The 115,343-nt window shown below is 34.7% G+C and carries 101 protein-coding genes, 1 tRNA gene and 4 pseudogenes (1 of these 106 running past the window's edge); 40 read left to right on the top strand and 66 right to left on the bottom strand.

The window, feature by feature from the left end; translation table 11 throughout:
- Positions 1 to 71: 71 nt before the first annotated feature.
- Positions 72 to 782, bottom strand: coding sequence for a bifunctional demethylmenaquinone methyltransferase/2-methoxy-6-polyprenyl-1,4-benzoquinol methylase UbiE (gene ubiE / locus ACI6PB_RS11935; protein WP_309510655.1), 711 nt, complete (start codon positions 780 to 782; stop codon positions 72 to 74).
- A 10-nt stretch (positions 783 to 792) separates the two neighbouring features.
- Entirely contained in the window at positions 793 to 1,401 is a 609-nt protein-coding gene (locus ACI6PB_RS11940) for a histidine phosphatase family protein (RefSeq protein WP_309510654.1), read from the bottom strand.
- A gap of 212 nt (positions 1,402 to 1,613) precedes the next feature.
- Here ACI6PB_RS11940 and ACI6PB_RS11945 point away from each other — a divergent pair, with 212 nt between their 5' ends.
- A complete protein-coding gene (locus ACI6PB_RS11945) occupies positions 1,614 to 2,942 on the top strand; it encodes a uracil-xanthine permease family protein (RefSeq protein WP_404327473.1) in 1,329 nt (442 codons plus the stop codon).
- A gap of 158 nt (positions 2,943 to 3,100) precedes the next feature.
- Here the strand turns inward: ACI6PB_RS11945 and ACI6PB_RS11950 are convergent, their stop codons facing one another.
- Positions 3,101 to 4,990: a fructose-bisphosphatase class III gene (locus ACI6PB_RS11950; protein ID WP_025085119.1), complete on the bottom strand. Its 1,890-nt coding sequence runs from the start codon at positions 4,988 to 4,990 to the stop codon at positions 3,101 to 3,103.
- 135 nt (positions 4,991 to 5,125) lie between these two features.
- Between ACI6PB_RS11950 and ACI6PB_RS11955 the strand changes: the two genes are divergently transcribed.
- Positions 5,126 to 6,010, top strand: a complete 885-nt coding sequence (locus ACI6PB_RS11955) for an aldo/keto reductase (RefSeq protein WP_025085120.1) — start codon at positions 5,126 to 5,128, stop codon at positions 6,008 to 6,010.
- 49 nt (positions 6,011 to 6,059) lie between these two features.
- Here ACI6PB_RS11955 and ACI6PB_RS11960 read toward each other — a convergent pair whose 3' ends face one another.
- From ACI6PB_RS11960 to ACI6PB_RS11970, 3 genes are all read right to left on the bottom strand, one after another.
- Positions 6,060 to 6,851, bottom strand: a complete 792-nt coding sequence (locus tag ACI6PB_RS11960) for an FAD:protein FMN transferase (RefSeq protein WP_025085121.1) — start codon at positions 6,849 to 6,851, stop codon at positions 6,060 to 6,062.
- Positions 6,852 to 6,973: 122 nt separating this feature from the next.
- Entirely contained in the window at positions 6,974 to 7,750 is a 777-nt protein-coding gene (locus tag ACI6PB_RS11965) for a hypothetical protein (RefSeq protein WP_404327474.1), read from the bottom strand.
- 103 nt (positions 7,751 to 7,853) lie between these two features.
- Entirely contained in the window at positions 7,854 to 9,146 is a 1,293-nt protein-coding gene (locus tag ACI6PB_RS11970; protein ID WP_034544070.1) for a nucleobase:cation symporter-2 family protein, read from the bottom strand.
- Positions 9,147 to 9,274: 128 nt separating this feature from the next.
- On the opposite strand from ACI6PB_RS11970, the gene ACI6PB_RS11975 reads away from it, so the two are divergent.
- The 9 genes and pseudogenes from ACI6PB_RS11975 (at position 9,275) to ACI6PB_RS12015 (ending at position 21,519) form a co-directional block, all read left to right on the top strand.
- Complete coding sequence (locus ACI6PB_RS11975) at positions 9,275 to 10,711, top strand: C69 family dipeptidase (RefSeq protein WP_404327475.1); 1,437 nt, start codon at positions 9,275 to 9,277, stop codon at positions 10,709 to 10,711.
- A 175-nt stretch (positions 10,712 to 10,886) separates the two neighbouring features.
- On the top strand, positions 10,887 to 11,357 hold the full coding sequence (gene greA / locus ACI6PB_RS11980) for a transcription elongation factor GreA (RefSeq protein WP_025085125.1): 471 nt from the start codon (positions 10,887 to 10,889) through the stop codon (positions 11,355 to 11,357).
- A 170-nt stretch (positions 11,358 to 11,527) separates the two neighbouring features.
- Positions 11,528 to 12,445 (top strand): DMT family transporter, encoded by a 918-nt coding sequence (locus ACI6PB_RS11985; protein ID WP_025085126.1) that lies wholly within the window; start codon positions 11,528 to 11,530, stop codon positions 12,443 to 12,445.
- A 94-nt stretch (positions 12,446 to 12,539) separates the two neighbouring features.
- Positions 12,540 to 13,544 carry a D-2-hydroxyacid dehydrogenase gene (locus ACI6PB_RS11990; RefSeq protein ID WP_309510652.1) on the top strand — a complete coding sequence of 335 codons (1,005 nt, stop codon included), beginning with the start codon at positions 12,540 to 12,542 and terminating at the stop codon, positions 13,542 to 13,544.
- Between the two features lie 355 nt (positions 13,545 to 13,899).
- The gene (locus ACI6PB_RS11995) at positions 13,900 to 16,371 is read left to right on the top strand and encodes a hypothetical protein (RefSeq protein WP_404351082.1); all 2,472 of its coding nucleotides are present in this window, start codon (positions 13,900 to 13,902) and stop codon (positions 16,369 to 16,371) included.
- A gap of 480 nt (positions 16,372 to 16,851) precedes the next feature.
- Positions 16,852 to 17,979 (top strand): 5-methyltetrahydropteroyltriglutamate--homocysteine S-methyltransferase, encoded by a 1,128-nt coding sequence (locus tag ACI6PB_RS12000; RefSeq protein ID WP_025085130.1) that lies wholly within the window; start codon positions 16,852 to 16,854, stop codon positions 17,977 to 17,979.
- 237 nt (positions 17,980 to 18,216) lie between these two features.
- The gene (locus tag ACI6PB_RS12005; RefSeq protein ID WP_025085131.1) at positions 18,217 to 18,600 is read left to right on the top strand and encodes a YxeA family protein; all 384 of its coding nucleotides are present in this window, start codon (positions 18,217 to 18,219) and stop codon (positions 18,598 to 18,600) included.
- A 203-nt stretch (positions 18,601 to 18,803) separates the two neighbouring features.
- Positions 18,804 to 20,174: pseudogene (locus ACI6PB_RS12010) on the top strand (DHA2 family efflux MFS transporter permease subunit).
- Positions 20,175 to 20,391: 217 nt separating this feature from the next.
- On the top strand, positions 20,392 to 21,519 hold the full coding sequence (locus ACI6PB_RS12015) for a GGDEF domain-containing protein (protein ID WP_158136970.1): 1,128 nt from the start codon (positions 20,392 to 20,394) through the stop codon (positions 21,517 to 21,519).
- Between the two features lie 49 nt (positions 21,520 to 21,568).
- Here the strand turns inward: ACI6PB_RS12015 and ACI6PB_RS12020 are convergent, their stop codons facing one another.
- The 5 genes from ACI6PB_RS12020 to ACI6PB_RS12040 all read right to left on the bottom strand — a co-directional run bounded on the left by ACI6PB_RS12020 (position 21,569) and on the right by ACI6PB_RS12040 (position 26,812).
- On the bottom strand, positions 21,569 to 21,703 hold the full coding sequence (locus ACI6PB_RS12020) for a hypothetical protein (protein ID WP_264372430.1): 135 nt from the start codon (positions 21,701 to 21,703) through the stop codon (positions 21,569 to 21,571).
- 211 nt (positions 21,704 to 21,914) lie between these two features.
- The gene (locus ACI6PB_RS12025) at positions 21,915 to 23,378 is read right to left on the bottom strand and encodes an MFS transporter (RefSeq protein ID WP_404327477.1); all 1,464 of its coding nucleotides are present in this window, start codon (positions 23,376 to 23,378) and stop codon (positions 21,915 to 21,917) included.
- Between the two features lie 170 nt (positions 23,379 to 23,548).
- The gene (locus ACI6PB_RS12030) at positions 23,549 to 24,478 is read right to left on the bottom strand and encodes a hypothetical protein (RefSeq protein ID WP_056954826.1); all 930 of its coding nucleotides are present in this window, start codon (positions 24,476 to 24,478) and stop codon (positions 23,549 to 23,551) included.
- Positions 24,479 to 24,504: 26 nt separating this feature from the next.
- Entirely contained in the window at positions 24,505 to 25,851 is a 1,347-nt protein-coding gene (locus tag ACI6PB_RS12035) for a PTS sugar transporter subunit IIC (protein WP_025085133.1), read from the bottom strand.
- Positions 25,852 to 26,164: 313 nt separating this feature from the next.
- A complete protein-coding gene (locus ACI6PB_RS12040; RefSeq protein WP_025085812.1) occupies positions 26,165 to 26,812 on the bottom strand; it encodes an NAD(P)H-binding protein in 648 nt (215 codons plus the stop codon).
- Positions 26,813 to 27,031: 219 nt separating this feature from the next.
- Here ACI6PB_RS12040 and ACI6PB_RS12045 point away from each other — a divergent pair, with 219 nt between their 5' ends.
- Positions 27,032 to 27,457: a MarR family winged helix-turn-helix transcriptional regulator gene (locus tag ACI6PB_RS12045; protein ID WP_025085811.1), complete on the top strand. Its 426-nt coding sequence runs from the start codon at positions 27,032 to 27,034 to the stop codon at positions 27,455 to 27,457.
- A 4-nt stretch (positions 27,458 to 27,461) separates the two neighbouring features.
- The gene (locus ACI6PB_RS12050) at positions 27,462 to 28,400 is read left to right on the top strand and encodes a nucleoside hydrolase (protein ID WP_025085810.1); all 939 of its coding nucleotides are present in this window, start codon (positions 27,462 to 27,464) and stop codon (positions 28,398 to 28,400) included.
- Positions 28,401 to 28,458: 58 nt separating this feature from the next.
- Here ACI6PB_RS12050 and ACI6PB_RS12055 read toward each other — a convergent pair whose 3' ends face one another.
- The 10 genes from ACI6PB_RS12055 to yycF form a co-directional block, all read right to left on the bottom strand.
- Positions 28,459 to 28,809 carry a bacteriocin immunity protein gene (locus tag ACI6PB_RS12055; RefSeq protein ID WP_309510647.1) on the bottom strand — a complete coding sequence of 117 codons (351 nt, stop codon included), beginning with the start codon at positions 28,807 to 28,809 and terminating at the stop codon, positions 28,459 to 28,461.
- A gap of 665 nt (positions 28,810 to 29,474) precedes the next feature.
- Complete coding sequence (locus tag ACI6PB_RS12060) at positions 29,475 to 29,630, bottom strand: helix-turn-helix transcriptional regulator (protein WP_081784542.1); 156 nt, start codon at positions 29,628 to 29,630, stop codon at positions 29,475 to 29,477.
- Positions 29,631 to 29,791: 161 nt separating this feature from the next.
- Complete coding sequence (locus ACI6PB_RS12065) at positions 29,792 to 31,408, bottom strand: SLAP domain-containing protein (protein ID WP_025085808.1); 1,617 nt, start codon at positions 31,406 to 31,408, stop codon at positions 29,792 to 29,794.
- A 148-nt stretch (positions 31,409 to 31,556) separates the two neighbouring features.
- Complete coding sequence (gene rlmH, locus ACI6PB_RS12070) at positions 31,557 to 32,036, bottom strand: 23S rRNA (pseudouridine(1915)-N(3))-methyltransferase RlmH (protein WP_025085807.1); 480 nt, start codon at positions 32,034 to 32,036, stop codon at positions 31,557 to 31,559.
- Positions 32,037 to 32,430: 394 nt separating this feature from the next.
- Positions 32,431 to 33,816, bottom strand: a complete 1,386-nt coding sequence (locus tag ACI6PB_RS12075; protein ID WP_404327478.1) for a S1C family serine protease — start codon at positions 33,814 to 33,816, stop codon at positions 32,431 to 32,433.
- A gap of 89 nt (positions 33,817 to 33,905) precedes the next feature.
- Entirely contained in the window at positions 33,906 to 34,730 is an 825-nt protein-coding gene (locus tag ACI6PB_RS12080; protein ID WP_227005313.1) for an MBL fold metallo-hydrolase, read from the bottom strand.
- A complete protein-coding gene (locus tag ACI6PB_RS12085; RefSeq protein WP_025085804.1) occupies positions 34,702 to 35,517 on the bottom strand; it encodes a two-component system regulatory protein YycI in 816 nt (271 codons plus the stop codon). Before ACI6PB_RS12085 ends, ACI6PB_RS12080 begins: the two co-directional genes overlap by 29 nt.
- Complete coding sequence (locus ACI6PB_RS12090) at positions 35,518 to 36,831, bottom strand: YycH family regulatory protein (protein ID WP_404327479.1); 1,314 nt, start codon at positions 36,829 to 36,831, stop codon at positions 35,518 to 35,520. It lies immediately after the preceding gene.
- Positions 36,821 to 38,719 (bottom strand): cell wall metabolism sensor histidine kinase WalK, encoded by a 1,899-nt coding sequence (gene walK / locus ACI6PB_RS12095; RefSeq protein ID WP_056955973.1) that lies wholly within the window; start codon positions 38,717 to 38,719, stop codon positions 36,821 to 36,823. The genes ACI6PB_RS12090 and walK overlap by 11 nt, the downstream gene beginning before the upstream one ends.
- A gap of 272 nt (positions 38,720 to 38,991) precedes the next feature.
- Entirely contained in the window at positions 38,992 to 39,693 is a 702-nt protein-coding gene (gene yycF / locus ACI6PB_RS12100) for a response regulator YycF (RefSeq protein ID WP_054642603.1), read from the bottom strand.
- Positions 39,694 to 39,874: 181 nt separating this feature from the next.
- Here yycF and ACI6PB_RS12105 point away from each other — a divergent pair.
- Positions 39,875 to 39,947 (top strand) — tRNA-Lys (locus ACI6PB_RS12105).
- Between the two features lie 667 nt (positions 39,948 to 40,614).
- On the opposite strand, the gene ACI6PB_RS12110 is transcribed toward ACI6PB_RS12105, so the two are convergent.
- The 7 genes from ACI6PB_RS12110 to ACI6PB_RS12140 form a co-directional block, all read right to left on the bottom strand.
- Entirely contained in the window at positions 40,615 to 40,869 is a 255-nt protein-coding gene (locus ACI6PB_RS12110; RefSeq protein ID WP_404327480.1) for a terminase small subunit, read from the bottom strand.
- Between the two features lie 1,351 nt (positions 40,870 to 42,220).
- The gene (locus ACI6PB_RS12115) at positions 42,221 to 42,658 is read right to left on the bottom strand and encodes an ArpU family phage packaging/lysis transcriptional regulator (RefSeq protein ID WP_404327481.1); all 438 of its coding nucleotides are present in this window, start codon (positions 42,656 to 42,658) and stop codon (positions 42,221 to 42,223) included.
- Between the two features lie 129 nt (positions 42,659 to 42,787).
- Entirely contained in the window at positions 42,788 to 43,537 is a 750-nt protein-coding gene (locus ACI6PB_RS12120; RefSeq protein ID WP_404327482.1) for an ATP-binding protein, read from the bottom strand.
- A 10-nt stretch (positions 43,538 to 43,547) separates the two neighbouring features.
- Positions 43,548 to 44,423, bottom strand: a complete 876-nt coding sequence (locus tag ACI6PB_RS12125; RefSeq protein ID WP_404327483.1) for a DnaD domain protein — start codon at positions 44,421 to 44,423, stop codon at positions 43,548 to 43,550.
- A gap of 359 nt (positions 44,424 to 44,782) precedes the next feature.
- Complete coding sequence (locus tag ACI6PB_RS12130; protein WP_404327484.1) at positions 44,783 to 45,001, bottom strand: hypothetical protein; 219 nt, start codon at positions 44,999 to 45,001, stop codon at positions 44,783 to 44,785.
- A 188-nt stretch (positions 45,002 to 45,189) separates the two neighbouring features.
- Positions 45,190 to 45,453 (bottom strand): hypothetical protein, encoded by a 264-nt coding sequence (locus ACI6PB_RS12135; RefSeq protein ID WP_404327485.1) that lies wholly within the window; start codon positions 45,451 to 45,453, stop codon positions 45,190 to 45,192.
- Between the two features lie 29 nt (positions 45,454 to 45,482).
- Positions 45,483 to 45,686 (bottom strand): helix-turn-helix domain-containing protein, encoded by a 204-nt coding sequence (locus ACI6PB_RS12140; protein WP_404327486.1) that lies wholly within the window; start codon positions 45,684 to 45,686, stop codon positions 45,483 to 45,485.
- Between the two features lie 142 nt (positions 45,687 to 45,828).
- Between ACI6PB_RS12140 and ACI6PB_RS12145 the strand changes: the two genes are divergently transcribed.
- Complete coding sequence (locus ACI6PB_RS12145) at positions 45,829 to 46,503, top strand: helix-turn-helix domain-containing protein (protein WP_404327487.1); 675 nt, start codon at positions 45,829 to 45,831, stop codon at positions 46,501 to 46,503.
- A gap of 37 nt (positions 46,504 to 46,540) precedes the next feature.
- Positions 46,541 to 47,707 (top strand): tyrosine-type recombinase/integrase, encoded by a 1,167-nt coding sequence (locus ACI6PB_RS12150; RefSeq protein ID WP_404327488.1) that lies wholly within the window; start codon positions 46,541 to 46,543, stop codon positions 47,705 to 47,707.
- A gap of 409 nt (positions 47,708 to 48,116) precedes the next feature.
- On the opposite strand, the gene ACI6PB_RS12155 is transcribed toward ACI6PB_RS12150, so the two are convergent.
- Positions 48,117 to 48,497, bottom strand: a complete 381-nt coding sequence (locus ACI6PB_RS12155) for a TIGR02328 family protein (protein ID WP_025086120.1) — start codon at positions 48,495 to 48,497, stop codon at positions 48,117 to 48,119.
- Positions 48,498 to 48,501: 4 nt separating this feature from the next.
- On the bottom strand, positions 48,502 to 48,873 hold the full coding sequence (locus tag ACI6PB_RS12160) for a YbgA family protein (RefSeq protein WP_025086119.1): 372 nt from the start codon (positions 48,871 to 48,873) through the stop codon (positions 48,502 to 48,504).
- 186 nt (positions 48,874 to 49,059) lie between these two features.
- On the opposite strand from ACI6PB_RS12160, the gene ACI6PB_RS12165 reads away from it, so the two are divergent.
- The 4 genes from ACI6PB_RS12165 (at position 49,060) to ACI6PB_RS12180 (ending at position 52,456) form a co-directional block, all read left to right on the top strand.
- Complete coding sequence (locus tag ACI6PB_RS12165; protein ID WP_404327489.1) at positions 49,060 to 50,016, top strand: LytTR family transcriptional regulator DNA-binding domain-containing protein; 957 nt, start codon at positions 49,060 to 49,062, stop codon at positions 50,014 to 50,016.
- A 104-nt stretch (positions 50,017 to 50,120) separates the two neighbouring features.
- A complete protein-coding gene (locus ACI6PB_RS12170; RefSeq protein WP_148299203.1) occupies positions 50,121 to 50,948 on the top strand; it encodes an ABC transporter ATP-binding protein in 828 nt (275 codons plus the stop codon).
- Positions 50,949 to 50,970: 22 nt separating this feature from the next.
- Positions 50,971 to 51,693, top strand: coding sequence for an ABC transporter permease (locus tag ACI6PB_RS12175; RefSeq protein WP_404327490.1), 723 nt, complete (start codon positions 50,971 to 50,973; stop codon positions 51,691 to 51,693).
- Positions 51,694 to 51,709: 16 nt separating this feature from the next.
- Positions 51,710 to 52,456: a hypothetical protein gene (locus ACI6PB_RS12180; RefSeq protein WP_025086117.1), complete on the top strand. Its 747-nt coding sequence runs from the start codon at positions 51,710 to 51,712 to the stop codon at positions 52,454 to 52,456.
- Positions 52,457 to 52,501: 45 nt separating this feature from the next.
- Here the strand turns inward: ACI6PB_RS12180 and ACI6PB_RS12185 are convergent, their stop codons facing one another.
- Together ACI6PB_RS12185 and ACI6PB_RS12190 are read right to left on the bottom strand one after the other, a co-directional pair.
- Positions 52,502 to 53,047 carry a 5-formyltetrahydrofolate cyclo-ligase gene (locus ACI6PB_RS12185; RefSeq protein WP_025086116.1) on the bottom strand — a complete coding sequence of 182 codons (546 nt, stop codon included), beginning with the start codon at positions 53,045 to 53,047 and terminating at the stop codon, positions 52,502 to 52,504.
- A gap of 76 nt (positions 53,048 to 53,123) precedes the next feature.
- Positions 53,124 to 54,707: a cation:proton antiporter gene (locus ACI6PB_RS12190; protein ID WP_404327491.1), complete on the bottom strand. Its 1,584-nt coding sequence runs from the start codon at positions 54,705 to 54,707 to the stop codon at positions 53,124 to 53,126.
- Between the two features lie 192 nt (positions 54,708 to 54,899).
- Here ACI6PB_RS12190 and ACI6PB_RS12195 point away from each other — a divergent pair, with 192 nt between their 5' ends.
- Both ACI6PB_RS12195 and ACI6PB_RS12200 read left to right on the top strand, forming a co-directional pair.
- On the top strand, positions 54,900 to 55,445 hold the full coding sequence (locus tag ACI6PB_RS12195) for a hypothetical protein (RefSeq protein WP_404327492.1): 546 nt from the start codon (positions 54,900 to 54,902) through the stop codon (positions 55,443 to 55,445).
- Between the two features lie 413 nt (positions 55,446 to 55,858).
- A complete protein-coding gene (locus tag ACI6PB_RS12200; RefSeq protein WP_404327493.1) occupies positions 55,859 to 56,362 on the top strand; it encodes a GtrA family protein in 504 nt (167 codons plus the stop codon).
- 176 nt (positions 56,363 to 56,538) lie between these two features.
- On the opposite strand, the gene ACI6PB_RS12205 is transcribed toward ACI6PB_RS12200, so the two are convergent.
- From ACI6PB_RS12205 to ACI6PB_RS12225, 5 genes are read right to left on the bottom strand one after another with little or no spacing between them, the layout of a single operon-like run.
- Positions 56,539 to 57,765, bottom strand: a complete 1,227-nt coding sequence (locus tag ACI6PB_RS12205) for an MFS transporter (protein ID WP_404327494.1) — start codon at positions 57,763 to 57,765, stop codon at positions 56,539 to 56,541.
- Between the two features lie 19 nt (positions 57,766 to 57,784).
- Complete coding sequence (aroE, locus tag ACI6PB_RS12210; protein ID WP_404327495.1) at positions 57,785 to 58,651, bottom strand: shikimate dehydrogenase; 867 nt, start codon at positions 58,649 to 58,651, stop codon at positions 57,785 to 57,787.
- Between the two features lie 3 nt (positions 58,652 to 58,654).
- On the bottom strand, positions 58,655 to 59,548 hold the full coding sequence (locus ACI6PB_RS12215; protein ID WP_404280777.1) for a shikimate dehydrogenase: 894 nt from the start codon (positions 59,546 to 59,548) through the stop codon (positions 58,655 to 58,657).
- A gap of 57 nt (positions 59,549 to 59,605) precedes the next feature.
- On the bottom strand, positions 59,606 to 60,445 hold the full coding sequence (locus tag ACI6PB_RS12220; protein WP_054642621.1) for an SDR family NAD(P)-dependent oxidoreductase: 840 nt from the start codon (positions 60,443 to 60,445) through the stop codon (positions 59,606 to 59,608).
- Between the two features lie 24 nt (positions 60,446 to 60,469).
- On the bottom strand, positions 60,470 to 61,321 hold the full coding sequence (locus ACI6PB_RS12225; protein ID WP_025086185.1) for a sugar phosphate isomerase/epimerase: 852 nt from the start codon (positions 61,319 to 61,321) through the stop codon (positions 60,470 to 60,472).
- A gap of 211 nt (positions 61,322 to 61,532) precedes the next feature.
- Here ACI6PB_RS12225 and ACI6PB_RS12230 point away from each other — a divergent pair, with 211 nt between their 5' ends.
- The 3 genes and pseudogenes from ACI6PB_RS12230 to ACI6PB_RS12240 form a co-directional block, all read left to right on the top strand.
- Positions 61,533 to 62,438, top strand: a complete 906-nt coding sequence (locus ACI6PB_RS12230; RefSeq protein ID WP_404327496.1) for a LysR family transcriptional regulator — start codon at positions 61,533 to 61,535, stop codon at positions 62,436 to 62,438.
- A gap of 90 nt (positions 62,439 to 62,528) precedes the next feature.
- Complete coding sequence (locus ACI6PB_RS12235; RefSeq protein WP_025086434.1) at positions 62,529 to 63,062, top strand: helix-turn-helix domain-containing protein; 534 nt, start codon at positions 62,529 to 62,531, stop codon at positions 63,060 to 63,062.
- Positions 63,063 to 63,067: 5 nt separating this feature from the next.
- Positions 63,068 to 63,910, top strand: a pseudogene (locus tag ACI6PB_RS12240) (IS3 family transposase); the annotation flags it as partial.
- Between the two features lie 65 nt (positions 63,911 to 63,975).
- Here ACI6PB_RS12240 and ACI6PB_RS12245 read toward each other — a convergent pair.
- From ACI6PB_RS12245 to ACI6PB_RS12270, 6 genes are all read right to left on the bottom strand, one after another.
- On the bottom strand, positions 63,976 to 65,901 hold the full coding sequence (locus tag ACI6PB_RS12245) for a copper-translocating P-type ATPase (RefSeq protein ID WP_404327980.1): 1,926 nt from the start codon (positions 65,899 to 65,901) through the stop codon (positions 63,976 to 63,978).
- The gene (locus ACI6PB_RS12250; RefSeq protein ID WP_404327497.1) at positions 65,901 to 66,173 is read right to left on the bottom strand and encodes a cupredoxin domain-containing protein; all 273 of its coding nucleotides are present in this window, start codon (positions 66,171 to 66,173) and stop codon (positions 65,901 to 65,903) included. Before ACI6PB_RS12250 ends, ACI6PB_RS12245 begins: the two co-directional genes overlap by 1 nt.
- Before the next feature lie 16 nt (positions 66,174 to 66,189).
- A complete protein-coding gene (locus ACI6PB_RS12255) occupies positions 66,190 to 66,561 on the bottom strand; it encodes a cupredoxin domain-containing protein (RefSeq protein ID WP_025085839.1) in 372 nt (123 codons plus the stop codon).
- Positions 66,562 to 66,739: 178 nt separating this feature from the next.
- Positions 66,740 to 67,321, bottom strand: a complete 582-nt coding sequence (gene nrdG / locus ACI6PB_RS12260) for an anaerobic ribonucleoside-triphosphate reductase activating protein (RefSeq protein ID WP_025085840.1) — start codon at positions 67,319 to 67,321, stop codon at positions 66,740 to 66,742.
- Complete coding sequence (nrdD, locus tag ACI6PB_RS12265; protein ID WP_056955884.1) at positions 67,251 to 69,461, bottom strand: anaerobic ribonucleoside-triphosphate reductase; 2,211 nt, start codon at positions 69,459 to 69,461, stop codon at positions 67,251 to 67,253. The genes nrdG and nrdD overlap by 71 nt, the downstream gene beginning before the upstream one ends.
- A 291-nt stretch (positions 69,462 to 69,752) precedes the next feature.
- Positions 69,753 to 70,388 carry a pentapeptide repeat-containing protein gene (locus ACI6PB_RS12270; protein ID WP_025085841.1) on the bottom strand — a complete coding sequence of 212 codons (636 nt, stop codon included), beginning with the start codon at positions 70,386 to 70,388 and terminating at the stop codon, positions 69,753 to 69,755.
- A gap of 322 nt (positions 70,389 to 70,710) precedes the next feature.
- On the opposite strand from ACI6PB_RS12270, the gene ACI6PB_RS12275 reads away from it, so the two are divergent.
- On the top strand, positions 70,711 to 71,865 hold the full coding sequence (locus ACI6PB_RS12275; RefSeq protein WP_404327498.1) for an ArgE/DapE family deacylase: 1,155 nt from the start codon (positions 70,711 to 70,713) through the stop codon (positions 71,863 to 71,865).
- Between the two features lie 106 nt (positions 71,866 to 71,971).
- Here ACI6PB_RS12275 and ACI6PB_RS12280 read toward each other — a convergent pair whose 3' ends face one another.
- The gene (locus ACI6PB_RS12280; RefSeq protein ID WP_404327499.1) at positions 71,972 to 73,897 is read right to left on the bottom strand and encodes a glucose PTS transporter subunit IIA; all 1,926 of its coding nucleotides are present in this window, start codon (positions 73,895 to 73,897) and stop codon (positions 71,972 to 71,974) included.
- A gap of 156 nt (positions 73,898 to 74,053) precedes the next feature.
- Here ACI6PB_RS12280 and ACI6PB_RS12285 point away from each other — a divergent pair, with 156 nt between their 5' ends.
- Positions 74,054 to 75,766, top strand: coding sequence for an amylo-alpha-1,6-glucosidase (locus ACI6PB_RS12285; RefSeq protein WP_404327501.1), 1,713 nt, complete (start codon positions 74,054 to 74,056; stop codon positions 75,764 to 75,766).
- A gap of 78 nt (positions 75,767 to 75,844) precedes the next feature.
- Positions 75,845 to 76,567, top strand: coding sequence for a UTRA domain-containing protein (locus ACI6PB_RS12290; protein WP_404327502.1), 723 nt, complete (start codon positions 75,845 to 75,847; stop codon positions 76,565 to 76,567).
- A 20-nt stretch (positions 76,568 to 76,587) separates the two neighbouring features.
- On the opposite strand, the gene ACI6PB_RS12295 is transcribed toward ACI6PB_RS12290, so the two are convergent.
- Positions 76,588 to 76,932, bottom strand: a complete 345-nt coding sequence (locus ACI6PB_RS12295) for an ASCH domain-containing protein (protein ID WP_404327503.1) — start codon at positions 76,930 to 76,932, stop codon at positions 76,588 to 76,590.
- A 171-nt stretch (positions 76,933 to 77,103) separates the two neighbouring features.
- Between ACI6PB_RS12295 and ACI6PB_RS12300 the strand changes: the two genes are divergently transcribed.
- Complete coding sequence (locus tag ACI6PB_RS12300; protein WP_059075255.1) at positions 77,104 to 78,138, top strand: IS30 family transposase; 1,035 nt, start codon at positions 77,104 to 77,106, stop codon at positions 78,136 to 78,138.
- A 91-nt stretch (positions 78,139 to 78,229) separates the two neighbouring features.
- Here the strand turns inward: ACI6PB_RS12300 and ACI6PB_RS12305 are convergent, their stop codons facing one another.
- The 3 genes from ACI6PB_RS12305 to ACI6PB_RS12315 all read right to left on the bottom strand — a co-directional run bounded on the left by ACI6PB_RS12305 (position 78,230) and on the right by ACI6PB_RS12315 (position 83,886).
- A complete protein-coding gene (locus ACI6PB_RS12305; protein ID WP_404327981.1) occupies positions 78,230 to 79,717 on the bottom strand; it encodes a glycoside hydrolase family 1 protein in 1,488 nt (495 codons plus the stop codon).
- Entirely contained in the window at positions 79,707 to 81,575 is a 1,869-nt protein-coding gene (locus tag ACI6PB_RS12310; RefSeq protein WP_404327504.1) for a beta-glucoside-specific PTS transporter subunit IIABC, read from the bottom strand. Before ACI6PB_RS12310 ends, ACI6PB_RS12305 begins: the two co-directional genes overlap by 11 nt.
- A 160-nt stretch (positions 81,576 to 81,735) precedes the next feature.
- Complete coding sequence (locus ACI6PB_RS12315; RefSeq protein ID WP_404327505.1) at positions 81,736 to 83,886, bottom strand: helix-turn-helix domain-containing protein; 2,151 nt, start codon at positions 83,884 to 83,886, stop codon at positions 81,736 to 81,738.
- A 118-nt stretch (positions 83,887 to 84,004) separates the two neighbouring features.
- Here ACI6PB_RS12315 and ACI6PB_RS12320 point away from each other — a divergent pair, with 118 nt between their 5' ends.
- The 3 genes from ACI6PB_RS12320 to ACI6PB_RS12330 all read left to right on the top strand — a co-directional run bounded on the left by ACI6PB_RS12320 (position 84,005) and on the right by ACI6PB_RS12330 (position 87,828).
- The gene (locus ACI6PB_RS12320; RefSeq protein ID WP_404327506.1) at positions 84,005 to 85,783 is read left to right on the top strand and encodes a glycerophosphoryl diester phosphodiesterase membrane domain-containing protein; all 1,779 of its coding nucleotides are present in this window, start codon (positions 84,005 to 84,007) and stop codon (positions 85,781 to 85,783) included.
- Positions 85,784 to 85,926: 143 nt separating this feature from the next.
- On the top strand, positions 85,927 to 86,373 hold the full coding sequence (locus ACI6PB_RS12325; protein WP_404327507.1) for a PTS fructose transporter subunit IIA: 447 nt from the start codon (positions 85,927 to 85,929) through the stop codon (positions 86,371 to 86,373).
- Positions 86,374 to 86,394: 21 nt separating this feature from the next.
- Positions 86,395 to 87,828 carry a PTS fructose-like transporter subunit IIBC gene (locus ACI6PB_RS12330; protein ID WP_404327508.1) on the top strand — a complete coding sequence of 478 codons (1,434 nt, stop codon included), beginning with the start codon at positions 86,395 to 86,397 and terminating at the stop codon, positions 87,826 to 87,828.
- A 243-nt stretch (positions 87,829 to 88,071) separates the two neighbouring features.
- Here the strand turns inward: ACI6PB_RS12330 and ACI6PB_RS12335 are convergent, their stop codons facing one another.
- The 6 genes from ACI6PB_RS12335 to ACI6PB_RS12360 form a co-directional block, all read right to left on the bottom strand.
- The gene (locus ACI6PB_RS12335; RefSeq protein ID WP_059075255.1) at positions 88,072 to 89,106 is read right to left on the bottom strand and encodes an IS30 family transposase; all 1,035 of its coding nucleotides are present in this window, start codon (positions 89,104 to 89,106) and stop codon (positions 88,072 to 88,074) included.
- 68 nt (positions 89,107 to 89,174) lie between these two features.
- A complete protein-coding gene (locus ACI6PB_RS12340) occupies positions 89,175 to 91,040 on the bottom strand; it encodes a beta-galactosidase (protein ID WP_404327510.1) in 1,866 nt (621 codons plus the stop codon).
- Between the two features lie 15 nt (positions 91,041 to 91,055).
- Complete coding sequence (locus tag ACI6PB_RS12345; protein ID WP_404327511.1) at positions 91,056 to 93,293, bottom strand: alpha-galactosidase; 2,238 nt, start codon at positions 93,291 to 93,293, stop codon at positions 91,056 to 91,058.
- Between the two features lie 33 nt (positions 93,294 to 93,326).
- Positions 93,327 to 93,770 carry a DUF3284 domain-containing protein gene (locus ACI6PB_RS12350; protein WP_404327512.1) on the bottom strand — a complete coding sequence of 148 codons (444 nt, stop codon included), beginning with the start codon at positions 93,768 to 93,770 and terminating at the stop codon, positions 93,327 to 93,329.
- A 12-nt stretch (positions 93,771 to 93,782) separates the two neighbouring features.
- Complete coding sequence (locus tag ACI6PB_RS12355) at positions 93,783 to 95,096, bottom strand: PTS sugar transporter subunit IIC (protein WP_404278722.1); 1,314 nt, start codon at positions 95,094 to 95,096, stop codon at positions 93,783 to 93,785.
- A gap of 126 nt (positions 95,097 to 95,222) precedes the next feature.
- Positions 95,223 to 96,266, bottom strand: coding sequence for a LacI family DNA-binding transcriptional regulator (locus ACI6PB_RS12360; protein ID WP_404327513.1), 1,044 nt, complete (start codon positions 96,264 to 96,266; stop codon positions 95,223 to 95,225).
- 172 nt (positions 96,267 to 96,438) lie between these two features.
- Here ACI6PB_RS12360 and ACI6PB_RS12365 point away from each other — a divergent pair, with 172 nt between their 5' ends.
- The gene (locus ACI6PB_RS12365) at positions 96,439 to 97,359 is read left to right on the top strand and encodes an aldo/keto reductase family oxidoreductase (RefSeq protein WP_404327514.1); all 921 of its coding nucleotides are present in this window, start codon (positions 96,439 to 96,441) and stop codon (positions 97,357 to 97,359) included.
- A gap of 110 nt (positions 97,360 to 97,469) precedes the next feature.
- On the opposite strand, the gene ACI6PB_RS12370 is transcribed toward ACI6PB_RS12365, so the two are convergent.
- From ACI6PB_RS12370 to ACI6PB_RS12405, 8 genes are all read right to left on the bottom strand, one after another.
- Positions 97,470 to 98,639, bottom strand: coding sequence for an enhanced intracellular survival protein Eis (locus ACI6PB_RS12370; RefSeq protein ID WP_404327515.1), 1,170 nt, complete (start codon positions 98,637 to 98,639; stop codon positions 97,470 to 97,472).
- 8 nt (positions 98,640 to 98,647) lie between these two features.
- Positions 98,648 to 99,508: a MurR/RpiR family transcriptional regulator gene (locus ACI6PB_RS12375; protein WP_404327516.1), complete on the bottom strand. Its 861-nt coding sequence runs from the start codon at positions 99,506 to 99,508 to the stop codon at positions 98,648 to 98,650.
- Positions 99,509 to 99,593: 85 nt separating this feature from the next.
- Positions 99,594 to 99,920: a hypothetical protein gene (locus ACI6PB_RS12380; RefSeq protein ID WP_404327517.1), complete on the bottom strand. Its 327-nt coding sequence runs from the start codon at positions 99,918 to 99,920 to the stop codon at positions 99,594 to 99,596.
- Between the two features lie 14 nt (positions 99,921 to 99,934).
- Entirely contained in the window at positions 99,935 to 101,080 is a 1,146-nt protein-coding gene (locus tag ACI6PB_RS12385; RefSeq protein WP_404327518.1) for an exo-beta-N-acetylmuramidase NamZ domain-containing protein, read from the bottom strand.
- A 9-nt stretch (positions 101,081 to 101,089) separates the two neighbouring features.
- Positions 101,090 to 101,353, bottom strand: coding sequence for an acylphosphatase (locus ACI6PB_RS12390; RefSeq protein WP_404327519.1), 264 nt, complete (start codon positions 101,351 to 101,353; stop codon positions 101,090 to 101,092).
- Positions 101,354 to 101,390: 37 nt separating this feature from the next.
- Positions 101,391 to 102,704: a PTS sugar transporter subunit IIC gene (locus ACI6PB_RS12395; protein ID WP_054642665.1), complete on the bottom strand. Its 1,314-nt coding sequence runs from the start codon at positions 102,702 to 102,704 to the stop codon at positions 101,391 to 101,393.
- Positions 102,705 to 102,820: 116 nt separating this feature from the next.
- Positions 102,821 to 103,906 (bottom strand): DUF871 domain-containing protein, encoded by a 1,086-nt coding sequence (locus ACI6PB_RS12400; protein ID WP_404327520.1) that lies wholly within the window; start codon positions 103,904 to 103,906, stop codon positions 102,821 to 102,823.
- On the bottom strand, positions 103,903 to 104,805 hold the full coding sequence (locus ACI6PB_RS12405; RefSeq protein ID WP_404327522.1) for a BadF/BadG/BcrA/BcrD ATPase family protein: 903 nt from the start codon (positions 104,803 to 104,805) through the stop codon (positions 103,903 to 103,905). The genes ACI6PB_RS12400 and ACI6PB_RS12405 overlap by 4 nt, the downstream gene beginning before the upstream one ends.
- 122 nt (positions 104,806 to 104,927) lie before the next feature.
- Here ACI6PB_RS12405 and ACI6PB_RS12410 point away from each other — a divergent pair, with 122 nt between their 5' ends.
- The 4 genes from ACI6PB_RS12410 (at position 104,928) to ACI6PB_RS12425 (ending at position 108,291) form a co-directional block, all read left to right on the top strand.
- The gene (locus tag ACI6PB_RS12410; protein ID WP_404327523.1) at positions 104,928 to 105,677 is read left to right on the top strand and encodes an alpha/beta hydrolase; all 750 of its coding nucleotides are present in this window, start codon (positions 104,928 to 104,930) and stop codon (positions 105,675 to 105,677) included.
- Position 105,678: 1 nt separating this feature from the next.
- Positions 105,679 to 106,563 (top strand): N-acetylmuramic acid 6-phosphate etherase, encoded by an 885-nt coding sequence (murQ, locus tag ACI6PB_RS12415; protein ID WP_404327524.1) that lies wholly within the window; start codon positions 105,679 to 105,681, stop codon positions 106,561 to 106,563.
- Between the two features lie 109 nt (positions 106,564 to 106,672).
- Positions 106,673 to 107,314 carry an FMN-dependent NADH-azoreductase gene (locus ACI6PB_RS12420; RefSeq protein ID WP_404327525.1) on the top strand — a complete coding sequence of 214 codons (642 nt, stop codon included), beginning with the start codon at positions 106,673 to 106,675 and terminating at the stop codon, positions 107,312 to 107,314.
- A 119-nt stretch (positions 107,315 to 107,433) separates the two neighbouring features.
- Positions 107,434 to 108,291, top strand: coding sequence for an NFACT RNA binding domain-containing protein (locus ACI6PB_RS12425; RefSeq protein WP_025085989.1), 858 nt, complete (start codon positions 107,434 to 107,436; stop codon positions 108,289 to 108,291).
- Between the two features lie 33 nt (positions 108,292 to 108,324).
- On the opposite strand, the pseudogene ACI6PB_RS12430 reads toward ACI6PB_RS12425, so the two are convergent.
- From ACI6PB_RS12430 to ACI6PB_RS12440, 3 genes and pseudogenes are all read right to left on the bottom strand, one after another.
- Positions 108,325 to 109,991, bottom strand: a pseudogene (locus tag ACI6PB_RS12430) (glycoside hydrolase family 13 protein).
- Positions 109,992 to 110,144: 153 nt separating this feature from the next.
- On the bottom strand, positions 110,145 to 110,906 hold the full coding sequence (locus ACI6PB_RS12435) for a YibE/F family protein (RefSeq protein ID WP_056955875.1): 762 nt from the start codon (positions 110,904 to 110,906) through the stop codon (positions 110,145 to 110,147).
- A gap of 3 nt (positions 110,907 to 110,909) precedes the next feature.
- Positions 110,910 to 111,980: a YibE/F family protein gene (locus tag ACI6PB_RS12440; RefSeq protein WP_056955876.1), complete on the bottom strand. Its 1,071-nt coding sequence runs from the start codon at positions 111,978 to 111,980 to the stop codon at positions 110,910 to 110,912.
- 379 nt (positions 111,981 to 112,359) lie between these two features.
- Between ACI6PB_RS12440 and trpX the strand changes: the two genes are divergently transcribed.
- Genes trpX through ACI6PB_RS12455 form a run of 3 tightly spaced genes read left to right on the top strand, consistent with a single transcriptional unit; the run spans position 112,360 to position 115,000 of the window.
- Positions 112,360 to 113,367 carry a tryptophan ABC transporter substrate-binding protein gene (gene trpX, locus ACI6PB_RS12445; protein WP_025085990.1) on the top strand — a complete coding sequence of 336 codons (1,008 nt, stop codon included), beginning with the start codon at positions 112,360 to 112,362 and terminating at the stop codon, positions 113,365 to 113,367.
- Positions 113,364 to 114,254, top strand: coding sequence for an ABC transporter permease (locus ACI6PB_RS12450; RefSeq protein WP_404327526.1), 891 nt, complete (start codon positions 113,364 to 113,366; stop codon positions 114,252 to 114,254). Before trpX ends, ACI6PB_RS12450 begins: the two co-directional genes overlap by 4 nt.
- Complete coding sequence (locus ACI6PB_RS12455) at positions 114,251 to 115,000, top strand: ABC transporter ATP-binding protein (protein ID WP_025085992.1); 750 nt, start codon at positions 114,251 to 114,253, stop codon at positions 114,998 to 115,000. The genes ACI6PB_RS12450 and ACI6PB_RS12455 overlap by 4 nt, the downstream gene beginning before the upstream one ends.
- A gap of 55 nt (positions 115,001 to 115,055) precedes the next feature.
- Here the strand turns inward: ACI6PB_RS12455 and ACI6PB_RS12460 are convergent.
- Positions 115,056 to 115,343 (bottom strand): annotated as a pseudogene (locus ACI6PB_RS12460) (IS3 family transposase) (its annotated part continues 555 nt past the right edge of the window); the annotation flags it as partial.

Below are 115,343 nucleotides of genomic sequence, written 5' to 3' on the forward strand. Positions count from 1 at the left end.
CCCTATAACATATATATTTAATCCCCTAAAAAATAAAAGAACACCTTCCCCGGGTGTTCTTTTTGTTTTGTCTAAATACTTTTAACTGTCGAATGAATAGCTGCTGCTTTCATCATTAAATCAGTAACTTCAATATTTTTGAATCCAGCATCTTGCATCATCTGGCACAGTTCTTTGATACTAACAAAACGATTAACTGAATCATCCAGGTACTGATAATCGGATTTATTCTTTGCAAAAACTTTTCCCATTAAAGGCATTAACTTATTAAAATACAATTTCCAACCTAACTTTATAACCGGCGTTTCGACTTTGAAGGCTTCTAGACAGATCAACTGTCCACCTGGCTTCAAAACTCGATAGATTTCACTCAAAACTTTGTTAGCATCGGGAACATTTCTTAATCCAAAACCGATTGTGACTACATCGAAACTATTATCTGCAAAATTCAATTGCATGGCATCGCCAGTCTCCAAAATAATATTAGTCAACTTAGACTGAGCAACTTTTTGTTGAGCTAATTTGAGCATCTCTTGACTGAAATCTACACCAATAATTTGAGCATGATAGAATCTCCGTCCTAACATAATCGTCCAGTCAGCTGTGCCACAACAGAGATCCAACACTTTTTGAGGATGATTGACAATTTTTTCAGTAGCCTTTTTACGCCACTTTTGATGTGTTCCCAAACTCATAATGGAATTTAATTTATCATAATTACCCGCGATGTTGTTAAAAGTAGTTTGAACGTCTTTTTCGGGAACTTTATTAGTCAGACTCATTGTCTATCCTCTAATCGATATTATTTAAACGTCCATAATACATTAGATACTTCTTGCCACTAGCTGAAACTTTATATTTTGATACACCACCATTATCAGGTTGAATGATGTTTGAAATATCCTTAGCACCAGTCGTGACTTTAACAAACGAACGACTAACGAATCCGTGACAAACTATCAAAATCTTCTCGTCACCTTTTTTAGCCATGTCATTCATGAAGTCTTCAACACGTTTGTAAACATCCGCATATTCTTCACCATTAACAGCGTACTTAGTATAATTTGGTAATAAATATTTATTTTCATCAAAGGCGTCTGGATGTTTTACGATCAATTCTTCTTCTCTTAAACCATCCCATGAACCATAATCAGCTTCAACAAGGCGTTTATCCTGTTGAATTTCGTGTGCCCCTTGATTCAAAATTTCAGCTGTTTGCATTGCACGCTTCATTGGACTTGCATAAACTTCATCAAAATCAGTGATATCTATATGCTTTTCTAATTCCTCAATTTGCTTGATACCTTTGGCGTTTAGGGGTTTGTCGGTAGACATTCCATTGATTCGAGCCTCAGAGTTAGTGTCTGTTTCACCATGTCTCACAATATATAATTCAACCATAAAAATCTCCTCTTTGTTAACGCTTAAATTCTCCTTTTAGTATTTCATTATTGACTTTACAATGCAACTCAATTATATTAAGTGTAATTAAATAAATGATCCTTTAAATTTTGGTCCCGTGAGGCTAATAAGGAAACACGTTCAGTCTTTTATTTCGCATACACGGGATAGGGGACTATTTTTTTACAAAAAAATACTAAGGGGATGTTTTTTTGAGTAAAAACGAAGAACAATATCGTAATCCAGACGCAGTTTTGGATGTTTATGAAAAGCCACCATTAAGCAGTTGGGCTTTCCTATCATTACAGCACTTATTCTCAATGTTTGGGGCCACAGTCCTTGTCCCTCTATTGGTTGGATTGGATCCAAGTATTGCTTTATTCAGTTCCGGTGTCGGAACTTTGCTTCATATTTTGATTACACACAGAAAAATTCCAGCTTACATGAGTTCTAGTTTTTCCTTCATTGTTCCAATGGTCTCGCTGATGAAAACAGTTGGGTATCAAGGTGTCGCCCAAGGTACCATTGCTGTTGGTTGCGTGTACTTAATTGTTTCTATCATTGTTGGTTTCGCTGGTTCCGACTGGATCGATAAAGCTTTACCACCAATCGTCGTTGGTCCTATCATCGTTGTTATCGGTATGTCAGTTGCCGGAAGTGCCGCTGATAACGCCATGATGAATGGTTCACATTATGACTTGAAGTATTTCGGAATTGCTATGTTTACACTTTTCCTAACTGTTCTTTTGAATATGTATCTTCGTAGTTTCTGGAGTAATATTGCTATTCTTTTAGGTATTGTTGGAGGATATATTCTCTCTGTCTTCTGCGGTATCGTTGACTTTTCTAAGGTTGCTTCAACACCTTGGTTTAAATTACCTGCCTTCGATATTATGTTTGCTAACTACATGCCTCACCAAATTTACTGGGGTGCGATTCTGAGTTTTGCGCCAATTGCCTTTGTTACTATGGCTGAACACTTGGGACACATCATGGTACTAGATGAATTAACTAATCGTGACTTCTTCAAAGATCCCGGTTTGCACAAAACTTTAGCTGGTGATGGTACAGCCTCAATCGTTGCTGCCTTTCTTGGTGGTCCTCCTGTCACATCATATGGTGAAAATATTGGTGTCATGGCTGTTAACAAGATCTTCAGTGTTTATGTCGTTATCGGTGCTGCCGTCTTCGCTGTCTTGTTTGGATTTGTCGGCAAGTTAAGTGCCTTAATTCAAACTATTCCTGGACCTGTAATCGGTGGTATCAGTTTCATGTTATTCGGTGTTATTTCTTCAAGTGGTCTAAGAATTTTGGTTGATAATAAAGTTGATTTCAATGAAAAACGTAACTTAATGATTGCTTCCGTTATCCTTGTTATCGGTATTGGTAATGCCTATCTTCAAATGGGTTCCTTCCAATTCACTGGAGTTGGTGTTGCTACAGTTGTTGGTATCGTTCTTAACTTGATCCTTCCTAAACATGCCCTCTCAGAAAACTGGGATGAAAAGAAAGATGACTGGAAAAACAAAGAAAAAGCTTAAATTGCTTTGATTTCAAAAAGATCCAAGATAATCGCTATCACTTTGATGGCAATATTATCTTGGATCTTTTTTACGTTCTATTTAAGTGTAAACAGTGTTCTATGTTTTGTAGTGGAAATGAGCTACGCAGGCCAATTTCTTCCGGTTTGCTCCGTTCTCTAATCGTTTAGTTCTGCTGACAAATCAGCTATTTGTTGTTTTATTTTATCTCCCCGATCGGTGTCCATAACAACTTTTCGTTCGATTGAATTTTCAACAATCTTTCGTTTCAAAATTACATCATTTAAGTCTTTTAATGAAGTTGACAAAGAAATAAATGGTTTCAACTTTAATAGTTGCATTCCATAAGAATCATACAACAGCGTAAAGCCCCCGTTATGCTCCATCTTTGGACGACCACCATTGACTTGAATAATCTTACCCTTAGACATAATAGGAAGATTTTCTTCGTCAGCATCTGGAGTATGACCAACAATAATGTGGCCTTCTTCACCAATTCCAAACTCATCTTTAACTCGATCGGCAAACCACTCTTTTTTACATAATTTATAGAAGGGATTCAAAGTTTCTTTCTGTAATTCCTCATCATCTATAAAGTAACGTTCAAAAGTGGTCATCTTATCTTTACCAAATAATGGCGAATCTTTTCCACACCAAAGATACCAGAGCACATCGGAATTGAAACAGTCACCCGTTGTTGGATGACGCATTGCATCCCGCAATATAATTTGGAAGTAGTCACTTAAATCTTTACCTAGATAATTACGGCCATCGATCTTCCATTTGACAAAGTTACCTTGCTCATCCGTTGGTACACAACCATGAAACAGCAAGTTACCGTTATGTTTGAGGTACATTGAGCCGTGGTCGTACATAAACCACATATGTTCGTTGAGTTTACTTGAATGGATAAACTGATTGATCAAATCGATCAAAACAACTTGTTCAGGATGTGAAATTTGATAAGGATTTCCCGGATTAACTAATTGGAAACATCCATTATCAATTGGATAATCCTTACCATCAATTTTGATTGATTTTTTGTCCTGACTCAACTTGTCTAAAAATAGGCGATCGTTCATCTCAAATTCAGGGCGACGCTTGATAGCCTGCCCTTCTAATTTAAATTGCATAATAGTAGCAGCCTGTTGAACACAATTATCAGTGATTCGATTTTCCTCAGATATGCCCGTTAAATCTACTTTTGGATCGAAGTTCGGTAATGGACGATAGCTGTGACGAGCCAGTTTAATCATAGAAGTCATGTCAATATCATAAGCATCATTTAATAATTCTAGATTGTCGTAACGCGCACAAATTCGGATCAAATTGAGCATACATAGTTTAGATCCCGCCATACTTCCCATCCAAAGAATATCGTGATTTCCCCATTGAATGTCAAAATTTTGCCAGTGGTTAATCAGATAATTAATCACCAAATCGGGATGTGATCCACGATCATAAATATCTCCAACAATGTGAATTCTCTCAATTGCTAAACGTTGGATCGCATGACTGATAGCAATAATAAAGTCGTCAGCCATATTTAAACGTTCAATACTCGACAACAAACCTTGATAGTAGAGTCGTTTATCCTTGAAATTAGTATCAATCATCAAAAGGTTTTCAGTGATATCCCAAAAATCCGGTTGAATGGCCTTTTGCACGAGGCTTTTAGGATATTTATTTGCTACATAACGTAGCATTTCAATTAAATTATTGAACGAATCCATATACCACTGCTCTAATTCATCTGCATCGGTAATTTTATTCTTAGTTTCTTTTAGGACTTCGGATGGATAATAAATCAAACATGACAGCTTCATTTGATTGACTGGCATCAACTTACCAGAAAAGACCTCTGATACCTTTTTACTGATATTACCAGCACCACTACGCATAATATGTGAGAAACGATCATAACCACCATGAACGTCACTGATAAAAGCTTCTGTTCCTTTGGGCAAATTTAGGGTAGCAGATAGATTGATAATTTTAGACTTGATCTCATTCTTATTTTCAATTACATTCGTGAATTTATTTCTCATTAATATATTCCCCCAAAAGCAATGCGTTCTATATTAATGATAGCGCATTCAAACTGAACTATACCAAACGAAAAGCAATATTCCAAGTATCACAGTTATATTTGAGTTAAAATTATAATCATAGGAGGTTAGAATATGAATTTAAAATTGGATTCTACTGTAACTTTGAATAATGGTGTTGAAATGCCCCAACTAGGTATGGGCGTTTGGAAAGTAAATAATACAGGTGCTTCTCAATCTGTCCAATGGGCTTTGAAACACGGCTATAAAGCTATTGATACTGCAAAACAATATGGTAATGAAACTGGTGTTGGTGAAGGATTACAAAAAGGCTTTGCAGATAATGGTCTCAAACGTGAAGACATCTTTTTAACAACAAAAATCTTTAATGGTGACCAAGGCTATCAATCAACACTCGACAACTTTGAAGGTCAATTAAAGAGATTACAAACAGACTATGTAGATCTTCTCTTGATTCACTGGCCAGTAGATGGCACATACTTGGACACATGGCGTGCATTGGAAACAATCTACAAAGAAGGCAAGGCACGTGCTATTGGTGTATCTAACTTCAATATTGAAAGATTAAAGGACATTCTTAAGAATTGTTCAATCAAACCCGCTGTTAACCAAATGGAATATCATCCCCTTTGCCAAGAAGTTGATATCAAGAACTTCTGTGACGAAAACAATATTCTACTTGAGGCATGGTCTCCACTTGGTGGTGGCTCCGTTCTAGGTGATACTAGATTAAAGAAAATTGCTGACAAGTACAACAAGTCAGTTGCTCAAGTTATTCTTCGTTGGGACTTACAAAATGGTATTATTACCATTCCTAAGTCAGTTCACGAAGAAAGAATTGTTCAAAACTCAGATGTTTATGACTTTGAACTAAGTGATGCCGATATGAAGGAAATCAACGGTTTCGATAATGATAAGAGAAGCCTTTGGTATGGTGATTTCTTCTGGAGTGGTAACCCTGATGGTTATGTTGATTCTGTTGAAGAATGGGACGACTAATTTATTATCAAAAAAAAGCTTTCTAGATTAATCTCTAGAAAGCTCTTTTTTATGCTGAAATTTCCTTATTATCAATAATTGAACCTAAATTGAAATTCAAAACATTATCCTGTTTATCAACAACAATACCGGTTAAATTGTAATGTTTGATGAAGGACATGAATTCCTCTTTCTTGGACGAAGAACCTACTAGAGCCCAAATACTGGCTTCAATCAAACTGCTTCTAATAACGGTTGTCTGATGGTTATCGGCTTGATTCATTTTATAAGTGTTACCTAAAAATTCATCATTTTCGAAGGTTGAAATAGCGCCATTTTTCAAATAATAAGTCGTCAAAATTTCTTCAGAGTTAGGAATGTTAATTTCCCAACGGAAGTCAGAATCTTGTTTGGTAGCAAATTTAATATTTTGATCACCACTTAAGTAAACTCCTACTACTTCAGGATTCTTCAAGAGCGGTTTGAGTGTTTCATCGAAAACCTGTTCAATTGCCCAACTTCTAACTATGGTTGAAGGATCAAACTTACCTGCAAAATATGGTCTATAAATACCATTAGTCATTTGTTCTGACAGTATAGCCGAGTTATAAATTTGTTTAAAATCATTTGAAGTTGTCAGAGGTTTCTGATCGCCACGTTGAAACTTGGATACTAAAGAATCATATCTAAAAGCAGAAAATTGACGATCAATTTCTTGCAGACGTTCATCAATTCTTTCCGTTGCCACTTTTAAGAGCTCCATAACGGTAACGTTGGTTGTTAATGTTGCTAATTTAATTAAAAAATTCATATTCATTTGATTGATTGTTTTAGTTTTTAAATAATACTTTTCATTTTTCATTAGGGTACCTCGATTTCTAATTCTTAATACAATTCAAATTATATCGGACGAATTTGAATTATTTATGATTAAAATTAGAATAAAATGACAAAAAAATAAGATGTATAACGTCGTTATACATCTTATTTTAAAGCTACTTTGTCTGTAAACCCATCACGAAAACTTTCCATACCGAGATTTTTATCAACGATCATCCCGGTCAGATGGTACCTCTCGATAAATTGTGGAAATTTATTAGTTCCCGCGGAGATTCCCGCTGAAGACCAAATCTTAGCATCTAAGGTATTGTTAGTTACAATCGTTACTTGTTCAATATTACTGGATTCTTTTCTCAAACTGTGAACTTCATTAGAAGTTGAAACTGCACCATTCTTCAAAAAATAAGTTGCCAATAAAATATCCAAATTATTGGGATCTTTGATAGCAATGCGCCAATTGAAATCAATATCAGGTCGACTAGCTAAACGAACGTCTTCACCACATCTCAAGGATACTCCATCAATATTGTCCACACTGAGTAGCTTAATTAAGTATTGATTGAAGAGTTGATCAATGATCCAACCATTTAACAAACCAACTGGGTCATATTTGCCATTATAGTAGGAACTAAAATAATGTTGAGTCATTTGTTCAGCTGTGATTGTTTGTTCATAGACTTCTCTAAAGGTTTCTGAAATCATCAAGGCCGTTTCATCACCATCTTGAAATTTACTTAGGAACGAATTCCTATTCTCTACCGAGAACAATTCGTCATATTTTTTAACTTGAATATCGACTTGCTTAACAATTTGGTCCAAAATTGTCTGGTCAAAATTTTCTTCTTTAGGTACTGCCAGTTTAATCTCCAGTGGCAGATCAAATTTATTTAAAACGGTACTTATGTATTTATATTCAGTCATATTTATCACTCCTTTACGTAAAAAAATACGTATGCTCATCTAATTTATCGATAAGTATACGTACTAAATGTGATGAAAATATGACCAAAGTTTGTGAAAAAAATTAAGCTTTTTCTTTATTAGAATTTAAAAGTAAATTCAAAATAATTGCTGAAAAACTTCCGACAACTAAACCATTATTTAAAATAGTTTGTAGTGTTGATGGTAAGAAATGGAGTAGAGTTGGTTGAACTGTTACTCCAAGTCCCAAACTGATTGAAACAGCCATAATCATAATATTATTATTGTTCATTTCAACTTTAGATAGCATTTTAATACCTTCAATACCAACGGTACCAAACATAATCAACATGGCACCACCTAAAACAGCATTAGGAATCAATTCTGCCACTGCACCGACCTTGGGGATCAACCCTAAAATGATCAAGAGAAAGGCTGAGAAGTAAACTGGCTTGTTCTTTTTAATTCCTGATAATTGAACAACCGCAACGTTTTGCGAGAAAGTTGAGTATGGAAAGGTATTAAAAATCCCTCCAAGAATAGCCGCTAAACCTTCTGAGGCATATCCACGTTGTAAATCATTCTCATCCAAATCACGTTTTGTCAATTCAGCCAAAGCATAGTAAACACCAGTCGATTCAATCATACATGTTAGAGCTGCTAAGAGCATAACAAGAATTGATGACCACTCAAACTTAGGCGTTGCAAAGTAAAATGGACGTGGTATTTGGAACCAATGTGCAGAACCGACACTTGCAAAACCAATCTGACCCATACCGATCCCCATTAAATATCCAGCCACAATACCAATCAAAACGGCGATCTGTTGAATAAATCCACGACCCCAAATACTTATGACAACAATAATTAATGCTGTTGAAAATCCTAAAATTAGATTAGTTGAGTTACCGAACCCCTTAGCAGTGGCATCGCCACCACCAATATTTTGGAAAGCTACCGGTATCAAAGTAAATCCAATCAAAGTTATTAGAGAACCAGTAACGACTGGTGGAAAAAATCTCTTTAATTTGGCAAATACTTTCGAAATTAACATGATAAAAATACCAGCCACGATAATAGCGCCATACATATAGGCTATTCCAAAGTGATGTCCTATATTTTGTAACGGTGTTACATATTCGACCGCCGATCCCAAAACAACCGGTAATCCAATCCCAGTCAAAGGTGTTCGTTTAATTTGTAACAGTGTGGCTACCCCACACATAAAAATATCTACTGAGATTAAGTATGTCATTTCCTTAGCGCTGAAGCCCAAAGATGCACCGATCAAGATCGGTATCAAGATATCTCCTGAGTACATGGCTAGTAAATGTTGAAATCCTAATAGCAGATTCTTAAAAAAAGAATCGCTCTTATCATTCATATTAAGATCCATTATTGCCCCTCCTATATTTAGAAAATTATAACATCTTTTCTGAAAGTTATTAAAGGCGAAGTTTGGATTAATTAAAACATTATCTATGATAGAATGAAGGCAGTATAAAATAGGAGGAATTCTAAGAGATGAATAAAAATCATTTAGATGACGCTTGTACAACTATCTTAGTTGGTAAAAACGCCAGTATCGACGGTTCAACAATGATCGCCAGAAATGACGATACATTTTTTGCCGTTGCCCCACACAGTTTCGTATTAAACCCTGCTGTTAAAGGTGAAAAAGGTCGCAAAGTTAAGTCATGGTTAAACGGCTTCGAATCCGAAGTTCCCGAAAATGGCTACAAATGGCCTGCAGTTCCTAACGTTGACTACAAGAAATTCGGTTACTATGACGAAAGTGGTATCAATGGTAAGAACGTTGCTATGTCAGCTACTGAAAGTACTTACGGTAACGAACGTGCATTAGCCTTTGACCCACTTGTTAAAGATGGTATGGACGAAGACGTTATTGTTCGTATGGTTCTTCCTTATGTTGATTCAGCCAAAGGTGCTGTTGAACGTACTGGTGAACTCATTAAGAAGTTTGGTTCACCTGCTGGTAACTCACTTCTATTCAGTGACAAAGACGACGTTTGGTACATGGAAATCGTTACAGGTCATCACTGGGTAGCTCAAAGAATCCCTGATGACAGTTATGCCGTTTGCGCTAACCGCGTTTCTATCCAACAAGTTGATTTCAATAACTCTGATGAATTCATGTGGTCAGAAGGAATCCAAGAATTTGTTGAAAAGAACCATTTGAACACAGACAAGACTGGTTTCAACTTCAGACATATCTTTGGTACAGACAATCTTAAAGACCGTCACTACAACACACCACGTGTTTGGTTTGGTCAAAAGTACTTCAACCCTGAGATTCAACAAGATCCAGAAGATGGTGAATTACCATTCATCATGAAGACAGATCACAAGATCACTGTTGATGATATTGAATATGTTCTAGGTTCACACTACAACGAAACACCTTATGACCCATATAGTCCATATGCTTCAGAGGATGACAAACATCGTTACCGTCCAATCGGTTTGAACAGAACTCAAAACTCACATGTTCTTCAAATCAGAAATGATGTACCTGAAGAATACGCTGCTATCATGTGGTTATGTATTGGATTCCCAACATTTACACCATACATTCCATTCTACACAAACATGAATGAAACAGACGATTCATATAACGACGCTTCACTCAAGTTTAACTTCAAGGATGCATATTGGATGTATAACGCTCTATCTGTTCTTGTTGAATCAAACTATAGTGAATTCATCCAAGATGATATCGACTACTTAACAGATATTCGTCAACAATTACGTGCTTCAGTTGCCGAAACTGATAAACTTGCCGCTAACTATTCAGGTGACGAATTAGTTAAATTCTTAACTGACAGAAACCAAAAGGTTGTTAAGGAAATGAGAGACAAGACACACGACTTCTTTGGTGAACTTTATACAAAGGGTATCAATCTTTCAAAACTTACATTCAATATGGATGCCAACCTATAAAATTAAACGATAATCTCTTTGACTCTTGATGAGTTGGAGGGATTTTTTGTTATATTTTATAGTCTATAATTATCTCCATATGGGCAACTCCTTACCTCACTTTATGCCCTTGCTTTCAAATTTAATTTGAACTATCTTTCTACTTAGAAATATTAATATATCGAGGTTTTTCAAAATGGAACCAACATTTAACAAAATGACTCCTGCCGGATATAAAGCTATTGAGCAAGAGATCAAGCATTTGAAAGAAATCCGTCCTGGAAAAATTAAAATATTGGCTGCCGCGGCGGCTTTAGGAGATCGTTCTGAAAATACTGAATATTCAACTGCTAAAAGAGATCTTGGTCACTTGGAAGGTCGTTTACGTTTTCTATACAAGCAGCTTCAGTACGCTGATGTCGTCGTCCCTGCTGATAATGATAAGCTCGACATTGGTAAATTCGTAACAGTTGAATTTTTGGATGATCATGACCAAGTTACCTATCAACTTGTCGGTAAACAGGAAGCTAATTTGACCGAAAATAAAATTTCTTTTGCTTCACCGATTGGTAAAGCTTTGGAAAATCATAAAGTCGATGATATTGTAACAGTCAGTGCACCAGATGGTTCTTATCAGGTAAAAATCATCGAAATCAAGTTAAATTAATTTTATAATTATTTAAATATGGTACGTACCAATTTTAAATAATGCCCGTTTAAAGCTACCTCTGTTACATACCTATTTCTGATAAACACCATGATATAAAAAAAAGAATAGTCAAAACTTGATAACCACGGGTATAATAAAGTATTGATTTTTTAGGAGGATGTTTTTTAATGGATGAAAGTAAAAAGTTGGCCAAGAAGACCCTTGATCGTGGTTTCTGGTTAGCATTTTGTGCTTCTGCTCTTTGGGGAGTTTCAGGTACCGTTTTACAGTTCGTTGCTAAGAACTTAAATATTCCTACAATGTGGTTTATTGGTACCAGAACACTTATAGCTGGTATCCTTTTGTTAGCAGTTGGCTTAGTCGTTTTACCTAAAAAGGAATTCTTTGCCGTTTTTAAAAATAAAAAAGATTTTCTAACTCTAGTTAGCTTTTCAGTCTTTGGTTTATTAGCTAATATGTTTACCTTTTTTCACGCTGTGAAGACCGGTAATTCATCGACGGCGACAATTTTACAGTACCTCTCACCTTTGTTTATCATGATTGGTGCCATAATCTTTACTAAAAAGAAAACTTCACGTGTGGACGTAATTTCCTTTGTCATTGCTTTAATTGGTGTTGTCCTTATGATTACTCGTGGTGACTTGGGACATCTCTCAATTCCGTTTATTTCCGTTCTTTGGGGTATTGGTAGTGGTATCACTGCTGCACTTTATATTACTATTCCACAAAAATTGATTGCTAAGTACCATGGAATTTTGATCACTGGTTGGGGAATGTTAATTGCTGGATTAATTTCTAATCTGTTCAATCCTTTCTGGGTCAACGCTCCAAAGATGACTGCCGGAAGTATTCTTGGTGTTGGTACAGTTATCTTGCTTGGTACTGTTCTAGCCTTTCTATTAATGGTTATCAGTACTAAATATACGACAGCCGCAATTGTTAGTATCACTGATGCCGTACAACCATTCACTACTTTAATTTTAAGTGTGATTTTCCTTCATTACGCGGTTAATCTTGCTGAAGTAATTGGTGCTGTTATTGTTATCATAGCCATTTATGTATTAAATCGTTATGATACCGAATAATTTAACTCTTGGAGTCGGATAATGGATTCGGCTTCTTTTTTTTTCACAATTTTGTTTTAATAAAGGTGTGCGTTAAAAGGAGGAATATTCGTTTATGAAAATATTTGCATATGGAATTCGTGAAGACGAAGAACCATCTTTAAGAAAATGGGAAGAGGCTAATCCTAATATTGAAGTAGGCTTCACTAAATATACTTTAACAGCTGATTCAGCTAGATTAGCTGAGGGTTCTGACGGTGTCGTAACATTACAGACTTCACCTTACACCAGAGAAGCTTTGGAAGTACTTAATAAATTAGGTATTAAGTATATTTCAATCCGTAATGTCGGCTTTGATAACTTCAACTTCAAAGATCTTAATGATCTTGGATTTACTTTAACAAATGTACCTGTTTATTCTCCAAATGCCATCGCTGAACATACCGTTCTCTTGATGGGTCGCTTATTACGCCGTGTGCCTGAATTCGATGAGAAATTTGACAATGGTGATTTCACTTGGGCTCCTACTATTGGTAAAGAGTATCGTGAACAAACAGTCGGTGTTGTTGGTACTGGACATATCGGTCGCGTGGTTATCAAAATTTTGCAAGGCTTCGGTGCTAAAGTCGTAGCTTACGATGTCTATCACAACGACGATATCAAAAAACAAGGATTATACGTGGATAGTTTAGAAGAATTATATAAACAATCTGATATTATTACCTTGCATGTTCCATTATTTGATTCTAATAAATATATGATTAATGACAAAGCCATTTCACAAATGAAAGATGGTGTTTATATCATCAATTGTGCCCGTGGTGAATTGATCGATACTGATGCATTAATTAAAGGCTTAGACAGTGGTAAAGTTGCTGGAGCTGGACTTGATGTTCTTGATAATGAAAATTCTGTCTTTGGTAAAGTTTGGAGTAGTATTGACAACATTCCAAACGAAAAGATCAAGAATCTAGCTAAGAGAACTAACGTTATCATTACTCCACATAGTGCCTTCTATACAGAAACAGCTATTCACAATATGATTACGACCTCATTCGATTCAAACAAAGCTTTGATTGAAGGACTTAAGCCAAATAATATTGTTGATACAACTAAATAGAATTTAAAAAAAGAGATACTCTTCCTTTGGAATAGTATCTTTTTTATAACGCCACAAACTCATACAACGGTGTGAATTTGTGTTTTATTCTTTTAATAGTAATAAAAATTTCAAAATTAATAATTATAATATAAGCCGGTTTAACAATATTTATAGATAATATTTTTGCTTTCTAAAATTAAATAAATTTATATTGAACTACTTTTCCTCAAATAATTGTGCCAGTTAGTTTCTAGCCATTATATAACGGTGATAGAAATTTCAGACATCTTTTAATCAATCTTTCCGTTGCTATAATAAGGCTGATAACCTTTATTACAACTTGTAATTATTTTTCGAGGAAGGAATTGATTATATGGATGTATTCAAAGTCCTAAAGTGTTTGCCAATACTTATTTGGATTACTCTATTATTCTTCCTTTCATTAACAACGACAACAACTACTACTTTAGCCGACAGTGCCACTGAGGATCAGGAAGCAATTAACAGTGCTCCTACAGGACTTGATATTCATAAGTTTTTTAAAATTTCTCCGCCCCTAAATAGTGATATACACGATCCATTTAAAGATAATGACGCTCAAACCACTAAAGATGGAAAAGTTCTCGATTTAGCTACTGGTTCTGGTTCATATGGAGCAGCTTGGTCAGACACTTCAGCTGGAAATTACATAGATATCCGTAAGGATCAAACCGTCTCTGCTTGGTTATATTTTGGTGCAGCCACTAATAATGAACTTTTAAACGGTCAAGGAATGGCCTTAGTTTTACAAAACGATCCTCGCGGTTATAACGCTATGGGAGCTGGTTATCAAGGACTTGGCGTTTATGGATACGACAAGGCAACTACCTCATATTATTATTTTACAGAAGGATCTCCTACTGTAGCTACCCCCGATTATATTGCTAGTACAGCTGTTAAAAACAGTATGGCCTTAGAATTCGATAGTCAAATAAACGATGCTCTTTCATCAAGAGACGAAGTTCCCATCCAACTCAATTATGAATCGGGATTAATCTTTCCAGGTACTTACTATTACACACTAAATGGGTACGATACAAAGGATACGGCTAATAAATTCCCCATTCCTTCTACGTACCCCAATAATTCTAAATTCGGAGCTAGTGGTGGATACGGACATATTGCAGTAACTTACCCTGGCTTAGCAACTAGTTATGCGCTTTTGCCTATAGGAGTTTCCAATCAATCCAATTCTGCCTGGAAGGGTTTTACGAGTGCTGCTTCCATCATTCATTCTGGAGCCAAGTCGGCACAATTAGTTGATGCTGGTACAGACGATAATCCTATTTATTGGCATCATGTTACCTTTACTTGGAAACACGCTTCAGATGGGAAACCAGCGCAAATAAAATATGCTTTCAATGATAAATATTTAGATGGAACAATTAACAATGATAGTAGTAATCTTGGTGGATATCCTCGAGTTGATCAAACTGTAGACGTTGATCATAATATTTTTGGAGATATTAAAGACAATAAATTATATTGGGGATTTACCGGTGCCAATGGAAAATCGAGTGGTATTTACAGTAAATTGGTAGTATTCGAATCAATCCCTGCGCTAGTTCACGCTGATGCAAAAGCATCTATTACTGATAATACTTTGGGTAAAGTGATTACAGATGACTCGACCGATAAGAATATTGCTCATGGTGATAAATTAACAATCAACTATAATGTCAATTATGATACTGAAAATAGTCGTGTTGATTGGAATAAAATTGCTGCCGAAATTGATTTACCAACTAATATTAATTATGATTCTGATAGTAATGGCAATATTGCCACAATTAATTACAAAAATAGCTTAAATGGAAATACCAAAACTGAATACATTAGTGGTACGAATTTAAATGCTCAATCTTTGAAATTCAATCTAGCCGAGAACCTAGGTAAGATTAGTGATACCGCTTATACCAGTGCTGACATTTCAATCAATGGCATAGCCGATAATACAACTGACCACGATATCGACGTACCTGAAGAACCAGCCAAATTCTCAGGTGAGAATCAAATCTCTACAACTAGTACTCCAAACTTCAAAGTCACTTATCAAAAAAATTGGTTATTAACTTTTAAAAATCCTGATCCAATAAATATCGTCTATAGTGATGCTAACGAAAATTTAAATTTACCCACACAGCTCAGTTATGACAAAAACCACCACTTCAAAACAGAAGATCCTATTCGTTACGATATAAGTGTCGGTGATAAAACATATAACGCCAGCACTCAAGCCAACTCCACCGATACATCAGCCCTTGGAACTATTCCTTTAAGAAGCATTGTCGGTGATGATTTCTGGAACATTTTTAAAGAAAAAACTACTCAGAAAGTCACTGTCACCGCTACGGACAAGGACGATATTAAGTCAAACACCGTTACATATATTATTAATGTTTTACAAAATAAATTTTTAGACGTGAATGCATCAAAAAATCTAGACTTTCAAGATGCTAACTACTTATCAACTAATGAATATTTAAAACGAAAAAGTGGTTTTTCCGTCAGCGTTACAAGTTTAAGAAATCCTTGGAAACTATCCGTTTCAACCTCAGAAATAAAAAAAGGCAATGTCAAATTTAATGGAACATTAGTTTATAGAAAAAAAGATGGAACTGTTTATGACTTAACTTCAGAAGAAGTCCCCATTGCCGAAAACAACGTTGCTAGCGATCAATTAGTAACAACAGTAATTTCAAAAAGCTGGACAGATAATACCGGACCATTATTGAAACAAACTGGAATTAGCGAGGTTGGAAAGTACAGTGGAACCGTAACTTGGTATGTCACTAACAGTATTTAAAAAGACGTTTGACAAAAGATAATCCAAGGTGTAACTTATTCACCAACCAAATAATTAAAATCTATTTAATCAAATTAGACGTTGAAGAGAAGAGTAAATTAATCCAGTAATTTTCCAGTGACCGTCAGCCAGTGAAAAGACGGAATGAACGATTAATCGAAGATGAGCTTGGAGTCTTATCCTAGTGCAAGCTAGGAATACGCAAGGATGCGATATCATCCCGGACATGACAGTGTCGTTGAGGTATTTTGTGTAAGCAAAGTATAAATTAGGGTGGTACCACGAGTAATCGTCCCTACAGTGCAGGTAAATTCTGTATTGTAGGGACGATTATTTTTTTTACTCTCTCTTAACGACAAAGTCGATTTAGAGAGAGTTATGGGAATGTTCGGAGATCATTCGTTTTCCCTTTTCTCTTAACCGCGCTCATCATCTCAACCAATACAAAAAAAGATTAAACAGACTCAGGAGGATTTTCATATGACAGTTAAAACAACAAGCAAAATCGGATTCCAACATGTAGGAAGTTTTCTAAGACCAGACGTTCTCAAGCAGGCCCGCCAAGATTATTTCAATAACCAAATTACTCAAAAAGAACTCACAACAGTTGAAAATGAAGCTATCAAGGATCTCGTTAATAAAGAAGTCGCCGCAGGTTTAGACTACGCTACTGATGGTGAATTTCGTCGTTCATACTGGCATCTGGACTTCTTCTGGGGTTTTGAAGGCATCGACCATATTCACTATGGCGAAGGTTATCATTTTGCCCATGAAGAAACTCGTGATGATACTGCTATCTTATCAGGACACATCAAATTCAATCCTGAAACTCATCCTTTCATCAAAGATTTTGAATTTCTCAAATTACTGACTGATAATCTAGATATCGAACCTAAACAAACGATCCCTGCTCCTTCACAACTCTATGTTGAATTGATTCGTGGAACTAACGACGAAAAAATCAAAGAATTTTATCCAAATATTAACGATTTATATTTGGATATCGAAAAAGCTTATCATGACGCCATTTTAGCTTTCTACGATAAAGGTGCCCGTGTCATTCAATTGGATGACTGTTCATGGGGATTATTCCTAGATGAAGACTTTTTAAATACTCCTGATGGTAAAGCTTATGCCAACTCAGGTATTCAAGATATTCTTCTTGAGCTAAACAATAAAGCTATTGAAAATCTTCCTGAAGATTTAACTATCAATACCCACGTATGTCGTGGTAACTACCACTCTGACTTTGCTTTCTCTGGCGGTTATGGTCCTGTCGCTGACACACTATTTGCTAAAGAAAATGTTGATACCTACTTCTTAGAATATGATTCTAAACGCGCCGGCAACTTTGAACCACTTGCCAAAGTATCAGGTGACAAAAAAGTTGTTTTAGGCTTAATTACAACCAAATCTGGCGAACTTGAAGATCGTCAAGAAGTCATTAATCGTATTAAAGAAGCTAGTCAATACTTGCCATTGGATCGTCTCTGGTTATCAACTCAATGTGGCTTCGCTTCTACAGAAGAAGGTAATGTTCTAACCGAACAACAAGAATGGGCTAAGCTTAAATTGGTTAAATCAATTCAGGATGAAGTCTGGGGATAATAATCATTGATAGCGCTTTCAACAAGAACTATAATATAAGTAAGGATTAAAGTTTATCTATGTTGGAGGTACTGATTATGATGAAAATTTTAGCAGACTTATTCAACAGAATTGTAGACTACACACTTCATTTTGATTGGTGGTAAACCCGCTTACAAATCTGTAAGAACAATGTAAGTAGATCAAATGTAAAAAGATAACCAAAGCCTTTAGTATATTTCTCAGGAGGTAACGCAAATGAGAAGTTTTCTAAGGGTTTTTCTTTTAGGTATTGTTATTATAGGATTAGGATATTTAGGTGCTTGTTTCTACACTAAGGACAACACAAGTCAGGTTTCACAAGCATTTAACAACTACAACATCTTAGTCAAACGTGAACCTAGATATGTAAAAATTGATAATAAAGATGCTAAGGATAAAGATGGCTACGGTAATTACACATACAATTTGAAGAGTTACGATCAGGATGGTAAAGAACATCCCATCGAATTCATGGGTATGGGTAAATTGAAACAGAATCATTATCTTAAACTTGATACTAAAGGTAGTTACGTCTATTCATATAAAGAAGTTTTCAAAAAAGACATCCCTAGTGATGTCTACACTAAATTGAATCTATAATATTAGAAATAAAAGCAGTATTTACTTAGGACAAACACAGCACATTCGAAATTTAACTCCATGTGCCTTAAGTTCTAAATAAATACTGCTATTTTTGTTTCAAAAATTTAGAAGAAAGTTAATAGTCAGAATTCAATTTGACCACAACAAATTTGATAACTAAAATAGATAAGTTACTACTTTCCATTTTAGGGGTTCAAATTATGTCAAAACAAATCAAAAAATCACTGTACATCATGGTCTTTGGAACTTTCTTCGGTGTCTTGTGTTCAACATTGATGAATACCGCTTTACCAACCTTTATGCGTGTTTTCAATGTCAATTCTTCCACCGTTCAATGGCTAACTAATGGATATACATTAGTCAATGCCATCATGATTCCTACAAGTGCCTATTTTATAAAGAAATTCTCTTTTAGACATTTATTTATTGCCTTTTCTTCTATCTTTTTAGTTGGAACTCTATTAGGTGCCGTAGCTAATTCATTTATATTAGTTATCGTCGGCCGGATGATTCAGGCCATTGGTACTGGTATGATGATGCCTTTGGTCAACGTACTTGCCATGCAATATACCGACAGAAGCAAACAGGGAGCTGTCATGGGAATTATTGGGTTAGCCTTTAATTTCTCCCCTATTATTGGACCAACGTTGTCTGGAGTAATATTAGAGTACTTTGCTTGGCAATATCTCTTTATCTTGATCTTACCATTCATCATCGCTGTCGTTTTGTTATCGATTTTCTTATTACCACAAATTGAAACGGCTGAGAATCCTAAATTTGATACTGTCAGTTTGATCACCATCAGTTTTGGACTTCTCTTCTTATTGACCGGTTTCTCCAATATCGGACAATCAAATCTCTTCACCTTTAACGTCTTAGGTTATACCGTAATTGGTTTAATTTTGATTGTTATCTTTTCGATTATGGAAAATAAGTCATCCAAGCCGATTATTAATTTCGAAATTTTTAAGCATTCACAATTTACTTTTTCGACTGTTATCAATATGCTGATTGTTTTAACTATGTATGGCAACACTATTCTTTTGCCATTGATGATTCAGACAATCCTTCACAAAAGTCCGTTGATCTCTGGGTTAGCTCTTCTACCTGGAGCAACTTTAACAGGATTCATGTCCCCTGTCAGCGGTCGATTTTTTGACAAATATCCTATCAAATGAATTGTGGTCACAGGTGTATTGATCGACTGCTTTGGTACCTTCATGCAAGCCGTTATTGACGTTAACGCCTCAGTTTTAATGTTAACAGTAGGACAAACCGTTCGTCAGTTAGGATTAGTATTGATTTTGATACCTATTCAAACCCACGCCCTAAGCTCTTTGCCTAAGAAATATATTTCTGATGGTGTGGCTACTTTCAATACTTTAAGACAGATAGCTGCTTCCTTTGGAACAGCTATTATTATTGCTGTTATTACCCTAGCTGACAAAGTCATGACTGGTAGCACCGTTAACCAGGCCACCGGCATTCAAGCTGGATTTCTAGCATGCTTAGGATTCCTAATTGTCGCTCTGATCATGACCCATAAATTACATCGACCTGATATCGATTAATTAACAAAAAAGAGGTGTTCATACTAACTAACTAATTGGTAGATATGAACATCTCTTTTGATTTGAATATGAAAACTTAAACAAATTTGAATTACTGGTTCTTTTTTGGTAAAAATTTCCAACAATTTACTAAATTTTCCTATTAATTTATTCATATAGAATGACTATAATTATTTTAGAACAAATACTAATCATAGGTTCCAGGAGGAGCATAGTTTTGTTAACTAAAATTTTTCTCGATAGTGCACCACTAATTACTAGCCTCTTTTTCATTATGGGAGCCTTTATTGTTTTTCAAATCCTCTTTGCAGGAATTAGATTGGTCTTTAAAGTCATTCATAAAAACATTGATAAATATCTTCTACGTTCGATTCTGGGAATCATCTATATTCTATCTTTATTGTTCATAATGCAACTTTCAATCCGTGACAAGAATCAACCTTGGATCTATGTTAATTTTCAACTAGTCTCCATCATTTTTTATACTGTCATATTAAGTGTTCCGTTTAAATATCACTTATTTGGACCGATCGTCGTTGCTTTTATGATTTTTAACTCAGCTTTAAGTAGTTGGGAATCATGGTGTTTGGCGATTGTTTTGATTGCATTCTATTATTCACTGAACTATGTCAAAAACCATACTAAAAATAAATTTCCCTTTTCCGTCTATTTATTGATCAGCCTAATCTCAGGGTTCGCCTATTGGTTCTTCATTAAGGTCAAATTTTCTATCAGCAATCCCATATTCTTCAAACAAGTCATCTACTTATTAATCATTGAGTTGTTTACCTTTGGCTATATCGCTATTCTTTACACTGACTTAGAATCAAGAGCTGCTCTGTTCCAAGATGCTACGCATGATAAATTGACACATGCTTACAACTATGATGCCTTTGATATCGATTTTAGATCACTCTTCAAGGATAACGTCATTTCAGATGGAAAGTTCACTATGATGATGTTCGATATCGACCATTTTAAGAGCATTAATGATACTTATGGACATTTAGGAGATAAAGTTTTACAGACGGTAGTCAGGGTCGTACAGTCTGTACTCGCAAAGAATGACAAGAATATTAAACTGTATCGCACGGGTGGTGAGGAATTCAATATTATCTTTCCTCATTATCATGTCAAAGAAACTCAAGCAATTGTCAAAGAAATTTTTGAAGCTGTTAATCACACAGAAGTGGATGTCAAAGAAAATAAAATTCATATCACTATTTCCGTAGGTGTATCCGAAATCAGCAAAAAAGATGTTTCGGTCAATGACTTTTATTCTCGAGTTGACAAAGCTTTATATCATTCAAAACGTAATGGTCGTAAAGAGATCACTATTATCTAGTAGGACAAAAAGAGCTAACAGATTAAATCTGTCAGCTCTTTTTGTCTAATTATTTAGATTCTTTTGCGTCGCGACCTCTTAGGAAGTCAAGAACAGCTTGTGTATGGGCACGTTTTTCTGCACCATTTTTTTGGTTTACAGGACGGCGGTGGCCAGTCATACCTTTATGTGTATTTTGTGACATCTAAAAACCCTCCTTCCCGTTACAATTTAACTTATCTTATTAACCCTATTATTGTAAAGGAATTATAAATATATTTCAACCATTTTTTGTGTTGAATTTCAAGTAAAATTACCAGAAATATTTCACAATTACTATGTTGAAATAGAAAATCCCGACTGAACGAAATATGTCAGCCGAGATTAAACAAGTATCAATTGTTTTCTATTTTTTATTACTCTGTAACAGCTTCTTTGTCTTTAGAAGTTGCTTCTTCTGTTTCTTCAACATCAACAGTTTCCTTGCTCTTATTGTGAACACGGAAAGCCAAGATGAATCCGAAGACAGCTAAAATCAATGTAAACATGAATCCATAATGAGCACCGTTAGTGAAGGCTAATTTTGCTGAATGTCCACCATTAGCAAAGTAGTTAGCTTGACCTGTACTCAAAAGAATTGTGGCAATACCAGTTGCTACGGCACCAATAACTTGTTGGAAAGTATTGATGATAGCAGAACCATCTGCGGATTGATATGCATCCAATGAGTTGAGTCCATATGTTTGTGAGGGTGACATAGCCAATGGAACACCGATCATCAAAACAATATGGGCTACAATGATATAACCTAAAGAACTATTTGAATTACTAAATAGGAACATTGCTGAACCAACGATAGAAATTAGGAAGCCTAAACGAGACATCATCTTAGCACCAATTTTATCGTAGGCACGACCTGCACCAAATGAAACGATAGCATTGATAATACCACCTGGTAACATTACAACACCAGTTAAGGCTACAGCGATACCTAAACCATTTTGTAAGTACATAGGTAGTAAGTACATAGCTGACAATGTAATACCAAAGTTTAACATAACTAGAACTGAACCCGTTAAGAATTCTGGAGTTTTCAAAACCGAGAAATCCAAAGTTGGAGTCTTGGCATGCAATTGTTGTCTGATATAGATAACTAAGAAAATGATACCTACGATCAAGGCAACCAATGCTGTAGCGATGTTTTTGCTCAAGAAACTGATACCAAAAACAATCAAACCAAAACTGATAGTTGAAAGAGCAATAGCTAACCAATCAACTTTTGGTTTAGTTACTTCAAATACGTTAGTCAAATTCTTTTCCATAATGACCAAACCGATCAATAGGAAAACGATAAATGACCAGAAAATATATCTCCATGACAATGCACCCAAGATAATACCTGAAATTGTAGGTCCAATAGCTGGGGCAAACATAATAACTAGAGCAGCCATACCTAGAGCGGCACCTAGTTTATCAGGTGGGAAGATTCTCATAGCAATTGAAAACATAAGTGGCAAAATAATTCCGGTAGCGATACCTTGGATCATTCTACCTGCCAAAAGCATTGGGAAATTCATTGCTAATGCGGAAATTGCTGAACCAACGATGAAGTCCAACAAACCAAATCTAACTAATCCCCTAGTTGAGAAGTGTTTTGTTAACAAACTAGAAAGCGGTAAAACAATTGCAATTACAAGCATATAACATGTAACTAGCCACTGTGCTGTTCCTGTTTCGATATTAAAAGCTTTCATGATTGATGGAAGGGCAATATTCAATGAAGTTTCACTAAACATTCCTACAAATCCACCGATTAAGACACCCAATAGTGACAAGATTGGATGTTCGGGTCTTGTATTAATTTTTTGAGATTGACTCATAATTTTCCTCCAAATTGTTGCAACAGTGGATTAATATACCAGAAAAAAATTATTTTCGTAAGTGTTTTCTGAAATTTCTTTATGTTTTTCATTAAAATAGGTAAAAAAGTGAAAAAAATAGGGATGTTACTAGGTATTAAAACCTAATAACATCCCTATTGAATTAATTTCTATCTATTAATGGAACGTGCCATACGAACAATTGCATGGCGTTCACCACGAATAGCTTTACTCATTGCAAAGATATTTTCAAATGGTGATTGAATTCCCCAAGCAGCATCACCGACGTGTTGAATATCTACACCATCGATCTTGTTTCTGATGGCTACATTTTCGATATAGCTACTACCTGATCCTTCTTGGCTAGTTCCAATTGTACTCATAACAAGTGCACCTTTATCATGAGCCAACTTAACAACTTCTTTAAGTTCAGCATCATCAAAACCAGGCACCGTTCCTACAGCGGGAACCAAAATCACATCAGCTCCGGCTTCAAGAAAGGCATTTACGGATTCTTCACTGACAACTGGTTCATCAACCCCGGCTCCATGCATCTTTCCAGCAATAACTAGGCCATGGAAGTTCTTCTTTGCCACTTTGATGTTGGCAGCAATCTGAGCGTTGGTAACACCTGTACCTGGATTACCAGTCAAGACAACGAAGTTGAAACCTAGCTTTTCTACTTCCTGCAAAGTTTTTTCACTTGCCATACGGCCTTCAGGAATAATTAAGCGATCTTCGGCCATTTTAGCGTTAGGATCAACTGGTTCCAAGTTAACACCAATTGGACGTCCAACTAATTTTTGAAGACGATGAATACTTTCACCATCATGATGAGCTTTAGCAGTAGCCAAAGTTTCTTCACCAGGATAAAGTCCCAAGATAATTGGATTCAATACATCCAATCCGTTGAGTAAAATCAAATCGGCTCCAAAGGCAGCAGCGATTTCTGAAGTTGTGATACCGTCCATTGGTTCATGACCAACAACATTTTCACTCAAAACAACTCGACCTTCACTGGCTTTGATACTTTGCTTCAATTCGGCTCCGTCCATTGCTAACATATCGCTGGTATCTGCACTGATTAATCGTTTCACCATATTGAAAATTTCTCCTTTATTTTCTTTTAAGCAACTACTTCTTTACCTGCTTCTTCAATCTTTTGTTGCTTATTCATAGCAATTAAGAATGGGAAGTACATTAGAATATCAAGCACAATATTTACGGCTTGTAGGGCTGATCCAGTCCAACTATTCGTTACTAAGAATCCAGAAATAATTGGAGGCATGGTCCATGAGGCCATTGTACCATTACATAATGGAACTAATCCTGTTGCCATTGCAAAATAAGTTGTAATGGCATTTATACAAGGTGCCACAATAAATGGAATAATTAAAGTGGTGTTTAAAACAACTGGCAAACCAAACATTGTTGGTTCATTGATATTAAAGATACCTGGTGTAATAGTCAAAGGTCCCATAACATCTAATTGTTTACTTGATCTCTTCATAAAGATCAAAATACCAATACCCATAACAAGTCCAATAGTGGCACCACCACCACCCATGTATACGAAGTTATCCATAAATGGTTGAGTAATGATATGAGCATGATGAGCTAAATCAAGATGTCCAGCTTGGAACAATACACGGTTAGCATCAGTATTCATTAACCAAATAGGTGAAATAATTGGATTAATAATATTTCCACCGTGAATACCGATAAACCAGAACAAACTATTAAGCATAATTGCTACAATAGTTCCTCCAAGAGTATCTCCCAAGAGACCTAGTGGTTTGGATAGGATATGGAATAATAGTAAATGAATATTGCCTAATCCTGTCCATGTAAAGATTGCGTAAAGAGCACCAAAAATAGTAATAACTACAGCTCCAGGAATTAAAGCACTGAAACTTTTTGCAACTGCGGGTGGTACTGTGTCTGGTAATTTAATTTGAATATCGTTATTAATAAACCACTGGAAAATCCATCCAGCTAATAATCCTAATAGAATAGCAACAAACAATCCTTGACTTCCTAAGAAGTTGTAAGGCATTCCTTCAACAGGAACTTTATCACCACTCATAATACTTGGTGTTACAACAAAATATGCTGACAAAGCAATAACCCCTGCTGATTTTCCATCAGTTTTATATTGCTCTGCGTAACTTGCAGCGATACCGAAGGCACTAACTAGTCCAATTAAGCCAAATGATCCGTTAACTATCTTGGCAAAAATTGATGCGACAGTTGCTCCCTTAATAGTTGTCTTAGCTAACCAAGCTGTCCATACAGGTATTGGAAAGTTATTGATAACCATGAATAAAGAACCAATGATAATAAGTGGCATTGATATTGCAATACCATCACGAATTGCAATCAAAGGTTTCATTTGCCCTAATTTAACAGCGATTGGCATTAAATGTTTCTCAACAAAGGCCATGAAGCCTCCGCCCTTTTTACTGTTAGCCATAATAATTTGCTCCCTCAAGATTTTTTGCAACCGGTTGCATAAAGAACCTTATCATGATGGTATAGTCCAATCAATAGCAATCTGTTTTTTTCGAAAAAATATATTTTGTATGATTTAAAAATATTGATATTGACATAACAATTTTTATTATAAAAAAGGCGGCTTTACATAACGCCATTGGTTAGCTTTTTCCAACGATTAACTGACTGTGTGAACACAATTTTGCATAACGGTAGGAACTTGTTTTTTTATTTGTGACAACACAAAAAAAGATGTCAAAATCACAGCATGATTTTGACATCTATTCTTTAAATTAATACCAAGCTGGTTTATCACCATCAGTATTTGGCTTATTAACACCAATTGATTCGCGCTTAAATTTGTCAGGGTCTTGAGAAATATCCACAACAATTTGTGCAATTGATCTTCTTGAAACCTCAGTACCCTTGAAATCTTCACCTTTTTGAGTAACTTCATAATCAACTTCTGGCTTATCAGTTAACCAAGCTGGACGAATAATCGTGTAATCCAAGTCAGAATCTTCAATTACTTTGGCAGCTGCGGCGTAATTTGTAATGTAGTCTCCCAAAATATTCTTATTCCATTCACCAAATTTGCCAGGTACTTCATCATAAATACCTAATGTTGAAATCCAAACCAAACGTGTCTTATTAGCAGCATGCATTGCTTCTACAACAGCTTTAGCTTGAGCAGTAATATTTTTACCAGCCAAGTTAGCGTAAACGAGATCAACATCCTTCATTGATTCAACCAAATTTTGAACGTCAGTCGTGTCACCTTCGATTGCCTCAGTTAACTTATCATGTGAATCAACGAAGTCATTAAGACGCTCTGCATCTCTAAGATAGAGTTTCAAACTTGTATCCGTTGTATCAACAAAAATATGTTCTGCCAAACGAGCAATCTTACCATTAGCACCTAAAATTAAAACTTTAGCCATTTATTTTTCCCCCTGTTTTTAGTTTCCATAGTCCAATATAGAGTTCTTTTGAAATTATTACAAAAAATAATTCTCGCTAAATAATTATTATTATAAATCTCAAAAAATCGAAATATTATTAGAAAAATATCAATAATAAATGGTCTTACTTCAAAGATTCCACTGACCATGAAATGTTATAATTGCTTCGTATTCTAAATCTCAAAGGAGGAATTCTTTATGGCGAGTGATGTTGCTCATTTAATCAAAGTTGCATCCAATGAGATCTCCCGTGATATCAATACTTTTGCGCATAAGTATGATTTGACTGGTACTCAAATTCAAATTATTCATTTCGTAGCTCATTGCAAAACTGATACTTATCAAAAAGATATTGAAGAAAATTTCAATATTCGTCGACCCACAGCTACCAATATCATTAAAACAATGGAAAAAAATGATTTGCTCTCACGTGTGCCCGCCAAAAATGATTCACGTTTGAAAACAATTATCCTTTCTGATAAAGCAAAAGAATTATTACCTACCATTGATAAATTCATTGAAGATAACAATCAAAAGATTTTATCTGCCTTAGGAACCTTGGAACGGCATAGTTTCATTCACGCGCTGAAGAAGATTCCCCAAAAACTAAAAAGTGAGGTCTAATTGAATGACAAAAGTAATTATGGATTGTGATCCTGGAATCGATGACGCTATTGCACTAACTGTACTTTTAGCTCATCCTGAAAAAGCTGATTTAATCGGTGTTACCACTGTTGGTGGTAATGTAAAGCTAGATTATGTAACTAAGAATGCTAAGAAACTATTAACTTTCTTAGGTTCGAACGCTGAATTGGCTTCTGGACAAGCAACACCATTGGTTAAACAAGTAGAAACCGCTGGTGAAATTCACGGCAAAACCGGAATGGATGGTTACGATTTCCCTGAAAACAGTCAAGATTACCCATTAGTTAGTCATAACGCCGTTACATACATGTACGATCGTATTTCTAAAAGTGAAGAGAAAGTTAATATAGTTGCCACTGCTCCATTAACTAATGTCGCCTTATTATTGAAGACCTTCCCCGAAGTTAAGAAAAATATCGAACACATCTATATTATGGGTGGCTCGACTCTTCAAGGTAATATTACCTTGGCAGCCGAATTCAATGCTTACGTAGACCCTGAAGCAATGGATATCGTCTTTAACTCTGGACTACCAATCACACTTTCTGGACTCAATCTGACTGAAAATAAAGCCTATTTAACAATGGACGAAATCAACAAAATTAAAGATTTGGGTCGTGTCGGCGTCATGGCCAGTTCAATCCTAAACTTCTATACTAAAGCCGAGTTAGAAAAAGGTATGACTAAAATTCCAATCCACGATGCCTGTGCTGTTATCAGTTTAATTGCTCCCGAGTTATTTACTAAGAGCACTAACTACTCAATGGATGTTTCCTTGAGTAACGACCAATATCGTGGGATGACATATCCTGATCGTAGAACCGACGCTCCACAAAAGAACAGTATCAAAGTTCTCGAAGATGTTGACCGTGAAGCCTTTGTTAAGTTCTTGTTTGATTCAATTCAAAGTTATGAAAAGTAAAAAAATGTTCATACCATATATGTAGTATAAACCCTTTTCTTGAACCGAATATTATAAATTATAACTGATTAAAAAAGTCAGACTTTGTATTAAAACTTGAATAATAAAGACCAGTATTACCAGACTTTTGAGCAATTACGGCTATTTTATCAATAAGTTGCTCTTCTTTTTTTGGAAAATATATCTTCCCCGCAGGACCCATACTGTAGATAAAAGTCGTCAATTTACTTAATAACCTTTCTGGATACTTATTAATATCAATTGTTTTATTTACTTGGACTAAAACGTCTGATATATCTCTTAATTCAGATTTCTGTTGATAGTCTTCTCTGTTAATAATTAAATCATTTAATGCACTAATAAGTGATTTTGCATTTTTAATTTCATTCTCTCTATCAATTTTTTTCATTATTATCCTCCGCTAAACATAAGATAAACAAGCTACTATAAAAAGACTTATTGAGGCTCTGAATTTAAGACATCCTATTGCCCATAAAAAAAAGAGTTCTAATCGTTATAACGATTAGAACCTTTTTTTAATTCTCAAAGTTTATTACAACAATTATCGGAATAAAAGTCTTTACAAACAGTTGACATCTATTTCCGAAGTTTAGATTTAATTGTTTCTGGAATAAAAAGAATAAGCGTAGTTAATGTAATACTAAGTAGAAAATCAAGAAAAATTGCTCCAATTATAATCCCAAAATTCCAGTACATATTTTGGATGATTGCAAGGTTCCCAGTTGCTACGAATAAGATACTATTTAAAACAAAGAATACTATAAAATAAGAAAAAAATTTAAATAAATATTTCAAAGAGTGAAATTCATATCCATTCGAATATGAAACCAAGTAAGAAATTAAGCAAATTAAAAGAATGATTATAACCAAGTGATAGGGTATTTTCCAGTTAGTTAAGAACTGTATAAAAAGAAATATAAAGCTTACCAGCAACAATAAATATAAAAATGTAGTTTTTTTTGAGCTCTAATACCATTCTTTATATGTGTCTGATAATAATCTTCTGCACCACTGCTCTCTTTCATTAAGTCATCAAGAAAAACATGATACATATCACTTATTTTTAATAAGTGTCGTTATATCAGGAAAGCTTCTTCCATTTTCCCACCCTGAGATGGTTTTTCTTGAAACATTAAGAGATTGTGCAAATTTCTCTTGCGTCAATTTATTTTTTTGCCTACATATTTTAATTTTTTTAGAAAATTGCATATTACTCCTTCTTAGTTATTTGGAAAAGATATTTAGTAGTTTATAACTCCACGATCAATGGAATATCTCTCTTGTATGTAGTTATTTAGAAATAAAAAGTTCGATGAGGGATTTTTAAATTCCACATCGAACCTTTTAATTGTGAATAATACTTTCAATAATTATTTATTAATCTTTACAGCAAATTCAGGTTCACTAACAGCGTATGTCTTCAAGTTAAGACCACTATTCAATCTAACTGTAGTGATCCAAACCCATTCGTTTGATGAGATTTGGCCCCAGTATGAACCATATTTATTTACAACTAGCTTAGAAATCTTCCATGATGTGTTAACTGGCAAGGTTTGTCCGTAAGTATTAGTTGATGGATCATATGTCTTTTGAGCAACTGTTGTTGTACCGATTAAACCATTACCTGGTGTTGGAATGCCAGGGTTAGTTGTTGCTGTATTGGTATTAGTGTTAGTAGTCGTGTTGTTTGTTGTTGAAGTAGTTGAACCATTTGATCTAGTAATTGTTAAATCACTAGCTGGAATCCATTCATTGTTACCAACTTCATAATAGATCATACCGTTAGCATTCATGATACGTCCTAATTTCCACTGACTGCCATTTGGAAGAGATGCTCCGGTACTCTTTCCAGCATCATTAACAATAGCTAATTCAGCAGTTGCTGTACCAATCTCACCAGCATCAGGATTAGCAGTTATTTTAACTTCACTATTAGTAGATGTTGATGTTGTAGGTGTTGTTGTAGTTGAAGCAGTCGTATTGCTGCCGTTAATAGTTAAGTTATTGGCAACAACATATTCGTTTGTTCCGACTTCATAGAAGGAAGTACCGTTGATCTTAATAGTCTTACCAAGCTTCCATTGTGTACCTTGGGCCAAAGTCATATTTGTTTCCATTCCATCTGCGGTAACAATACCGGTTCTAGCAATAGTTGTTCCAATTTTTCCAACTGAATCATTAGAACCAGTATCAGTGGTTGATGTTGTTGAAGTTTGTCCATTAACATTTACCAAAGTAGCATCAATATATTCATTAGTTGCAACTTGATACATTTTCTTACTACCGACTGTTATCAAGGTACCTAATTGCCATTGACTACCTTGTGGCAAAGTCATGCCCATTGGTTTTCCATCAGGACCATAAATTGAAGCTGTAGAATTCAAAGTTCCAATCTTTTTAGCTGAAGTATTTGTAGTTGTTTGAGTTTGTTTACCAGCGGCTTGATTACTTGTATCACTAGAAGTCATATTGGTAATAGAACTAGCGGAAATCCATTCGTTAGTAGCTACTTCATAGTAAACAGCACCATTGATAGTAGAGATAGCACCTAATTGCCATTGGCTACCCTTTGGTAAAGTACGGCCGGTATTTTGACCATTACTATTAACGATAGTTGTATTAGCGCCAACAGTGGCAACATTACGAACATCAGCATTGTAGTTAGATGCATATTCATTTAACTTAACGCCATTTTCAGCGATGTCCATTGAGTCAAAAGCAACCCATTCATTGTTACCAACTTGATAATAAGTCTTGCCACGTAATTGCTTAGTTTGACCTAGTTTCCATGAACTAAAGTTAGGCAAAGTTGATTTAGTGATATTACCGTTATCGTCAACGATTTGTCCGCCATCACGTCTAATTGTTCCTACTAATCCAACCAAACCACTAGCTTGGGCAGTTTGTTGTGGAAGAGCGGAAATTGCGGCTGGTGCTAACATAATTGCTACAGCAGAAGCTGCTAAAATCTTTTTACTATTTTTCATTATCTACATCCCCAAAGGAAATTATCTGAGTACTTATTTATTCAACTTTAATTCTAGGAGGAAATTTTTTATTAACAATATATTACCCAAAAACAAAATAAATTCTTAATAAAAAAGCAGCTCATTTTTGAGCCACTCTTGCGTAATTTTATTTGTGATATGTACGATGATTGATAATCATAAATGAACGATAAATTTGTTCGGTCAAAACTAAACGCATCAATTGATGAGGCAAAGTGAATTTACCAAAACAAACACTATAATCAGCTCGTTTTGTGACTTCGGGACTAACTCCAAGTGAACCACCGATGACAAAAGTAATATCACTTGTTCCATATGTGGATAAGTCGTCGATTTTTTTAGCCATTTCTTCTGAAGTTAATTCTTTACCACGCAAATCAAGTAAGATCACATATTCCTTATCTTTGATTTTGCTTAATATTCGTTCACCTTCAATTTGTTTAACCTTTTCATCCTGAGCTTCACTAAGATTTTCTGGAGCCTTCTCATCAGGGCATTCTACTATTTGAAATTTACAGAAAGCTCCCAAACGCTTAGCATATTCAGCAATCCCCGCTTTAAAATACTTTTCTTTTAACTTACCAACGGTAACCATTTTTATATTCATAATTAATAAATCTCCTCAATTAAATATCATACGAAACTATCAGTTAATTGCCAAATGATTTCTAAAATCCGAATTATCATGACAATTTATTTTTGCACCGAAAAATAAAAGTTTGTCTGAATTTGTGTAACAACGTTTCTAGCTGGTATAAAGGCCTTTTAGTCAATAGATATTTTGTATAGCTAAAAGTTATTAACAGCTGTGTGTAAAATTGTGGATAACTTTTCTACAACGTTCTATCACTTTTTTATCGACTTTTACACATTTTATTCACACTTGTGGATAACTCCTGTTGATTAGTCTTTCTTATTACCGAAGAAAATTTAATATATTTAAAAAAATGTTCAAAAAAAGGCGTGAAACTGACATTTGTCCGTTTTCACGCCTTTTTTCATTAATCTGATGTTTTCTTTGTTAAGTGTACTTTGGCCGTATTCAATTTACCATTACGATAGTATTGAATATTTACGGTATCGCCAACTGAATGTGAGTACAAGGCTGTATGTAAGTCTGCAACAGACTTCACGTCCTTATCACCCAACTTCACGATCACATCGTATTTCTTCATACCAGCGGCCTTAGCTACAGAACCACTTGTTGTACTATAGACCACCACACCCTTAGTTACACTACTTGGTAACTTCAAGCTTGATTGTGAATCATCTGTAATTTGATCTAGGTCAAGTACTTTGATACCCAATGAAGGTCTTTCAACCTTACCATTTTCAACCAATTGATTAATGATCTTAACTACTTCATTACTTGGAATGGCGAAGCCCATACCTTCAACTGATGAACCATCAGTACTTGAAGCCAATTTCATTGAATTGATACCAACAATTTGTCCCGCAGCATTAACCAATGGACCACCTGAATTACCGGGGTTGATAGCAGCATCGGTTTGAAGAACAGTTGCTTCACCAGTAGCTTGTCCAGTATTTTGATCTTGAGTTGTTACAGTTCTATTTGTTGCTGAAATAATACCTTGGGTAACTGTTGTAGCATACTCACTACCTAATGGTGAACCAATAGCGATTACTGGATCCCCAGGTGTTACGTTATCTGAGTTACCAAATGAAGCTGTAGCAGGTACTTTACTACCAGGAATCTCCAATACAGCTAAGTCAGTTGTAGAATCAGTACCGACCAATTTAGCGGAAACCTTAGTACCATCTTCAAGAATGATTTCCAAAGAATCTGATCCAGAAACAACGTGGTTATTAGTTACAATATAACCTTTACCATTTTGTTTAGCATAGATCACACCTGATCCTTCACTGTATTCTTGTAACTTACTACTATTAGAAGAACTTGAACTAGAATCAGATGAATTGGAATCTGAAGAATTACTGTCACTTGATTGTGAATTGTCAGAAGAGTTACTGTCACTGCTTCCACTATCGCCAAACAAGTCGCCAAAAATGGATGAAATATCACCATTACTGGATTGTTCTTTTTGTTTTTGAAGATTAATTACGGAAACCACCGCCCCATTAACTTTCTTATAAGCACCTGACATTGAACTAGAAGTGTTCACTTTAGTATTACTTACTTGAGTCGTACCGGCAGTATTTCCAACTGCAGCGGAGTTTGAGGAGTTATTACTACCACCGAAGTAAGTGAACCCTGCGAAGGCAATAACAACACCTAAAGCGGCAGAAATAAAAGCTAAAATTCCTGTCTTAAGTAAAGAATTGTTGCTAGATTCCTTGCCATTAGAACTACGCTTCTTTTCTTCTACTCTTGATTCAGATTTGTCTTTTTTTTCATCGTTATTCATGTAATTATTCACTCCCCATATTTTTTATCTATAATATAACTTTCAATTATGAAAAAATTATGAACCACATATGATTTATTTATAAAATTCTACAATGCAATCAACGGATCAGCCACAGCCGGATCAGTATCGTTGATTTTAAAATCATGTCCAACCGCAAAATCGTGATCTTCCAAAACTTGTGTAACTTCCGTACGAGCGACTTGCTTAGTGTTATTTTCATGACTCAAGTGGCCTAAATAAATCTGTTTAGTATTATTACCAATAACGTCCATCAACGTGTGAGCACCATCTTCATTTGAAAGATGACCTTTTTCACTAAGAATTCTTTGCTTCAATGGCCATGGATAAAAGCCTTCGCGTAACATTTCTACATCATGATTACATTCCAACAAATAGCCATCGGCATTCTCAATAGTCTTTTGAACTCTTTCAGAAACATAACCAGTATCAGTTAAAATAACGAATTCTTTACCATTATGATAAAACTTATAAAATTGTGGATCAGCTGCATCGTGCGAAACGGCGAAACTTTCAATATCTAAATCATCTAAAGACATAATCTTATTGTGTTCAAAGACATTGATTTCATCTTCAGGTACTTTACCGATTTTTGGCAACATTGCTTGCCAAGTTTTTTGATTGGCATAAACGTTCAGATTATATCTTCTAGCTAAAACACCGACACCTTTAATATGATCCGTGTGTTCATGTGTCACAAACAATGAATCAACGGTATTAATATCTTTACCGATACTCTCCATCGCCTCTTTAATCTTTTTACCTGAAAGACCTGCATCGACTAAAACGTGATGTTTCGGAGTTTCAATATATGTAGCGTTACCTGAGCTGCTGCTAGCAAGCACACTAATTTTTAAACTATCATCATTGGGCATTGTAACCGTTATCTCCATTTGCTGAATTCTTTATAATATTGCCCGTAAAGGCATTAACCTTCTTAATAGAACTAACTTTACTATCTTTATTTCTAATCGTTACAAACCAAACTGGAATGTAAATAGTGCTATTCTTGGCTACCAATAACTTCGTATATGCTAAGTTAGCATAAGAAATCCTGGAATTATTTGGTATTTCGGAATTAGCATACAAATTAGTAATAACTTCTTTTTCACTCTTGATTGTTTGGCTTTCGTGCAAAATAATCATCGACTTAACATGAGTTTGAGTATAACTAACAACCCGACCACTTTCAATTGTAAAGGTCAGCTGACAAGTCTTATCATAAATTTCACCTAACTTGGAAGTTCCCACATAAACCATTTGTGAAGTCGTCGATAATTGTGGAGCGTATTTATAATCACTGCCAAACAACACATTTGAATCTTTCTTAATGAACTTATCCATTACTTTTTGTCTGTCTCCAGTTGTAACGGCAATAGTACTGTTTAAACTACTTGTGAGTTTACGACTAGTTTCGTCATACTGAACTTCTTGATTACGCAACTTATTAACGTTTTGAGCCAAAGAATTATCTGGCTGCGAACCTAAATAATAAGCACTACCATTCTTGGTATCTAAAGTTCCAAAACTGATATTGCGTTTTCTCATTTCTGTAACGGTTGAAGTATTAGTACTGGAACTGCTGACTAACTGTTGACTGTTTCGAAAAGATAGGAATAAAAAGATATCTAATGAGAAAAAAACGATTAAGAAAATTGCTTCAATTCTTCTAAAATCCATCTATTCATCCTCCGCAGTTTCATTTGCCCAATCGCTATATGGTTTCCAATGATTTTCGATCTTAATGTAATAAGTTGGCTTCAAATCGACAACTTTTTCATTATCGGCCTCACTTTCCCATTGATATCCAACTTCAATATCTTGGACATCGTTGGGTGAATAACCTGATTTTTCAAGGCCTTTGAAAATATCACTTGTTGATTTCAATTTAGTTGAGGCCTGATCTGAAGGAACTGGGACTTCTAGTACTTTATTTAAGAAATGTTCTGTACTACCTTTACGGCTGAATTTAATCTTAATTGAACCGAATTCACTCTTCTTAAAGATAGGGAATCCTTCAACATATTCTCTGAAGACAAGATTTTTTTCTTTCCAATTGGAACTGTATAAACGCAGGTTAGAAATAGAATTTTGAAGATTAACTACCTTCTGATAACCACGTTGCAAGAAAGCCAACTGTGTCTTAGGAACAGATGTATCTGTATAATCTTCAAAACTCAATTCACCAGAATTATGATCTGAAACCAAACGCTTAGACTCACCATAATTATAAGTGTAAACACCATTGTCCTCAGATGTTACCAATCCATTGGTATTTGAATCAAATAAAGCTGTTGTATACTCGCCATCATCTTTACTACTAACAACATACGAGTAAGATTTCAATTTGATAGGTTCCGTATAGAAAGTGAAAACACCATGTTTCATAATATTTAGACGAATTTTCAAATTGATATTAGACTTTTTAATTAATTTAGAAATAGGCTTTGATGTTGCATTTCTAACCGGAGCCTTGTAAACAGCGTAATTACTATCATTAGCTAAATAGATATTATTATCTTTTTTATCTTTCAAGTTGATCAAGATTCGATTGAACGAATATGATTTGTCATTACGCAAACTATTATTATTGAGCAAATAACCCAAAATACTAGTTGAAACTGAAGTTGGATAAACTAATTGAATAACATCCTTCGATTGAATAACCTTTTGATAGTAGGCGCCATCTTTTTTGGAAACCAATTTAGGACTATCAATTTTCCAATCTTGCATAATCTTCTGAATACTTAAAGCAATATTATCGTTACTGTTATAAATTAACTTTTGATCCTGACCATCATGCCAAATTACTGATGTGGCACTAATAACTTGGTTGATTGGCACTTCATTTTTGTTCGATTGTGTCGACGTAACGTCGATATTGCGTCCTCGTTGATAACGGGCTGTATTCGTCCATATAAAGAATGAGAGTACGATACTCGTTATAACGGCAATGACTAATAAGATCTGAATGATCAAGCGACTAAACTTCATCCCATTCTCCTCCTGTCTCGTTAGGGTCAAATGGTAAGGAAATGTAGAACGTTGATCCCTTACCTTCGGCACTATTTACCCAAATTCTACCTTTGTGTTGTTCAACAATTTCTTTGGAGATAGAAAGTCCAAGTCCAGTACCACCTTGTTTTCTAGAACGTGCTTTATCAACACGATAGAAACGCTCGAAGACCTTCTTGATATCTTTTCTAGGAATACCCAATCCCTCATCAGAAATACTAATAATAATATGCTTATTAGTTTCCAATAAACGACATGTAATAACACCACCATCTGGTGAGTACTTGATAGCATTATTCATAATATTATCAATTACCTGTGTCATCTTATCAGTATCAATTTCCACCCACAAATCTTTGCTAGTAAAAATACGTTTGATTCGATAATTCTTGGCAATCTTAGAACCATTTTCTTTAGCATCAGCCTTCTCTTTTTTCAACATCATATCAAAACGATCCAGAATATATGAGAAGAATTCGTTAAAGTTAACTAATTCTTTGTCCAATTTCGAACGACCTTGATCCATTCGTGACAAACTCAATAGATCTTTGATCATTCGGATCATACGATCAGTTTCCTCGGCAGTAACACCCAAGAACTGTGGTGCCAATTTTTGATCTTTCCAAGCACCATTATTCAAAGCATCAATGTAACTGCTGATACTAGTCAACGGTGTTCTCAATTCATGAGAAACGTTGGAAACGAACTGACGACGCTCACTATCAATCTTTTGTTGTTCAGTGACATCATGTAGAACACAAACCATACCACTAATGAAGCCACTGTTTCTTTGAATCAATGAAAAATCAGCGTTCAAAATCAATGAGTTGTCACCATTGGCATCATCATAATCTTCATTCGAATCATTAGTTTCAATTACCATCGGATCAGGGTTCTCCAACAAATCGTCAAAACTCGTCCGATCTTTAATCCCCAAAATATCAACTAATGGTTGACCAATGGCCTCATCTTCATCTTTATCCAAAAATTCTTGAGCCATTTCGTTAATAACCGTTATGTTACCGAGACGATTTGTCGCGATAACACCATCGGACATTTGTGTCAAAACGCTATCCAGCCTTCGTCGTTCGGATTCCGAATTCTCGGTCGCTTCTTCGACTTTAACCGACAGGTCATTAACAGCCATAGCCAATTGTCCTAACTCATCAGGCGAATAAACACGAACCTGACCAGAATAGTCTCCTTCGGCCATACGAACAGCCTGTTGCTTCATTTCATCGATTGGTCTGGTAATTGCTCGGGAAATGAAAATAGCGATCACAGCACCTAAAAGTCCAGCCACTAGTGAAGCCGTTAGGAAGATCAAAATAATGTTATTAATACCGGTATAAACTGATTCCATACTGGCACGAACATAAATTGCTCCCACAACTGTACTATTATCTGGAGATGTCACCGGTACTATCGATTCGTAAGAACTACCATTATCTCTTTCGTAATAAATCTGTGTAATTCTCTTATCAGTCCGAATACTTTGTTTGATATTATCCTTCAAAGTTTGCGTACCAATAATACTATTACTTTCGGAATCCTTGGCCCCTACAATAATTCCGCTTCGATCAATAACCTGTACGTCAGTAATATCAGTACTAACTCGCGAATAATCTTGAATTGCATTACTGATATTATCACGCGTATGATCATCATTATCAGTCAAATTTTCTGAAATTTGATTCAGTGTGTACGCTGGAATAGAAACAGAAGTTTCAAAATTTGCCACGTTCTGATCTTCCAATTGACGTACAAAATAGGCCCCAATGATTTCAATTGTGACTATAAGAATCAAGATAAAAGATAATCCGATTTTAAAATTAATTGAATGTAAAAAAGCAAATCTATTTTTCACAATACTTCCACCTAAACAATACAGACTTAGCTATATTATACAGCTATCCAGATAACAAAAAAACTGACTGACATTTTTATATGCCAATCAGTTTCTTTATTTTATTTTTATTTTCAATGATGAAATTATTCGATTTCTTTTGAGAGTTGTATTATTGGTTCAATTTATTTGCAACTGCTGTTTTTCATTCTATGATTTATTTGCTTATGCTGCTGCAAACGGGTTCCGTAAGGGCAACTCCTCGGAGGCTGAGCGCCCTTGCTCCGCCCTCTCTATTCTCCATCAGGATCTCTCAAATAATATCCAACTCCACGTCTGGTCATTAACCATTCTGGTTGGCTAGGATTATTTTCAATTTTTTCACGTAAACGTCTTACGGTAACATCAACTGTTCTAACGTCACCGAAATAATCATATCCCCAAACGGTTTGAAGTAAGTGTTCACGCTTCATAACTTGTCCTATATGTTGAGCTAAATAATGTAGTAACTCAAATTCACGGTGTGTTAATTCAATTTCTTTTCCATTTTTAGTTACTGTATATGCATCGGGAAGGATGGTTAGATCACCGATTTTAATTTCACTAGTCTTCTTATCATCACTCTGCATATGACTTTGTGATCTAAGACGTGCTTTAACACGTGCAACTAACTCTCTATTTGAGAATGGTTTTGTAACATAATCATCAGCCCCAAGTTCTAGGCCAATGACTTTATCAATCTCAGTATCCTTAGCTGTTAACATAATGATTGGAGTATCTTTAGTTTTTCTGATAGTTCTAGCTACTTCAAGACCATCAATAACTGGAAGCATTAGATCTAGTAAAATCAAATCTGGATTATCTTCATCTACCTTATCTAAAGCCTCTTGTCCATCAAAAGCAGTTATGACTTCGTAGCCTTCATTTTCCAAATTATATTTAACAATATCGGAAATTGGTTTTTCATCATCTACTACTAGAATTTTTTTAGCCATTTTATATCTCCTTGACACAATTATTATACTAGTTATTTACCATTAAAACAAAATCCCCATAAAGCTACCTTAAATTTTTCGAACTTTTTTTAAAAAAGTACTTGCTATAAATTTGGAGCTTATGGTAAGATATATCTCGTTGGTTGAGAGGGAAACAACTTATCAATCAATTAAATTCCATGGGTGGTTAGCTCAGCTGGCAGAGCAACGGACTCTTAATCCGTGGGTCTGGGGTTCGATCCCCCAACCACCCACTAGCTTACTTTTAATCAGTTATAACGAGGCTTAAAAGCCTTGATATGACTGGTTTTTTATTTTTCTTAGTATTTTTAAGAATCAATAAATAATAACTTTATGGTAGTCAATTTGGTAGTCAATTTAAAATAATAATATTACTGGTCGGGCGGTTGTCATCACAATTCTGTGATGGCTTTTTTAATATCTAAATTAATTAATGAACAAGGGTGTACCTTTAGTACTCCCTAATAAAAATGCTATGTACTCAAAGTACACAGCATAAATACTAAAGACATCTGCGCAAAATTGCGCACATCTTTTTACTGCTTAGATTCAATCTAGCAACCTCAAAATGTAAAATTTAATTCCTACATTTTCCAACATTTAATTTTTATTTGAGCTTAGAGGGTTGCGCAATTTTCAGCTATCCTCCTTATATATCCGTGTTAGTTTCAAAATTTTTAATGTCCTAACATCCCTTAACGTTCTTTAATGTGTTCCTAATGCCTTGGTACGTATGATACTACATGAATATCAGTAAACCTATCCAATAGGAGCGTTACTAATCAAAGGGAGCGTTATTACAGGCGTACATAAGGTACAGTTGTTTTAATAAATTACTTTCTGCCAAAAGTGGCAGCATGTCGGCTACATCAAAATAGAGATCAGACGCTTGCTGTTTCTTTATGTTAGGGTTTGCGAGGGTGCGACTACCTTCAAAATGGATAGTTGCTTTTTAACCTTAGTATTTCTTAGCATTTTAGATCCGTTAACCATGGCTGACTCATAACCAACCTCATAGGCTTTTTGATACGCCCAAGTAGCATTGAAACGTTGTAAATAAAAGAGGCAGAACAGTTTTTGCTTATCATTAAGCTCACCATTTGCCTCTAATTCATCAACGATTTTGGGTGCAACCTTTTTGGATTTAGGGTGCACCCATTTTTATTAAAAGTTGCATACTTTTTTGAAACATATCCCACAAATTGGGGCGCCACTTTTTGCGTCCCACAATGCTAGTAATGTCGAATTTTCGACCGTGAGAAATTAAATATTTATATTAATATTCTAGTTATGTTCAAGTGAGCAACTTCAAAATAGATAGTTAATTTTTTATGCCAACATTTGCTAACATTTGCTAACATTTGCTAACATTTGCTAACATTTGCCAACATTTGCCAACAATTAGAGATGTACTTTAAGTACGTACTTAATTACATCCGTATTTGTTTTATGATTTTTGTTTTACGACATCACTTGTACGCCTTGATACATATAACATTAGGCGACTATTATTGAACCGGCTCATAGAATTGCTATCTCAAGCACTTCAGGTCGCTGCCACTTTTGGCAACGGTAGAACTTACGCTGTAAACTCTGGTTTACAATTCTTAGCGGTTCGTTAACTTGCTATAAATAATTAAACTGTACAGCCCCGACTTGCTTCGTGTTTTTGACCTAACAGAACGGTTCGTTCGCTCGGCTTTAATAAGTTCCGTCGTGGATCACGACACTATTTTTATATTCATCATCAACATGAGCGCCACTTTTGAATGCTAGAGGGGGTAACGATTCGTTACTACCTCACATCTTCGACCGTGCCCACTTTTTGACACGGTATATTTTTCTAATTTGAGAACGAACGTAAATAGGTCTGCCTACTTTTCGGCTACCCTCAATTTTTAAGATTAGGTCTTATCATAGTTACAACGTTAATAAGTTAAAGTCATTTCATACCAACATATATCAACATGGCAATAATTAAAAATACTTATTTATCAATGCTTTCGGGGTGCAACCGTACGCAAACAAGGGGTGCGCAATTTTGCGCAGTCGTTGCATACTATTTTGAAACCTTATCCACCATTTTTACGGGTATGAAATTATTCAGTTTCGCTCGCCACTTTTGGCGGAGTAGTTGCAACTACACCCAAACATTTTTTCACGGTCGAACTTTCGACTATGAAACATCTTTTTGTAATCGGTCGAATTTTCGGCTGATTGAATTTTGTTATCAATTGCTTCTAAAAACGGGCTATCTTGGGGATGTTCAAACATCCCTATTTTTGTTTCAATATACGGACGTATAAGCTCAATTATGATTAATTAATATAATTAGTCACGGACGTAATAAAAACGTCCCAAATCTAATTTATTTAAGACGTGGGGCGTTTATTCAATACGGCTTGTTATGATTAATTCTTTTTAATACCCGACAAATCTGCCCTTAATTTCATAAAGAATGGAATTTTTTCTTTTTAGGGGCTCCGATTTATCCGAAATTAGCAAACTATACACGTTTTAAGTCGTTGTCTGTATAACTATAATCGCTAAGATCGTATATACCTTGAAACATTTCAGCAAAATGCAATAGCGAACGATTCTTATAAACATTAAACATAGATGGTTCATATCCTGTTAATTCCATAGTAACCGTATTACTCTGATCCAATAAATAACAATTCTTGAGAATAATCTTATATATTCTTGGGCTTTTGTTTATGATGTCATACGTTTCCTTTACGTACTCTTGGGCTTGTATGCTACTTATTATGTTATTTTCTTGTGTATTAATATTGCTATGGCTTGGAACTGAATCAAATTGGGGGGATTGTAAACTAGATAAATTCATGTGAGAACGTGCCCTTAATCTTGGAAAGTCTTTTTCGAAGTATTCTTTTACATTAGCAATAGTCTTTCTTTTGTTAAGTTCTGGAAACATCCCCATGAGTACAACCTCCACCAGTGATATAATTGACTTGCTGACATCAATTAGTTTATGGCTGTTCACAAATATGTGAATGGCTTTTTTTGTGCCTTAGATCCAATAAAAGGGATGTTGTTATCCTTAGTTGTTCTAATTCTTGAGCAATCTGTAATCTGAACTTTTAAAACTAATAACGTTGTTTGAAGCTGTATACATCAATTTACTAACTAACTTAGGGTTATAGATCCGTTTTAGTTCTGCACCCGTATTGTTAGTTGTGATAATCGTTGTTTTATCATCCCTTGATTGAGCAATATTGAACAATATTCTCTGATTGTATGTGCTTGCCTCGCTTGCTGAACGTTGCATACTACTTTCTGAACCTAGATCATCAATTACTAGCACATCGGCGTTTTTCATAGCTTTATAAAGGCTGTTAACTTGCAACTTGGCTCTTTCATCGTTGAAATTCTTAGTTAACTCAATAAATTGGGCAATATCGACAAATAAACAACTGTATTTGTCTTTGAGCTTATTCAATATACTAATTGCTAACATTGTTTTCCCAGTTCCTGACTTGCCATAAAAAATAAATTTATGCCTTTCTCCATTCTCAATTCTTTTTGCAATGCTAACGGCTTGCTCTAGTTCACGATTTTGCTTGTCATCAGTAACGTTGAAATCATCAAAGCATTTATTAATATCCTCACTGCTACCAAATAAGGAATTATTAAATATAATGCTATGTTTATTTTGCATGTATGCTCTTGTTGCTTTCACTTCGGCGTCATGCATTCTCTTATCTCGGTCTTGTTCAACGCTACTTGGGTCTATGTGAATACCTTTTTTTCTAAGATGTTCAATCATTTTTTTATCGAGAAAATTATTGAAGTTTTGCATTATTCTACTCCTAAAAACCTAATTGGGGATCTTTGCGATCGTATCTATTTTCCCAGCCGTTACTAACATCCCTCAATTGGTTATTTTTATTATTATGATTTTTTTGACTAGCTTTGATATTGGATAGGGTAAACAGGTTATCCTTTTGCCAATTATTTAAAATGGTTTGTATGTACTTCCAGTTATGAACATTATTTTGGGCTGTTAACTCAATAGCAAACCTGACAATGTTATAAGATTCTTTAAGGGATGTTTTATGTTCAACGAAATCATTGACCGATTCTTTCAATTGCTGAACAACAATAGGGTTAGTTACTCCGATATTTTGTTGGTAATAAGTTATTAAATTTTTCAAGTCGTCATCATCCGATTTTGTACTTGTATCGTTACCGACATCCGACTTGCTACTTTTTGAACTGAATGGAGTATTAGTTATAGTATTAGTCTTAGTATTAGTAATAAGGTTCGTTACCCTATCTGTTACCCTGTCACTTACCCTATCTGTTACCCAATTGCTACCCTGACTGTTACTTTTTTTTATTACCCTATCTGTTACCCAATTGCTACCCTGTTTATTACCCAGCGTATCTTTACCACCAATTAGATTAATGATTTGATATGTAGGAGCGTCTGAATTTCTTTCGCCCTTTGTGTATTTAATCAAGCCTATTTTAAGCAATTTTTTTCTAGCTTGAACAAGTCCATTAAGTGATAGACCTGTCATGCTCATAAGAACATCATTGGTTAATCTGAAAGAAATATCGAGTCTGTTTTTATCGTTTGCATAGTCTAATAATTCTCGGTATAAGCTATTCTGACCAACTGAAATATGAAGTTCATATACTTTTAATTCCCTGAAAGCACGCCTCTGTTTGAAGTAGTCCATAAGTGGCTTTTTACCTCCTAACTTAGGTTAATAAGTCCCAACTTGGATAGTTCAATCAATGAATTTTTTACGCTTTCAGAACGTGGTATATTGCCCGTTATTGGTTCAAATCTTAGTTGCGGTTGCATTGTCCTCGTCCTCCATGCTTATTGCGATAAGTCCCAACGATTCTAATTGTCTTAGAGCTTTATAAAATTTGCTTCTAGTATTGGGCAATCTGTCTTCTGAATAGGGAAATTCAGTATGCTGAACTCTATTAAATATATAAATGTACGTACTAAACGTTGACATACTGACACTGTTCAACAATTCTTTGTAGCTTTCGTCTTGAATTGGTTCGTTTCTAAGTATGATGTGCATTAGTTAAGCACCGCCTTTTTGATATTTTTGTACACGGGGATGTTAGTTACATCCCTGTTTAAAGACTGTGCTTGTTGTAATGAAATTAGATCCGCTTGAGCAACATCTAATATTTCTAAGTCGCTATTGCTTGGATACTTTCTCTTTTTAATCTCATCAACGATAAATTGAAGTCCTGATATAACAGGATCAATATAATAATTAGTATCTTTTTTCATGTGTTTATCCCTCTCGATTGTTGGGAAACATGATAAAATAAAAGGGTATTTTACTTACAGAAATACTCGATAGACATTGCTTACTTGGCGGTTAGTAATGTCTATTTTTTTGTACATTTTTCATGTTCCTAATTCCTTACTTGGTTAATATTCACGATGAATCACATAAACCGCCCCTCCAGACTTTTTTAATGTGATTCAATGTAATCGGTTATATCTTTTTTTGAATACAAAACTATGCCATCAATTTTATGAGATGGTAAAAGCCAACTGTCAAAAGTCGTGCCTGATATACCAACAAATTGAATTGCTTCTTTTCGTCTTAGATATTGTTTATCTAATGCCGTATCACGTCTTGCCCTTTCAATCTCATTGGTAACGATCGTATAAACCTGTTTACGTAACTCGTTAGAATCATGCTCGTTTAGCATCACACTAATACTTTGAGCCATATTCTCACCTCCTTTCAATACACCCCAATCTATTTTTTATTAGGGATGTACTCAATAAGTTCACTCAATGGAACTTGTAAATAATCACAAATTACTTTTAATGTCATTAAATTAACGTTATTTGATTTTCTATGATAAATTGCTGAAACAGTTGCACGACTTAATCCAGTACCACCTGAAACATCACCGATAGTCAAAAGTCTTTCTCCTAAAATTTTTGAAAGATTGTTCATTTTTACACCCTCTTATAATTTTTTACACTTTTAAATCATTATTTACATCTTGATAATAGCATTACATAATAACTATTTCAACGTTTATATGTCTATTGAAATGATTAAATGCTATAATTCAATTTGAAAGGTGGCTATTATAATGATTGCGAACCGTCTAAATATATTATTAGCCGAACGCTATTTAACTATTAAAGATGTTATTGATAATACTGGGATATCACGTAATGCCATTTCTAATATCGTTAACAAACCATTGGCAAATATTTCGACTGAAACAATAGATATTTTATGTAATTATCTTGACGTAACACCGAACGAATTCTTTGAATTCTCACCATATTTAATAAATGTAAATATCAATGATGATATTGATCATGACACATCTTATATTCTTGATGTTTCAATCATTTCTCAAAAAAAAGAAACTAAAAACTTTTATCTCATAAATATGAATACAATGGACAATGTCGGTATGGCAGATGTTAGAAAAAATAAATATGATTTATATTTTGAAATCTATACTGAATACACTGAATTTAACGAACTATATCCTTCACTTAGTCCTGTGTTTCAAAGAATAATTACTAAATCTTTTATAAACAAAATAGAACAAGCTTTGAATGATAATAATATTTCCAAAAAACTATCAATTTATTTGGATGCCATCAAGGGCGCTAACTCCGGAATTGAAGAGAATTTTAACGAGTATATAAAAAAACAGAATAAAGAAAACTTCTCACTATCTATTACATTTCCCTGGGAAGATATATCAAAAAAACTTATTTTAAAAAATAATGAATATATAATTGACTAACTCCTAAACCGCCCCTCCAGCGTTAGGAGAAATAACAATGACAAGTATTAAAAAGTACATAAAAAAAGACGGTTCAACCGCCTATATGTTTCGTGCTTACTTGGGTATAGATCCACAGACTGGCAAAGCTAAACGTACTACACGCCGTGGCTTTACCAATGAAAAGAACGCTAGAAATGAATTAAAAAGAATTGAGTACGAGGCTACTCAAGGATTAAACACCGTTCAAGTATGCAATAAGACCTTTGAAGAGGTTTACCACGAATGGTATAAGAGTTACGTCAATACCGTACGTGAGAGTACATGGAATAGAACAGCAGGGATGTTCAATAATCATATACTCCCTGCCCTAGGCCGTTATCGTATTAGGACAATTACAACTGCTCAATGTCAAACATCCCTTAACAAGTGGTTTAAAACCACATCAAGAAACTATAAACGTTGGTTTAACTATGTTCAATCTGTTTTTGAATATGCGATAAGACAACAATATATAACCGATAATCCTACTAAGCGTGTCATCATGCCAAAAAAACATGCTGCAGCAGGTAAAAAGGCACCTAATTTCTGGGATAAGTCACAATTGAAGACATTCTTTAGCTATATAGACCCTAATAAAGAGTTAGAACGATATACATTGTTTCGTTTGCTTGCTTTTACAGGTATAAGACGTGGCGAATGTCTAGCACTTACGTGGGATGATATAGACACAAAAAATAGCACCTTGAACGTCAACAAAACATTAACGCAAGGTGCTAAGGGTAAACAGATTATACAAGCCACTAAGACTAAAAAGGGAACTCGTATAATTTCACTAGATTCTACAACTCTATTTTATCTTAAAAAATGGCAACTGGAGCAAAAACGTAAATTATTCATCCTTGGGTTTAATGCTAATGAATCAGATCAATTACTTTTTGCTACAACCAAGAATACATTTAAATCATTGAATACACCTAAGAAATGGCTTGATCTAATTACCGACCGTATGAAAGCTAACAACGTGACATTACCACACATTAGCATCCACGGTTTTAGACATAGCCACGCTAGTGCCTTGTTCTCTGCTGGTGCAACTATCAAAGAGGTACAGGAGCGTTTAGGACATGAGGACGCACAAACTACTTTGAATATTTATACTCACGTTACTAAGAAACAAGATAAAGAGGCAGTTAATAAACTGGTAAACTTTTTAGATTTTTAGTCCGTGGTAGTCAATTTGGTAGTCAACAATAAATATGACACCGCTAGAAGCCTTGAAACAACTGATATTATTGAGTTTATTGGATTGTTGGGCTCAAACCCCCAACCACCCATAACAATTATCGCTTAACCGATTATGATGAAAATCATGATCGGTTTTTTAGTGTCTTCTTTTTTCAAAAAAAGCTATTAGTAATATAACTAACGGCTATTTATATTAACACTTTCTTCAAAGACGTACCAAGATAACAAATTAATGACAGTAGCTAACTTCATGATAGTGCGGGGTAATAATTTGTAAAATAGCTTTAACTTTCAGTTGGAATTTAGAATTCTAAAACTTAATCAAAAAAAATAATCGTCTAAACTTTAAGGTTTTACGATTATTTAATTAAATTTAAAATTAACTATCACCTTAGATAATTTCGCTGAATAGAAATCCCTTTTGCCTTCAAATTATCAACACACTCTTTTAAATATGCATCATTATGTTCAGGATATATGGGACATGTATTGGGTATTTTTTCCAATTTATTATATGGCTCACAATGTATTCCTCTATAATTCGGATCAAACCAATTATCATTAGGTCTATATCCACGACTAATCATCTCATTCATGACCAACAGGTGAAACTGATATAGCTTATAAGGAGAATACTTAAAAACATAGTCCACCGTAAAATGCTTTTTACCCCAGCCGTTACCCCTAAGAGCTGCAACTTCTCTATGTTGGCCCAGTAATTGTTGTCTAGGTAATTTTGAAATTAACTCTTCATGCCATAATCTCATGTTATTATTTTTCCAATTCTCTTATTATTCTTGATTGCATAAGATACTTTATTTGATACTTATAAGTCAGATCTCTTAGGAAAAGCCCCAATTGGTCGTCTTCTGGTTCTAAAGATGCAATCAATTTAACATATTCTTTTCTTTCAGAATCAGTACATATTTTTTTAAAGTAACCCCAAATGTGTTGATAAACATTGGTTAATGTTTTCTTTGTGGGTTCAACATTTTCTAAAGATTTTATAATTCTTTCAAGCTCTGTTTCCTTAGCTTTAGACCATTCATTGTTTTTAGCCATCAATCGAATTTGATCATACGCCTTTTGAGATTTTGACATCACCCAATATTTATTATATGCCCACTCTTCTTGCCAATTAATAACTATCATCACCTTTGTATAATGGTTTATTATTCTATAAATTCAAATCATATATACATTATGCTTTGAGTACAAGAAATTGAATTTCAAAATATAATTTAACAACTCTTTGTATGAAAGCCAACTAAAAGGGACAGTCTTTGTTAAAATTAAATTGTTATTAAAATCTCAATTGTGGAGCAGGAAATGAATTTAATTGAATTCGAAAATGTTACTAAGCAGATCAAGAATCAAAGTATCTTCAATAATATTTCTTTAAAAATCAATTCAAAAGAAAACATTGGTTTAAAGATGTCTCACACTGAATCAAGCGTTTTCTTTGATTTATTGGAACAAAATACCCTGCCAAGTGCTGGCTCAATCATCAGTCACACCCAAAATATCTCAACTAATCGTTATAACGATGGAATTTATCAAAAAATAACTGTTAAAAGCTATCTCCAATTCTTTAATCGTATAGCCGATCAACACGTCGACATAAAGAAGCTAGCACCTCAATTTTTTTTAGGTGATAATTTGACAATGAAAACTAACGCTCTTTCCACAGATCAGCTTGAGAGACTGCACCTTTTTCGAATTGCTCTTTCAAAACCAGACTTAGTTTTTATTGAAAGTCCCCTGCGAGACTTATCAAACGAAGGAGTCAAATCTTATCTCAAAGCCTTAGAAGTCGTTCGTCAGAAATCAACTGTTATCGTTATTTCATCATATATGGAGGAACTCCTACAATTGAGTTCTACCATATATCAATGTATCGACCACCAATTAGAGAAAGTTGATTTAGAACTAGATAAAGATTCCTCTAAGTCACAAAATATCTTCCGTCTCTCCAGTCATCTTGACGATAAAACAATTTTCTTCAGTCCTAACGAAATCGACTTCATCGAAAGCATCAATGGTGTCAGCAATTTTTCCATCAATTCCGAGTATTTCCCTTCCTCATTAACAATGGACGAACTTGAAAAGAAACTGCTTCATTTTGGTTTTTTCAGATGCCACCGTTCCTATCTCGTCAATTTGCAACGTATTTCCGAATTAATTAGCTATTCCAAAAATAGCTACACTCTGATTTTGAAAAATAGTAAAGAAACGCTTCCCTTATCTCGAGCTAAATTAGATGAACTCAAGGACCTACTTCAATAACGTAGGTACAATTCAGCTTGTTTCTTCCACAACTCGCTAATTTTTGAACATTTATTTATTCTTTCCTTGTATTCTATGGTTGTAAAAACAAGGGAGGAAACAATATGGTAACCGTACCAATAATAGAAGTTAAACATCTCTATAAAAACTTCGGCGGCCAAGCGGCTTTAAAAAATCTCGATTTTTCAATCCAAAATGGCGAAATTTTTGGCTTCTTAGGTCCTTCTGGAGCTGGTAAAACAACAACTATTAAAATACTTACAGGTCAGCTCGTTGCAAACTCAGGTATCGCTAGTGTTCTCGGAAATAATAGTCGCTTCTTTAAAGAAGATATTTACAAGCATATCGGTGTCGTAACGCATGATAGTGGTTTATATGAAAATCTCTCTGCCTATGACAATTTAAGAACCTTTGCTCGTATCTTTAACGTTGATAAAATGAGCATTGATTCTTTGTTAAAACGAGTCAATCTATATAATGATAGAAAAAAATTAGTCAAAAAATTCTCACAAGGTATGAAACAAAGATTAATTTTGGCACGAGCCATCCTCAATCGTCCTCAAATACTTTTTCTGGACGAACCGAAAAACGGTATTGATCCCGGTACAACTCAAAAAATTCATCAATTGATTTTAGAATTAAAACATTTCGGTACTACCGTTTTTCTAACTACACACAATATGAATGAGGCTGCTAAACTTTGTGATCGAGTAGCACTTCTAAACAATGGAAAGATTGCTGAAATAGGATCTCCACAAGCCTTAAGTTTGAAGTACAACAAAAAAATCCAATACAAAATTCTTTTAAAAAATAATACCGCACTGAAATTAACTGATTCCGATGAAACACGGCAGAAGATCAATTGGTGGATGGAAAACGGTGAACTACAGACTATTCATTCCTGCGAGCCAACTTTAGAAGACGTTTTTTAGAAGTGACGGGGAGAAAACTAAAATGAATATATCAATGCGAAAAATAAACGCAATTTTTATCTTGAGATTACAACTAATTTTGAAAAACTTTTCATTACTCATGGCACCATTGATGGCAATCGGATACGTTATCGCTTTTAAAAATTTTTTCCCATCTAATTTACCCTCTCTCAGAGCCCTAACTTTAAATATGGGGATTATCCTAAACATAACAATGGGTGGAATCATGTTTGGCTCTTATCCGATTGCTGAAGAAAAAGAACATCACACTCTAAGGGTTTTAATGACTTCATCAGTCAATGCTACTGAATATTTCATTGGTAGTTTGCTGCCTTCACTTTTAATTCTTACCTTAGTAAGTATTATTCTCGTGCCTTTAAGCGGTACTTCTTGGCAACAAGTATCTATCATTAATTATTTAGTTATCACTATTATCTGTACTATCATCAGTATCTTAGTAGGTTTCACAGTTGGAATTTTTTCTCACAATCAAACCAGTGCTGGTGTTTTAAGTTTATTACCAACCGTTATTTTCACTTTTATTCCTATGTTTAAAGGTTTTAACAAGACTATCTCCACTACATCCGATTTTCTATACTCAGGAGTAATCGCCAAATTTATTAATCAGAGTTTACTCAAGCATAGATTCACTTGGAATTTATTTGACGTTGGTCTTTTGATAGTCTGGTTAATCATTTTTTCTATTGTTCTAATTTATGCTTACAGATATAAACATTTCGATTAGTCTGGAGGGATTCATTATGTTAATAGATTACGGTGAAATTTTAAAGACATCTGGTTTTTCCAATCAAGAATTATCCAATCGACTAGGTATTTCTATCGCTAAAGTTGAATTAATTGAGAACAAGCAATTTTACCCTAATGAATCCTTGGCTCAAAAAATTATCCAATTTCCTAAACAAAAGATCAATTTGACCCCACCAGTAGTAGCCGACGATTTTCAATTCGGTCAACCAATCAAATTAAGACGAGTAATATTTTCTATTATCTTCATTATTTTTGTTAGTCTTCTATTCACGGGCTTTGGCTATCAACCTTTCTGGGTATTTTTATTAGTACTATTAATCGGCCTATTCGTAACATTGCCTAGTTGTTTTAACGATTATTGGTTAATTAATAGGGATGGTCTCAAAATAAATGCATTCAGTTCTTCCAGCACTACTAAACTTACTCAACTGCTCCACATAATTCCCCTCACTCAACGAACAATTTCATATCAAGATATCGATCACATTAACATTATTTATCGTACAAGACCCCGTACTGGTCCATTCGACATCAATCCAGATATTCTTCAATTAATTTGTACCCTGAAAAATAATCAAGAATTATCCATAGATCTCAATGTATCTCTCGAAAAAAATCTTCTAACTTTGATTAGAGTATTCACTTATCAAGGTGTCGACGTTTATGATCAACAGAGAGTTCTTCTCACCTTAACTAAAAAGGAGAATCTCTTTCAAAAATTCAATCCAAAATTCTCCTAAAAAAGAGTTCACTATAGAATCATACATAGTGAACTCTTTTAAAATTTAATCTACCAAAATTAATTTTTGAATCTTAACATCATAGTCTTCAATTTCCCAATCAGCTGTAGCAAAATGCATTGCTGAAGGTACTAAGGCTACTGTAGAGCCAGAATACTGGGCTAAGAAGCGGTCATAATAACCACCACCAAAACCTACTCGATAATTTGAATCTTCTGCAAAAGCTAATCCGGGAACAATCACTAAATCCGGTTCCTGATTAACTAATGTCTCATCATAGGCTGGTTCAGGAATTCCAAACTTGCTAGTAATCAAGTCTTCACGACTAGCAAATGGTAAAAAGGCCATTTGACGGTGAGGCATTGTCTTAGGTAAATAAACTTTTTTACCTTCTTTACGAGCTGCTTCCACAATAATTGGTGTTGGTACCTCAATTGGACTGCTGACAGTCGTCGCAATACTTTTAGCATTTTGCCATTCAGTTGTTGCCATTAACTTCTGCAATAACTTAGCACCTTCAACCTTAGTCTTAGCCTGATTGGCTTTTAATTTCTGAATTTGTTGTTGTCTCAAAGATTTCTTGTCTATGATAATTCCCTCCCAGTCTTCAATTCTTGCTTTATAAGTTTACATTTATCGTTGGTAAAAAGGAACTAACTTAATCTGTTTATTCTTCATCTTCTGAGACAGTTGGTCCAATTACCAAAGTTTCAGCCAAAAGGATTTCATTGTAAAGTTCGAAAACATAGTTCTGATACTTTACCTCACTTTGCGAAATCATATCTAAATACTCTCGCTCTTGTACGAAAGCATTCATAAAGGCACGCATTTCCAATTCTTTTTCTGCTCCAGTAAACTCTGGATGGCGCACGACATCAACCCAGGCTTTGACAAAATCTCTGGTTCTCGTGCGCTGTTTTTGTGCCATCAAGTCAAAGATAACTGACTTTTTAACATTATCGGGTAAATACATTTTATTAACTGAATCAATAGCTCGATGGACCATCTCTACTCTAATTTTGTCGACTTCTTTTTCTGCATCATCATCTGTTACGTCTTTCTTCAATAAGAAACGAAAGGCAATCGTCGGTACTATTAAACTCAAGATGATAAGAACACTTTCTGACATTAGAACTAAATTGAAATCAGCGCTGGTTACGTGATATTCAGCTAACGTGTAGGCCAAAGCTAAAGTAACAGCTCCATGAACTCCACCTAAAGCAAAGATCCACGACGACTTATTGTTAAAATCTAATCGTAAGCGACCGTAAAGATATCGGGCCAAAACGTTAACCAAATAAAGTGTTAAACCAATCATGATCCAAGTCAACGAGGCATTTGTAAACTTCTCCTCAGAAATGATCTTAGTAAACATATATCCTAAAATTACGAAAACCGTACTATTAAAAATTTCAGTGATCATTGAAACTAAATCGAATCCTAAATGAACCTGGGGAGCATTGATCAAACGGCTTCTTTGTGCTTCAGCATTGTGAACTAAACCAGCACAAACTACGGCAATGATTCCCGAAACATGAATTTCTTCGGCTGCGTAATACAAAACAAATGGTGTCAGAATATAGATCAAACTCTGTGCATTCAGAGAATTATACGAACTTCTTAAAAGAATCTGTCGAAACAAAACCATGATCCACGCTGCCGCAAAGCCAAACAGAACACCACCTCCGGCCGAAATAAAAAAGTCCTCCAAGGTTTCACCATAATTAATGTAACCATTGATGTACCAAAGAATTGCCATATTAAGGAGAATAATTCCGGAAGCATCATTGAATAACGATTCCATTTTTAAAAAGGTTCCTTCATTTTTTGGCATCTTCAATCCGTTTGTGACCGACTCCATTGCCGTAGCATCAGTTGGTGTACTAATAGCAGCCAAAATAAAAGCTAGAGGCAAACTGACTCCGGCAATTTCCCAAACACCAAAGCCAGCCAAAATCATATAAATAACGACCAAAAAAACAGTTGTCTGAATAATGTGTTTCAATTCTTTCCCAACTGCATTCAATCGCGTTGCCTGACCCTCAAAGAATAACAATGGTGCAACAATCAAACCAATAAAAATATCAGAATTAAAAGTCATTACGTTCTTACCCATGATAGGAATAAAGAAAATCAGGGCACCAATGATCATACTGATATAATTGACCGATATTTTCGAAAAAACTTGAGCCAAAAAGATACTAACAACCGATGCCAATATCAAAATAAATGTCGAAACCATTAAACTCATAAAATCTTCCCCTTAATGTTTCCAATTAATCAAATTAAATATAGCACATCCCTATTCAGAATAGCCTTTAGACGCAATCTCTATCGATTTATTACTATATCGTTTATTTGCCAATTTACAAAATGATACGTTTATAATTATTAGTAGTATAATGAAAACGTTCACAAGTTTGAATCTAAAGAGGTGTTATTTATGCATACAGTCGATTCAAAAATTTTAGCTTCTAATAACTTTTACAAAGATGACCTTAACGTCAAAAATAAAATATTCAAAGTTAGACTCAACAACAGTCAACCCTTACGTGATACCATCTATAAGTACTCCAATGAGGTTGTTGGCATGACCTACAAATTGAATGTTCACATTGATAATGACATTCACATCTGCGATGTAGAAAAAACCGTTCTGGATATTCCTTTTAATGAAATTAAATTTATCCAGTTTGGCATTCTCCGTCTTTTAGGTTCTGTCAGTTCCGTTCCAACTAATATGTACTACCTCTTAATTTATATAGAAACAAAAGAGTCTATTAAATTAGGTATGGTTGATAATTCATTGCAGCATTATTTTGATTACGTCAAGTTATTAAAGGATCATGATTTTCCTTTAGAGGACCCTTTCAAAATTGCCGAAATGAACTTAACGGATCTTACCCAGACCTATAATTATCTTCAAAAAAATTATGATAAACTGGCGGTCACAGCTGGCTATCACTCAAATAAATCCCATCTCAATTAAGAGATGGGATTTATTTATTTAACAACTTCTTAATGCCGACCATATCTTCATTAATACCAAATAGACCTCCGCCTGGCTGTAACTGCGATGTGGCATGTAAATTATCTAATGCCGTGTAAACATTTCCATTTCTAAAATTGGCCGTTTCTATCAAATAACCTTAAGGTGAATTAAAATGTTTCACATGGAACATATGGTGTTTGGTCACTCATCAAATACTATATCTTGTGTTTGAAAATTCTCCTTGTTTTAATCTTAAAACATCATGATATTTAATCCTACTATTGCAATCTTTTGGTAAAATAATTTAAATTATATTTAATTTTTTAAAACTTTTAATATTTGTTTCTCTACACTAAAAAAGGTTTAAGATAAGACTATATTCACAATTTCTAGGGGAAGTTGATACACATATGAATAAAAAAACTGATTTAGAAGAAGAAAATTCACTAACAAAAATTGTCGACGATGTTTCTGAAGGTATTAATGATGCCGGCCCTGTATTCTCAACTGAAGATTACGCTGAATCTGAAAGCAATGGTAAACAAGCCGTTCGTTACTTACTTTGGGGATTACTCTCCGTCGTAGTTAACTTTGGTACATTCTTTATACTTTATCGAGTACTCAAGGCCAATTATCAAGTTGCCAATATCGTTGCTTGGTTTCTAGGTGTTCAAGTTGGTTTCTGGGTTGATCGAATCATTGTCTTCCGCCACAAATCCAGCACAGCCTTTAAGGAAATGTTGGCTTTCTACGGCACACGTATTTTAACTTTCTTAATTGAAAGTGCTACGCTTTGGGTTGGTATTTCATTAATGAGTGCTAACGGTGCTGGTACTAAGGTAGTTGGTCAAATATTAGCTATCGTTGGTAACTATATTCTTTCAAAGTTCTTTATTTTTAAAAATCGTAATTAATCTGCTTAAATCAAAAAAAACGGCTTCCATTAAGTATTCAAGATATATCCTTTACTTGAATCTCTTAATAGAGGTCGTTTTTATTTAGTCTGGAGTAAGAAATAGAAATGTGTTCGGCTATGTGATTATTATTGGCGGCTTTGTCGTTTACAATAATCACTTTTTATTTTTCATATTTAATTTTCTAAGTTAACTGCTGGCGCACCAGTTTTCACTCTTTCATGACGCTTAACAATCAAGGCCAAACCGATTCCAATAATTGTGATAACCACGTTTAAAAGAATTATCATTCTTGGAGCATCAGCACCGGTCATCTTTGTCAAATAAGCAGCCACTGATAGAACGGCATAATTAGCTGTACTGGAAGCTATCATAACTAATGAGGTAGCTAAGCCTTTACTTTCAGGGAAAAAACTAATGGTTGTCGAAGTTGCTAATTGTAAAACTCCTCCGGCAGCGGCATATCCTATCACAAAACTTCCTATATAAAGAATAATCGGACTAGTTATGAAATAACAAAGTAATAACATGATAACGGAAATACTTAGATAAATAACTAATACGGTGGTTTCTTTCAATCCTAAATGAATCAAGCGTGCTGTTAACAAAACAGCCACTGTTGCACCTACGGCATAGAAGGATTGCAAGAGACTTGGATTCTTAACACCATAACTTGAGCCCAATTCTTGATTACAATTTAACCAAATCATAAAAGTCGTTGAACTTGTAAAACCAATTAAGATTGAAGCAATCGCAGCAGCCGAAAAATGATGCTTCGTTGCAGCCTTATTTTTACTTTTGGCAGCTTTTTCTTGTTGTGGAAATGGTAAAAACATTACTAAGAAAGCATCTGCTAACATCAAAATGCCACAACCAATAAAAATAATTTTATAAGATAAGTGGGCACTGGCTACTAAGCCGATTACGAATGGTAAAAGAAATTGAGCTACTGTGATTGAGAACTTCGTAAACAAATTAGCAATTGAAGCTGATTTGGGGAAGATCTCCATAACACTTGGAGAAATACATGTATCCAAGAAAGAATTAGCAGCGCCATTGATGATTCCCATTGCATAAGCTATCCACAATTGGTGAACTGAAATTACACCAAAGAAAAACACTACATATAGAAAAATACCAATTAAGCCACTAACTCTGCGTCCAACTTTATCTGAAATTGGACCGGCAAATGGATAAGCTAATAGTCTTCCCAATCCATAAGCGGCAATTACTGAGACAACCATTGAAACATCGATTGCTCCGTTAGAGAGTGTTGAAGCTCCCCAAGCTTTCGCAAATTCAGTTTTATATTGTCCCATGATCGATAATGCAATTCCTAAAATAAAATAAGCAAAATATAGAGCAAAAGCAGTTGGGTAGTACTTTTTCTGACTATTCACCATTTTACTATCCTCCATTAATTTAGAAGAACAATTTCTTAACATCATCTACCGGCATATTTTCGCCAGTGTAAAGCTTAAAAGCGGCAGCACCTTGTTGAACTAGCATTCCTTTTCCACCAATAATTTGGCTACCATGATCTTTTGCATCCTGCAACATTTTAGTTACAGCGGGACTATAAACCGTATCTGTAACAACTAATCCCGGACGGAAAACGGAAGTATCTTTGATATTAGTCTGATCAACATTTGGTGCCATACCGGCTTTAGTAGCATTAGCTAAAACGTCACTATTTTTAATGGCCGTATCTAAAGCCATCTGATCATTAATATCGTCGACAGTAACTTTACAATCAGGCACTCTCTTCATAATTTTTTCGGCAATAACTTCAGCATTATGATAGAAGGAATCTTTCGGATTAAAGATATGGATTTCTTTGACACCATCTAAAGCCATCTGAACAGCAATGGCAGTACTAGCACCGCCAGCTCCTAAAAGGGTCAAAACTTTTCCCTTTGGCTCAACTCCATGTTGACGAAGATTAGCTACGTACCCGGCTCCATCAGTATTGTGACCTGTTAAAATACCATCATCGTTTACAATCGTATTAACAGCTCCAATTAATTGAGCAGCTGGTGACAATTTATCAACCAATTTACTAGCAGTTTTTTTACAAGGCATTGTGACATTGGCACCACGCATATTAAAAATACGCATTTTTTCCAAAGCTGAATCCATCTCATCTTCTTTAACATCAAAAGCCAGATAAGCATAATTGATTCCAGCCTGTTCAAAACTATAATTGTACATTGCTGGTGAACCTGAATGTCTTACCGGCGAACCGAATAGAGCTAACATTGTTGTATGACCATCAATTCTTGCTTCCATGATTTAGCCTTCTTTGACCGTTTCTTTAGCCTGTTGTTGTTCATAGGCCTGATATTCCGCAGTTGGCATTTCCTTACCTGTAAATAGACTGTAAGCCGCAGCACCTTGCCATAACAACATTCCTTTACCGGGAGCGATGGTGCATCCCAAAGCTTCAGCGTCTTCAATCAATTTTGTCTTGAGAGGATTATAAACCGTATCGGCAACAACCAAATCAGGACGTAAATAGCTTTTATCAACTAGTGATTGTCCATCTAATGGTTTCATTCCTACAATAGTCGCATTAACTAGAATGTCGGCTTGGGCAATTTCTGCTTTTAACTTAGCTTGATCACTAAGTGAGTAGACGTTAACTTTTACTTCAGGCTTAGCTTGCTCAATTTTTTCTTTAGTTTTTTCAGCGTTTTGATAAAATTCATCATCTTGATTAAAAATAGAAATTTCTTTAGCACCATCCAAAGCACATTGAACTTGTAAAGCCGTTGCGGCACCGCCAGCTCCCAATACGACTAACTTCTTATCTTTAATATCAACACCATTTTCTTTCAGATTACGTACAAACCCAATTCCATCAGTAATGTGACCAGTTAGTTTACCATTATCGTTCACAATGACATTGATAGCTCCAATAATTTTAGCAGCTGGTGAAAGGTCATCAACCAAAGTTGCAGCAATACTTTTGCATGGCATTGTGACATTGCTACCACGTACTTTAAATAGCCTGAGCGCATCAATTGCTTGGGGCATCTGTTCCTTTTTGACGTCAAAAGCTAAATAGGCGTAGTCCAATCCTTGTTTTTGAAAACTAAAATTATACATTGCTGGTGAACCTGAATGTCCTACTGGTGAACCTAATAATGTGAATAAACCTGTTGTTCCTGAAATACGTTTTTCCATGATAAGCGCTCCTTATAAAAAAGGACCAAGACTTTCGTCTCAGTCTCTTAATTGATTTTATTTTTTAGCTGGTTGGTGGTGATCAATAGCGTATTGACGACGGCCACCTGGTTTTGGAATCATATCTGAGATCATCATATGAATTCCACCATCGACCATAACTTCACTACCGTTTGTATAATCTGAGCGATCACTGGCCATAAATAGAACAGTATTAGAGATGTCAGTCAAATTACCGATACGCTTGCTGGCAACCAAACGTTTTCTGCCGTCTTCAACTTTAGGATCACTGTAGAAATTCTCTGACAATGGTGTCTTAACCAAACATGGAAGAACACAATTACTGCGTAGTCCAAATTGTCCCCATTCGGCAGCCATCTGTTTGGACATCATATTAACGGCCGCTTTAGTTGTGCTGTAGGCACCGCTGTATGTTTCTGGTGATAATGAAGCAGCAGTTGAAATATGAACCAAAGTACCGTGACCTTGCTTGATCATAACTTTTCCAAATCTTTGTGACATTAAGAAATAACCTGTGATATTGACATTCAAGGCTTGTTTCCATTCGTCCAAGCGTAAATCTTCTAGTGGAGAGAATCTCAAAATGGCAGCAGTATTTACCAAGACATCAACTTTTCCAAATTTATCAACAACTTCTTTAACGGCTGCATCAACTTCTGTCTCATCAGTGGTATTACATTGAATTGCTAAAGTTTTAACGCCATATTTATCAGAGATTTCTTTAGCTAAGGCTTCTGTTTTATCCTTTAATAAGTCGACCAAAACAATATTGGCTCCCTGTTCAGCGAAATCATTAGAGAACTTTGTTCCCATTCCGCCGACAGCGCCTGTAATTACAACGACTTTTCCTTCTAATCCTAACCATGTATCACTCATATTCTTGTACCTCCCAATTGCTAATTAAGCTGTAACTGTTTCCTTCAAAATTTCAGGCCATGCCTCTTCCATAACCTTAACTGTGTTCTTATATGTATAATCAGCTACGTAATCGATTCCTTTAGCCATATATGCATCGGAAATCACTTCTACACCGATAACTTTTGGATCGACTCCGGCATCTTTGATCATCTTAACGAATCCCGCTGTATCCAAGTCCCCAGTACCAGGAGCTAAACGATCGTGCATTGATTCATCACGTAAAATTGATTTGGCATATGGTCTTGTATATGCATCATCCAATTGGATAGAAATAACACGTTTTGCTTGTTCCTTTGTCAATATATCATATGGTTGATCGGCTCTGACCCAGTGCCACATATCCAAAAGCATATAAACATTGTCACAATTAGCTTTTTGCATAATTTTCCAAGTCTTATCCAAGTTAGGCAATCCACTGTATGGCATTGGCTCTAGTGCGATGATCCACTTGCCTGCTCTAGCTGCCAATTCTTGAAGTTTCTTAGCTGTGTAGTCGATCGGATAATCTTCCATCAATCCAGTATTAATATGCTTTACACCGAACAATTCACACATATGGAAACACATCTGTTCCTTATATTTTTGTTCATACGTTCTTGGTTCTTCACACCATTGAACGATATATTCAACTTCGGTACATCTAATATTATATTTAGCAAGAATATCGAGAATGTCCTGATCAGTTAGGCCTTCATTTAAAGCATCAACATAAGTTTCGGCACGAAGTCCAATTCCATCATAACCTGCTTCACTAGCGGCTTTACAACGATCCTCAAAGCTGCATTTATCACCTAATGTCCAAGAACTAACTGTAATAGGATGTGTCTTTGTCATAATTAACTCCTCCAAAAGTTTGTGGATTTAGCATGCATGTTCTTTAATTCACATATTTATTTACGAGTTCAATGTAACCGTTTTTTTAAATATCGTCCAATTACTCTTTATCGTAGTCATCTATAGCCAAAAGTTATAGATTCTGCTATATTGGCTGTATAAAGCGATTTCAAAACTAACTAGATTTCACTTTTAAAGGGGATATTTTATTATGAATTTAGATCATCTACGTTATTTTGTGGCTTTATCTCGAACTGAGAATTATACGCAAACGGCAAAAATGTTACATATTACACAACCGAGTTTGACCAAAGCTATGCATTCATTAGAAAAAGAACTCGATCTAACTTTATTCCAACGGAATGGACGACGTGTAACTCTTACTCGAGAAGGAAGATTATTTGCTAACAGTGTTTCCACATCCCTAATTTCATTAGACAAAAGTATTGCTGAAGCTAAGAGCCTCAATGAAGAAAAAACAATCATTCGTTTGGCATCATTACGTACTTTGAGTATTAAATGGTTACCCGACATGGCACAACGCTTTCTAAAGTCTACCGAGAATCCTACTGTCGATTTTCAATTCAACACAGATACGGGACTTTCACCAGATATCCTCAATGGTTTACGTGCAAAAAAATATGATGTGGCCTTCTGTTCTCGTTTAGATAATTATCCCGACTTAAATTTCTTTCCTGTCGCTGAACAAACAATGGTATGCATAACCCCAATTGATCATGCCTTAGCCAACCATTCTAGTGTGAATTTGGCAGAAACGCTAAATTATCCTCAAGTTACATTTTCAGAAAATAGTGGACTTCATTCCATTATGAACAAACTTTTTAGTGAGGTTGGTGGTCATCCTATCAGTGCCTATTCTGTGGAAGAAGATCAGGCCATTGCTGGTTTAGTTGCCAATGGATTCGGTATTGCTATCGTCCCTAACATGTCAATCATGCAAACCATGCCCGTCAAAGTAATTCCAATTTCATTTCCTAATGAACAACGAATCCTTCACATGGCAACTCTGAAAAGGACTGAAAATCAACCGGCTATTGCTAGTTTCGTTAATTTCGTTAAATCTCAAAGTAAACAACTTTCGATCAACAATATTTAAGACAAAAAAGGTACTAACCAGAACTTTCATTCTGATGAAGTGCCCTAAAATTGTTAGACATAATCTAACAACTTTAGGAGCACTTTTTTTATGACCAAATACTCTTCAGATTTCAAAGCTAAATTAGTAAATGAATACCTTGATGGACAAATTTCTATACTTGGATTATCGAAAAAATATGGAATGCCCAGTAAATCACCGATTTATCGCTGGATCCATCAAGCGGAGGCGAATGGACTTGATTATTTGATAAGTAAGAAATCCCATAAAGAATATTCTCAAGATTTCAAATTATCCGTGATAGAATATTATAAATTACATGAGATCAGTCGCCTTGATACTGCAATTTATTTCAAGATATCACCTAGTCAAGTTGATTCATGGATCTATAAATATAATCAATATGGTGTTATTGGATTAAGGCGTCGTCCCAGAGGGAGACGACCGTTAATGGCCAAGAAAAAGAAGAAACAAACACGTTTAAATTCCACAAAAGAAGAGAAATATAAACAGGAAATTCTTGATCTAAAAGCTAAACTACATGATGCCGAAATGGACCGTGATATTTTAAAAGCACTAAAGACCTTGCGAGAAAACGATCACAACTCGAAAAAGCAAAATTAGTCAAATCATTACTTAAAAAATACAAGTTGAATGAGTTATTAACTAAGGTCGATCTACCAAGATCAACTTATTATGAACGCCTTAGTAAAACTGATAAAACAGATAAATACGCTCAACTAAAAGATTTTATTGTTAAAACATATCACGATTCAAACTCAACCTACGGTTATCGTCGAATCTGGAAAGAGTCTCTCAAGGTCGGATTCAAAAATTCTCCAGAAACAATTCGGCATTTAATGACCAAACTTAAATTAAAAGTAGTTATTTTTTCAAAACACACATCCGGTTACTGTTCCTATAGAGGTAACCTTGGAAAAATAGTTCCTAATACAATCAAACAGAAATTTACTGAGACAGAACCTTTAAAAGTATTACATACAGATGTAACTCAAATACGTTTGCGTAAAGACAAATGGGGCTATATATCCGCCGTGCTGGACCAGGCCAGCGGCGAAATATTATCTTATTCAATAAGTTTGAGCCCTAATAAATTACTAATATTAGATACTCTAGAAAAATTGAAGCAAAATATAGTTCCCTCTTTAAAACCAATCCTTCACTCTGATCAAGGATGGCATTATCAGCTCAAATATTATCGAGATACCCTAAAAACAATGGGTATTGAACAAAGTATGTCTCGAAAAGGCAATTGTCACGACAACGCCCCAATTGAGAGTTTTTTTAATCTGCTCAAAAGAGAATGTCTTTATAGGTATAATATCGATGACCTAACCGAATTAAAGAACATAGTCGCTAAATATATCAATTGGTACAACAATAAACGTATTTCTTTAAACAAAAATGGATTGTCCCCTGTAGAATACAGGGAACAATCCATGATTTTTTAAAACTTATAAAAATGTCTAACTTTTTTATTGCACTTCATGATTAGTACCTTTTTTGAATTCATTGACTATACCGTTTTAATTTTAGTGTCAATCTTAGCTTTATTTAACAAGACAGAGCTAGTTACAACTGACAAGGAACTGAAAGCCATGGCCAATCCGGCTAATTCAGGGCTCAATGTCAAACCGACGGCAAAGAATAATCCAGCCGCAACAGGGATTCCCAAAACATTATAGATGAAAGCCCAGAACAAATTGAGTTTGATACGATTAAAAGTCTTCTTACTCAATTCAAGAGCTTTAGCAACATCACGTAGATCATTTTTCATTAGAACAATTCCACCTGACTCAATTGCTATATCCGTTCCAGATCCCATAGCGATACCAACATCAGCCATTGTCAAAGCCGGTGCATCATTGATACCATCACCAACAAACGCTACTTTACCCTTCTTTTGAAGTTCCTCGACATGATCAGCCTTATCACCAGGCAAAACATCTGCGATAACTTCGTCAATCCCAACTTCTTGAGCAATGGCTTTAGCAACACGTGCATTATCACCTGTTAACATAACGGTTCTTAATCCACGAGCTTTCAAAGTGGCGATGGCTTCTTTCGATGTGGCTTTAGGGGCATCTTGAATGGCAATCATACCGATAACTTCTTGATTCAAACCAACAAAGACTACCGTTTTGGCTTCGTTTTGTAGATGCACCATTTTATTTTCTAAATCAGTGGAAATTTTAACATCATTTAACAATTTGTCATTTCCAACAAAGGCCTTTTGACCATTAACGATAGCTTCAACACCTTTACCTTCAATAGCCTGGAATGAATCAGCCTTGTCTGCTTGAATCGCGTCTGCCTTAGCCTTATCCAAAATAGCTGTAGCCAATGGATGTTCAGATGATTCTTCCAAAGCAGCAGCGAGTTTCAAAACTTGTTGTGAATCCCCAACAATATCAGTAACTTCGGGCTTACCTTTTGTAATAGTACCAGTCTTATCCATTACAACTGTCTTAATATCGTTAACTTCTTCAAGAACTTCACCATTCTTGATCAAAATACCCATTTTAGCTCCACGACCAGTTCCAACCATTAAAGCAGTTGGTGTTGCTAAGCCCAAAGCACATGGACATGCGATAACAACCACGGAAACCGCAAAAATAAGAGCTTGAGCAATTGTGGCACCCAAGAAAACGTACCAAACTAAGAACGTCAAGATTGAAAGAATCAAGACAACCGGTACAAAAATTTCAGAAACTTTATCAGTCAAATTTTGAATAGGAGCGTGACTATTTTGAGCCTTTTTAACCAATTCAACAATTTGTGACAACATTGTATCACTACCGACTTTTTCAGCTTTAAACATGAAAGTTCCGTTGCTATTCATAGTTGAACCAATAACTTTATCACCGATTTTTTTAGTTACAGGCATACTTTCACCAGTAACCATTGATTCATCAACCGTCGAACTTCCTTCAGTAATGACACCATCGACCGCAATTTTTTGACCCGGCTTAACTCTGATTAAATCACCTTGAACAACTTCAGCTAGTGGTATTTTTACTAATTTGCCATCACGCATAACTTCAGCTTCCTTAGCCTGCAAATCAATCAATTTCTCGATTGCATTTGAAGCGTTATTACGCATTCTCTCTTCGAAAACTTGTCCTAATAAAACGAAAGTAACAACAAAAGCTGCACTTTCAAAGAAAACACTCTGATGAGTAATCATGGCATAAATACTGTAGATATAGGCTGTGGCAGTACCGATAGCTACTAAGGTATCCATGTTTGAATGATGCTTTTTGAATGAGGCCCAAGCACTCTGTAAAAATGGACGTGCAGCCACCGCCATAACGATGGTCGTCAAAATGAATTGAGTCCATTCACCGCCGGGAATCATAATACCAAACGGCATCAGAATCATTCCTACTAGCATTGGTAGTGAAAAGATTAAAGCAATCCAAAAACGTTTTGTAATTGTCATCATTGAATCACTACCTTTCCAGAAAACATATCCATACCACAACTGAACTCAAACTCACCAGCCTTATCAGTGGAAACTGTAACTGTTTGAGCAATATTTAGTGGTAACTGTTTTTCAAAATTCATTGTCTTAGAGTGAACAACATCCAAACATCCCTGTGCATTAGTTCTGGTAAAAGTAATTTCTGCAGGAACATCTTTTTTCAAATTGACAACTGCTGGATTATATCCACCTGCGACTGTAACGTTAACCTTTTGTACCTTCTCAACCATAATAATTTTCTCCTCTTTATTTAATGATTACTTTGCCGTGAAACATATCCATACCACAAGCCCAATTGAATTCACCAGACTTGCTAGTATCAATTTCAACCGTTCTTTGTTCATTTTGTGGTAATTCTTGATTAATACCAAAGTCTGAAAAGACAACACGATCCAAACAACTGGAAGCATCTTTTCTGGTGAAATTAATTGTAGCGGGGACTCCTTTTTTCAGAGTAACGACTTCAGGTGAGTACCCACCATTAACTTCAACATCAACACTCTGGTTGTTATCTTTTACATTAGCAGTTGTTTGATCTACCTGATGATTGCCGAAGAACCACCAAAGAATAAATCCTATAATTGCTAAACCAACGATTAGTACGATCACCTTTGTCATAAATATCTCTCCTCAAATTCCTCAATTGATGTTTACGCTTGTAAACTACACACATTATATTATTCTCAAAGTTTACACTTGTCAACTAGAAGACTTAATAAAAAACACAACAACCTTGTTAGATTGTTGTGTTTCTTCATTATCATAGCTTCACAAAACAATTCCTTTGTCTTGTTCTCTACTTTACGAGTTTATCCCAAATAACTACTTTTCCACTAGCTAATGATTTGGGTACATCTATAATTCTCTGATTAGATGATCCTCTGAATTGTAGGGTCAGATCTTTTTTTCTCAACAAGAATCTACCATCTACTAAGATATCTAGTAATGATAGTAATTCTAGCTTATCGTCTGATTCTTTCATCATTTCATCCCATGAATATCCTGTCCATGACCAGATATCTTTGGTATGTCCATATTCTTTTCGAATTCGTTTGCACAATGAAAGACAGACTTCTGTGTTCAAAAATGGTTCTCCACCTAATAGAGTCAATCCTTGTACATAACTTTGTCCAAGATCTGCAATGATTTTATCTTCTAATTCTTTTGTGTACGGTTTTCCATATCGAAAATCTTGTGCAGCTACGTTGTAACAACCGGGACATCTGAACATGCATCCTGAAACGTATAAACTACATCTGACGCCTTCACCGTCAACAAAATTAAATGGCTTATAATCAGCAATTCTCTTAAGACTGTGGTCCTTGCTTAACCATTCTTTGGGAGTCGGATTGTTTGGCTCTCTCATATTTTGCTGCATGTTTTATCATCTCCGAAGTCATATTCTTTCTACGTGAAGCTATTTCAACGTGGCGGCCGTGAATCATTGGACGTTGTTGAGGATTGCCTAAATATCCACAAGTTCTCTTAACAACATCGCAAAATTGTGGATCATGATTGCCACACTCCGGACAAACAAAACCACGGGCAGTAGCATTGAATTCACCTTTGAAACCACACTTGAAACACTGATCAATCGAAGTATTGGTTCCCAGATAGCCAACGTGATCATAAGCCCAATCCCAGACTGCTTCTAATGCCTTAGGATTTTGACGTAAATTAGGGTACTCACAGTAATGAATAAATCCACCCGATGCATATTTAGGAAAGACTTCTTCAAAAGTTAATTTCTCAAATGGATTAGGGTGCTTGCGTACATCATAATGGAAACTATTAGTGTAATATTCTTTCTCCGTTATGTTAGGAATAGACCCAAATTTTTCCAAATCATCGCGACAAAATGTATCAGTCAACGATTCTGCCGGCGTGGAATAAAGGCTATAATGATAACCACTTTCTTTAGCCCACTGTGAACATTTATCATGTAAGGCTTTAACAATTTTCTCTGCAAAGTCATGTGCTGCTTGATTGTTCTCCCACTTATCGCCGAAAAAGGCCGTACATACCTCATATAAACCAATATAGCCTAAAGATACCGTTGCACGTTCGTTCTTGAATAACTCATCAATACTATCAGTTTTCTTTAGACGTTTACCAAAGGCACCATACATATACAATAGTGGTGCATTCTCTGGTTTAGCTTGCTTAGTACGTTCGATACGATAAGCTAGGGCAGTATGACAAATCTGCATTTTTTCCTCAAATATTTCCCAAAATAAATCGGAATTACCTTGAGATTCTAAAGCAATTCTAGGTAAATTAACCGTTACAACGCCGAGATTCATTCTACCTGAATTAACTTCTTTGCCATTTTCATCCTTCCAACCTTGTAAGAAAGAACGGCATCCCATTGGAGTTTTAAAACTACCTGTAATTTCTTTGATCTTGTCATACATCAACAAATCAGGATACATCCGTTTAGTTGAACATTCGAGTGCTAAAGTTTTGATATCGTAATTAGGATCACCAGGGTTCAAATTCAAACCACGTTTAATAGTAAAAGTTAACTTAGGAAAAATGGCTGTCCGATGTTCCTTACCTAGTCCCTTAATTCTGATTTCCAAAATTGATTTTTGAATAGCACGTTCGATCCAACTTGTTCCCAAACCAAAATTAATCGTCGTAAAAGGCGTTTGCCCTTGAGATGAATAAAGAGTATTGATTTCGTACTCCAAGGCTTGCATAGCATCATAAATATCCTTACGCGTCTTTTCTTGAGCAAATTCAACTTGCTTATCTTCTGCAATCCATTTACGCGCATCTTTGAGATGCTTTTGATAATTTATCTCCGCATACGGTGCCAACAATTGATCAATACGATTAGCCGAACATCCACCGTATTGAAGTGAGGCTACATTCGCGATAATTTGAGACATTTGTGCAGTTGCAGTTTGAATAGAACGTGGTGAAGATACCCAGGCATTTCCAATTTTAAAACCATTACTCAGCATTTCATCAAAATCGATCAAACAGCAATTAGTTTCTGGCGTAACTGGTGAATAATCCAAATCATGCCAATGAATATCACCACGTAAATGTGCTTTGGCAACCAACTCTGGCAACATTTTTAATCCCATAGCACGACTGGCAACACCAGCTTCCAGATCACGTTGTGTATTGAAAATATTACTATCCTTGTTAGCATTCTCATGTACAACATCCTCATTACGATTAAATAAACGCTCAATATTTAATTGAACATTGGTTGCACGTGAAAATTTATCTTGATCCGCTTGAAAATAACGTTCATACGTCTCTGCTTGTTCTTCCATGTCATTATCATTCAAAACACGAAAAATAAGCCCATGAATTTGAGTAGTTGTTAAAAGTTTCAAATCAGCAAAGCGAGAGACTAATTCAGAAATCACTATATCTTTTTGTTGAGAATTCAATTGGAGTTGATCCAAAACAAATTCTATTTTATAGGGATAAAAATTAGTCACTGTCCCACTTCTTTTTTCTACAGGAATGGAAACTAATTTTTGCAATTTGGTAATCATATTCTTCCCCCTAGTTATTAAATACTGATATCATTTTACAAAATTATAACAAAAAAAATAAGACTACTAAATACCAGATGTTGTGATATATAGCACATTAGTACAACATATGGTAGTCTTATTTCGAATTTTGAGAAATCATCATTTGAGCCTATTCACAAATCGTCGTTACATTAATCAAAATGATTGCCAGCTCAAATGATTGGATTTGTTCAATAAAATATTCCTATATTAGATATATAGCGTTGTAGTGGTTACTTTTATCGATTCTAGGATAGATAATAATTTTTTTCAATATTTAATCACTAATCCTAAAAAATAGCGGGCAAAAAAATTGGCTTGATCACTATTAACTTTAAGTCCTTTAGCCGAAAATTCATCAATATCAATCGATTCAAAGCGACAACTGCTAAAATCAATCCCTTTAAGTTCAGTTCCCAATAGATTCATTTTATTCAGTTCACAATTATCAAAAATAGTCTTCTTCAATTTATTTTCATTAAAACTAACATCTTTTAAGCTGGTATTAATAAAATTGACATTTTTCAGATTCATTCGATTAAGAACCGACATATCCATCAAACAATTATTGAATTCAACATTATTTAAATACGACTGATCAAGATTGGTTCCAACTAATTTACAATTACGAAACTCAACTCGATACAAACTAGCCTCATCTAGTGTGCAATTAGATAGATCGCATCCCTTAAAAATCACATCAGTTAATTCAATTTTTTCAAACTGGCAATTACTAAAAGTCATATGATCAAAAATTGTTTTTTCAATCATAGGATGTCTGATTTCCTGATCTTCTAGAAACTCTCCCTTTAACAATCGATTGGTTAAGTAAAAGTCTTCCTCTTCATAAATATCAAAAAAAGATCCTTTTTCTAAATAATCTTCTACAATTTTAGGCTGAATCATCGACTACACCTCTTTCAACTAGCATCTTACCAGATATCCCTTTTGAAAAAATTAGAGAAAAAAGCGGTCTATTTGAATCCTTTCGCACCCAATATTATTGAATTTACGTAATTTAAACTTAGAATCCGTCTCCTCAACACTATAAATTAAATAATTTAATTTAAAATTAATTATTTATTTTTAAAATCCCATTATTGAGGCTTTTCTTCAAACTTTCAACACAAACATCTGTTACCATGAGCTTATAGTTACAATAAATAATTAAGATATTGAAAATATATATCAAAATTATTGAGCAAATTACAATTTGGAGGGAAATAGCATGAAATTCTTTACTGAGGAACAAAGTTTAGACGTTTTAAAGGATTTAGTCGCAATTAAATCGGATAACGACAACGAATTAAAGGTTGCTTCTTATCTTAAAGACTTATTGGCTAAATACGATATCGAATCAGAAATCAAAATTATTCGTGGCAACCGTGCTAACTTAGTCGCTGAAATCGGACATGGTAAACCTATCTTAGGCATTTCAGGACATATGGATGTTGTTGCTGCTGGTAATCTTGACGATTGGAATAGCGATCCCTACCAACTAACTGAAAAAGATGGTCAGCTCTACGGTCGTGGTGCTACAGATATGAAATCTGGTTTAGCCGCCCTAATCATTACTATGATTGAATTGCATCATCAAGGACTTCCCCAAAAGGGTACCATTCGCTTAATGGCTACTATGGGTGAAGAAGTCGGTGAAGAAGGATCAGGATATTTTCTCAAAGATGGTTCAATGGATGATGTTGATGGTTTAGTTATTGGTGAACCTTCTGGTTACAATATCGGTTACGCTGAAAAAGGTTCGATGGATATCAAATTTACTTCCAAGGGTAAGGCTAGCCACAGTTCTATGCCTGAAAAAGGATTCAATGCGATTGATCCCCTAATGAATCTTTTAATTGATGCTAATAAAATTTTCCGTGACGAAAATATTAAACACGATTCAATCGGTCCATTAATTTTCAATACAACTTTGATCAATGGTGGTACACAGGTTAATTCCATTCCTGACCACGCTGAGGCTGAGATCAATGCACGAACAATTCCTGAATATGATAATCAAAAGGTCATTGACGTTTTAAATGATTTGGTTAAGAAATATAACGATCAAGGTGCAAAAATCAGTTTTGATGCCTACATGAACGAGTTTCCTGTTTTAATGGATCCTAAGAATGCACTTGTTGCTCCTATGAAGAAATTAATGGAGCAATATACCAATGAAGAAGTTCACGTCACACCAATTTCAGCTGTTACCGACGCCTCCAACTTGGTTCAAAAAAAGCCTAGTGATCTACCATTTTTGATTGCTGGACCTGGTAACGATACACCTCATCAAATCAACGAACACGTTGACAAACAAATGTACCTTAACTTTATTGATATTTACGAAAAACTCTTCATTGATTTTCTTGATAATACAAAATAATCTAGAAGCATAGAAAAAAGATGTTCACATTAACCAATTAAATCTGGTTGATATGAACATCTTTTTTAGTCTGGAATAAGAATTGAAGAATACAGAGAACGGTAGTTTAAGCCAAAGCAGTTTTCGCCGCATCAGCTAGATAATCAATGTCACCCACAACACTCTTACCAGCTATGACTTCTTGATTTGGTTTCATGTAAGTAATCGACTTAATATCGTCGCCTTGTTTAGTAATTGCCATAATTACAATATTACTGTGTCCGGCAGCCTTGATTTTTTTACTATCAAACTTAATCAGGGTCTGTCCGGCTTTAACGTGATCATTAACTTCAACTAATGGTTTGAAGCCGTCACCTTTCATATCAACGGTATCAACCCCAATATGGAGTAAAACTTCAGTTCCATCATTCAAAGTTAAACCAACGGCATGATTACTGCCTTGCATAACAACTGTAACTTGACCATTAGCTGGAGCAACTAATTTATCACTTGTAGGATTAATGGCGATACCATCACCTAATTGTTTCTTAGAAAACATTTCATCGGGAACATTTTCAATGGCTTCAGTTTTTCCAGTAGCAAAGGCTGTTAAATCATGAGCCACTTCATCATTGCCAATATTTCTATCCGCATTCAATTTAGTTCTAGAAAGAGTAAATGTTAAAACGATGGTCAGAATGAATGTCATGACTTCACCAGCAAGGTAAAAACCCCACTGTTTAGGAAAGACACTTAAAAAGCTTAAAACGCCACCAACACCGACGCTTGATGAACGTACTTGCCAGAATCCCATCCAAGCACCACCAAAGGCACCCGATAACATAACGGCAACGAAAGGATATCTATTTTTCAAGTTAACACCATAAATGGCTGGTTCTGTAATACCTAAGAATGAAGATAAACCACTAGACCAAGCGACGTTTTTCTTCTTGGCATCTTTTCTAAAAATATATGCCATTGCTAGACAAGCGGCACCTTGAGCCATTGTAACTGGTTCTCCAACTGGCCAAAGCGTTACATAACCAAGTGTTCCGGCCATTTGTAAATTGACACCCAAAAATAGATGGTGCATCCCAGTAATAACCAATGGTGCACAAATGAAGCCATACAACGCACCACCGAGAACAGGAACAGCATTAAAGATTGAAACAACGCCTTTAGTAATCCAGTTAGCACCAGTCATAGTAACAGGTCCAATAACTAGGAATGAAGCAAATCCGGTAATTAAGAGTGTTAAAGGTGCTACTAAGATTAGTTGTAATGTATCAGGAAGATGTTTCTCAAAGTATTTCTCCAGTTTAACCAATACCCACGCGGCTACCAACACTGGAATAACTTGCCCTTGATAACCGACTTGGGAGACGTGCCAACCAAACAAATTCCATGTTGGAGTAGCGGCTGGATGTGAAGCATAATCATAGGCACTTGTTAAAGCGGGGTTAACCAAGATTAGGCCTAATACGATACCCAATAATGGATTTCCACCAAATTTTTTAACGGCTGACCACCCAATCAATGCAGGCAAGAATGAAAATGAAGTTTGTGCAATCAGTTGAATAATATCATTAACACCCTTCCATTCTGTATGCATTTGAATGAATGACGCATTTGGATAAAAGATTCCTTTATTACTCAAAACATTATTGATACCCATCAATAAACCTGCGGCAACAATAGCCGGAATGATAGGAATAAATATATCACCCAGTAATCTTACTAACCGTTGCAAAGCACCTTGTTTATTACGTCCTTCTTGTTTAACAGACTCTACTGATGCTTCTTGTGCTCCTGTTTGTTTAATAAATTCATCATAAACTTTCGGAACACTTGGTCCGATGACGATTTGAAATTGTCCGCCTGCTAAAAAAGTTCCCTGAACAATATCAACTTTTTCTAATTCTTTATCATTAACTTTCGATTGATCTTTAAGAATGAGTCTTAATCTGGTAATACAGTGAGTTGCTGATTCGATATTATCTTTGCCACCGATCAATTCGATGATTTTGGTAACATCACCTTTCATATCAGCCATAAGATCATCTCCCCTAAAATTATTTATATATTTCCAAAGAACAAAGCAAGTATAACTTGTTTAAACTAGTTTATCAAGATATAATATATATGTTTTAACAAGTGCCTATTCATAGGCATTAGAATAAAAATATGATTAATTTAGTTGGTGATAAATATGATGAATATTAATTCAGTACCCTTTAGTTATTACGGTTCATACATGTCCATTTTCAAACATGATGATAAATTATGGCTTCAATCTCTACACGGTAAATCTAAAGGAAATATGGATAGTATTGAAATCTTAGTTACCCACAATGGTAATCCCGTTCCCTTCAAGGTAGTAGAAAACTACACTTTATTAGAGCTAATCTCCGATTTTGGTAAAGTCAAAATATGTTTTAATACTGCTCAAAAAATTGTTTTTTACAGCACTGACCGCTTAGGAGTCCGCTTCGCATCACATCCTAAGTTCAATTTTGAATACAATTTCCAACTAGGTAAAAAAGAGTCTCCCTACTACATAGTCAACAGCTACAAGAATCTCACTAAATATTTGGTTTACACTACTAATTGCCCTTCCCATCTATCCCAATCACTGACTGTGGATGCCACTGGAAGCAATAAAACAGCTAATAATAGTTCGTTTATTGACATATTCCCTCAAGAAGACAATTCGTCTACTATTGCCGTTATTCAAGATATACCAACTAATATGCAAAAGCCTGACAATGATAAACTTGATTTCTCTTTAATCGAAAAAATTGCCGAACAAAATTTTCATGATTTTGCTCGACAATTTCAGCTTGTTCAATCAAGTTATAAAAATATTCAACTAGATGCAATTTATACCCTCTGGTCTGCCACAGTTTTTCCTGAAGGTAATTTAAAATTTACTTCTATCTATGCTTCCAACAATAAATTTCCTGGAATTTGGAGTTGGGATCACTGTTTTATGGCTCTGGCTTTGGCCGGAGTAGACAACCAACTAGCTTGGAATCAGATGAAGGTTATTTTTCAACATCAGGATAAATTCGGTCAGTTACCAGGATCAGTCAGCGATTCGACAATTAGATGGAATTTTTCTAAACCACCAATTCACGCTTACATTTTTGCTAAAATGGCTCAAAAGATGAAATTTACAGATACACAATTATTTGAAATTCATTACTGGATCAGTAAACAAGTTGACTTCTATTTGAAATATAAGGATTCCAACGAGGATGGTATCTGCGAATACGACCATGGTAACGATAGCGGACAAGATAACAGCACTGTTTTCACTCAAAATACCGTTGTTGATTCACCTGACCTTTCAGCCTATTTGATCTTCGCTATGAATTATTTGATTAAACTATCCAAACAACTTAATCTACCAGAACAGATAGAATATTGGTCCAAGAAAAAGGCCATTCTAACTGTTAAATTTAAAAGTTACTTTTTCGATAAGAATAATAACCTGCCTTTTGCTAGAGAAATGTTCACAGGTAAAAAAATAGAGTCCCATGCACTCTTACCTCTCATTTCGCTAATTGCATGTAAGGAATTAAATCATCAACAAGTCGATGCCATCACTGAAGATATCAAACAACATTTCATTACTAGTTTTGGTATCGCAACTGAAGCTCTTGATAGTCCGTTTTATCAAGACGACGCTTATTGGCGTGGTCCTATTTGGGGCCCTTCATCCGTGATAATGTATGAAGCATTAAAAGATGCTGGTGAAATAGAATTAGCTCAAAAAATTGCCGATAGTTTCTGTAAAACTGTGAAAACATATGGTTTTGCTGAAAACTTTGATGCTAAGACCGGTGTCGGCCTACGAGATAAATCATTCTCATGGACCGCTAGTGCCTTTCTCTATTTTGCTAGCGAATTGCATTTGTAAAATTAAATCAAAACAGTAATAATTGTAGATATAAATGATTTCTGGAGGGGTGATATTATCGCAAACAATAAATACGATGTGATTTATGAAGACTTGAAAAAGCGAATTAAGAATGAAGAATACAAGTACCAAGAAAAAATACCTTCAGAAACCAATTTGATTCTTGAATACAACTGTTCCCGAAATACTCTTCGTCGAGCTATTAAAAAATTAGGTGCCGACGGTTACGTTCAAAGTATTCGTGGGAAAGGCGTTATAGTTCTTTATAACGCTAATTTAGAAAACAATTTAATAAAAAAGGGCAGCCATTCGTTTAGTCAAATGGCCGATCGTAATAAAATTAAATTCAGAACTAGCGTCCTTTTATTCGATGAAATTGAAATCAACAAGAAAATGGCTTTAGAAAGTACTTTTCCTGTTGGTACACCCGTCTATTACATTAAACGGCTTCGTTCTATCGGTGATGATAATTACATCATTGAGAAGAACTATTTCATGAGTAAAGTCGTTAAAGATTTGACTATCGGTATTGCCCAAGATTCAATCTACAAATATTTAAATGACGTTCTAAATGAACCAATTGCTACTACCAAGCGTATTTTAACCTTTGGTATAGCGACTGATCAGGATAAAAAATATTTGAATTTGAATGGTTATAACGCCGTTCCGATTGTGACAAACTATTCATTCACGAATGACGGAACTATGTTTGAATATACCGTTTCTCATCACCGACCTGATAAGTTTATTTTTTACGATCAAAACCAAACTAATCCCGTTTCCTTTATGCTAAACAAATAAAAATCACGAATTCATTTTTATTATGAATTCGTGATTTTTTCGATTTTAATAGCTAAAGCACCATACTTTTGCTCACGTTCACGTGAATATATCTCCTGATTCTCTTGATCCAACTCTTCAATTGATTCATTCTCAGGTGCACCAATAATCGAACCGGAATATTTGGCAAAAAGTTCTTTAAACGTTGCAAATTTTTCTAAGCCTAATACTTTGACCTTTAAAGTTTCAGCTGTCGTCAGATTTGTAAAATCTATAAAATCATTAACCTGTAATTGTGAACGCTTCTCATCATTCAACCTGACTTCAATCGTTTTTTCGCCTGATTTGATGGCTTCAAACGGTTGATCGTATAATCCCATTTGCATAAATTTACTCCTCTATATAATATTTATCGAATATTATATAGCAATAAATCAAACAGGCGAATTTTATAATCAAGTTAGCCACTTTAGAAAAATGACAAAATAAAAACACCAAGACGTAAAAATCAGGTATCATTGGAGTTCTCACACAAACAATGAAAGAGGTTTTTCGTCTTGGTGCTAGAGCAGAATATCATAAATCGTCCTAAAGGACATCATTTAACTGAAATTGAACGTGGAAAGATTGCTTCCTTTCATTCAATTGGCTACTCGAATCGCCAGATAGCTAAAGCTATCGGCGTTTCACCTCAGACTATTAATAATGAAATTAACAGAGGTACTGTTGAGCAGATCAAGAAAGTTAATGGTAAAGTTCAACACTTGAATTGCTACTTTCCTGACACTGCACATCAAAAGTATGTAAAGAACCGTAAGCTTTGCCATCGTCCTTCTAAATTCGACCAAGTCACAGCCTTTTTAGGCTTCTTTGTAAGCCAGTTCATAGATAATGGATGGTCACCTGATACGGCCGTTGGACGAGCTAAGAACGAAGAATTATTCTTAGTAGATGAAATGGTTTGTACTACTACACTTTACAAATATATTGATGAACAACGACTTGAAATCCGGAATATTGATCTGGTAGAAAAGTCAACTAGACCGACTAAGCAACATACTTCAAAAAAGCATAAGCGTCTACTTGGTCGTAGTATTGAGAAACGCCCTAAAAGTGTTGATAGCAGAGAATCCTTTGGGGACTTTGAGATAGACACGATTGTGGGCAAAAGAAATGGCCATGAGAGTGTCGTCTTAACGCTCATAGAGCGTAAGACACGCTTTGAAATAATGAGACTTATTGACGGTAGAGATGCCGACTCTGTAGATTATGCTATGAAAGAGATCATAAAGAACTATGGTGATCTTATCAATTCAATCACTGCAGACAATGGCCCTGAGTTCTCTAATCTATCATCTGATATGGCTGGCGTTGCGGATGTTTACTTCACACACCCATATACATCTTGTGAACGTGGAACAAATGAAGTACATAATCGAATGATACGTCGTGACTTGCCCAAAGGGCTGTCACTGGATACAGTCAGCCCAAAAGTAATAAGAGACATAGAATTTAAGCTCAACAATATGCCTAGAAAGTTATTGAACTATAAAACGCCACAAGAACTCTTTGCTAGTTCCTGTGGCGCTTAAAGACATATTTATAAACTTCAAATACTGATATCACTTGGATTCAATTTATTTTGTCCAAGTGGCTAACTTGTTATTGAAATTTTCGAATAAATCAAACATTGAAATTTGCTATTTTATTTTCAGAAATACTATAATCGTCTAATTCTTCACCCGATGTTTTAATAACATTCTGATACCAATAATAACTATCTTTCTTTATTCTTTTATAACTTCCATTGCCAAAACTATCAACATCGACATATATAAAACCATAACGTTTATCAATATTTCCTGTTGATAATGCTATCAAATCCAGAGCACTCCAAGGACAATACCCAAATACTTCTACTCCATCTTTCATTGCTTCTCGTATTTGCTTTACATGTTCTTTTAAATAATCTATACGATATTCATCATGTATTTGATTATTTTCAATTCTATCTTGTGCTCCCAATCCATTTTCAACAATAATTACTGGTATTTGATAACGATCATAAATATCATTCAAAAATACCCTCAATCCTACTGAGTCAATTTGCCAACCCCATTGTGAGGCTGTCAAATAAGGATTTTTTTCTCCCGCAACAAGATTTGCAGATACCTTTTCTCCTGCATGATTATCTGAAACACAGTTAGTCATGTAGTAACTGCATGAATAGAAATCTACTGTGCCATTTCTTAAAATATCCTTGTCTCCGGACTCTACATCAAAATTAATATTATTATCTTTAAAGAACCTCAAAGCGTAACCCGGATACTTACCTCTAACTTGTACATCACTACAGAACATGTTCTTCATCTGTAGATTTAACTGATTGGCTCTTACATCTTTGGGGTTGGGTGTCAAAGGATATGTGTATATAGATGCAATCATACATCCCACTTTATTCTCTGAATTAATTCCATGTGCTAAATTAACTGCTAAGGCACTGGCTACTAATTGGTTATGTAAGCATTGGTATCTTAAACTTGGTGTATTTTTTTTATCATTGATATCTAATGAAATATTCCCGGCAGTCATAATACCAAAGGGCACTTGCATACAATTTATCTCATTAAATGTGATCCAATACTTAACTCTGTTATTAAAATGTTCAAAGAGAGTTTTGGCATATTTCAAATAGAACTTAATCATTTTTCTATTAGACCAACCGCCGAATTCCCCTGCTAAGGCCAATGGACCTTCATAATGAGAGATAGTAACAATGGGCTCAATACCTTTTTCAATTAAATAATTTATAACATTATCATAGAATAGAAGACCTTCTTCATTAGAACAAGTATCATTTCCATTAGGAAAAATACGTGTCCAAGCGATAGACATTCTATAAGCTTTCAAACCTTGCTCAGCAAACATATCAATATCATCTTTATAATTATCATAAAAATCTATAGCTTCATGTGAACCATAATAATAATTAGAATCAATACCAACTGTTTTTTCCCTAACATCTTTTGTTAAATCATTCTTATTACGTCCTAAAGCGTCCATAACACTTTGGCCTTTGCCATTTTTATTCCATGCGCCCTCAATCTGATTTGCAGCGGAACTAGCACCCCAAAGAAAATCTTCTGGAAATACATTTTTATTACTCAAAATTAAACATTACCTCGCTACTATTGTTTTCAACTTTTTCATTCACAGATTTATATTGATTTGTATTTGTAACTACAACAATAACAGTTGGATCATAACCAGAATTTTTTATTTTATTTATGTCCATAGTAGCAATTTTATCGCCCACTTTAATTCTCTGATTATTTTTGACAAAGGTTTCAAAATATTTTCCTTTTAAATTAACTGTGTCAATTCCCATATGAACTAACACTTCCAATCCATCAGAAGTATTTAATCCTATTGCGTGCTTTGTAGGAAAAACTGTTTCAACTGTACCATCAACTGGAGAAATAATTATATTGTCAGACGGATTAACTGCAAATCCTTTCCCTAAAGTTCCAGCAGAAAACACATCATCCTTTACATCTGATAATTTAATCATGGCTCCCTTAACTGGTTGTCTCATTTTTAATTTAAAATCTTTAGTAATAGGTTGTTTAATAGTCTTTTTACTATCTGAATTTTTCATCTGATCTTTAAATCCTAGCAAGTATACGAATACAAATGATGCGGCAAAGGAAACTAAGACAGTAATAATAGCAGTAATTAAATTACTTCCTCTACCGATAAAAATTGGTAATGAAAGGATGCTTGGAGATACAAAAGCAATTGCTTTTAGATGAATAATTCCTCCAACAATACCACCTACAAGAGATCCACCCAACATACCAATAAATGGACGTTTTAATTTCAAATTGACACCATAAAGTGCTGGTTCAGTAATACCAAACAAAGCTGAAATACTTGCACCTAAAGCTGTACTCTTCATTGAAGTATCTTTAGTTTTTACACTAACAGCTGCCGCTGCACCGGATTCAGCAATATTAGCTGCCAACCCTGAAGGAATCAAAACAGCATCGAATCCTTGTGTAGCAAACATTTGAATCATTAAAGGAATTAGTGCATTGTGAGTTCCCGTTAAAACTAAGAATGGGAATAAAACAGCATTCAAACCAACTGCTAACCATCCAAATTGATTCATCAATTGAACGAAACTATTAAACATTCCACTCAAATATGATGCTGCTGGACCAAAGACCCACAATGAAATAGGAGCGCTTATAAGTAATGTGATCATAGGTCTTAAAAAAGTTTTTACTAAATTTGGAGTTACCTTATCTGCAAATTTATCAACATACTTAACAAGAATAACAATAAAAATAATAGGTAAAGCCTGTCCACTATAGTCCATTAATTGCATAGGAATATTCATAAAAGAAGTAACCCCATTGCCCTTAGCTGCTATTGCCATCAATTTTGGATACATCATAATGGCTGCAATCGTCATAGAAATAAATGTATCTGCCTTTAATCTTTTAGAAGCTGTAATTGCTACAAAGAATGGTAGGAAATAATAAATACCATCACCAATGGCATTCAGTACAACATATGTAGGTGAATTTGATGTTAAAACATTTGTACTAACTAAAATAGCATTCAATACTTTTACCATACCAGAACCAGCAATTACTGGAATAATTGGTGTAAAACAGCTAATCAATACATCAAGTACCTGATCAAAATAATATTTAATCCCATGTTTCTCTTCATCATTTTTTTTAGGTTCTTCATCTTCTGATGAACCTTGTTGATCAATCATTTTATTATCAACAATTACTTTATAGACACTGGCAACATCTGGACCTATGACTACTTGATATTGCCCACCCTTTTCTACAACCTGCATTACTCCATCGATTTTCTCGATAGCCTCTGAATTAGCCAATTTATTATCGTTTAAAGAAAATCTCAAACGTGTATAACAATGAGTTAATTCAGCAATATTTTTTCTCCCGCCAACATTTCTAATTATCTGTTGTGCCGTTTCTTCGAAATCCATATTGACCGTTACCTCCTACATTTCTTAATCAACAAATACATTTTAGGAAATGTAAGCGGTTTTATCTCATCTTCTAAGGAAGATAAGTTTTACAAATTTTAATATCATCATCAGTTTAAGGAATTGTACTTTTTTATACTTAAAATATGATGATTATATTTTAATATCGATAAATAAAGTGCACATATACTACTTCATTTGAGGAAACATCAACCGTCAAATTAAATTTATTATCGGTAACAGAAACATCCTTCATATTAAGTTTTGGCTGAGAAGAATATTCGAGATACTTTAATTCAGATGTAGAAAGATTTTCCAAATAATTCAAATTGCTCCAAGCATGTACTAAATTGCCATCTGTTCCATTAATTCTTCTTATTTTTATTCTATAGGTACCATTTTTTATATTTGAAAAATCAAAATGCATTTTTTTAGTTTGGAAATGCTTAAATATTCCTTGATAATTTTGATATGTTAAATCGTAGTTATCATATGAAACCCGATTATATCCCTGACAAATAATTGAAAAATCGTTGAATCCATCAAAAGTCACAATATTATGCTCATCATGGTGAATATAATATCTACCAGATTTATCCAAGAATGATATTGAACCATATATCGGCTTAGAAATTCCTTCTGTTGAAAACAGTCCTCTTTGCCCATTCAAAAAAGAATTATTTTCACCAAATCCATTATCTTCTAGCTTTGGTATTTCTATTCCATCTAGTAATGACCATGTCTGCAATACAAAGTAAACATATGCGCACGAAAAATATTCTGTATCATTCAGTAGTTTATTATTACTTGAAATTAATTGTAGATCTTCAATATACAATTTTTTATTTCCTATATTATTTTTCAAGCTTTTTATCATTCTAATTAATGTCTTCATCAAAACATCGGATTGTCCTGTAAAATTGTGATTTAAAGATGTAACAACAATCAAAGAATAATCAACATCCAAATTTATTTGGGCAACATTACTTAATCTTTTATATTCACTAGCAATAATTATCTTTTCAAAGTTTTTATATAGCGACTGAATTTTCTCTACTTTCAGCAAAAAATCACGCAACTTTAATAAATCAAAATCATCCTTTATAGTAAATTGAATTTTCCAATCAAAAATATTCCTAATACTTACAATATTGGCAAAATGTTTCAATATCAGTTGGATATTTCCAAGTATTATCTGCATATATTCTTCATTAGTTAAATTATTCCTTACTATCTCAAAATTAAATATTGGTTTAAGACCCTGTCTGAGTATGTAATCTAATTCCTTTTCAATAGAAATTAAAGCCGTTTCAGTTAACCTAACAGATGATTCATAAATCGTATATCTAACAAAGTCTGTATTAATTTTAGAAAATTCCTTCTCAAAGTTACTACCATGTTCATTTTCGGAAAATCTATAACAATCATTCCAAAACTTTTTAACCATTCGATCTCTGTTTGGTTTAACATCAACATAAAGATCGTTGAGACCATCTGCTTTTCTGTCATCAAGTAACTGCTTGATTATTTCTTGTTGTTTTAAATCATCCGTCCGTTTCCTATTGCTGTTATTTTTTCTATATTCAGTAGGAGTTAGATCAAATTTCTTTTTAAAATTTCTATTGAAAGTGACTACTGTAGAAAAGCCATTGTCCAATGCTATATCAACAATGGACTTTTTTGTCGTCTTTAATTCATGTGTACAGGCTCTGAGTCGAACCTCATTCAAATACGTCATAACGTTATTCCCGGTGCTCTTTTTAAATGACATAGATACATATTGTGGACTAAAATTTAATTTTTGAGCAATATCCACTAGAGTCAAAGGCTCAAAATAATTACTATCAATAAAATCATGAACCATTTCTACCAGATTTAAATTTTGATCAGAAAGGTTAACTGAAAAGTTTTTTTCTAACAAATTAATAATTTGTATGACATAGAAATCTGTTCTAGAAAAATTATTATCTAGACACATATTTATCAATTTCATAATTATGTCGCTAAAAGCCTGGTAAGCAACATTGTCTCTTTGTTGAGAAGAACATATTATTGAAGATTCACTTACTTTAAAAAACTTAAGAACATCGCTTCTAATACTTAAAATAGCAAGATAACCGTCTCCTCGATATGAAGCTGATTTTCCACTACTTATCACAAATAGATCATCTTTTACATATTTCAAAATCTGATTATTGGATGATATTGTTCCATTTCCATTTACCATAAAGAGAATTCTAAGATCCCTTTTGGCGTCAAAAACACTTGACTGGTTCGTAAATTCTAGCGTTCCCAATTTTCCTAATTTCATTTTCTGTAATAACCTCTTCATAATAATTTGGATAAATATTTTTAACAAAAGAGCATTAATTAATATTAATAATTATATAATAACGAGGTATACAACAATTCTTCGGGGGAAAAATAATATGGGGATATTTTCCGAATTTCGGAAACAAAATAGCAATTTTTGGCGCTACTTCTGGAAGTACAGTCAAATCATCATCTTGATTCAATTAATGATCACTTACGTTTTAGTACCAGTTCTTAACTACTTAGCTAACGGAATAACTTCTTTAGGGAATGTTAAATACCTTTCTTACACCAATGTGCCCTACCTCATTACCAAGAAACCACTGGTAGTCATTGGCTTAATCGTTATTCTTTTATTAATACTATTGCTAGTTTTTACGCAATTTACTTTACTCTTAATCAGTTTTCAAGCCATCAAATCTAAAGCTAGTCTGAGTTGGTGGGACTATTTGAAACGTGTTTCTAAAAACGTTTTAGGTTTACCTTTTAAAGCTTTCGGTTTCTTCCTACTTTACTTTTTAATCATCACACCTTTTGGCAGCTTAGGCATTTCTTCTACCTTATTGAATAAAGTCAAGATTCCACAATTCATTTTGGATTGGCTACTACAAGAACACCTTCCTTTAGCAATTTTATTGGGAGCTATCTATCTGATTGTCCTCTACATCGGACTTCGTTGGCTCTTTGTCTTACCACTTATGATTTTTGAAAACAAACCTATTAAGTTGGCGCTCAATCGTAGTTGGGAAATGACACGTGGTAAAACTCTCCACTACTTAGGAATTTTTCTTGTGTTAATCGCTGTTGTATCAATTATGGCAACTGTTTTGATTGGTATCGTAATTATGCTTCAATGGTTAATTGATCAAGCAGCCTTCCTTGGAAAAATTGACTTTACCATGGCTGTCATCAACATGACACTGATTCAATTCATTAATATCTTCATCAGTATTTACGCTTCTGGAATCGCTGTTCTAATTATGTTGAGTCATACACATACTCATTACTTCTATCCAAAAAGAGAACATCGTGGTCATAAATGGTTCTGGGGTATTATGGCCGTGGTCGTTGTTATCAGTTTTGTAACTTATAATGTTACTTACTTTAACAATTGGTTATTGGAACCACCCGTCACAATTTCACATCGTGGTGTTGATGATGGTAATGGCATTCAAAATACTGTTTCTGCAATGCAAGCTACCTCAAAAGAAAAACCAGATTATATTGAAATGGATATTCAAGAAACCAAAGATCATCAATTTGTCGTCTATCACGATAATACTTTAAGCAATCTAGCTGGAATCAATAAAAAACCTAGTCAAATGACTCTGGACGAATTAACTTCAACTAAGATTCATGAAAATGGTAAAACTGCTTATATTGCCAGTTTTGATGACTATCTTGCTGCTTCAGAAAAATTGAATCAGAAATTACTAGTTGAATTCAAATCAGTTCCTGGCAACAGTAATAATTTTGTTAAACATTTTGCTCAAAAATACGGTACACGCCTATATCAAGATAAAGACATGGTACACTCACTTAGTTATAAATATATCGAGCAAAGTAAAGAATACATGCCTAAAGTTAAAGCCAGTTACATCTTGTCATTCAATTTGGCTGGAATTCCCATCACAAAAGCTAATGCCTTCACGATGGAATATACAACTTTGAATTCTAGATTCATTGAAGGCGCTCATTTGCAAAACAAGAAAGTTTACGCTTGGACGGCAAACGATGAAGAATCAATGGATCGAATGATTTTCTTAGGTTCTGATGGCGTTATAACGGATAATTTGAGTCTTTTGAATGGTGAGATCCACCGTTTGTTCAATAAATCCAGTTACTCAGAACGTATGACTATTTACGTTACTCAAATGCAAGATCCTTTTAATTAACTATTCATATTTTCTAAAGAAGCCCACATTCTTGAATTCAAGAATGTGGGCTTTTGTCACCCTTATGTGACAAATTGATCATTAATACTGTAATCGTTTTCAAATATACTCTATTTGAAATCAAAGATGAGAGGAGTCAAAAAATGACTATGTTTAATGTTGATCACATAAATATGAATTTAAATGGTAATACCCAAAAGGAAATACTTTCTTCACTTGCAACTCTTGCAAAGAATCAAGATATCGTTTCAGATGAAGATACTTTGGTTCAAGATTATCTAGAAAGAGAAAAGGAATCTACAACTGGATTTGGTAACGGTGTTGCTATTCCCCATGCACGTACAAACAACGTAAAAACTACCGCCATCTTATTTGGTAAAAGTAACTCAGATATTGAATGGAATTCTTTAGATGGTAAACCAGTTAATACTTTTATTAGTTTATTGGTCCCTAACGACCAAGGTGATACACATCTAAAATTATTAGCTAAATTAAGTCGTCAACTTGTACATAAAGATTTCGTATCAATTTTAAAAAACGGTACTAAAGAAGAAGTTTTCACAGCTATTAACAATGTCCTAGAAAATTAAAATCGTAAGGGGGATTAAATTATGACTAAAATCGTTGCCGTAACTAATTGTCCAGCTGGTATTGCTCACACATACATGGTTGCAGAAGCAATTGAAGAAAAAGCTAAGTCGCTTGGGTATGAAGTACACGTTGAGACTCAAGGTGCAAGTGGTGTCGAAAATGAATTAACACCCAAACAAATTTCTGAAGCTGATTATGTAATTTTAGCAATCGGAAAGGGACTTACTGATTCAGATAAGGCTAGATTCGATCAAAAAAAAGTAGTAGAACTACCTGTTTCAGAAGCTCTAAAACATATCGATACATTATTTGATGACTTGGAAGGTAATTCACATGTAATGACATCTTCTAAAGTTAAATTAGGTGCAGACCAAGAAGTGGTTACTGAAGGTATCATGAGTTACCTTATGGCCGGCGTATCAGCAGCATTGCCTTTTGTTATCGGTGGTGGTCTTCTTATTGCCATTGGTAGTCTGATGGTTCAATTTGGAATGCCAAATACACCGTTAGCTAAAGGCACAGCACCATCAATTGCTTGGGTCATCACTAGCATTGGTAATTTAGGCTTCCAATTCATGATTCCAATTATGGGTGCTTACATTGCCTACGCCATTTCAGATAAGCCAGCATTTGCTCCTGCTTTCCTTGTAACTTTCTTAGCAAATGATTCTGATTTGCTTGGTACAAAATCAGGTGCTGGATTCTTAGGTGCTATTGTTATTGGTTTATCTATTGGTTATTTTGTTAAATACTTCAAGAAAATCAAATTGGGTAAGAATTTCCAATCCATCTTACCATTCATGATTATTCCATTTGTTACGCTATTAATATTCGGCTTATTAACCTACTATCTATTGGGACCTGCAATGGCTTGGTTAATGTCAGTTCTATTGTCATTCCTACAAAATATCCCTACTTCAATGAAGATTGTCGGTGGATTCATTGTAGGTGCTATGTTGGCCTTCGATATGGGTGGTCCAATCAACAAGACTGCTTGGTTCTTTAGTTTTTCACTTCTAAGTTCACATGTTTTCAACTGGTACGGTATTGTTGGTGTTGTAACTTTACTACCACCTATGGCTGCCGCTATTGCCACTTGGATCAAACCAAATCTATTCACCAAGCAGGAACGTGCTGCTAGTTGGAGTGCTTTCATTGTTGGTAGTACCGTTGCTACAGAACCAGCAATTCCATATGCTCTAGCTGCACCACTTCCAATGATTACGGCAAATACACTAGCTGGTGGTATAACTGGCGCTATTACAATTCTTTTAAACGTAGAACGTACGGCTCCTGGTATTGGTATCTTTGATCCATTGCTTGGTCTTGAATCACCATGGTATTGGTTCTACTTATGTGTAGCTATTGGCTTAGTTTTAAACGTTTCCTTCATAATAATTTTCAAGGGTATCTGGCTAAAACGTAAAGAAGAAAAAGAAAAACAAGCTGCATAGTATCTTTTTTAAAGGGATAAAATCATTTTTAAGATGAAATTAATCCCATCAATTCGCAGTTTGAATTGATGGGATTTTTATTATTAATCAGTTTTTGAAGGGGTTAAATTATGAAAAAATACGATTTTGATCAAGTAATCGATAGAAGAAATACTTATCGAAAATTTCAATAACAAGTTAGCCACTTGGACAAAATAAATTGAATCCAAGTGATATCAGTATTTGAAGTTTATAAATATGTCTTTAAGCGCCACAGGAACTAGCAAAGAGTTCTTGTGGCGTTTTATAGTTCAATAACTTTCTAGGCATATTGTTGAGCTTAAATTCTATGTCTCTTATTACTTTTGGGCTGACTGTATCCAGTGACAGCCCTTTGGGCAAGTCACGACGTATCATTCGATTATGTACTTCATTTGTTCCACGTTCACAAGATGTATATGGGTGTGTGAAGTAAACATCCGCAACGCCAGCCATATCAGATGATAGATTAGAGAACTCAGGGCCATTGTCTGCAGTGATTGAATTGATAAGATCACCATAGTTCTTTATGATCTCTTTCATAGCATAATCTACAGAGTCGGCATCTCTACCGTCAATAAGTCTCATTATTTCAAAGCGTGTCTTACGCTCTATGAGCGTTAAGACGACACTCTCATGGCCATTTCTTTTGCCCACAATCGTGTCTATCTCAAAGTCCCCAAAGGATTCTCTGCTATCAACACTTTTAGGGCGTTTCTCAATACTACGACCAAGTAGACGCTTATGCTTTTTTGAAGTATGTTGCTTAGTCGGTCTAGTTGACTTTTCTACCAGATCAATATTCCGGATTTCAAGTCGTTGTTCATCAATATATTTGTAAAGTGTAGTAGTACAAACCATTTCATCTACTAAGAATAATTCTTCGTTCTTAGCTCGTCCAACGGCCGTATCAGGTGACCATCCATTATCTATGAACTGGCTTACAAAGAAGCCTAAAAAGGCTGTGACTTGGTCGAATTTAGAAGGACGATGGCAAAGCTTACGGTTCTTTACATACTTTTGATGTGCAGTGTCAGGAAAGTAGCAATTCAAGTGTTGAACTTTACCATTAACTTTCTTGATCTGCTCAACAGTACCTCTGTTAATTTCATTATTAATAGTCTGAGGTGAAACGCCGATAGCTTTAGCTATCTGGCGATTCGAGTAGCCAATTGAATGAAAGGAAGCAATCTTTCCACGTTCAATTTCAGTTAAATGATGTCCTTTAGGACGATTTATGATATTCTGCTCTAGCACCAAGACGAAAAACCTCTTTCATTGTTTGTGTGAGAACTCCAATGATACCTGATTTTTACGTCTTGGTGTTTTTATTTTGTCATTTTTCTAAAGTGGCTAACTTGATTATAAAATTCGCCATCAATAATTGGTTGATAAAATTCTTTTAAAAAGTCGTCCCCTAACCTAGTTGCTAAGTAATAAGTTTTTCCTGATCCCAAATTATTACTTACTACTGCTGGCGTTCCTTGATAAAAATCATCCCGATACTCGGCTAAAACCTTTGCGGTCGTAGCTTCAATTACTTGGTTATAATCTTTTGTTTCATAGAATTTTTGATTGAACTCAATATGTCCATGTTGCTTGGGATAAAGTGTATCGATTTCTTTAGTATTTATACCAAACAAAGTACGTAATTTAGTTGGGAAGCCACCTAAAACTACACGATCATATTCATCCACCATACCTGTGAAGTAACTAGAAATCAAAGTGCCACCAGCTTCTACAAACTTAGTCAGCTTATCGACAGTTTTGTCCTTAGCCATGTACAAAATCGGTGCCACAATCAAATCATATTTAGAGAAGTCGTCGTCTCCGTTGATAATTTCACAGGCGATATCTTGTCCCCAAAAAACTGAATAGTGTTTTTGTAAAGTCTGAATACCTAATCTAGTCGGGCGTCCAAAGGCTCCACCACGATTGAAAGCCCAGTTACTCTCCCAATCATAGAAAATACCGACTTTAGGATGTTTGACAGCACCCTTGATTTCAGCAATGCTATTCAATTTTTGACCATATTGAGCTACTTCTTGATAAACACGATTTTGACTAGAACTATCATGTCCTATCACGCCACCATGAAATTTCTCCGAATTACCTTGTGCCTGTCGAATCTGGAAATACAGCGTACTATCAGATCCATGTGCAATTTGTTGTAAGGAACTGAGAATGTTCATTCCTGGTTTTTTAGCTTTATTGTATTGTTGTGAATTAATACAACTAGGTGTCGATTCCATAATTAGAAACGGTTGATGTTTCAATGAATAGAAGCAATCGTGAGTATAAGCCGATTTCATTGCCGTATCCGCCAGCGTTTCGTAATCGTTATGCCAAGCTGGATAACTATCCCAACTCACTATATTGACCTTCTTAGCAAAACGACTGTAGTCCAAACCAGTAATAGGATAATAATCACCTTTATCCAAGCCTTCAGCCATAAAATTAGTCGTAATTGGAATATTTGGGGTGATTTCTCTTAAAGGTTCGGCTTCATTTTCATAGAAATCCATCGTCATATCGGTGACAAAACGTTTCCAATCCAAATCCATTCCATGAACTTTAGTTTCTCCAAGGGGATTAGGTGGCAATACCTGACTCCAATCACTATACAAACCGCTCCAAACCTTTAGGTACCAAGCCTGGTTTAAATTGTCTAGTGTATGATATTTCTTTTGTAGCCATTGACGCCAATTATCTTGACACAGATCACAGAAACATTGACCACCGAATTCATTGGAAACATGCCACATCAATAGAGCAGGATGTTTACCATAACGCTTAGCCAATATTGTATTAATCTGACGCGTTTTTTGCCGATATACTGGTGACGAGTAACAGTGATTCTGTCTGAATCCATGCTTATGTCTTCGCCCATATTCATCAACTTGATTAACTTCTGGATATTTTTGACTCATCCATTGAGGGCGTCCTCCACTTGGTGTTGCTAAAATAACGTGACCACCAATTTGATAAATATCATCAAAAATTTTATCTAACCATTCAAAGTGGTATTCCCCTTCTCGCGGTTCAATTGATGCCCAGGAGAAAGTATCTAAAGTCACAGTATTTATTTTGGCTTTTTGCATTAATTCTAAGTCCTGTTTCAAGACTTCAGGCTGATCCAACCACTGTTCAGGATTATAATCACCACCGTATAAGAATTTATCTGTGGTTTTCACTAACTCACCCTCTCGTTAATCTTTAGCTATCAAGTGGTACATCCAAGATTGATAATCACCACTAATCTGGGCCGTTTCCAAATTAGCTCCGTTAAATTCGAACGGTTCCAAAAGTCCAATATTCTTTAGAATTCGACCGGAAACCTTAAATTTATCATCAACCGCATAGTGTTTAGTTTCGTCCAAAAACGGAACTGCAATATGTCTTACTACTGCTGAATTAGGTTGTGCGATTTTGCGATAGAAGCCAATAAAGGATTCACTCTTTTGATTATCTGTTACGCCCCAGGATACTAAATTGCTGGCAGGATCCACTGAAACTAGTTGTTGTAATCTACCATGCAACAATAATTGACGATTTTGTTTGTAAAATGCAATATTATTCTTAATTTTTTGTTTCTGTTCATCATCCAATTTAGTAATATCCAACTCATAACCTAAAGGTCCAAAATCACTAACATCTTGTCTCAAAGTTAATGGAGTATTGCGTTTAACTTGATCATTCGGGATAGCTGAAACGTGATTACTAAATGCAGATAGTGGATAAGCTAAAGTTGTACCTGTTAAAATATCCAATTTTTCAATAGCATCACTATCATCACTAGGCCAGATTTGTGGACTATAGAAGAGAATACCTAAATCAAATCTTCCGCCACCACCAGAGCAGCCCTCAATTAAAATATTAGGGAAATCAGTGAGCATCTTTTGATAGAGCGCGTAGACTCCTAAGATATAGCGGTGAAAAAACTCGCCTTGTGGACGATTAATTTTGGCCAAATATGGTGAATAAGCCTCGGTAATATTACGATTCATATCCCACTTAATGTAATCCAAATTTGTTTCAGCAATCGTTGGTTTCATTTGTTGGTAAACCGCGTCTACTACTTCAGGATTAGCAAAATCAAGTACGTATTGACCACGACCAATTCCTACACGTTTATAAGGATGGCGTACTACCCAATCAGGGTGGTTTTTGTACATATCCGTGTCAGGTGAAACCATTTCAGGTTCGAACCAAAGTCCAAATTCCAAACCCATATCATGAATTCTTTTAGCAAAGCTTCCCATACCATTAGGGAATTTACGATGATCAACAGCCCAATTTCCTAAAGAAGACCGATCATCATCACGATGTCCAAACCAACCATCATCTAACACAAAACATTCCATACCTAATTTTTTGCCTTCTTGTGCTAAAGACAATAGTTTATCCTCATTAAAATCAAAATAGGTGGCTTCCCAATTATTAAAGACAATTGGACGTAGATTTTCCTGCCATTTTCTAGCAATAACATGATCTTCAGTAAATCCATTGGTCTCTTTGATCAAGCCGTTGAATCCTTGATCACTGTAGTAAAAGACTGATTCTGGAGTTGTAAATTCTTCATTTTTAGCCAATTGCCATTCAAAATACTTTGGATTAATACCAATCGATAACCTAGCTTTATCCCATTCGTTGACTTCCACTTGACTTAAAAAATTACCTGAATAAATGAGATTAGCTGCATAAATGTTACCTTGATTAATATCAGCTTTTTTATCAACAAGCGCGACAAAAGGATTTTGTTGATGACTGGATGCTCCTTTGAGCGATTCAACCGCAGTGATTCCTTGTTCAATTGGACGACATTTAATATGACGTTCTTTTAACCATGCGCCTGATAAACTAAGAAAATCATAATCAGCTGTTGGTAGACTCAAAACTCCACTCATCATATTGTGAATTTGAACTGTCGTATCACTCAAATTAATCAATTTTTGACTACGAACAATTGCACTGTAGTTGGCAAAAATAGTAAAGTATTCAATCAAACGCAATTCGTGCTCTTGATCTTCCAGAGTAATTATTAAGGTTTCAGCATCGTTCTCACCTTGAGCATAGCTAGCAGGAAATTTTAAATCACGTGTCTTTGTTTTTTCAATTGTGTAATTTTCAAAATGAAAATCTAAATACCAAGGCTCATCTGCACGATAAACATCGATAGCACCTTCACGATAATCTGAAGAACCATAAACTGGATATTCTGATTCGTGATCGGCTAAAGTAAAATTCTTAATTTCAGGAGAATATTTAACTGTTCCGGCTGATTTACTGTCATGTTTCAACAAGTAATCAAGATCACTTTCTTCAAGATCACCTAAATTTTTTCCATAATAGAGATGTCCTAATTGTTTATTTTCCATAACATTGAATAGGTAACTAACTTTGTCGTTGTGCAAATAAAATATTTTGTTTGAGATTACATCAATCATGTGAAAAACGTCTCCTTCTAGTCTCTTACTCCTTTAACCAATAGCTAAATCATCTAAATATTGCATTCTTTTCTTAACTCCACGGTTATAAAAGAATTTGTAGAGCATTCCGATAAAGATAAAATTAGTTTGATTACGTGCATTATTAAAAGTGTTCTGTTCTGAATAAATTAAGAATTTTTTACCACGTTTATTAGTTTCAAACTCATAAGTTTGTAAAATTTCACCATCAGGTTGCTTCGTTTCAAATTGAAACAACTTATTCTTAACAATATCTTTGACTGTCATTGTATTTGTCGTAGTAAACTTCTTCATTTTCGTAGTTAACTGGGCTTGAATCTTCGTACCCTTTTCTAAGTGTCTAATCCTGGGATCTGTACGTTGAAAATATTTCAATTGTTCATTAACTAAGGTTTGGTACAAATCCGCTTGATCGGCATTATATGAATATTTATATTTCAACGTATCAGTTCTCATAATTATTACTCCTTATTTATCAGTAGCACCAGCTTCTTGTTGATTGGCTGCTGCTTGTTCTTCCTTCAAGAATTCGTTATCCATTGCTTTCAAGAATGGAATCCAAATCAATGTCATAACGACAACATCGACAATTTGCAAGATAGCACCAGCGATTGATCCTGTACCTAACCATCCAGCTAAGAAGATAGGCGTCGTCCAAACAACTGTTGCACCAATTGGTCTTGGAACTAATCCAACAGCGATAGCAAAGTAAGAAATTGTTGTTGAAACAAGTGGTGCCAAGATCCATGGAACTAGTAAAACAGGGTTCAAAACAATAGGTAAACCATAAGTCATAGGTTCTGAAACATTAAAGATAGCTGGAGCAAAGACGGTTCTCATAGTTGTCTTCATACGAACTGATTTAGCCAAGAAGAAAGCAAAAACAATTGCGCAACCTAATTGCATACCTTGGTTAACGAAAACACCCATGAATGTTGTGTTAATAATATGTGGAAGATGAGCTGCACCTGCTTTGTAAGCATTGTAGTTTTGAATAGCTAAAGCTCCCATAATAGGATCAATGATTGAGTTAACAAGCAAAGTACCATGAACACCGAACCACCAGAATAGTTGTGTAAAGAATACGGCTATTAGGACGGCTGGAAGTGTTCCACCTAATCCCATAAGTGGTTGTTGTAAAATTTCATAAACAAAGTCAACTGCATTTCCCCACTGTGTGAAAGTGAAGATATAACGAATAATATTAAATAGTAGTAATGGAGCTGCACCAGGAATGATAGCTACGAATGATTCAGCAATCATAGGGGGAACAGAATCAGGCATCTTAATAGTGATGTGAGCTGCACTGATAGCACAATAAATTTTTGTAGCAATAATGGCTACGATGATACCAACAAACATACCTTGAGCACCTAAATCATTGATAGCAATGAATGCACCCATCTTTTTATCAGTACCAATAGGAAGTAACATCAAAAAACTGGAAAGTGAAATGGCACCAGCGAAAATCTTTTGCTGACCATAGTGTCCGGCCAATTGATATCCAATACCAAAGACGATAAATAGTGCTGAAACTGACATTGTTGCGTTACCAACAGGTCCAAAGAAGTCAGTCAAAAAAGTATTAAACCATTTTGGCAAAAAACCTCCAAAACCAAACGTTGTAGGTAAGTTTTGCAAAATAACCATGATAGAACCGAACATCGTGGCTGGGAAAGCTAACATAAAGCCATCACGTAAACTTAGAAGATATTTATTGGCACCAATTAATTCTGAAATTGGTCCCATTTTCTTCTGAAATGCATTTAAAAAGTTTTTCATTTCATGATTCCCCTCTTTACTATTATGTAAACGTTTACAGGAATTACTATAACTGTTTAGTTAACGTTTACACAACCCTAAATAAAAAATATCCATTATTTTTTATAAATAACAGATATTTCAAATTTATTTATTCTTTTTTGTTAAGTCACGTATTGAATCTCTTATTTTCAACTCACTTGAACAAACTATTTGAATCGGCATCTTACGATTACCAATCATCTTCTCACGTGCAACCTTAACAGCAATACGCCCCATTTCTTCAGAATCCATTTTGATACTCGAAAGGGTTGGTGTTAAATAGCGATTCATTTCCACATCATCGAAACTAACGATTGAAATGTCTTCAGGAATCTTTAAACCAGCATTACTAATAGCTTTGTAAACACCCATAGCCATGGGATCACTGGCTACTAAAATAGCAGTTGGTAAATCGTCTCCCTGCAGTATCTCGCTAGTCATTTGCAGAGCATCTTCAGCCGACCATTGACCAATATTAACGTCTGAATATTTGGTTAAATCGTGAAGTTGCATCCAACTACTATAGGCGTCAGCTCTAACTTCATGTCTACTATTGATACGACTACCATCCACATCAACAATACTGCTGCGACCACCAACAAAAGCAATATTACGATGACCTTTTTCATAGAGCAGATCCAAAACTTTGTAAGTCTTCGCAATAAAATCAGTTTGAATCCGGTCGTATTTTTCATTGCTGATGTAATTATCTACCAATATTAAATTGGGATTCTTATCCATGATAAGATCCATTGCTGTGTCGGTCATCTGTCCCACCATAATAATGGCACCATATCCGGACAATTGATCCCAATCTTTTTCCTTATCTCGCATCCCAAAAACCTTTGTAACCTGTAATCGCCATTCGGCAGCCTCTTCTTCAATTCCACGATGAATAGCTAAGAAATAAGGATCTCTCAATTCAGAATCACTATTGTGCCGTAAAATCAGTCCAATTGACATATCCGCATTAGCATTTCTGGGACTACGAATATTCTTTTCCTTTGAATAGTGCAAACGATTGGCAATATCAATTACTCTTTTACGAGTATTTTCGTTAATACTGAAACTCTCGTCGTTATTAAGGATTCGTGACACACTTGCCGCTGAGACTCCAGCCATTTTTGCAATATCTCTTATACTTGCCATTTGTTTACCTCGTATTACCATTCAGTGTTTAGTTAGGTTTACTATAGACTAATTATGATTAATGTTCAAAGGTCTAGACAGAAATACTTTTTGTAAGCGTAAACTTTTTTCATTGACTTATACTAATAATCCACTAATAATTAAAGTGATAATTAATATTGGAGGCAATCATATGAAACAACGTTATATTGGTGAAACCAACTGGCAAGCATCTGCAGTTGCGCTAGGTATTATGCGTATGGACAGTTTAAGTCCAAAACAAGCAGCTAAGGCTATTGATACCGCTTATGACAGTGGCATTAATTATATCGATTCTGCTGACATCTATGGTGGCGGCAATTCCGAAAAAATCTTTGGTCAAGCATTAAAACAAAGTAGTGTTAAAAGAGAAGATTTATTTATCCAATCCAAGGGTGGAATCGTACCTGGAAAAAGATATGATTTTTCTAAAGAACATTTGATTGATGCTGTCGATGGCTGCTTGGAACGTTTAGGTGTTGATTATTTAGATTCATTCCTACTTCACAGACCAGATCCACTAATGGAACCAGATGAAGTTGCTGAGGCATTTGATGAACTACAAACATCAGGAAAAGTACGTCATTTCGGTGTTTCTAACTTCAATCCTGAACAGTTTATGTTCTTACAAGAGAATCTTGATCAAAGACTTCTTATCAATCAATTACAATTCAGTATTATGCATTCTGGAATGATCGATTTTGGTTTACATACTAATATGACAGATACACGCTCAATCAATCATGATGGTGGACTCCTAGAATTCTCCAGACGTATGGGTGTAACCCCTCAAGCTTGGTCACCATTCCAATATGGTACATTTGCCGGAACATTCATTAACAATGACAAGTTCCCTGAATTAAATAAGAAACTACAAGAACTAGCAGACAAATATGGTGTAAGTAAAAACGCCATTGCCGCAGCCTGGATTCTTAGACATCCTGCTAATATTCAAGTTATTATCGGAACAATGAATCCTGAACACATTGCTGACAGTGCTAAAGGTGGAGATATCGATCTTACTAAACAAGAGTGGTATAACATCTACTTTGCTGCCGGTAATGATTTGCCTTAAAACAAATTATTTTCTTATAGTGTTAGTGGAATATCCACTAACACTTTTTCTATACAAAAAAACATTGTGATTTTTCAAAAATTCAACACCACAATGTTTTGATAACCTTATTAGAATTCTTCTAAAAAATGAGCTATTCTTTTACCTCTAGACAAATTAATTAATTTGAATAATGAACTATTCTTATCTGGTTTCATAAATTGAACTAACTGTTCCTGATTCAAAGGCCCTAAGAATATAGCCGCTAGTTGTTGCATAGTTATCTTTTCAGAACCATCCTCCATTTCACCATATTTGACTGAAGTATTTTCCAATTTATACGTTCCATTATTCCATGGTGCAAATTTATCTTCAACTGAGAATGTAATCTCAGATTTCAGACTAAACGATTGAATCCATAACTTTAAAAATTTTTTTAAGTCAACAATTCTTATCATGGTATTTAACCATAATCGTTGTTCAATTCTAGGATCGTTAAAATCATAGCTTAAATTATGATTAGATGTAGATACACCAATAATATCAAATATATTAGACCCATGTGCCGTTAAAAAGGACCAGAGTTGTTGCCTAATATCATTAGATAAATAAATAAAATCAACAATTTCCATGGTAGTTCCATTTAAATGGTAACTAACATAACCTGTTATCTTTTTCCCGTCATATACAAAACCATAGTTTAAGTTTGGGTACTGATAATTATGACGTTGCCACCACATTTTATCTCTTAATTGCATCCCATGAGTTTGGCTCGCAACTATTTGATAACATTTCCGTATATTTTTAATTTCTATATCATCTAATTCACACCTTGGTTTCCTAACTACTCGAAAATTTTTATCTTTTTTAAATTTAGGATAATTTTTCAATGGTACACGATAATTTATACGCTCTGTAAACAAATCATACCCAAACTTTCTATAAAAGCTAGGTGCAAAAGGTTCCAAAATAGCAATGATTTGATCATGCTTCTGAGCACTTTTCAGACTTTCTATCATTAATTCGGACGCAATACCCAAACTACGATTTTCTGGATAAACTCCAACATGATTAATACCAACAGCAGAAATTTCATTATTGTAAATATTAATTTTTATAGGTAAATTCAACACTTGTCCCAGTAACTTATTATCTTTAAATTCGCCAATTTTATCAGCCATATCCAATAAACAACCATAATCTTTTGCTTTCTGCTCAGTATAAGCAGAATGAAAAACATATTTACGTAACGATATAGACTGTTTTAAATCTGACTTATCTGTAAAATGTTTAATTTCCATATTTTCCCCTACGGTTTAAAATGCTTTTTATAATCTTTTACAAATGATTTAGAAGCAGTTATTGCTTTAAAACTTTTATCAAAATCACGACTGAAATACAAATAAAGAATTGTATCAATAACAAAAAATTGACCTGTTATTGAATTTGTTGCCCCAACTCTTACGTCCGGCTCCATTGGCCGACTAGTCTTTAGTGGAACATCAGCTAATTTAGACAAATAATTTTGTCCAAACATGGTTAAAGTGATGCAATACAATTTATTTTTTTTAGCGTACTCCGCCAAATATATCATCTCAGGAGTATCACCAGAATTAGATATTAACCAAATTGTATCCTCTTTAGTAGCATTGCTTAATTCTGTTAAAAATACATTAATGTCCCGTCCCACAACAACATGAAATCCAATACGCGACCATTTTTGATGAATATTTTCTGCTGCTAATGCTGATGCTCCAATACCAAATACATATAAAGTTTTGGTTATCAATAATCTTTTTACGACTTTTTCGCAATCAGACATTTTTAAAATATCTTTCGTTTGTTGGATATTTTTTATTTCATTTTCAGCCAATTTATCTGTAATTGAACTGTAAGATTCATTAGCCTTAATATCCAAGTCTTGATGTGGTTTTTGATCTTTAGCTGCTAGATCCATTGAAATCATAATTTTCATCGCAGTAAAAGACTCAATATCTAGTTTTTTTACCATTCGTACAATGGTTGCGGAACTTGAACCAGAAGCGACTGACAATTGTTTAACATTGTACTTAACAGTATCTTCCAAATGTCCCAAAATGTATTCAGCAGCTTTTGCCTCAGCAGTTGTTAAATCATTTCGAGCGGAATCCACTCTATTTTTAAAGTTCATAAAATCCTCCTCACATGAAGAAAAAGCTCTGATAATAAAATTATCAGAGACTTTTTCTCATCAATCACTAATCCCTTTTAACTAATTAATGATTATGCTTCTTACTCAAAGCTTGAATTTTTCTAGTACGATCAGCAATCCAGCCTTTGCCTTTACCAGCTAAAAATAGTTTATAATTGCGAGTAAATGCCATAAAAAATACAATACTTCCAAACATAAAAACAATTTGTACGATAATTAATGCTATTTGATTATGTAGAGTAATAGTTCCAATAATTAGAAGAACAAAACTAGTCAATCCAACCAAAATACTCCAAATTTGATGACCATTTTCATAAACCTTATTAACCAATTTAATTGCCACCGCAAAGAGTATAGCCAGAACAACAAACATTAAAATTACATATGTCATTTTAATCATCCTTCCTAATATAGGAAATATTTTTCCACTTTCTTCTTAAAACCTTTATTATCATATTCCGTATCATCTATTAGTTCATTTAAATCCATTTCACTTCTAATATTCTTACCAGCTAAATATTCTATAAAATGATGATTAGTTCCAATAGATGGCGATACCAAATCATAAGTGAATTTATCTGTATAAAGATGAATCATAGACTTAAGAACACTGTATCCTAATTTTAACGCATTAAATTCAGTATCTTTAATATGAATCTGTATTCCTTGACAAACTTCACCCTCAAATTTAGATGTTAAAGGTTCAAACCATACGGGTTGGAATGCAAGCTTACCTTCTTGAGTTATTTTACTATCATCATTCATATAACCTGCCAGAAATTCACCATTTATCCAAGGAGCACCGACTTGTTCAAAGGGGCGTACGGTCCCTCTACCTTCAGAAAGGTTCGTCCCTTCTATTAAACAAAGGCCTGGATACAACCTTAATGCATCAAAAGTTGGCAAATTAGGTGATGGTGATATCCATGACAATCCATTTTGTTTAATATCTTTCCTACTATTCCAATTAATCATATGTCCGACATGTAAATCTAAATCAGGTAAATAATTATCTTTTATAAACTCTGCCAATTCACCAATTGTTAGTCCATAACGATTAGGTAACGGTAACAATCCTACAAATGAAAAGTAATCTGGTGTTAATTCATCTCCCAACGGATTTTCCCTTCCCAAAGGTAGCGGTCTATCCATAACCAATATCGATAAATTAACTTTTTCAGCTACTTGCATGACTCTTAAAAGAGTGTAGATATAAGTATAATACCGGATTCCAATATCTTGAATATCAAAAACAATTATATCCACGTCAGATAGCTCTGACTCCGTAGGTGCTTGATGATCTCCATACAAACTAATCACATCTAACTTGAGTTTATCATCGTAGTAGCTGTCCACATTTTCGCCCGCAGCAGCAACTCCGTGTAATCCATGTTCAGGCGTGAATAATTTAACTACTTTTCCATATTGATTCAGTACTTCTGATGTCAAATTAAATTTTGACGTCAGGCCAGTAAAATTAGTAACTAATCCAATATTCTTATTCCTTACAATATTCTGATAATCCGAGATGTTTTCAATTCCTAGTATCATGATTAATTTTTATCCAATACGAAACATCTTTTCATCAATTTCAGGAATTGTTTCTTCGTCAATTTTATCAACACTAAAGAATTGGTTACCAGCAGCCATCTTCTTTTTGAACTGATCAATTGCGTCTTCATTCCCCTGAACTTCGGCAACTACTTTACCCTCAGGACCACGGGATGAAACACCCGTTAAATGAAACTGCATTGCATAACGTTGAGCAACATACTTTACTCCGCCCTCTGAAAGTTTTCCATGAAATACTAATCTTTTACGCATTAATCAGTTTCCTCCTATACTTAATTATTTAACAAAACTAAGCTGTTACACTTTGTGTTTTTTCTGAATCCTCTTCAGCCTTTTCTTCTTTCTCTTGTTCTAACAATTGTCTATCATACATCATTGTGAATGGGTAGTAGATTACTAAGTAAATAACAAAATTCAAAAGCATTAAGAAAATAGCACGTACATCGGCCTGTGTAATCATATAACCCATTATTGGGAATGGTACCGTAAATGGCGCTAGCATAGAAGTCTTATTAACCAAGTTCAAAGTCATTGCAAAATATGTAATTGTTGTTGTTATAAATGGTCCTACAATAAAAGGTATTGCTAAAATTGGATTTAGAACAATCGGAGCACCAAAGATAATTGGTTCATTAATATTAAATATACCTGGTACTAATGCCAATTTACCAATTTGCTTCAAATATGCAGACTTAGCAAAAATACATGCAATTAAACAAAGAGCTAAAGTACCACCGGATCCACCAATCCAAACGAATGTGTAGAATCCCTCAGTCGCAATATTATGAGCTAAATGACCTGCTGCAACTGCATCGGCATTTTGTTGCCACAGAATTAGCCAAAATGGGCGAACAAGGTTCCCAATGATGGAATCACCATGAATACCTGTTGACCATAACAATGTAATAAGTAGTGGTGGTAATACAACACCAATATATGAATTCATGCCAACATGAATAATTGGTTTGAATAGCGTCATCAAGAATTCATTGATATTCCATTTTAAAATTCCTGATAGGATCCATACTACGATAATAACTACCGCTGAAGGAATAATAGCGGCAAATGAACGTGAAACTGATTCTGGAACCTGATCCGGCATCTTAATGGTTATATTATGTTTACTACAAAAGTTAATAATTTCAGTAGAAAAAATAGCAACGATAATAGCTGTAAACATACCTGATCCACCTAAGTATGTCATTGGCATTACCATGCCCAAGGCAACCTTAGGATTTGCTGCATCATTAGCTAGTACTGGAACGGTTGTCATAAGAAAAGCACCCATTGAAATTAATCCACTAGACAAAGCATCTAGTTTATAATGTTTAGCTAATTGATATCCAATACCAAATGCTGCATAAACAGCCATTAAACCAACGGTAATTCTGTAAGGCAACATAATTGTTGCTACATATGGCTTAACAAGATTTTGGTAAGCTGGAATTGGAAACTGTGCAAAAAGAACAAAGAAACTACCTAGCATGACTAAAGGCATTGTTGCAATGATACCATCACGAATGGATACCAAGTAACGGTTTTGAGACAATTTAACCATAGGTGGCATTAATTTTGCTTCAATCCACTCTAAAAAATTCTTCATTTTTTACATCCCTTTCTGTAAACGTTTTCTGATTTCGCTTTAAGTATAACACCTTGTTTTAATATTTCAATATTATTAGTTATTTGTTGAAATATAATTTCTAAAATAAGTGCACACTATCTAGTAAAATTAAATTTTGTCCATGGGTACAGGTATTTTAATAAAGGCAATTCTTCTTCCTTAATGCTGGCTACTTTGTTCTTTCTACTATCGGAATGTGGCTGTAACACTACTTGTAATTCATTCTTATATACTCCAAATGCATCGTTACCAATTAAGATATCCCCAATATTAAATTGTTCTTTATTGTCATGTACCCGATTTGCCTGTTCTCGATACTCAACTCTAGATTCTGTTGACCTTGCAACTAAGGCATTACTATCCCCTCGACGATAATGATTTTCTTCTAATATAATTTTCCTTTCAACATCATTTATATCTGAAACCAAATCTACGGAAAAACTTAATTTATAGCGATTCAACTCTCCAAGCTTTTTCAATTCGTCTTTGCTAGCATATGCATTGCCAATAATAACATCATCAATTAAACCACTCATAAACATAGATTTTGCCTGTACTTCGATTGGTAAATTACGGTCAGACTCTCTAGTAGGTAAACCATCATTAACATTCCAGGGACCCTGATTACCAACCTGACTAGAAACAAATGCGGCAGTATGAATTCCTCTATCCTTGAATCGTTTACTACAGCGTTCAAAGAATTGATTTTCTAACCCTGTTCCCACTTGTGGATAGAAATTATGACAACCATACAAAAATGGTTGATTGGCTTGATAACTTAATATGTTATCTAAGTATCCTGTATCATTACTCATATTTAATTCAATTATGAGTCCTTCTGGATTGTAAGATAAGTCTGCTTCTGTAATTCCGTTAAAGCCCTGGTCCAATCTAACAGCAGAAACGCCTAATTTCTTAAAAAAAGATAAATCCGTATATGAAATACCTAATTGATTAAAAATTCTTGGGGAAACATCCAACGTAGTTTGAAAGCCATGTTCATTTCCAAATTCTATAATCTTTTTAAACTTTTTTTCTGTTGCTTTAACATCTTTAGCTTCTAACATACTCATAAAAATTCTAGTAAACCCATATTTTTCTCCAAGTAATAAATAAGCCTTATCCTGCTCTTCGTTGCTATGATCGGGATAAATTGATAAACCAATTTGTCGCATTGTCATATTTTAAAATCCTCCTTATGTTGCTGATACCAATAGATTGAACCTGAAGCATTGTTTCTACTTGTGGTTATGAATTTTGTTTCTGGATAAATATCTAAAATTGTTTTTTCAAATATAGATTTATAGAAATTGTTCTTTTGAAGAACACTTCCTGATTCACCTATAATTATTTTGGAAATATTAGTATGACGTTGCATCATTAGAATAGTTTGATTAGCTAAACTAATTGCTGCAGCCGATATAATCTCTTTAGCAATATGACTTTGAGACGATAATTTATTAGTTGTCATAGATAACTCTGCTATCTCTTTACGATTGGAAGAATAAATTTTAGAAATCAAAGAAAATAAATCCTTCTGACCTACTTCTTTCAAATAATCATCGATAAAACGTTTATTCTTCCCCTGATCATAACTTGAAGTAAGGGTTTGTAAAGAACGTCTAGCAATATCATAGGCGCTGCCTTCGTCCCCAACTAAGTAACCCCATCCCCCGATTCTATCGACTTTTTCTCCAAATCTAGAAAATACGGCTGACCCTGTACCTGATAATGAAAGTATTCCCTCATTACCTGATAATATATTCCAAAGAGCTAAAGTGGCATCGCTCATTAAAATAACTGGTATATTGAATTTAGTCGTTAATTCTTTTTTAAAGTCACTAATTTCACCAAAAGTATCTAGTCCAGCTATTCCAATAACAATTCCAACACAACCTTTTAAAGAATATTCATTAAAAATAGTTTCAATCATTCTATTTAGACGTAATTTTGTTTTCTGTTCATCAATTAGAATATTACCGGAACCCGTTTCATAGTTTTTTTGTATATTCCCGTTAAGTTCTATAACCTGCCCCACAATATGGGTTCCACCACTATCAATTCCAACTATAAATGACATTTTTTGCCCCCTTTTCTTCTTGACTATAATGATGATTACGGTTACATTATAAACGCAAGAAATAATATTTCAATATAACTGTGATAAAACAGTTTTAATATTTCAAAAAGTGAGGTGTTATCATGGCACTTATTTCCGTTCATTTCTCCTCTAAGTTATTGCAAACACAAACAGTTGTCAGACTCATCATGCCGGATAGGCCCATAAATAAACCACTTCAAACTATTTGGTGGTTACATGGCTTGGGAGACGATGGCAGTGCATGGATTAGGAAAACGAGACTAGAATTATTTGCGTCACAATTTAATGTAGCTATCATCATACCGGATATGCAGAGATCATTTTTTCAAAACATTCGTGGTGGATTACCTTACTTTGATTACTTAAGTAAAGAATTACCAAATTATTTAGAAACAATTTTCCCTTTAAGTAAAAATCAAAAAGATACTTTTTTGGTTGGAAATTCTATGGGTGGATACGGCTCATACAAGTGGAGCGCACTTAATCCTGATAAATTTAGTTACGTTGCTACATTATCGCCAGTAACAAATCTGAATACGGTCACTTCGTTTATGGAGGATTATCAAAGTATCCTTGGCAAGGAACCCAATAAAATCACAAGTCTTTTTGACCTTATGTCACCTAACATTGAACAATTAAAAAAAATAAATTGGATACAATTCATGGGATCTGATGATTCTTTAAGAGAAGACAGCGAAACATTCACAAAAAAAGTGCAAAATCAATTAAACCTAGATTTAAACCAAAATATTTTATCTGGAAATCATAATTGGACATTTTGGGACGAGCAACTACCTGAACTATTTAAGTGGTTACCACTCCACAAACTAGACTCAGGGGGCAATAATTAACATGAATGTAACAGAGATGCGTAATCCTAACTCAGAAAACATTGATAAGTACAGTACACGAAAAATCTTAAAAACTATAAATAATGCAGATCAAGAAGTTCCTAATGTTATATCAAATGACAAAATAATTGATCAACTAGCTCTAATCGTAGATAAGATCGTAAAATCTTTTCAAAATGATGGTCACTTATTCTACATAGGTGCTGGTACTAGCGGGCGGTTGGGAGTTTTGGATGCCTCAGAATGCGTACCAACTTTCGGAGTTAAATCCACGATGGTCCAAGGTATTATCGCTGGTGGCTCCAAAGCCATTACACAACCCGTAGAAGGCGCTGAAGACTCATTGACACAAGCACCGTTAGATTTACAAACTCATAATGTCACAAAAAAAGATGTCGTAATTGGAATAGCAGCAAGTGGTAGAACACCATATGTCATTTCGGCATTACAATATGCAAAGAAGTTGGGATGTGTTACAGCTTCTATAAGTTGCAATCCTCAATCAGAGGTAAGTAAATATTCAGACTATCCTATTGAAGCTGTAGTAGGACCTGAAATCTTAACAGGCTCTACTCGAATGAAATCCGGAACAGCACAAAAATTAATTTTAAATATGATTTCTACCACGGCAATGATTAGATTTGGGAAAACTTATAGCAACCTAATGGTTGATTTACAACCAACTAATCATAAATTAATTGATCGTGCTATTCGCATTATCTCTGAAGCAACTAACGTATCAGAAGACGCTGCTAAAACATATTATGAAAAATCTGATCAACAACCTAAGGTTGCAATACTAATGGCACTTTGTAATATTGATAAAAATACTGCAGAACAACAATTATCAGAAACAAAGGGGCGAATCGCCGACAATATTCAGTAAACTTCATTAATAACAGGAATTATGCTATAAACTAGTATAATTCCTGTTATTTTTGTAAGCGTTTAATCATATAATAGTAATAATCAAGAAAGAAAAGAGGTTCACTCTTATGTCAACAGTATTAGTTATTTATGCACATCCTCAATCAGACAAAGAATCATCTACTAAGGCTCTTTATAATCATTTCATTAAAGCTTATAAAATCAGTCATCCCGATGACAAAGTTATCGAACATAATGTTTCTGAATACATGCCTTTTCCATTGAATAAAATTGCTATTTCAATTTATAACAAGTCAATGGCTCGCCAATCTTTCAATGCTGACGAAGAAAGATTTAAAGAGGCTAGACAAAAGTGGATTGATGAATTCGTTCAGGCTGACAAATATGTTTTTGTAAATCCTATGTACAATCTCTTTATTCCCGCCGAAATGAAGAGTTACATTGATATCGTGATGCAAGTTCCTGACACTTTCCACTACACTGATGCAGGTATCCCTGAAGGTAACTTACACAATAAAAAAGCTATCCATATTCAAGCTAATGGTGGTAACTACCATGGCTCAAATGGTGCTCCCGATGCAAGTTCTCTAGACCTTGGTCATCAATATATCGGTACGATTCTTCATATTATGGGTGTTGATGATTATCAAGGTGTCTTTGCAGAAGGTATGGATCACGATCCTCAAAATGCTGAAAAGATTTTAAATAAGGCATTCGAAAAAGCTGAAGAAGCTGGTAAAAAATTCTAAGTAAAAAAGACTTCTATCGCCTAATAATTAGGAAATAGAAGCCTTTTTGTTAATAATTGGTTAGTGTTATTATTGATGCATGTCGTCATGACGATTAATAATTAAATCGAGGTTTATCCATGGAAACTGAATCAGACGCCAATGAAGTTATTGAAGCTATTAAGTGGCAAATACATCACACAAAGAAACAAATTGAATCATTAAATAAAGCTATTACACGTATTGGTGATGTTGAACAATTAAAAGTGAAAGGTACTTTGCTTAAAACTTATGCCTCTCAAATTGATACGAAAAAAGGCTATGTTATCCTACCTGATTACCGAGATCATAAGGAAATAACTATCTACTTAGATACTAAGAAATCAATTATTGATAACGCTGAAACCTATTTTCATCAATATCACCGTGACCAACGCGGATTGAAAACTATTCAAGATAACTTAAATAAAGCCGAGAAAAATTTGCAAAAACAAATTATACGTCAAACAAATTTTGATGCGACAGATTCTCACCAAATTGAACTAGTTAGAAAGCAATTGATTGCTGAAGATGCTATAAAAACTAAAATTCTGCATTCATCTAAAGCTCCAGAGCCTGCCCATCCACGTCGATTCTACACAACTGATCATGTCCTAGTTGAAGTTGGTAAAAATAGTGATCAAAATGACCACCTAACGTTGACTGCCAATAAAGATTATTATTGGATGCATGTCAGTGAATTGGCCGGTTCTCATGTGGTCGTTCATAGTGCCCATCCTAGCAAGCAAACATTATTGGAAGCTGCCAATTTGACTGCTTACTACAGTAAAGGTCGAGGGCTCAAACAAGTACCTGTTGATGTTTTAAAAGTTGGACAATTATTCAAACCACAAGGCGCCAAATCAGGATTGGTCATGTTTAACGGTAAAGCTGACACCTTAACAGTTGATCCTGATAAAGAATTAGCTCAAAAACTGGCTGAAAAGAATTTAAAATAAAGAATTCAATATCGAATAGATATTGAACTCTTTTTATTTCAACAAGTAAACTTTACTCTCATATGGACGCAATCTTGTATTTTTATCATCAACATAATTGCCAATTAACAGTGCCCCATTCTCTTGTCCATAATCTCTGATCACTTCGTGAGCAGTAAAATTATTAATAACTAATAAAGTTTCATCGTTATAACGACGGCGATAAGTAAAAACTTCTTCGTCTTCCATATCTATAACTGCGTAGTCTCCATAAACGATTAAATCACTCTTGTGTCGCAATTCAATTAATTTTTGATAATAGTAAAAGATGGAATTACTATCCGCTAAATTCTCTTCAACGTTGATTTGAGAGTAGTTAGGATTCACTGCTAACCAAGGCGTCCCGTCTGTAAATCCACTATTATTATTTTGGTTCCATTGCATTGGAGTTCTAGCATTATCCCGTGTTCGATAAAATACTTCAGCATTGTTTCTTTATCGACAATTTTTTCAACTTCAACAAATTCTTTATAGGCATTCAAAGATTGAATATCTTCATATTGTGATAATTCAGTGAAGTGTGCATTTGTCATACCGATTTCTTCGCCCTCGTAAACGTAAGGCGTTCCCTGTAACATATGCAGAGTCGTTCCCAACATCTTAGCTGCTAAAACACGGTACTTTGGATTGTCTGTTGCAAAACGAGATACAGCTCGGGATTGGTCATGATTACTCCAATAGAGACTATTCCAGCCTTTCCCGTCTAAGGCAATTTCCCACTTACTCAAAACCTTTTTTAAATCAACTAAATCAATTGGTTCATCGTTCCAATGACCTAAGCGTTTATCAGAATTGGGGGAGATATTCATATGATTAAATTGGAAAACCATATTTAATTTATTTTCCTTTAATCCTGCGTACTTAATAGCCTCTTTAGGTGTTGATCCTGGCATCTCGCCTACTGTCATGACATCATATTTAGATAAAACTTTATCGTTCATTTCCTCTAAAAACTCATTTAATCGATGACCATTAGCCACTAAACCAGTCCCACCATACTTGGCCCCTGTTTTTTTATTGCCATCTGGCAAACCTTCAGGTTTGGAAATCAAATTGATAACATCCATTCTGAAACCGTCAATACCTTTATCTAACCAGAAACGCATTAAATTCCAGACCTCTTGACGAACTTTAGGATTATCCCAATTGAGATCAGGTTGTTCTTTTGTATAAAGATGCAAATAGTATTGGCCTGTAGTTTCATCGAATTCCCAAGCTGATCCAGCAAAACGCGAACCCCAATTATTTGGTTCATGACCATCGACCGAATCCCGCCAAATATAATAATTGCGATAAGGATTGTCCTTAGACTTACGACTTTCTTGGAACCACTTGTGTTGATCAGAAGTATGGTTAACAACCAAATCCATCATTATTTTTAACCCTAACGCATGAGCTTTTTCTAACATTTCATCAAAATCACTCATGGTTCCATAATTGGGTTGAATTGCACAATAATCACTAATATCATAGCCATTATCTTTATCAGGAGATTTGTAAATCGGATTCAACCAAACAACATCGGCACCCAATTTTTTGATATACGGCAAACGACTAGTAATACCGGGTAAATCACCAATCCCATCATTATTACTGTCTTGAAAACTCTTCGGATAAACTTGATAAACCACTGCTTTCTTCCACCAATCGCTATAAGCCATGAAAAATTCCCCTCAATTATCTATTCATTTAGATTATAAAAAAATTTTACTAAAATAATTAAGTTTTCAGCAATCAATTCCAAACAAAAAAATCATACCAACAAAGGTATGATTTTCCAGTTATAACAACGTTTTAGTATCTATATGTGAAAATTAATTATCGGTTTTCCTTAATTTAACTTTGTTAGCCTTGTGATAAACCAGAAATGATGTAATAGGAACTGTTAAGATCACGCCAATTGTACAAATTAATGTGGTTAAAATTTCTGCCACAACTAATTTATCATTCAGAATGTCAGTAAATTTATACCCCAATGAATGAATTAAGAAAAATAAAGGAAACGTTGCTGAAAAGAAATTGAACAATAACGTATTCGTCTGCGTGTTAAGAATTTTATTTCCAACTGAAAAACCATCGTTAAATATTTCTGTTGGCGTCAAAGTGGGTTTATTTGAAACAATCTCATTCAAACCACTAGTAATAGCAACACTAGTTTCAGAAATGACGCCTAGACTGTTGATAACAATGATAGCAATTGCCAACTGTGGAAATGAAATTCCAGCCGCTAAAGAGAATGATTCAAGTTCATCCTGATTCTCAGGACCCATGCCTTGGGCACTAGCCCAATATTCCAAAGGAATTGTAATCAATAGAATAAAAATCATAATTAATAATGACGTTTGAAAAGCCGTATTAGCAGTATTGCCATTTTCAACATTCATATAAATTGCGACAACCAGTATTACAATTGCGATAATGCCTGTGGTGACTAAAATATTAAATCCATCAGCTATCAAAACTAAAAGTGCTATTACGGATATAACATTGATTCCTAATCCAAATAATAAAGTCAGACCACGAGTACCAGTCACCATCAGTAATAAAACAACAAAAGTTGCAAATAAATATAGCATGACTTACCTCCTTGTGATCACTTTGCTTGAAATAAAACTAGTTATTGGAACTGTCAAAACAATTCCAATAGCACTAATTAATAACTGGGCTATTCCCAAACTAAGAGTCATATTTAATGTGTAACTGACTGAGTTACCATTGCTCAAATAAAGTAGAACCACATTTAAGTTCCCCGCTATAACGATAAAAAGTAAAATATTAATTAAGGGACCTATCAATTCTCGACCAATATTGATACCAGACTTAAATAGTGTTTTAGCAGATACATCAGTTACTTCTTTTTTCATTTCAATTAATGATGAAGAGATATCCATCGTTTCATCCAAGATAACACCTAAAACGCCAAATAAAACTTGTGACAAAAAAACACCTAAGTAAGGTTGCAATTCAAAATCATCTAATTCCAAATGCATTCCACTGTAACCAGTCATACTTAAAACAAAAACGCTCAATAGAATTGCAATTGTTGTTGATATAACAGTGCTTGAGTAGGCCATCAAGGCTGAATATGTCGGTCCCAAAATGACTAGCAGGGCCGTTGCAGATATTAATAACGCCGTTACAGCGGTTAAAGGAAGCAAGATACTATTATGTGTTCCAATAATTATCTGTAAATATCCAAAGTAAATCACCACATTGATCAAAACACTGATAAATAATTTTCGGCGATCAAATTTCATACAATAAAGCAAAAATATCACTAGGCCAAAAGTAAATACTAACGGAGTATCACGTTTTACATTCTTAGCTGCATAGCCTTTTCCACTCTTCGTTAGAATCACCTGTTGACCAACACGGTACTTAGTATCAGTCAATTGTGAATTATAATAAGTGTTTCTAAACGATACTGTTTGACCTCTTTTATCGGTATTCAATAACTTTGCTCTGACTTTTTGAGTATATTCAGTATCAGTATTCTTATACTCATCTGTTGAAGTCTGCTTACTAGTTATTGCAACGTTCTCAACCTTTACAACCGGATCATGATATAAAAAACTATCAAAATAAGTTAAACTGGTTGCAAATAAGACAATCAAACCCACAATAACGAGTAAACGTATATTTTTTTTCATCGGAATCTCCCCGCATTTCTGCTCATGCTTACATTATATGTTTTTTTCAGAAAAAAATTTGTGACTTTTCTATGAACATTTTGTGGTTGACAATTTTGAACTTATGAAATATATTTGAAACATCAAATTCGTTAGGAGATTTCATTATGAACAAATCATACTCTCTCAACATCGCGAATATTCGTTGGCAAAGCCGATAACTCAGATTGGTCCGATATGGATTCAGTCTGAAAGGATTGTATCCATGTCGGCTTATTAAACTATGATAATTTTAGAGCCCACATGGAATTCTGTAAAAAAAAGACCATGTGGGTATTTTGTTTTTTTAGGCAATCCCACAAACTCTGGGGTTGCCTTTTTAATTTGGGGGAATTTAACGATGAAACATACGAGAAGACTTTACGCAACACTAGTTGCCTTAGCAGCATTTTTAATCTTTGCATTCTTTTACACTGGACATGCTGATGCCCGTAAACAGAACGCTATTCCAAAAGTTGGAGTTCTACAATTGATGTCACATCCAGCTTTGGATCAAATCAATAAGGGAATTGATGACACCTTAAAGAAGCACGGTTATATTGATGGCAAGAACGTCAAAATTGAATTTCAAAATGCTCAAGGTGATCAAAGTAATTTAAGAACCATCAGTAAACAATTTGTACAGGACAACGTTGACGTAGCGGTTGGTATCGCTACTCCTTCAGTTCAATCTTTGAAAAATGCTACTAATAAGATTCCTATTGTCATGGGGGCTGTTACTGATCCAGAAGGTGCAGGAATTATTTCTAACAACAAGAAACCGGGTGGCAATATTACCGGTGTCTCCGATCAAGCACCTCTAAAAGCTCAATTACAATTAATGAAAAAAGTAGTTCCAGATTTAAATACTATCGGCATTATCTATACTTCTAGTGATGCTTCAGCTACTAGTCAAATGAAAAAAATGAAACAGTTGGCTAAGCAGAATGGCATGAAGGTCGAAGTTTCCAGTATCAACTCAGTTAACGATTTACAACAAGTCGCAACTGCTTTAACACAAAAAGTTCAAACTATTTACGTTCCTACCGATAATACCGTGGCCAGTGGTATGAAGTTATTATCTTCAATTGCTGCCAAACAAAATATTGCTGTTTTCCCAGCTGCAACCACTATGGTTAAAGATGGCGGATTAGCTACAGTTGGTTTAAGCCAATATGAATTAGGACAAAAAACTGGTGAACATGTTGTTAGAATTTTACAGGGTAAGGAAAAAACCGCTACAACTCCAGTTACCTTTATGCAAAAAGGGCATTTAATGTTAAATGAAAAAATGGCCAAGAAATTGAATATCCAATTTCCTGACTCATTAGTTAAAGAAGCTCAAAAGAAAGGACAAATAATCAAATGAATCTAATCGTATCTACTATAAGTCAGGGTTTCATCTGGTCAATAATGGCCATTGGTCTTTTCATCACATTCCGAATTCTCGATTTTCCTGATATGACAGTTGAAGGAAGTTTTCCACTCGGTGCTGTCACAGCTATCAGCCTAATTCAAGAAGGCCACTCAACACTCTTTGCTTTACTAATGGCATTTATCTTCGGATGTTTAGCTGGATTTGCAACGGCCTTTCTCTATGCCAAGTTAAATGTTCCTATCCTTCTAGCTGGTATTTTGACAATGACTGCCCTCTATTCCATTAATTTAAGAATTTTGGGAAATGCTAACATGTCTTTAACTAAATCAAGAAATATTTTCACTGAATTTGGCTTGGATAAACTGCCAACTAACTTCAATGGTATTATCTTGGGGATCATCATTATTGCATTGATTATTTTCCTACTAATCATTTTTCTCAATACCGAAAAGGGTCAAGCTGTTATCGCTACAGGTGATAATGAGACCATGGCCGCTTCATTAGGTATCAACACTACTGTCATGAAATTCATCGGTTTGATGGTTTCTAATGGAATTGTAGCTTTAACAGGTGGATTGATTGCCCAACAAAACGGATTTGCCGACGTTAATATGGGTATCGGCGTTATCGTTATTGGCCTTTCAGCTATTATTATCGGTGAAGTTATTTACCCTGATGTTCCACTAAGCATTCGACTTATTACCATTGTTATTGGTAGTATCGTCTACCGTTTGATTCTGATGATTGTTCTTCAATTAGGTTTCAATACCAACGATTTGAAGCTGATTTCAGCCATTATTTTGGCATTATGCCTTGCTCTACCAACAATTCGTGAACAGTTCCTAAAGACTATGAGAAACGGGGTTAAAACAAAATGAAACCATTACTAGAAATAAAAGATGCCGTCAAAACTATTTATAACGACGACGAAAATCTAAATATTCTTAACCACATCAATTTAACAATTAACCCTAAAGATTTTCTAGTTGTTTTAGGAACAAATGGTGCTGGTAAATCAACCTTACTTGATGCTATCACTGGTACTAATGAATTAAGTTCTGGAAAAATTTTATTAAATGGTAAAGATATTACGGATGAAAACTTGGCCAAACGTAGCCGTAATATCAGTCGAGTTTACCAAGATCCTAAATCTGGTACAGCTCCCAGAATGACTGTAGCTGAAAACTTGTTACTGGCTAAACGTCGTGGTTTACCTAGAAGATTACATTTACGTCATCTTAAGGAGAACATGGATGAATTCCAAAAATTGATTTCTAATTTACCTACTCTGGATAATCGTCTCAACACTTTTACTGAAAAGCTATCTGGTGGTCAAAGACAGACGTTAAGCTTCTTGATGGCAATTATCCAAAAGCCTGAATTACTGCTCTTAGATGAACATACAGCTGCCTTAGATCCTCAAACTAGCAAAGATTTGATGGAACTAACTAATAAAGTCATTCTGGAAAAAGAATTAACTTGCATGATGATTACTCACGATTTATCTGACGCTATGAAATATGGAAATCGTTTGATTGTTTTGAAAAAGGGTGAAATAATCCTAGATTTAAACCAAGCTGAAAAAGATAAGATTAAAGAGAAAGATTTACTTCAATACTTCTAAAGAAAAAGGGCAATCCATTGAAGTGCAATAAAAAAGTTAGACATTTTTATAAGTTTTAAAAAATCATGGATTGTTCCCTGTATTCTACAGGGGACAATCCATTTTTGTTTAAAGAAATACGTTTATTGTTGTACCAATTGATATATTTAGCGACTATGTTCTTTAATTCGGTTAGGTCATCGATATTATACCTATAAAGACATTCTCTTTTGAGCAGATTAAAAAAACTCTCAATTGGGGCATTGTCGTGACAATTGCCTTTTCGAGACATACTTTGTTCAATACCCATTGTTTTTAGGGTATCTCGATAATATTTGAGCTGATAATGCCATCCTTGATCAGA

The sequence above is a fragment of the Companilactobacillus paralimentarius genome (assembly GCF_963227125.1).
Taxonomy (GTDB): Bacteria; Bacillota; Bacilli; order Lactobacillales; family Lactobacillaceae; genus Companilactobacillus; species Companilactobacillus paralimentarius.

What these genes read in the sequence shown, in the direction of transcription:
- ACI6PB_RS12315 (WP_404327505.1), bottom strand. Translation starts at nt 83,886, where the DNA reads ATGAAATTAGGAAAATTGGGAACGCTAGAATTTACGAACCAGTCAAGT.
- ACI6PB_RS11960 (WP_025085121.1), bottom strand. Translation starts at nt 6,851, where the DNA reads ATGAAAAATGAAAAGTATTATTTAAAAACTAAAACAATCAATCAAATG.
- ACI6PB_RS11985 (WP_025085126.1), top strand. Translation starts at nt 11,528, where the DNA reads ATGGATGAAAGTAAAAAGTTGGCCAAGAAGACCCTTGATCGTGGTTTC.
- ACI6PB_RS12440 (WP_056955876.1), bottom strand. Translation starts at nt 111,980, where the DNA reads ATGAAAAAAAATATACGTTTACTCGTTATTGTGGGTTTGATTGTCTTA.
- ACI6PB_RS12170 (WP_148299203.1), top strand. Translation starts at nt 50,121, where the DNA reads ATGGTAACCGTACCAATAATAGAAGTTAAACATCTCTATAAAAACTTC.
- ACI6PB_RS12455 (WP_025085992.1), top strand. Translation starts at nt 114,251, where the DNA reads ATGAAACCATTACTAGAAATAAAAGATGCCGTCAAAACTATTTATAAC.
- ACI6PB_RS12140 (WP_404327486.1), bottom strand. Translation starts at nt 45,686, where the DNA reads ATGAACAATCTTTCAAAAATTTTAGGAGAAAGACTTTTGACTATCGGT.
- ACI6PB_RS12320 (WP_404327506.1), top strand. Translation starts at nt 84,005, where the DNA reads ATGGGGATATTTTCCGAATTTCGGAAACAAAATAGCAATTTTTGGCGC.
- ACI6PB_RS12295 (WP_404327503.1), bottom strand. Translation starts at nt 76,932, where the DNA reads ATGCAAATGGGATTATACGATCAACCGTTTGAAGCCATCAAATCAGGC.
- ACI6PB_RS12345 (WP_404327511.1), bottom strand. Translation starts at nt 93,293, where the DNA reads ATGATTGATGTAATCTCAAACAAAATATTTTATTTGCACAACGACAAA.
- ACI6PB_RS12410 (WP_404327523.1), top strand. Translation starts at nt 104,928, where the DNA reads ATGGCACTTATTTCCGTTCATTTCTCCTCTAAGTTATTGCAAACACAA.
- yycF (WP_054642603.1), bottom strand. Translation starts at nt 39,693, where the DNA reads ATGGCTAAAAAAATTCTAGTAGTAGATGATGAAAAACCAATTTCCGAT.
- ACI6PB_RS12380 (WP_404327517.1), bottom strand. Translation starts at nt 99,920, where the DNA reads ATGACATATGTAATTTTAATGTTTGTTGTTCTGGCTATACTCTTTGCG.
- ACI6PB_RS12145 (WP_404327487.1), top strand. Translation starts at nt 45,829, where the DNA reads ATGATTGCGAACCGTCTAAATATATTATTAGCCGAACGCTATTTAACT.
- ubiE (WP_309510655.1), bottom strand. Translation starts at nt 782, where the DNA reads ATGAGTCTGACTAATAAAGTTCCCGAAAAAGACGTTCAAACTACTTTT.
- ACI6PB_RS12040 (WP_025085812.1), bottom strand. Translation starts at nt 26,812, where the DNA reads ATGGCTAAAGTTTTAATTTTAGGTGCTAATGGTAAGATTGCTCGTTTG.
- ACI6PB_RS12350 (WP_404327512.1), bottom strand. Translation starts at nt 93,770, where the DNA reads ATGAGAACTGATACGTTGAAATATAAATATTCATATAATGCCGATCAA.
- ACI6PB_RS12450 (WP_404327526.1), top strand. Translation starts at nt 113,364, where the DNA reads ATGAATCTAATCGTATCTACTATAAGTCAGGGTTTCATCTGGTCAATA.
- ACI6PB_RS12080 (WP_227005313.1), bottom strand. Translation starts at nt 34,730, where the DNA reads ATGGAGATAACGGTTACAATGCCCAATGATGATAGTTTAAAAATTAGT.
- ACI6PB_RS12245 (WP_404327980.1), bottom strand. Translation starts at nt 65,901, where the DNA reads ATGACAATTACAAAACGTTTTTGGATTGCTTTAATCTTTTCACTACCA.
- ACI6PB_RS12190 (WP_404327491.1), bottom strand. Translation starts at nt 54,707, where the DNA reads ATGAGTTTAATGGTTTCGACATTTATTTTGATATTGGCATCGGTTGTT.
- ACI6PB_RS12085 (WP_025085804.1), bottom strand. Translation starts at nt 35,517, where the DNA reads ATGGATTTTAGAAGAATTGAAGCAATTTTCTTAATCGTTTTTTTCTCA.
- ACI6PB_RS12375 (WP_404327516.1), bottom strand. Translation starts at nt 99,508, where the DNA reads ATGAACTTTAAAAATAGAGTGGATTCCGCTCGAAATGATTTAACAACT.
- ACI6PB_RS12025 (WP_404327477.1), bottom strand. Translation starts at nt 23,378, where the DNA reads ATGAGTCAATCTCAAAAAATTAATACAAGACCCGAACATCCAATCTTG.
- rlmH (WP_025085807.1), bottom strand. Translation starts at nt 32,036, where the DNA reads ATGAATATAAAAATGGTTACCGTTGGTAAGTTAAAAGAAAAGTATTTT.
- ACI6PB_RS12395 (WP_054642665.1), bottom strand. Translation starts at nt 102,704, where the DNA reads ATGAAGAATTTTTTAGAGTGGATTGAAGCAAAATTAATGCCACCTATG.
- ACI6PB_RS11955 (WP_025085120.1), top strand. Translation starts at nt 5,126, where the DNA reads ATGAATTTAAAATTGGATTCTACTGTAACTTTGAATAATGGTGTTGAA.
- ACI6PB_RS12030 (WP_056954826.1), bottom strand. Translation starts at nt 24,478, where the DNA reads ATGGTGAAACGATTAATCAGTGCAGATACCAGCGATATGTTAGCAATG.
- ACI6PB_RS12405 (WP_404327522.1), bottom strand. Translation starts at nt 104,805, where the DNA reads ATGTCATTTATAGTTGGAATTGATAGTGGTGGAACCCATATTGTGGGG.
- ACI6PB_RS12115 (WP_404327481.1), bottom strand. Translation starts at nt 42,658, where the DNA reads ATGGGGATGTTTCCAGAACTTAACAAAAGAAAGACTATTGCTAATGTA.
- ACI6PB_RS12235 (WP_025086434.1), top strand. Translation starts at nt 62,529, where the DNA reads ATGACCAAATACTCTTCAGATTTCAAAGCTAAATTAGTAAATGAATAC.
- ACI6PB_RS12435 (WP_056955875.1), bottom strand. Translation starts at nt 110,906, where the DNA reads ATGCTATATTTATTTGCAACTTTTGTTGTTTTATTACTGATGGTGACT.
- ACI6PB_RS12425 (WP_025085989.1), top strand. Translation starts at nt 107,434, where the DNA reads ATGGAAACTGAATCAGACGCCAATGAAGTTATTGAAGCTATTAAGTGG.
- ACI6PB_RS12370 (WP_404327515.1), bottom strand. Translation starts at nt 98,639, where the DNA reads ATGGAAATTAAACATTTTACAGATAAGTCAGATTTAAAACAGTCTATA.
- ACI6PB_RS12175 (WP_404327490.1), top strand. Translation starts at nt 50,971, where the DNA reads ATGAATATATCAATGCGAAAAATAAACGCAATTTTTATCTTGAGATTA.
- ACI6PB_RS11950 (WP_025085119.1), bottom strand. Translation starts at nt 4,990, where the DNA reads ATGAGAAATAAATTCACGAATGTAATTGAAAATAAGAATGAGATCAAG.
- ACI6PB_RS12195 (WP_404327492.1), top strand. Translation starts at nt 54,900, where the DNA reads ATGCATACAGTCGATTCAAAAATTTTAGCTTCTAATAACTTTTACAAA.
- ACI6PB_RS12390 (WP_404327519.1), bottom strand. Translation starts at nt 101,353, where the DNA reads ATGCGTAAAAGATTAGTATTTCATGGAAAACTTTCAGAGGGCGGAGTA.
- ACI6PB_RS12155 (WP_025086120.1), bottom strand. Translation starts at nt 48,497, where the DNA reads ATGAGATTATGGCATGAAGAGTTAATTTCAAAATTACCTAGACAACAA.
- ACI6PB_RS12205 (WP_404327494.1), bottom strand. Translation starts at nt 57,765, where the DNA reads ATGGTGAATAGTCAGAAAAAGTACTACCCAACTGCTTTTGCTCTATAT.
- ACI6PB_RS12400 (WP_404327520.1), bottom strand. Translation starts at nt 103,906, where the DNA reads ATGACAATGCGACAAATTGGTTTATCAATTTATCCCGATCATAGCAAC.
- ACI6PB_RS11995 (WP_404351082.1), top strand. Translation starts at nt 13,900, where the DNA reads ATGGATGTATTCAAAGTCCTAAAGTGTTTGCCAATACTTATTTGGATT.
- ACI6PB_RS12385 (WP_404327518.1), bottom strand. Translation starts at nt 101,080, where the DNA reads ATGATACTAGGAATTGAAAACATCTCGGATTATCAGAATATTGTAAGG.
- ACI6PB_RS12225 (WP_025086185.1), bottom strand. Translation starts at nt 61,321, where the DNA reads ATGACAAAGACACATCCTATTACAGTTAGTTCTTGGACATTAGGTGAT.
- ACI6PB_RS12055 (WP_309510647.1), bottom strand. Translation starts at nt 28,809, where the DNA reads ATGAAAAAAATTGATAGAGAGAATGAAATTAAAAATGCAAAATCACTT.
- ACI6PB_RS12090 (WP_404327479.1), bottom strand. Translation starts at nt 36,831, where the DNA reads ATGAAGTTTAGTCGCTTGATCATTCAGATCTTATTAGTCATTGCCGTT.
- ACI6PB_RS12285 (WP_404327501.1), top strand. Translation starts at nt 74,054, where the DNA reads ATGATGAATATTAATTCAGTACCCTTTAGTTATTACGGTTCATACATG.
- ACI6PB_RS12050 (WP_025085810.1), top strand. Translation starts at nt 27,462, where the DNA reads ATGACAAAAGTAATTATGGATTGTGATCCTGGAATCGATGACGCTATT.
- ACI6PB_RS12200 (WP_404327493.1), top strand. Translation starts at nt 55,859, where the DNA reads ATGAATAAAAAAACTGATTTAGAAGAAGAAAATTCACTAACAAAAATT.
- nrdG (WP_025085840.1), bottom strand. Translation starts at nt 67,321, where the DNA reads ATGCAGCAAAATATGAGAGAGCCAAACAATCCGACTCCCAAAGAATGG.
- ACI6PB_RS11965 (WP_404327474.1), bottom strand. Translation starts at nt 7,750, where the DNA reads ATGACTGAATATAAATACATAAGTACCGTTTTAAATAAATTTGATCTG.
- ACI6PB_RS12365 (WP_404327514.1), top strand. Translation starts at nt 96,439, where the DNA reads ATGAAACAACGTTATATTGGTGAAACCAACTGGCAAGCATCTGCAGTT.
- ACI6PB_RS12270 (WP_025085841.1), bottom strand. Translation starts at nt 70,388, where the DNA reads ATGATTCAGCCTAAAATTGTAGAAGATTATTTAGAAAAAGGATCTTTT.
- ACI6PB_RS12165 (WP_404327489.1), top strand. Translation starts at nt 49,060, where the DNA reads ATGAATTTAATTGAATTCGAAAATGTTACTAAGCAGATCAAGAATCAA.
- greA (WP_025085125.1), top strand. Translation starts at nt 10,887, where the DNA reads ATGGAACCAACATTTAACAAAATGACTCCTGCCGGATATAAAGCTATT.
- ACI6PB_RS11990 (WP_309510652.1), top strand. Translation starts at nt 12,540, where the DNA reads ATGAAAATATTTGCATATGGAATTCGTGAAGACGAAGAACCATCTTTA.
- ACI6PB_RS12120 (WP_404327482.1), bottom strand. Translation starts at nt 43,537, where the DNA reads ATGCAAAACTTCAATAATTTTCTCGATAAAAAAATGATTGAACATCTT.
- ACI6PB_RS11970 (WP_034544070.1), bottom strand. Translation starts at nt 9,146, where the DNA reads ATGGATCTTAATATGAATGATAAGAGCGATTCTTTTTTTAAGAATCTG.
- ACI6PB_RS12060 (WP_081784542.1), bottom strand. Translation starts at nt 29,630, where the DNA reads ATGCAATTTTCTAAAAAAATTAAAATATGTAGGCAAAAAAATAAATTG.
- trpX (WP_025085990.1), top strand. Translation starts at nt 112,360, where the DNA reads ATGAAACATACGAGAAGACTTTACGCAACACTAGTTGCCTTAGCAGCA.
- ACI6PB_RS12215 (WP_404280777.1), bottom strand. Translation starts at nt 59,548, where the DNA reads ATGGAAAAACGTATTTCAGGAACAACAGGTTTATTCACATTATTAGGT.
- ACI6PB_RS12325 (WP_404327507.1), top strand. Translation starts at nt 85,927, where the DNA reads ATGACTATGTTTAATGTTGATCACATAAATATGAATTTAAATGGTAAT.
- ACI6PB_RS12005 (WP_025085131.1), top strand. Translation starts at nt 18,217, where the DNA reads ATGAGAAGTTTTCTAAGGGTTTTTCTTTTAGGTATTGTTATTATAGGA.
- ACI6PB_RS12180 (WP_025086117.1), top strand. Translation starts at nt 51,710, where the DNA reads ATGTTAATAGATTACGGTGAAATTTTAAAGACATCTGGTTTTTCCAAT.
- ACI6PB_RS12045 (WP_025085811.1), top strand. Translation starts at nt 27,032, where the DNA reads ATGGCGAGTGATGTTGCTCATTTAATCAAAGTTGCATCCAATGAGATC.
- ACI6PB_RS12135 (WP_404327485.1), bottom strand. Translation starts at nt 45,453, where the DNA reads ATGGCTCAAAGTATTAGTGTGATGCTAAACGAGCATGATTCTAACGAG.
- ACI6PB_RS11940 (WP_309510654.1), bottom strand. Translation starts at nt 1,401, where the DNA reads ATGGTTGAATTATATATTGTGAGACATGGTGAAACAGACACTAACTCT.
- ACI6PB_RS11975 (WP_404327475.1), top strand. Translation starts at nt 9,275, where the DNA reads ATGAATAAAAATCATTTAGATGACGCTTGTACAACTATCTTAGTTGGT.
- ACI6PB_RS12035 (WP_025085133.1), bottom strand. Translation starts at nt 25,851, where the DNA reads ATGGCTAACAGTAAAAAGGGCGGAGGCTTCATGGCCTTTGTTGAGAAA.
- ACI6PB_RS12020 (WP_264372430.1), bottom strand. Translation starts at nt 21,703, where the DNA reads ATGTCACAAAATACACATAAAGGTATGACTGGCCACCGCCGTCCTGTA.
- ACI6PB_RS12150 (WP_404327488.1), top strand. Translation starts at nt 46,541, where the DNA reads ATGACAAGTATTAAAAAGTACATAAAAAAAGACGGTTCAACCGCCTAT.
- ACI6PB_RS12420 (WP_404327525.1), top strand. Translation starts at nt 106,673, where the DNA reads ATGTCAACAGTATTAGTTATTTATGCACATCCTCAATCAGACAAAGAA.
- ACI6PB_RS12330 (WP_404327508.1), top strand. Translation starts at nt 86,395, where the DNA reads ATGACTAAAATCGTTGCCGTAACTAATTGTCCAGCTGGTATTGCTCAC.
- murQ (WP_404327524.1), top strand. Translation starts at nt 105,679, where the DNA reads ATGAATGTAACAGAGATGCGTAATCCTAACTCAGAAAACATTGATAAG.
- ACI6PB_RS12310 (WP_404327504.1), bottom strand. Translation starts at nt 81,575, where the DNA reads ATGGATTTCGAAGAAACGGCACAACAGATAATTAGAAATGTTGGCGGG.
- ACI6PB_RS12130 (WP_404327484.1), bottom strand. Translation starts at nt 45,001, where the DNA reads ATGAAAAAAGATACTAATTATTATATTGATCCTGTTATATCAGGACTT.
- ACI6PB_RS12355 (WP_404278722.1), bottom strand. Translation starts at nt 95,096, where the DNA reads ATGAAAAACTTTTTAAATGCATTTCAGAAGAAAATGGGACCAATTTCA.
- nrdD (WP_056955884.1), bottom strand. Translation starts at nt 69,461, where the DNA reads ATGATTACCAAATTGCAAAAATTAGTTTCCATTCCTGTAGAAAAAAGA.
- ACI6PB_RS12000 (WP_025085130.1), top strand. Translation starts at nt 16,852, where the DNA reads ATGACAGTTAAAACAACAAGCAAAATCGGATTCCAACATGTAGGAAGT.
- ACI6PB_RS12065 (WP_025085808.1), bottom strand. Translation starts at nt 31,408, where the DNA reads ATGAAAAATAGTAAAAAGATTTTAGCAGCTTCTGCTGTAGCAATTATG.
- ACI6PB_RS12220 (WP_054642621.1), bottom strand. Translation starts at nt 60,445, where the DNA reads ATGAGTGATACATGGTTAGGATTAGAAGGAAAAGTCGTTGTAATTACA.
- ACI6PB_RS12125 (WP_404327483.1), bottom strand. Translation starts at nt 44,423, where the DNA reads ATGGACTACTTCAAACAGAGGCGTGCTTTCAGGGAATTAAAAGTATAT.
- ACI6PB_RS12250 (WP_404327497.1), bottom strand. Translation starts at nt 66,173, where the DNA reads ATGGTTGAGAAGGTACAAAAGGTTAACGTTACAGTCGCAGGTGGATAT.
- ACI6PB_RS12280 (WP_404327499.1), bottom strand. Translation starts at nt 73,897, where the DNA reads ATGGCTGATATGAAAGGTGATGTTACCAAAATCATCGAATTGATCGGT.
- ACI6PB_RS12075 (WP_404327478.1), bottom strand. Translation starts at nt 33,816, where the DNA reads ATGAATAACGATGAAAAAAAAGACAAATCTGAATCAAGAGTAGAAGAA.
- ACI6PB_RS12255 (WP_025085839.1), bottom strand. Translation starts at nt 66,561, where the DNA reads ATGACAAAGGTGATCGTACTAATCGTTGGTTTAGCAATTATAGGATTT.
- ACI6PB_RS12230 (WP_404327496.1), top strand. Translation starts at nt 61,533, where the DNA reads ATGAATTTAGATCATCTACGTTATTTTGTGGCTTTATCTCGAACTGAG.
- aroE (WP_404327495.1), bottom strand. Translation starts at nt 58,651, where the DNA reads ATGGAAGCAAGAATTGATGGTCATACAACAATGTTAGCTCTATTCGGT.
- ACI6PB_RS12275 (WP_404327498.1), top strand. Translation starts at nt 70,711, where the DNA reads ATGAAATTCTTTACTGAGGAACAAAGTTTAGACGTTTTAAAGGATTTA.
- ACI6PB_RS12360 (WP_404327513.1), bottom strand. Translation starts at nt 96,266, where the DNA reads ATGGCAAGTATAAGAGATATTGCAAAAATGGCTGGAGTCTCAGCGGCA.